Raw genomic sequence first — 111,865 nt, forward strand, 5'->3', positions numbered from 1 at the left:
TGTCTAAAGAGAAATTTGAACGTAATAAACCGCACCTGAACGTGGGCACCATTGGTCACGTGGACCATGGCAAGACCACTCTGACGGCGGCACTGACTCGCGTATGTCACGAAGTGTGGGGTACAGGTTCTGCCAGCGCATTCGACCAGATCGATAACGCTCCGGAAGAGAAGGCGCGTGGTATCACCATCGCGACGTCTCACGTTGAGTATGATTCCCCGAACCGTCACTACGCGCACGTAGATTGCCCGGGCCACGCTGACTATGTGAAGAACATGATCACTGGTGCGGCGCAGATGGACGGTGCGATCCTGGTATGTTCCGCGGCTGACGGCCCCATGCCGCAGACCCGTGAGCACATCCTGCTGTCCCGTCAGGTTGGCGTTCCTTACATCGTGGTCTTCCTGAACAAGGCTGACATGGTGGATGACGAGGAGCTGCTGGAGCTGGTCGAGATGGAAGTTCGCGACCTGCTGAGCCAGTACGACTTCCCGGGTGACGACACTCCGATCATCACCGGTTCCGCGCTGATGGCGCTGGAAGGCAAGGATGACAACGAGATGGGTACTACCGCTGTGAAGAAGCTGGTAGAAGCCCTGGACGACTACCTGCCGGAGCCGGAGCGTGCCATCGATCAGCCGTTCCTGATGCCGATCGAGGACGTCTTCTCCATCTCCGGTCGTGGTACCGTTGTGACCGGCCGTGTTGAGCGTGGTATTGTCAAGACTGGCGACGAAGTGGAAATTGTAGGTATCAAGGATACCGTCAAGACCACCGTTACCGGTGTTGAGATGTTCCGCAAGCTGCTGGACGAAGGTCGTGCTGGTGAGAACATTGGTGCGCTGCTGCGTGGTACCAAGCGTGACGACGTTGAGCGTGGTCAGGTACTGGCGGTGCCGGGTTCCATCACTCCGCACACCAAGTTCGAGTGCGAAGTGTACGTACTGAGCAAGGACGAGGGTGGTCGTCATACTCCGTTCTTCAAGGGCTATCGTCCTCAGTTCTACTTCCGGACCACTGACGTGACTGGCTCCTGTGAGTTGCCGGAAGGCGTAGAGATGGTAATGCCGGGTGACAACGTGAAGATGTCTGTGACCCTGATCGCTCCGATCGCCATGGAAGATGGTCTGCGCTTCGCGATTCGCGAAGGTGGCCGTACCGTTGGTGCCGGCGTGGTCTCCAAGATCGTCGAGTAAGTCGCTCCGATGATCCGGAAAAGGGGCTGCTTTGCAGCCCCTTTTTCTGTTCCGCAAGTACGTATGTCCAGCAATGCCGGGCGGCCATATAGCTGCTTGACACTGCTGGGTATTCTGCATACAATGCGGCTCCTTTTTTTGAAGGTCGGCTAACAGTAGCTGCTACGAGTGGAGTTTGGTGCATCATGCAAAGCCAAAAGATTCGAATCCGGTTGAAGGCGTTTGATTACCGCCTGATAGACCAGTCCACGCAGGAGATCGTCGATACCGCCAAGCGGACCGGCGCCCAGGTGCGTGGACCTATCCCTCTGCCGACGCGGAAGGAAAAGTACACCGTTCTGATTTCCCCGCACGTCAACAAGGACGCGCGCGATCAGTACGAAATCCGTACTCATAAGCGTTTGCTCGACATTGTCGAGCCGACGGAAAAGACAGTAGATGCTCTGATGAAGCTGGATCTGGCAGCGGGTGTAGACGTTCAGATCAGCCTCGGCTAATACCGCCCGGTATTGGTCAGTGTAACTGTCCTAAGGCCATAGAGGGTGCAAGCCCCGTACACTATAGAGGTGAAACATGGCAATTGGTGTAGTCGGCCGTAAGGCCGGGATGACCCGTATTTTTACGGAAGACGGGCAGGCAGTGCCCGTAACGGTAATCGAGGTTGAAGCCAACCGCATTACCCAACTGAAAACCCTCGAAAGCGATGGCTATCGTGCAGTCCAGGTGACTGTCGGCAACCGTCGTCCCTCCCGGGTAACCAAGGCTCAGGCTGGTCATTACGCGAAAGCGGGTGTTGAGGCCGGTCGTGGTCTGTGGGAGTTCCGTCTTGCCGATGGTGAAGGCGACGACCTGCAGGCCGGTGGCGAGATCAACGTCTCCGTCTTCGAAGATGGCCAGATGATTGACGCTACGTCCCAGTCCAAGGGTAAGGGCTTCCAGGGTGGCGTGAAGCGCTGGAACTTCTCCATGCAGGATGCCACTCACGGTAACTCCCTGTCCCACCGTGCTCCGGGTTCCATTGGTCAGAACCAGACCCCGGGCAAGGTATTCAAGGGCAAGAAGATGGCCGGTCAGATGGGCAACAAGCAGGTCACTACCCAGAACCTGGAAGTGGTCCGTGTAGACGCCGAGCGCAATCTGCTGCTGGTCCGTGGCGCTGTTCCCGGTGCTACCGGTGGCGACGTGATCATCAAGCCTGCAGTTAAAGCCTGAGGAGCGGTGCGATGGAATTGACAATTACAGGTAGCGGCCAGGGGATCTCTGTTTCCGACGCCGCGTTCGCCAAAGAATTCAACGAGTCGCTGGTTCACCAGGTCGTCACCGCCTACATGGCTGGTGGTCGTCAGGGTACCCGCGCTCAGAAAACCCGTTCTGAAGTCAGTGGTGGTGGCAAGAAGCCCTGGCGCCAGAAGGGGACCGGCCGTGCTCGTGCAGGTACCATCCGTAGCCCGATCTGGCGCTCCGGTGGCGTAACCTTCGCTGCCAAGCCCCAGAGCTACGAGCAGAAAGTGAACCGGAAAATGTACCGGGCCGCGCTGCAGTCCATCTTTTCCGAGCTGGTTCGTCAGGAGCGTCTGGTCCTGGTTGATGACATCAACGTCGACAGCCCCAAGACCAAGGCGTTCAACGAGAAGCTGAAGGATCTGGGCGTCAGCAATGCCCTGATCCTTGCCGAGAATGTAGAGCAGAACCTTCATCTGGCGTCCCGTAACATCCCGCACGTTGACGTGCGTGACGTTGCAGGCCTTGATCCGGTAAGCCTGGTTGCCTTTGAGAAGGTTGTGGTTACCGTTCCGGCTCTTAAGAAGATCGAGGAGATGCTGGGATGAATCAGGAACGTATCTACAAGGTCCTGCTGGGACCGCACGTATCAGAGAAAGCGTCTCTGGTGGCAGAGCATAACCAGGTGGTCTTTCGAGTAGCGCCTGATGCGACCAAGCCGGAGATCAAGAAAGCCGTTGAGCAACTGTTCAACGTCACCGTCGAAGGTGTTCAGGTTCTGAACCGTAAGGGTAAGCTCAAGCGCACTATCCGCGGGTTCGGCAAGCGCGATGACATTCGCAAGGCTTATGTAAAGCTGGCGGAAGGTCAGGACATCGATTTTCTGGATGTGGAATAAGGTAAAGGGGTCGTAATATGCCGATCGTCAAAACCAAACCAACATCTGCCGGACGCCGTCACGTTGTAAAGCTTTACAACCCGGACCTGCACAAGGGGCGCCCCTACGAGCCGTTGGTTGAGACACTGAGTAAGTCCGGTGGTCGTAACCATTTCGGACGGATCACCACCCGTCACGTTGGTGGTGGACACAAGAAGCACTACCGTGTCATTGATTTCAAGCGGAACAAGGACGGTATTCCGGCGGTCATTGAGCGCCTGGAATACGACCCGAACCGCTCCGCGCACATCGCATTGCTGAAGTATGCCGATGGCGAGCGTCGCTACATTATCGCTCCCAAGGGTATGAGCATCGGTGACCCTGTGCGCTCCGGTATCGACGCGCCGATCAAGGTGGGCTCCACGCTGCCGCTCCGGAACATTCCGGTCGGTTCCGTGATCCACTGCGTCGAACTCAAGCCTGGCAAAGGTGCCCAGCTGGCTCGCTCCGCGGGCGCATCCGTACAGCTGGTCGCAAGGGAAGGGGCTTATGCCACCATCCGCCTGCGCTCAGGTGAAATGCGTAAGGTGCTTGTGGAATGCCGTGCAACGCTGGGTGAAGTATCCAACAGCGAGCACAGCCTCAAGCAGCTTGGTAAAGCGGGTGCATCACGTTGGCGCGGCAAACGGCCAACAGTACGTGGTGTTGCTATGAACCCAGTTGACCACCCGCATGGTGGTGGTGAAGGGCGTACCTCTGGCGGACGTCACCCGGTTACTCCGTGGGGTGTTCCGACCAAAGGGCATAAGACTCGTAAGAACAAGCGTACTGACAAGATGATAGTACGTCGTCGTTCGGCCAAGTAAACGACTACATAGAGGTAATTGCTGTGCCACGTTCTTTGAAGAAAGGTCCTTTTATAGACCTGCATCTGATGAAGAAGGTCGAAGCAGCTCTGGAAGCGAACGACAAGCGGCCGATCAAGACCTGGTCCCGTCGTTCCACGATCTTTCCGGAGTTCGTTGGTTTGACCATCGCTGTCCACAACGGCAAGCAACACGTGCCCGTCTACGTGACCGAAGATATGGTTGGTCACAAGCTGGGCGAGTTCGCGGCAACGCGGACTTACCGTGGTCATGCAGCCGACAAGAAAGCTAAACGCTGATTGTGAGGGGAAACGAAATGGAAGTAGCAGCCAAGTACAAGGGCGCTCGCCTCTCTGCTCAGAAAGCACGTCTTGTCGCTGACCAGGTACGTGGCAAGGCGGTTGAGGACGCCCTGAACATTCTGACTTTCAGCCCGAAGAAGGCATCGGTGATCATCAAGAAAGCTCTTGAGTCCGCCATTGCCAACGCTGAGCACAACGAAGGTCTGGACGTAGATGATCTGCGGGTTTCCACCATCATGGTGGATGAAGGTCCGACGCTCAAGCGGATTAAAGCTCGAGCCAAGGGGCGCGCTGACCGGATTTTGAAGCGCACCTGTCATATCACCGTCAAGGTCGCCGACAAGTAGGAGATGCTCAGATGGGTCATAAAGTAAATCCGACCGGTATCCGGCTGGGGGTTGTCAAAGAGCACAACTCCGTCTGGTATGCCGAGAAGAAGGACTATGCGAACAAGCTGCTGAATGATATTCAGGTTCGCACATTCCTGGAAAAGCGTCTTGAAAAGGCGTCAGTCAGCAAGATCGTGATCGAGCGCCCTGCTCAGAATGCCCGTATCACGATCCATACCGCCCGTCCCGGTATTGTTATCGGTAAGAAGGGTGAAGATGTTGACCGTCTGCGTCGCGAAGTTGGCGAGCTGATGGGCGTGCCCGTGCACATCAACATCGAGGAAGTCCGCAAGCCGGATCTGGATGCCAAGCTGGTAGCGCAGAACGTTGCCGGTCAGCTCGAGCGTCGTGTGATGTTCCGTCGCGCCATGAAGCGCGCGGTGCAGAACGCCATGCGCCAGGGCGCCAAGGGTATCAAGATCCAGGTTGGCGGTCGTCTCGGGGGAGCCGAAATTGCCCGTTCCGAGTGGTACCGTGAAGGTCGCGTTCCGCTGCACACCCTGCGTGCAGACATTGATTACGCCACCTACGAAGCGAAGACCACCTACGGCATCATCGGCGTAAAGGTATGGATCTTCAAGGGTGAGATTCTTGGTGGTATGGAAGAGGTCCAGGCCAACAAGAATGCCTCTCGCAAGAAAGGTTCCAAGTAAAGGGGCACTCGTATGCTGCAGCCAAAACGCACCAAATTCCGTAAGGTAATGAAAGGCCGTAACACCGGTCTTGCTCACCGCGCCAACAAGGTGAGCTTCGGTGAATACGGATTGAAGGCGACCACTCGTGGACGTATAACGGCACGCCAGATTGAGGCGGCCCGTCGTACCATGACGCGTCGGATCAAGCGGGGTGGAAAAATCTGGATTCGGGTGTTCCCGGACAAGCCGATTTCCAGCAAGCCGCTTGAAGTACGTATGGGTAAAGGTAAGGGTTCTGTCGAGTACTGGGTAGCGGAAATCCAGCCAGGTCGTATGTTGTACGAAATGGAAGGGGTACCCGAAGAAGTGGCGCGTGACGCGTTCACTCTGGCCGCCGCCAAGCTGCCCGTTCAGACCACCTTTGTAACGAGGACGGTGATGTGATGAAAGCAACAGAGCTGCGTGAGAAGTCAGTCGACGAGCTGAACAAAGAGCTGATCGACCTCCTGAAGGAGCAGTTCAACCTGCGTATGCGCAAGGCGACAGGTCAGCTGAATCAGAGTCACCTTCTCGGCAAGGTGAAGCGCGACATTGCTCGCGTGAAAACAGTATTGAACGAAAAGGCAGGACAGTAACATGACTGAAGCTACCAAAACTGCCAGAACCCTTAGCGGCAAGGTCGTGAGCAACAAGGCGGAGAAATCCATTGTTGTTCTGGTGGAGCGTCAGGTGAAGCACCCGCTTTACGGCAAGTACGTAAAGCGCTCCACCAAGATCCAGGCTCATGACGAACAGAACGAGTGCAATATCGGTGATCTGGTAACCATCCAGGAAACCCGCCCGGTCTCCAAGACCAAAAGCTGGGCTCTGGTTGAAGTCACCGAACGCGCTTCCAAGGTGTAACTCGCCCGGACGGGGAGTCTTGTCGAAACTGCAAAAGTGGTTTCTGCTGGAGAATAACCATGATTCAGACTCAAACAATGCTTGAAGTCGCGGACAACAGTGGCGCGCGTCAAGTGCAGTGCATCAAGGTCCTGGGCGGTTCACACCGGCGTTATGCCAGGGTGGGGGATATCATCAAGGTAACCGTCAAGGAAGCCATCCCCCGCGGTAAGGTGAAGAAGGGCCAGGTCCTCAACGCTGTTGTTGTACGGACCCGCAAGGGCGTACGTCGTCCTGACGGATCGCTGATCCGCTTTGACGGTAACGCGGCAGTACTTCTTAACAACCAGGACGCGCCAATCGGTACCCGTATCTTCGGGCCGGTAACCCGCGAACTGCGTAACGAGAAGTTTATGAAAATTATCTCACTGGCACCCGAAGTACTGTAAGGACTAGAGGCCGGTTATGAAAAAGATCAAACGAGATGACGAAGTCATCGTGACCACGGGTAAAGACAAAGGCAAGCGCGGCAAGGTCCTGAAAGTTCAGGACGACGGTCGCGTGGTGGTTTCTGGCATCAACATGATGAAGAAGCACACCAAGCCCAACCCGATGCTGGGTACCCCGGGTGGCATCGTCGAGAAAGAAGCGCCTATTCAGGCTTCCAACGTGGCTATTTTTAATCCGCAGACCGGCAAGGCCGATCGCGTAGGCTTCCAGATCAAGGAAGACGGCGCCAAAGTGCGGATCTTCAAGTCCACGAATGAAGCTGTCGATAACCAGTAAGGGTGGTGGTTACGATGCTTAACATGAAAGAGCAATACGGTAAGGAAGTGGTACCGGCTCTGCAGAAGGAGTTCAGCTACAAGAACCCGATGCAGGTTCCGCGTATCGAAAAGATCACCCTTAACATGGGTGTGGGCGAAGCGGTTGGCGACAAAAAGCTGATCGAGAACGCCGTAGCAGATCTGGAGCGTCTGGCAGGCCAGAAGCCTGTTGTGACCAAGGCACGCAAGTCTGTTGCCGGCTTCAAGATCCGTGAAGGTTGGCCCATCGGTTGTAAGGTGACCCTGCGCGGTGAGCGCATGTGGGACTTCTTTGATCGCCTGGTTCACATCGCGATTCCTCGCGTTCGTGACTTCCGCGGTCTGAACCCGAAGTCCTTCGATGGTCGTGGAAACTACAGCATGGGTGTGCGTGAGCAGATCATCTTCCCGGAAATCGACTACGACAAGGCCGATAAGATCCGGGGTCTGGACATCACCATCACCACTACTGCTGAAACCGATGATGAAGGCCGCGAACTGTTGAAAGCCTTTGGCTTTCCGTTCAAGAAATAAGGAACGAGTGACATGGCAAAGGTTTCCATGAAGAACCGTGAGCTCAAGCGCGAAAAGACGGTAGAGAAGTACGCTGCCAAGCGCGCCGAGCTCAAGGCGATTATCAAGAACCCGAATACCAGCGATGAAGAGCGTTGGGACGCACAGATGAAGCTGCAGAAGCTTCCTCGTGATGCCAGCCCCTCACGTCTTCGCAATCGTTGCCAGGTTACCGGTCGTCCCCATGGCGTCCTGCGCAAGTTCGAGCTTTCACGGATCAAACTCCGTGAGCACGGCATGCGTGGCGATGTTCCGGGCCTGACCAAGTCAAGCTGGTAAGTGTCACCGCGAGTCATCGCGGTGATCGTTGGTAAGCGGTGCGGCAAGCCGCTGCACAACTAAAAAGATCAGGAGCCTCATACCAATGAGTATGCAAGACACGCTTGCGGATATGTTTACCCGTATCCGTAATGCACAGATGGCACAGAAGGCCGACGTGGCCATGCCATCTTCCAAAATGAAGGTCTCAGTAGCCCAGGTCCTGAAGGACGAAGGCTATGTCGAGGATTTTTCCGTCTCAGCTGATGCCAAGCCGGAACTGACCATCACCCTCAGATACTTCGGCGGTAAGCCGGTAATTGAGGAAATTCAGCGTGCCAGCCGTCCCAGCCTGCGCCAGTACAACGGTGCTGGTTCCCTGCCGAAGGTGGCAGGTGGTCTTGGGGTCGCTATCGTGTCTACGTCCAAGGGCGTTATGACCGACCGCGCTGCGCGTGCTGCCGGCGTTGGTGGCGAAGTCATCTGCACCGTATTTTAGGAGAAAGACATGTCCAGGGTTGCCAATAATCCTGTCGTGCTGCCTTCCGGTGTTGAGGTTAAGCTGAACGGACAGGAAATTAACGTAAAGGGCTCCAAGGGAGCGCTTGATTTCACCATTCACCAGGCGGTGGAAGTAACGCAGGAAGAGAACGTACTGCGCTTTGCTCCCCGTGATGGTGCCAAACAGTCCCGCGCTCTTGCTGGTACGACCCGTGCGCTGGTTAACAACATGGTTACCGGCGTCTCCACCGGGTTCGAGCGTAGGCTCAACCTGACCGGCGTTGGTTACCGGGCGCAGGCGCAGGGCAAGAAGCTCAACCTGACTCTGGGTTTCTCCCACCCGGTTGAGTACGAACTGCCCGAGGGGATCACCGCTGAAACTCCGTCCAACACGGAGGTTGTTATCCGCGGGATCGACAAGCAACAGGTTGGCCAGGTCGCTGCTGAAGTTCGCGCGTTCCGTCCGCCCGAGCCTTATAAGGGCAAGGGTGTTCGTTACTCGGACGAGCAGGTCAGACGCAAAGAAGCCAAGAAGAAATAAGGCGGGACTATGAGCGCGAATACTGAAAGATTGCGTCGCGCACGTAAGGTGCGCATGAAGATCCGTAAACTGGGCACTGACCGCCTCTGTGTACATCGTACACCGCGGCACATGTATGCCCAGGTCACCACCGCAGACGGCAGCAAGGTTATCGCTTCTGCCTCGACGCTGGACAAAGACCTGCGTCAGGGTGCTACGGGTAATGTGGACGCAGCCAAGAAGGTGGGCCAGCTGATCGCTGAGCGTGCCAAGGCTGCTGGTGTCGAAAAGGTCGCTTTTGACCGGTCCGGCTACCGTTACCATGGCCGTGTCCAGGCCCTGGCCGACGCCGCCCGTGAAGCTGGCTTGCAATTCTAAGAGGTGGAGAAGATGAGCGTTAACGAACAGAAGGCGCCTGAGCTCCAGGAAAAGCTGGTTCAGGTTAACCGCGTAGCCAAGGTGGTTAAGGGCGGTCGTATCTTTGCCTTTACCGCACTGACCGTGGTGGGTGACGGCAAAGGTCGTGTCGGCTTCGGTCGTGGTAAGGCCCGGGAAGTTCCGGTTGCCATCCAGAAGGCCATGGAAGCTGCGCGCAAAAACATGGTGGACGTTGCCCTCGACGGCAACACTCTGCAGTATCCGGTGAAGGCACAGCATGGCGGCTCCAAGGTCTACATGCAGCCGGCTTCCGAGGGTACCGGTATCATCGCCGGTGGTGCGATGCGTGCGGTACTGGAAGTGGCAGGTGTCCAGAACGTACTGTCCAAGTGTTACGGGTCCACCAACCCGGTGAACGTGGTACGTTCCACCATCAAGGGTCTCCAGGCCATGCAAGCGCCTGAAGACGTTGCAGCCAAGCGCGGCAAGACCGTGGAAGATATTCTGGGTTGAAGTCATGGCGAACAAGACAATCAAGGTTACACTGACCCGCAGCCCGATTAGCTGTCAGCCCAAGCACAAGTTGTGCGTCAAGGGTCTGGGTCTTCGTAAAATCGGTCATACCGTCGAAGTAGAGGACACTCCGTCCATTCGCGGCATGATCAACCGGGTAAACTACCTGGTACGGGTGGAGGAGAACTAAGATGCGTCTGAACGAACTTAGTCCGGAACCGGGTTCACGCCCGGCCGCCAAGCGCGTTGGTCGCGGTATCGGTAGCGGTCTGGGCAAGACCGCCGGCCGTGGTCACAAGGGTCTGAAGGCCCGTTCCGGTGGCTCCGTTGCGCCCGGTTTCGAGGGCGGTCAGCAGCCGCTGGCCCGTCGTCTGCCGAAGTTTGGTTTCACTTCCCGTCAGCAGCGTTACGTGGCTGAGATCCGGCTCAACGAGCTGGCCAAGGTCGACGGCGATGTCGCTGATCTGGAAGCCCTGAAGAAAGCCGACGTGATCCGTGAGGAAATCCGTGCGGCCCGAGTCATTCTGTCCGGGGAGCTGACCCGTCCGGTGACCGTCAAGGGTCTGAAGGTGACCAAGGGCGCTCGTGAGGCAATCACTGCCGCGGGTGGCAAAATCGAAGAATAAGGCGAGTCGAGGACTGCATGGCCAAGACATCATCAATGCCTGCGGGCGCGGGAAAAGGACTGGCAGAGCTGCGTTCGCGGCTCTGGTTTGTGGTCCTGGCGCTGCTGATCTACCGGATCGGCGCGCATATTCCCGTCCCGGGAATCAATCCGGATCGCCTGGCAGCACTGTTTGATCAGAATCAGGGCACCATCCTGAGTCTGTTCAATATGTTTTCCGGTGGTGCGCTTGAGCGGATGAGTATTCTCGCCCTCGGCATCATGCCTTACATCTCGGCGTCCATCATCATGCAGTTGATGACCGCGGTGAGCCCGAAGCTTGAGCAGCTCAAGAAAGAGGGTGAATCCGGACGCCGCAAGATCAGCCAGTACACACGCTACGGCACCGTACTGCTGGCCCTGGTGCAGGGTATGGGTATTTCCATGGGGCTGGCGTCCCAGGGTGTCACCTTCAACGACAGCTTCAGCTTCCACTTCGTGGCCGTGACCTCGTTTGTGGCTGGTGCGGTGTTCATGATGTGGCTGGGTGAGCAGATCACCGAGCGTGGTATTGGCAACGGCATTTCGCTGCTGATCTTCGCCGGTATCGTCGCCGGACTGCCCGGTGCAATCGGGCAGACCCTGGAGCAGGCCCGCAGTGGTGAGATGAGCCTGTTGGTGGTACTTGCCATCGGCGTACTCGCGGTCGCGGTGGTTGGCTTCGTGGTGTTCATGGAGCGGGGTCAGCGTCGCCTGACCATCAACTATGCGAAGCGACAGCAGGGGCGTCGGGTGTTTGCCCAGCAGTCGAGCCATCTGCCCCTGAAAGTGAACATGGCCGGTGTGATTCCGCCCATCTTCGCCTCGTCCATCCTGCTGTTCCCGGCATCCCTGGGGCAGTGGTTCGGTCAGGGTGAAGGCATGGAGTGGCTGAGCTCACTGTCCCAGGCCCTGGCGCCGAGCCAGCCGTTGTACATTATCCTGTTTGCGGCAGCAGTGGTGTTCTTCTGCTTCTTCTACACAGCGCTGATGTACAATCCGAGGGAAGTGGCTGACAACCTGAAGCGGTCCGGTGCCTTTATACCGGGTATCCGTCCGGGTGAGCAGACCGCCAAGTATATCGATGGCGTGCTGACACGCCTGACGCTCTTCGGTGCGATGTATATTGCAGCGGTATCCCTGTTCCCGCAGTTGTTGATGGTGGCAGGTAATGTTCCGTTCTATCTGGGCGGTACGTCGTTGCTGATTGTGGTAGTCGTGGTAATGGATTTCATGGCCCAGGTGCAGTCTCACCTGATGTCCCATCAGTATGAATCACTGATGAAGAAGTCCAACCTCAAGGGCTATGGCCGGGGCTGATCCGTCAGCCCCCCTTGAAATCTGGAGTCGACAATGAAAGTACGCGCTTCGGTAAAGAAAATTTGCCGTAACTGCAAAGTAATTCGTCGCAATGGCTCGGTTCGGGTCATCTGCACGGAGCCTCGTCACAAGCAGCGCCAGGGTTGATTCTTCCCGGAATCGAACCTGGTTACGCACAGGGCTTGACTGATAGCGCTTGACTCCGTACGGGGTCAAGCGCTATTATTTCGCGCCCTTTTTGTGGCGGAAAATTCACACAGCAAAGCTTTGAACGCGGAGTAATCTGAATGGCACGTATAGCCGGTGTCAATATACCCGACAACAAACATGCTGTTATCTCGCTGACCTACATCTTCGGTGTTGGCAAGACAGCAGCCCAGAAGCTTTGTGATGCAGCCGGTGTCCAGCAGGACGCCAAGATCAAGGACCTGACCGACGATCAAGTGGAGTCGCTTCGTACAGAAGTTGGCAAGCTGACCGTTGAAGGTGATCTGCGTCGCGAAGTTCAGATGAACATCAAGCGTTTGAAGGATCTCGGTTGCCACCGTGGTCTGCGTCATCGTCACGGCCTTCCGGTTCGTGGCCAGCGCACCAAGACCAACGCGCGCACCCGTAAAGGTCCTCGCAAACCGATTCGAAAGTAAACAGGTAGGCAAACATGGCAAAGCCAGGTACACGTACCCGTAAAAAGGTGAAAAAGACGGTTGTTGATGGCGTCGCGCACATCCACGCGTCCTTCAACAACACTATCGTGACCATTTCCGACCGTCAGGGCAACGTCCTGTCCTGGGCCACCTCCGGTGGTTCCGGTTTCCGTGGTTCACGCAAGAGCACACCTTTTGCTGCGCAGGTAGCAGCTGAAAGAGCCGGTAATGCGGCTGCTGAATACGGCCTTAAAAACCTGGACGTAGAGGTTAAGGGTCCCGGGCCCGGACGTGAATCTGCAGTTCGTGCGCTCAATGCGTGCGGCTACAAGATTACGAACATTACTGATGTGACGCCGATTCCCCATAACGGCTGTCGTCCGCCCAAGAAGCGCCGCGTTTAAAGGAGACAGTGAGATATGGCACGTTACATAGGTCCGAAATGTAAGCTGTCTCGCCGTGAGGGGACAGATCTTTTCCTGAAAAGTGGTGTTCGCGCACTGGATTCCAAGTGCAACATCGAACAGCCGCCGGGCATGCACGGCGCCCGTCGTGGCCGTCTGTCCGAATATGGCGTACAGCTCCGCGAAAAACAGAAAGTCCGTCGTATCTACGGCGTACTGGAGAAGCAGTTCCGCAATTACTACAAGGAAGCGGCCCGTCTGAAGGGCGCTACCGGCGAGAACCTGCTGCAACTGCTGGAAGCCCGTCTCGACAACGTGGTTTACCGCATGGGCTTTGGCTCTACCCGCGCCGAAGCACGTCAGTTGGTATCCCACAAGGCGGTTCTGGTGAACGACAAGCCGGTGAACATTCCGTCCTACCAGGTTCGTCCTGGCGACGTGGTGAGCATCCGTGAGAAGGCAAAGAACCAGCTGCGCGTTAAAGGCGCCCTGGAACTGTCTGCAAGTCGTGCCCCGGTGGAGTGGGTCGAGGTTGACGCCAACAAGATGACCGGCACCTTCAAGACGGTACCTGAGCGTACCGAGCTGTCGTCGGACATCAACGAGAACCTCATCGTCGAGCTTTACTCCAAGTAAAGTCCATTAGCAACGAGAGCAGATAGGGGCGTCTATGCAGCGTTCAGTACATGAGTTATTGACACCTCGTACCATTGACGTGAAGGAACTGAGCACCACTCGCGCCAAGGTGACCCTGGAGCCGCTCGAACGTGGCTTCGGTCATACCCTGGGCAGTGCCCTGCGTCGTATCCTTTTGTCCTCAATGCCGGGCTGTGCGATCACCGAAGCGCAGATCGACGGTGTGCTGCACGAGTACAGTGCCATTGAGGGTGTCCAGGAGGACGTCATTGAGATTCTTCTGAACCTCAAGGGCGTTGCCTTGAAGATGGGCGGGCGTGACGAAGCTGAGGTGACCCTCAGCAAGAAGGGCGCAGGCGTTGTGACTGCCGGCGATATCGCGCTGGACCACGATGTGGAGGTCACCAACCCGGATCATGTGATCTGTCACCTGAGCGAGAAGGGTGAAGTGAACATGCGTCTGAAGGTGGCCCGTGGCCGCGGTTACGAGCCCGCTGATCAGCGCGGTCTTGACGAGGATGAGACCCGTGCCATTGGACGCCTGCAGCTGGACGCCACGTTCAGCCCGGTACGTCGTGTTGCCTACGCGGTCGAAAGTGCCCGTGTTGAGCAGCGTACCGACCTGGACAAGCTGGTTATTGATCTGGAGACCAATGGTACCATCGACCCGGAAGAAGCCATTCGCCGGGCCGCCACCATCCTCCAGCAGCAGCTGGCCGTGTTTGTCGACTTCGATCATGAGAAAGAGCCGGAGAACGTAGAGGAAGAGGAAGAAATCGATCCCATCCTGCTGCGTCCGGTGGATGATCTGGAGCTGACGGTCCGTTCAGCCAACTGCCTCAAAGCAGAGAACATTTACTACATCGGCGATCTTATCCAGCGGACAGAAGTAGAACTGCTGAAGACGCCTAACCTGGGTAAAAAGTCGCTTACCGAAATCAAGGACGTGCTGGCCTCCCGCGGCCTGTCCCTGGGTATGCGTCTTGACAACTGGCCGCCGGCAAGCCTTCGTGGTGACGACCGGGTTCTGGGCGGTTGATCGCCGTATTGGTAGTTTAAGGTAAGGAATCAGAGCAATGCGTCATCGTAAGAGTGGTCGTAAGTTCAACAGGACCAGTGCGCATCGCAAGGCCATGTTCCGTAACATGACTGCGTCACTGGTTGAACACGAGCTGATCAAGACGACGCTCCCGAAAGCGAAGGAACTTCGCCGGGTAGCGGAGCCGTTGATCACGCTTTCCAAGCAAGATTCGGTTGCCAACCGTCGTCTGGCCTTTGCCCGTCTTCGTAACGACGAAGTCGTGGCCAAGCTGTTCGACGAACTGGGCCCGCGTTACAGCGAGCGTCCGGGTGGCTACCTGCGGATCCTCAAGTGCGGTTTCCGCGCTGGCGACAATGCCCCCATGGCATTTGTAGAGCTGGTCGGCCGCCCTGTGGACCTCGAAGCCGAAGAGATGGACGACGACGAGTAAGTTTTCGTTGTCAGGTCCGGAAAAGCCGGGGGCCGAGAGGCCTCCGGCTTTTTTTATGGACTGGAAGTGACTGGGTCGCAGTCCGATGTGGGGTGTGGCCTGCCTGAAGGAAGGTTACCTGATCAACGTTCCCCCTGGCGGTTAGCGGCGCCTTCCATGAAGTGGAGAACCGCCTCCTGGTACTCCGGTAGCATGAAGGTGCCTGCATGGGGCATATCGGTGCCCAGGAAGTCCTTGGGCTTCTCGGCGGCATCATAGAGCTCCGTGCCATGGTGGAAAGGAATGACGCCATCCCGGACGCTGTGGATCACCAGCACGGGCACAGGGCTGATACGTCCGATCAGGTCCACGCCTTCATAGCCGTCGGTCACGGTCCAGCTCAGGGGGATCTGGAACGGCCAGGTCAGCCAGAAACCATCCAGCTTTTCCCGCGCGATGGCCCGGAAACCGGAAAAGGTGCTATCCACCATAACCGCTGTCAGTGGCGGCTGTTCTCCCCTTGGTACCCATTCGCTGGCCAGGGTGATGGCGAGGGCGCCCCCCAGGCTCTGGCCCAAAAGGTATACGGGCAGTTCCTCGGTCTCTTTCTTTCGGTCCAGCCATCGCAGGCCGGTCTCTACGTCGTGCAGGGCGCCCTCCAGGTCCGGGGCGCCGGTTGACTGGCCGTACCCCCGGTAGTCCAGCAACAGGACGTTATAGCCGGCCTCAGGCAGCCAGGCGACGTTGAGGATATGGCTGCTGATGTTCTGGGCATTGCCATGAAGAAAATAGACGTGACCCTGGGGGTCTCCCTCGGCTGGCAACCACCAGGCATGCAGGGTTTCGCCATCCGGGGTGTCGATCCAGACATCCTCATAGGTGAGTTCCAGCCGGTCTGGGGTGATGTATACCTGTTGGTCCGGGAAAAAGAACAGGCTGGTGCACCCGCCCAGGAGTAGTCCAAGGCAGGTCAGGGGGGCAATCAGAAGTAGGCGTGGAATCCGAGCTTCCATAGGGTTTCGTACCGGTCGTAATGGTGTTTGCGGGACAGGGAGGCCTTGATGCTGTAATCCCGCCCCAGGTGATAAGCCCCCTCAAGGTAAAGGTCGTCCTCCCGATGCTGGTCGCTGACGATCCAGGCCTTGCTGCGAATGCCTGTCATCACGCTGACGCGGTCACCCTGGTGCAGCATCGACAGGTCCAGCCCGGGGGCCATGTCGTAGCCACGGTGGATATGCTTGCTGATCTCCAGGTCTCCGGTCAGGATCGCCAGGGCCTCCAACTGACCACCCAGGCGCCAGGTGCCACCGGCACCGCCCTCCAGGTAGGGCGTGAATATCCGGTTACCATCCGGAAGTTCCGAGCGGCGACCGCCAAAGCCCACCTGCCATGACAATGGACTGAAGAAGGCATTCCTGGGCGTCAGTGAACGGATCTCCACGCCCACCAGCTTCTCAACCTGGAACTCCTGGTTGTCGCTGTAGAGCCGGCTGTCCAGTCGCAGGAACTGGAGTTGCGCACCGGGGCGGTAACCCGCCGGTGGGTCAAGCAGATCATGATAGGCCGGGCGTAGCGACAGCTCGGCGTAGTGACGGTCGCCGGTATAACCGCCGGCGAGCCCCAGTCTCATGGTGTCGTGGCCCTGATCGTCGCGGACCTCCGGTTCCCGGGGAGACCCCAGGGACGGCTGGTCTGTCAACTGGCTGCGGGCCATCAGCAGATCATGGGACAGGGGGGCGGCGAAGTCCCGGGGCCAGCCTTCTTCCTGGACCTGGTGGCGGACATAATCGTAGGTGGCATCGAGGATCTTCGCCCTGGAAGCGGGGGGCCGCGACTGGACTTCGGTGTCATCTACCTGGACATAGCCATTGGCGATGGCGGCGGCCAGCTGCTTTTCGTCGCCGTCCAGCTTGCCCAGGGCGTAGTTGACCTGGGTGGCGGCTGATGGCCGATAGGTCACCTCTGCCACCAGGTCCCGGTCCACCACCCAGCGAATGGTGTCCGACGGAATGGCGTGGGTACTCACTTCGTCCAGAAGTCGGGTGCCGGGGCGGGCCACATCGATCAGAGCCAATAGCCGGTAGGCGCAGTTCTCGTCGAAGAAGTAGTAGTCGAAATTGCGGTCCTGCACTTCCCAGGTGTGGGCCAGCATCTGGTCTACCTCATCGGGAGTGAGGTTGAGCCGGTACTCCCAGAGGTCCCGGTTCTCGATGTCGGAATAGACCCGGACCATCTCGTAATAGGGTTGTACCGTGGTGATGCCGGGGTAGCCGCCAAAAATGCCCCGATAGGCGAACAGGATTTCGCTGTCGTGCTCAGCGGCATCGGCGGCGTAGGAAATGGTGTTGGCCAGCAGAAGATTGGTCTCACCGTCCTCTTTCGGCGGATCGAGCCGGAGGAAGGTATGGCCGAACATGGAGGACGGGCTGTTCAGGTAAGAGGCGGCGAAGACCAGGGTGACCGCCCGGGTGTTCAGTTCAGCCTTCCAGTTGCTGAAATCCTCACAGTCGACCTCCGGCTCCGGCAGGTCCAGGTGTGAGCGTATCCAGGTGTCCCGGGCCGGAAACCGGCACCGGGCATGGTTGTTGTCATCACCGGTGACCGGTGCGCTAATGGCTTCGATGGTGGCCCGCAGCTCGGCTTCCGGGTCGGTCTTGCCATTCCCCGCGAAGAAGAAACTGTCGTCATCCGCCTGGCTGGTATGGCCGGAGCCCAGGGTGTCCGGATGGTAGTGTCCCAGCGTGAGCCAGGCATCGGTTGTTGCCAGATCGGCCAGGTTGTCCGGTGTCGGAGGGTTTGCATGGACGTTGATCGAGGCACTTAACAGCAGCCCCAGAGAGAGGCCTGGAACGGTCCGGATTGGCATGAAATGTCAGGTCTTGTGGCTGAAGGGGACGGCACAGGCTGCCGGTCAGGATAGTGACAGCCCGCCACAGGGGCGGGCTGTCTGTGAGTACGGACGTATCAGGCCACGTACTTGCTCAGGCGGTCGTTCTGCTCCAGCAGCGCCACAATGGCGTCAACGGCCTGGTCGGAGGTGGTATCGGAACTCGGGAAGATGGTCGCGAAGTTGTCCTGCAGCAGGCGGTAGAACTCGCCACGATCCGCTTCATCGACGTTCAGCAGGACGGCCAGGGTTTCCAGGTTTTCACCGGAACCACGGGACATGTCACGGGCTACCTTGTCCACGTTGCTGTCCATGTACATGGCCATGGACTGGATGGAGGCGTTGGTGTTACAGCCCAGGGTGCCGGTGGTCATGCCAAAGGTCTGGTTACCGAAAATGCCATTGGTAGTGGCCGCCAGCACGTGAGGTGCAATACCGGACTGTCCCTTGAAGACCATGGCACCGACACCACAGCCCGGCTGTGCAAAGGCCATGCTGGATGCGCCGAGGAGGATGGCACCTGCAATCAGTTTTTTCATGTTCTGCTCCTTGATTATCGTTTTGCGTCGCTCGTTTCCACGGGGAACCATCTGCCGGTTCCCGTAAGACGGTGGACCCTGACCGAAGTCTTAGTGTCCCGTCTGATTAATTCACGTAGTAGGTCGGCGAATTAATCAAACGGGAGGACACTAGAGCCTGACCGTTGCCCTCCAGTATAGCTCAGACCGCACAAAGGCCAAGCTTGTCCATTGATATCCCGACAGAAATCACACTCCTTCGGTCAACCCCCAAGGTAGGCCGCCTGCACATCGGGATTGGCGAGCAGATTGTCGCCGGTGTCATGCAGTCGGATGCGGCCTGTTTCCAGAACATAGCCGCGGTCCGCCAGCTGCAGCGCCTGGTTGGCGTTCTGTTCCACCAGGAACACGGTGATGCCCTCATTCCTGAGCTGGCCGATAATCTCGAAGATCTGTTTGATCACCAGCGGCGCCAGACCCAGGGAAGGCTCATCCAGGATCATCAGGCGCGGCTTGCTCATCAGGGCCCGGCCAATGGCCAGCATCTGCTGCTCGCCACCGGACATGGTGCCGGCCCTCTGGTGTTCCCGTTCCTTAAGTCGCGGGAACAAATGGTAGACATGATCGATGCTGCTCTCGTTCTCGGCGCGGGTGTTGAAGAATCCGCCCATATGGAGGTTCTCCGCCACGGTCAGGCCGGGGAACACCCGGCGGCCCTCCGGTACAATGGATATGCCGGAGCGCATGATTTCCGACGTGGGCAGCCGGGTAACGTCCCGGCCTTCCAGCAGCACCCGGCCCGAGGTAGCCTGGGGCGTGCCGCAGACCGTCATCAGCAGGGTGGTCTTGCCGGCACCATTGGCGCCGATCAGCGATACGATCTCCCCCTTTTTTACCTCGACGGATACGCCATGGAGCGCCTCGATCTTGCCGTAGTGGGTATGAACATCTTCCAGTAACAGCATGGGTCAGGCTTCTCCCAGGTAGGCTTTGATGACATCGTCGTTGTGGCGGATCTCGTCCGGTGTGCCACTGGCCAGGGGGCGGCCCTGACTGATGACGTTGATCCGGTCGGAGATACCCATGACCAGGCTCATGTCGTGTTCAATCAGGACCACGGATACGTTGTAGTCTTCCTTCAGGCTGATAATCAGTTGGTCCAGCTCCCGGGTTTCCGCCGGGTTGAGGCCGGCAGCGGGCTCGTCCAGCATCAGCAGGCGCGGTTCGGTCACCATGCAGCGGGCGATTTCCAGCCGCCGTTGCTGGCCGTAGGCCAGATTGCCGGCCTCGAGGTTGGCCTGAGCCGTCAGACCAACCCGTTCGAGCCAGTAGGCGGCCCGGTCAAGGGCCTTCTGTTCCCGGGTGCGGTAATTGGGGGTGGCAATCAGACCGGCCAGCAGGTTGGTGTTTAGGTGGCGGTGTTGCGCCACCATCAGGTTTTCCACCACCGTCATGCGGCTGAACAGGCGCACATGCTGGAAGGTCCGTACCAGCCCGAGCCGGGAAATCCGGTGATCGGGCTTGCCCTGGATCTCCCGGCCATCAAGCAGTATCTTGCCCCCGGTGGGCCGGTAAAAGCCGCTCATGCAGTTGAACACGGTGGTCTTGCCGGCGCCGTTAGGACCGATAATGGAGACGATTTCCCGTTCCTGGACATCCAGGGACACCTGATCCACCGCCAGCAGGCCGCCAAACCGCATCGACAGGTTCTGTACTTCAAGCATCGACTACGCTCCTGCCTGGAGTTTGATTTGACGGCGTCGCATGGGAAGCAGGCCCTGGGGGCGCCAGACCATCATCAGCACCATGGCCGCCCCGAAAATCAGCATCCGGTACTCGGAGAATTCCCGGGCCAGTTCCGGCAGGATGGTCACCGCGATGGCTGCCAGAATCACGCCCATCTGCGAGCCCATGCCACCCAGGACCACAATGGCCAGGATGATAGCCGATTCCAGGAATACGAACGATTCGGGGCTGATAAAGCCCTGCTTGGAGGCGAAGACGGTACCGGCAAAGCCCGCGAAGAAAGCGCCGATGGTAAATGCCGAAAGCTTGACGGCGGTGCGGCTGAGCCCCAGGGAGCGAGCGGCAATCTCGTCTTCCCGAAGTGCCTCCCAGGATCGGCCCACGGGCATACGCATCAGCCGGCGGATAACAAACGCGGTGAAGATGGCCAGTACCAGCGCAATCAGGTACAGGAAGATCACCTTGTGTTCACCGGCGTAGGCGATCCCAAACGTCTCGTGGAAGGAGGTATTGCCTTCTTCCTTGACCCGGCGGCCGAACTCCATGCCGAACAGTGTGGGGTCGGGAATCCCGCCGATGCCGTTGGGGCCGCCGGTCACATTGGTCCAGTTGTTCAGCAGGATGCGGATGATCTCGCCGAAGCCGAGGGTGACAATGGCCAGGTAGTCGCCCCGTAACCGCAGTACCGGGAAGCCCAGCATCAGGCCAAACAGGGCCGCCAGCAGGGCGCCGATAGGCAACGCCATCCAGAACGAGACGCCCCAGTAGTTGGAGAGCAGGGCAAAGGTATAGGCGCCGACCGCGTAGAAGGCAACATAACCCAGGTCCAGCAGGCCCGCCAGACCCACCACCACGTTTAGGCCCAGGGCCAGCATGATGTAGATCAGTACCAGGGTGGCGAGGTCCACCGAGCCCCGGGAGACAAAGAAGGGCCAGATCAGGGCGATGGCGATCAGGATGCCAAGACCGATGTTCTCCAGGCGGACCCGCTTCTCCTGGGGCATGGGCTCACGGTTGGCCATGGGGTTCAGCGCCGCAACCTGGCTGAAACGTCCTATGATGGAGTCCCGGAAGAGCTGGAACAGGAACACGACCACCGCTGCCACGGCCACGGCAACCCAGGTAAAGGTTCCGGCACCGGTCACGGTGATATCAGTACCTACTGCGGTCAGTTTGAGGCCCAGGATGGGCCAGGCAATGATCAGGGTGATCACAGCGCAAAACAGTGCGTGTCGGAGGTTCTGGGCGACCATCAAATCTTCTCCACTTCCGGTTTGCCCAGCAGCCCGGTGGGCTTGAACAGCAGGATCAGTATCAGCAGGCCGAATGAGATCACGTCCTTGTACTCACCGCTGAGATAGCCGGAGGTCATGGCTTCGGCAATGCCCAGGATCAGGCCGCCCAGCATGGCACCGGGAATGCTGCCGATGCCACCCAGGACGGCGGCGGTGAAGGCCTTAAGGCCGGCAATAAAACCGAACAGCGGGTCCACCGAGCCGTAGTACATGCCCAGCAACAGGCCCGCGACGGCGGCCAGGGCGGCACCGATGACGAAGGTGGCGGAAATGATCCGGTTGGTATCGATGCCCAGCAGGTTGGCCATGCCCAGGTCCTGGGAGACCGCGCGACAGGCCCGGCCGATCCGGGAGCGGGAGATAAACAGGGACAGGGCGGTCATGCAGATAAAAGTGGTTACGAAGATGGTGATCTGTATCCACGAGAGGGACATCTGGAAGCCATCCTCATCGCCGCCGAACTGGAAGCCACCTTCGATCAGCGCCGGAAAACCGATGTTCCGGGAACCCTGGGCCAGGTGCACATAGTTCTGCAGGAAGATGGACATGCCGATAGCGGAAATCAGGGGGATCAGCCGGTGCCGTCCCCGTACCGGGCGGTAGGCCACCCGTTCCACCGCCCAGCCCATGGAGCTGGACACGATGACCGCGCAGATCAGCGCTATCAGGAGTACCAGTGGCAACCAGGCGATGCCCAGCGTGGCGAGGCCGGTAATGGCGATCAGCGCGGTGTAGGCGCCAATCATGTAAATCTCGCCGTGGGCGAAGTTGATCATGCCGATGATGCCATAAACCATGGTGTAGCCGATGGCAATCAGGGCATAGGTGCTGCCGATGGTCAGTCCATTGATCAACTGCTGACAGAAGTAAAGCAGGTCTTGCATGGGTGGGACTCTCCGCCAACCTGACCGCAGGTAAGCAGCCCCGGGCCAGACAAGACCCGGGGCATGGTCACTTCGGTTTGGGGGTTACTGGTTAACGGGAGTCTTGCTGCCGTCGGCGTGCCATTCGTAGACGACGAACTCGAAGGATTCCATATCCCCCTTGTCGTCGTAGCTGACGGTGCCGATGGGGGTTTCAAAGCTGCCTTCGCGCAGGGCGTCGGCCACCTCGAACGGGTCGGTGGAGCCGGCCTGCTCGATGCCCTCGGCAATCAGTTGCACCGCGGTGTAGGAGGTCAGTACGAAGGGCCCGGACGGATCCTCTCCCTTCTCTTCGAACGCCTTGACCAGTTCCTGGTTTTCCGCCTTCTCGTCGAAGCTCGGTGGCAGGGTCACCAGCAGGCCTTCGGCGGCGTCGCCGGCAATGGTGTTGATGTCCTTGTTACCGACGCCCTCAGGCCCCATGAAGGTGGCGTCCAGGTCTGCCTGGCGTGCCTGGCGCAGGATCAGGCCCAATTCCGGGTGGTAGCCGCCGTAGTAGACGTAATCCACATCCGCCTGCTTGAGCTTGGTGACCAGGGAGGAGAAGTCCTTGTCACCGGCGGTAATGCCTTCGAACATGACCACATTGACATCGGCATCTTCCAGGGTGTCGCGGACGGCAGTGGCAATACCTTCACCGTACTGCTGCTTGTCGTGAACCACGGCGACCCGTTGTGGGTCCAGGGAGATCAGGTGGTTGGCTGCCACAGGCCCCTGCATGCTATCGAGGCCGATGGTGCGGAACACCAGTTCGTAGCCGCGCTCGGTGATGGCCGGACTGGTGGAGGCCGGGGTGATCATCAGGATGCCTTCGTCCTCGTAAATGTCGGAGGCGGGCTGGGTCGAGCTGGAACACAGGTGACCCACCACAAAGCTGACGCCGTCATTGACCATGCTGTTGGCCACGGTAACGGCCTGTTTGGGGTCGCACACATCGTCCATTTCCACGGCCTCGAGCATTTCGCCGTCGACACCTCCATTGGCGTTTATCTGCTCAATGGCCATGCGGGCGCCGGCGAACTGCATGTCGCCGTACTGGGCAACAGGGCCGGTCATGGGGCCGGCAATACCAATCTGAATGTCCGCCAGTGCGGAAGCGGGGAGGGCCAGTGCGGCGGACACGCCGGTAGCCAGGGCGAGTTTCGTGAAATTCTTGATCATGGGAAGCTCCTGCCTGTTTAGATTTCTTCTTTATTGACAACGAATTAAACAAATACCACCTGAGCGTCCGTGTCAAGGAAGTCTGATCCCGGGCGCCGGTTTGTCGGTCATTATCGGCGACCATTCACAGTCTCCCGGCTATTGGCGTCCATTGCACCGGAATGATTCTGGATTATGTGATATTCAGAACCGTTTTTCGATGGCCTTGGACGATTTTTCCGGGACGATCACGTGATTGACGACTCAGGTCGGATCCGCAGCAAGACTCGGGCCAGGATACTGCTGTCAGGTATTGTCCTGCTCCGGGTCTATCTCCTCCGGATAGATCAGGTCCCGGAACGCCTGGTGCTCCTGCAGGCGGGCGAAACTGGGATCCACGGACGCATCGTCGCGATAGGCATCGGAGATCTCCACCGCCTTGGCAAGATCGGTCACGGCATCGTCCCAGCGGCCGATTTCGGCGCAGGCGCAGGCAAGCTGATAGTGGGCATGGCCGTTCTCCGGATCAAGCTTCAACGCTCGCTGGCACAGGCTGATGGCCCACAGCGGCTCCTGCATTTCCAGCACCGCATCGGCCTTGAAGCTCAGCGCTTCCACATCGTCGGGGCGCAGGTCCAGGATACGGTCGTAGGAGGCAATCTTGTTCTGTTGCGAGGTCTCCTGACTGGCTTTCAGCCACAGGGAATGCACCTCGTTGGTGCGCTCAATTTCGGCCTGGTTCTTGTGGATGATGTCGGATTTCTGCTGGAGTTGTTCCTCGATGGACTTGAGCCGGGTCTCGTACTCCACCACCAGTTCATTGACCCGTTTCTCGGCAAGGCTGGTGAGCTGGTTACGCATGTCGCGGATCGAGTTCCAGCCGATGACTACCAGGATGGAGGTGGCGCCGGCAATCAGGTAGAAGAAGTAGGTCACCGTATCGGTGGCGTAGGACATGGTCTTGTCCGCCACGGACAGCTCCTTGTCCACCACTTTCTCGATCAGTTCGGCCCGGGTGTTCTGCAGCTCGGTTCTCAGGGCCTTGGTTTCCTCCAGCAGATAGAGTTCCACGAACGGGGTGTACATGGAGTCTTCCAGTTCCGGAATTTCCTGTTCCACATCTTCAGCCGTGGGGCCGCCCCGTTCATCACCGGTGGTTTGTGCCATCGCGGAGACAGGCAATAGCAGCAGGGCGGCGAGGACACTGGAAAGCAGGCGGCGGGAAAGAATCTCTATCTGGTACATCGTGATTCCTGTGACGTGTGTTTTGATGCTGACCATAGCATAACCGCGCGGGTGGCGTACGGTCAGGCTGCCTGCCCAGGGATAGCGCCCGCAATGGTGGTCAGGAGAGTGAGGGAGTAGGGGCGGGAAGGCTGGATACGTGCCAGCCCTACTTGCTTTTCCGGGCGTAAAGACCTCTAATAGTTAGTGGTATAAATAAATGGTGTTGCCGAGTCATGTCCAATCTGAATGAACGCCGCAATAGGGCGGGGTCCCCGTCGTCCGACAGCAAGAGCTATGAACAGGTGCTTGTGGCCCTGCGCCGGGTCATCCGGGCTACTGACCTGCATTCCAAACGACTGAGCAAGCATTCCGGGCTGACCGGGCCCCAACTGCTGATCATGCGCACCATTCGCGACCTGGGTGAGGTGACCATTGGCACCATCGCCGATCATGTCAGCCTGAGCCAGGCTACGGTCACCACCATCCTGGACCGGCTGGAACACCGTAACCTGGTCTACCGGGTGCGCAGTACTCAGGACAAGCGCAAGGTCCATGCCCATCTGACCGATGAGGGGGGGCTGGCCCTGGACAGGGCGCCGCTACCCCTGCAGGATAATTTCATCCGCAAGTTCCAGAACCTGGACCAGTGGGAACAGAGTATGATCGTGGCGTCCCTGCAGCGGGTGGCCAACATGATGGATGCGGATGACATCGATGCCTCACCGGTGCTGGATGTGGGCTCCGTGCTGCGGGAAGACGGCTGGAAAGGAAAGGGGTGATCGACCGGGTCCACCTGGCTGGCGGACCCTGAAAGCAGCGGCGTATGCCGCTGACAGTCAGGCGGCCTGTTTGGCCGCGATGTCCCGGATCTTGCCCACCATGGCCCGGAGGCCGTTACCCCGGGTGGGGGAGATGTGGCGGAACAGGTCCAATTGCTCGAACAGTTCGTCCACGTCCGTGGTCAGCAGGTCCCGGGGGGGCTTGCCATTCAGTGCCACCAGGATGATCGCTGCCAGGCCCCGGACGATCATGGCGTCGGAATCGATCATCAGGTACAGCCTGCCACTGTCCTCGTCAAAGTGGTGGATCAGCCAGACCTGACTCTGGCAGCCGTGGACGTAGTTGTCTTCCACCCGTTCCTCATCCGGGAAGTCGGGTAGCTGCTTGCCCAGGTCAATGATATAGGCGTAGCGGTCCTCCCAGTCGTCCAGGAGTTCGAAAGCGTCCACCACGTCATCCAGGGTGGTGTCCCGGCCCAGCGGGTTGTCGTGAAATTGCTGTGCAGTGGCCGTCATAACATCCCCAGTTCCAGCTTGGCCTCATCGGTGAGCATGTCGTTGTTCCAGGGTGGATCGAAAGTCAGTTCCACCGTCACCTTGTCCACGTTGGGCACATGTTCCACCTTGCGCTTCACATCGTCGGTGATCACCGGCCCCATGCCACAACCGGCGGCGGTGAGGGTCATGCGGATATAGACCTGGTTGCCTTCATCGGTGCCATTCTCAAGGCGACACTCGTAGATCAGGCCCAGGTCCACCACATTCACCGGGATTTCCGGATCGTAGCAGTTGCGCAAAGCTTCCCACACCTGATTCTCGTTGACGGTGCCATCGGCCGGTGTCTCGAAGCTGCTTTCCAGGGGCTGTTTGCCCAGGGCGTCGGCGTCATGACCTTCCACGCGGGCCAGGTTGCCATTGACGGCCACCGTGAAACTGCCCCCCAGTGACTGGGTAATGGTCACGAAGGTATCCGACGGAATCATGATTTCGGTTCCGGAGGGCACCAGGCGTGCTTCCACCTCGCGCTTGGTCAGGACCACTTCCCGTTCTGCCATGCCTGTACTGGCCTCGCTGTTGTCTGGTTGGCTCGAAATCCGGTGCTTTTGCTCCTCTCCCGCCAGGGGGGAAGGGGGATTTCAAACCACGGTGAAACTTTCACCGCAACCACACTCCGCCGTGGCGTTGGGGTTGCGGAATTCAAACATGGAATTGACACCCTGGGTGACAAAGTCGATCTCGGTGCCGTTGACCATGGGCAGGTGCTCCTTCCTGACGTAGATGTCCACGCCATCCACGGAGTACACCTCGTCATCGGCACTGGTTTCTTCCACCCACTGGGTCTCATACTTGAAGCCGGAGCAGCCGCTCTTCCTGATGGACAGGCGAATGCCCAGGGCTTCCGGTTTCTTCTCCAACTGCTTGCGCACGTGCCTGACCGCATCGGGGGTCATGGTGACGCCAACAGTGGGGTTGAAGGTTTCGGCTGTCATGGTTCCACCTCCATCAGGCAAACAGGCGCTGGATTTTTCGCAGACCGGTGAACAACTGGTCCACTTCCTCCAGCGTATTGTAGAACGCAAAGGACGCCCGGGCGGTACCGGGAACCCCGTAGAAGTCCATCAACGGCATGGCGCAGTGGTGGCCGGTGCGGATGGCGATACCCTGCTGGTCCAGCAGGGTTCCTATATCACTGGGGTGCAATCCCTCGATTTTAAAGGACATCACCGGTACTTTGTTGGCGGCGGTGCCGATAACGGCCATGCCCGGAATGGTTTCCACCAGCTCATTGGCCCGGGCCAGCAGGGCATTTTCCGCCGCTTCCATGGCCGGGCGGTCGAGACCGTCCAGGTAGTCGATGGCGGCGCCCAGGCCCACGGCCTCGGCAATGGCTGGTGTGCCTGCCTCGAACTTGTAGGGCAGGGTGTTCCAGGTGGTGCGCTCGAAGGATACCCGCTCGATCATCTCGCCGCCGCCCTGGTAGGGGGGGATCTCCTCAAGCAGTTGTTCCTTGCCGTAGAGCACGCCGATACCGGTGGGTCCGAACAGCTTGTGGGACGAGAAGGCATAGAAGTCACAGCCCAGGGCCTGCACATCCGGCTGGAAGTGGGGCACCGCCTGGGCACCGTCCACTACCGTAATCACACCATGGGCCTTGGCCTGCTCAATCAGCGGCGCAATGGGATTGACCGTTCCCAGCACGTTGGACACATGGGTGATGGCCAGCACCCGGGTGCGCTCGCTCAGCAGGCTGTTGAAGGATTCCAGGTCCAGTTCGCCATTCGGCTGCACCTGGATCGGTACCACCTTCGCGCCGGTGCGCTCCGCCACCATCTGCCAGGGCACGATGTTGGCGTGGTGTTCCATCTGGCTGACCAGGATTTCGTCGCCTTCCTTCAGGCGCGGCGCCAGGCCGTTGGCCACCAGGTTGATGGCTTCGGTGGTGCCCCGGGTCCAGATGATCTGGCGAGTGCTCTCGGCATTCAGGAAGTTGCGTACCGTCTCCCGGGCGCTCTCAAAGGCAACCGTTGCCCGGTCACCCAGGGTATGGGCGCCCCGGTGGACGTTGGAGTGCATCTCACGGTAATAGCGGTCCATGGCATCCAGCACCGCCTGGGGTTTCTGGGCCGAGGCGCCATTGTCCAGGTACACCAGCGGCTTGCCGTTCACCTGTTGGGACAGGATCGGGAAGTCCCGGCGAACGGCATCGACATCAAAGCCGGTCTTGCTGGCGTTGCTTGCCACGGAGAGATCGGTCATACCGGATCAGGCCTCCTCGAAGGTATCATCAAAAAACTGGTTCAGGCGCTCGTTGGCGCTGTCACGAACCTGCTCCACCGGAATCTGGGCCACCAGCTCATTAATGAAGGCCATGGTCAGCAGGACGTTGGCGTCACGGCGGCTGATCCCCCGGGACACCAGGTAGAACAGTGATGTCTCATCCAACTGACCAATGGTGGCGCCGTGGGCGCACTTGACGTCATCGGCGTAGATTTCCAGTTCCGGTTTGGTGTCTATCTCTGCCCCTGTAGACAGCAACAGGTTCTTGTTGTTCATCTCCGCATTGGATTGCTGGGCATCCTGGTGAATATGAATGCGGCCATTGAACACGGCGTGGGACTCGTCCGCGGCAATATTGCGGTAGGTCTCCTCGCTGTTGCAGTGGGGCACCATGTGGTCGATGCAGGTGTGGTTGTCATAGTGCTGCTTGCCCTGGGTGACCACCACGCCATTGAGCTTGCATTCAGCGCCTTCACCTTCGAAGCGGAGTTGCAGGTCATGGCGGCGGAGGGGGCCGCCAAAGCCGACACAGTGGCTCTCGAAACGGGAGCCCCGTTGCTGGCGGACACCGGTAGCGCCAATGTGCTGCACGTTCTGGCCTTCCACATTCAGGCGGATGCTGGTGATTCGGGCACCGTCGGCGACCATGAACTCGGTCACGGTATCCACCATGGCGGATTCGTCACCACTGGAAACGTATTCCTCCACCAGCGTCATCTGACTGTGGCGGCCCGCATCCACATAGATCCGCGGGTAGGCGGAACCACTGGCCGTAGCGGTGACTTCATGCACCACGAACAGCGGCTCGCGCAGAACCGTGTCCGGTTTCAGGGTGATCAGCAGGCCATCCTCGAAGCGGGCGGAGTTCAGCCGCGCCATCTGCGTGGCATTGCTGTCCAGGGTGTTGTCCAGGCGCTCGGCCAGTGATGCTGCCTCGTCGTCGGACAGGTCGGCGAAGCGCTGTACGGACAGGCCATCCACCTGAGGCAGGCTGCTGGCGGCGCTGTCGATCACTCCATTACGAAACACCACCCGGTAGCCATCCACCGCCGCAAGGGTGGTCGCGCTGCCGGCGGGCAGGCCGGAGGCCAGCTCGTCGGACAGCTTCAGGTGTTTGCTGGAGTACTTCCAGTTCTCGGTCTTGCGGGTCGGCAGTGGCATATCCACCAGGGCCGTACCCCGTTGTTCGCGCAGCGCCAGCAGCGGTTGCGGCAGGGCTTCACCCGCCGGTTGCAGAAAGGCGCTGGAAAGCGTTGGTGCTGGTTTCATTCCAAGACCTCCCCGATCAGTTGGCGGCTGCTTCTTCGTCTTTAATGCCGAGCCAGCCGTAACCGCGCTCTTCCAGTTCCAGGGCCAGCTCACGGCCACCGGATTTGACGATCTGGCCGCCGGCCAGGACATGCACCTGATCCGGAACGATGTGGTTCAACAGGCGCTGATAGTGGGTCACCATCAGGATGGCGCGGTCCTCGGCACGCAGCGCGTTGACGCCGTCGGACACCACCTTCAGGGCATCGATATCGAGGCCGGAGTCGGTCTCGTCCAGAATGGCCAGCTTCGGCTGCAGCAGCAGTGCCTGCAGGATCTCGTTACGCTTTTTCTCGCCGCCAGAGAAACCTTCGTTCACGCCCCGCTTGAGGAAGGACGGGTCCAGGTCCACCTGCCTGGAGACTTCCTTCGCCAGCTTCATGAATTCGGCGGCGTTCATCTCCTGCTCGCCCCGGTGAGTACGCATGGCGTTCACCGCGGTACGCAGGAACTGCAGGTTGCTGACGCCGGGAATCTCCACCGGATACTGGAATGCCAGGAAGATACCTTCCCGAGCCCGATCCTCGGTCTCCAGGTCCAGCAGGTTCTCGCCGTTCAGGGTGATCTCCCCGGAGGTCACTTCAAATGCCTCATTACCTGCCAGCACCTGGGACAGGGTACTCTTGCCGGAGCCGTTCGGCCCCATGATGGCGTGGACCTCTCCAGCTTTGATCTCAAGGTTGATGCCCTTGAGGATTTCCTTGCCCTCAACGGATGCGTGCAGGTTCTTGATGCTCAGCATTTGTCGGATTCTCTCTCGTCAAAACATTCAGAATTCGTTTCAGTCTGCCCCGCTAATGGCCGCGATGTCGGCAGGCAATACAAATGTATGGGGTCAATGATCGGGCTGGACGTTCCGGGACCTTCAAAAACACGGACGTTTTTGAAGAGCCTCCAGGGATGGATTCACGGCGTGTCCCGGAACGTCCTGCCCGATTGCTGGCCCTTCACCAGGACCAGCAGACAACTCTCCAAAACAAGGTCAGCCAACAGACCCCTCAAGGCTAACCTCAAGCAGCTTCCCGGCCTCGACGGCAAACTCCATCGGCAGCTCCTTGAAGACCTCTTTACAGAAGCCATTCACAATCATGGAAACCGCCTGCTCCGGGTCGATACCCCGCTGCCGGCAGAGGAACATCTGCTCATCACTCACCTTCGAGGTCGTGGCCTCGTGCTCCACAATGGCCGACTTGTTCCTGCTCTCGATGTACGGGAACGTGTGCGCCCCGCAACGATCGCCGATCAGCAGCGAATCACACTGGGTGAAGTTACGGGCGCCTTCCGCGCCGGGCTGGAACTTCACCAGACCACGATAGGCATTGGAACTGCGGCCAGCGGAAATACCCTTGGAAATGATCGTGCTGGACGTGTTCTTGCCCAGATGGATCATCTTGGTACCGGTGTCTGCCTGCTGGTAGTTGTGGGTCAGGGCCACCGAGTAGAACTCGCCGACACTGTTATCGCCCTTCAGGATGCAGCTCGGATACTTCCAGGTGACGGCGGAGCCGGTCTCCACCTGGGTCCAGGAAATCTTTGAGTTCCTGCCCTGGCAGGCGCCCCGCTTGGTCACAAAGTTGTAGATGCCGCCCTTGCCGTGCTCATCACCCGGGTACCAGTTCTGCACCGTGGAGTACTTGATCTGGGCGTCGTCCAGCGCCACCAGCTCAACCACGGCGGCGTGCAACTGGTTCTCGTCCCGCATCGGGGCGGTACAGCCTTCCAGGTAGCTCACGTAACTGCCGGCATCCGCTACGATCAGCGTGCGCTCGAACTGACCGGTATTGGCCGCGTTGATGCGGAAGTAGGTGGACAGTTCCAGCGGGCAGCGAACACCCTTGGGAATGTAGACAAAGGAACCGTCGGAGAAGACCGCAGAGTTCAGGGCCGCGAAGAAGTTGTCCCCTGCCGGTACCACTGAGCCCAGGTATTTCTCAACCAGTTCCGGGTACTTCTGGACCGCCTCGGAAATCGGGCAGAAGATCACGCCTGCCTCGGCCAACTGATCCTTGAAGGTGGTGCCGATGGACACGGAATCGAAGACCGCATCCACCGCTACGCCAGCCAGCTTCTCCCGCTCATGGAGGGGAATGCCCAGCTTCTCGTAGGTGCGCAGCAACTCCGGATCCACGTCGTCCAGACTCTGGGGCATGTCTTCTTTCTTCTTGGGCGCGGAGTAGTAGGAGATCGAGTTGTAGTCGATCCTCGGGTAATCCACGTGCGCCCAGGTGGGGTCATCCATCTCCAGCCAGCGACGGTAGGCTTTCAGGCGCCAATTGAGCATGAACTCCGGCTCCTGCTTGATTTCCGACAGGCGGCGGATGACATCTTCGTTCAGCCCGGGCTCGAACGAATCGGTTTCGATCTCAGTCACGAAACCGTGTTCGTATTCCCGTTTGATCAGCTCTTTCACCTCATTATCGGTGGTCGCCATGATCGTCGCTCCGTAATTCTCTCATCGCGGGCGCGTGGCCCATTGGTGTTGCCTGCAACCGGACGCCATAAAGGCACGGGAGGCAGATTCATACCTGGGGTGTCGCAGTGGTCGCTCGTCCGGTGAGTGCGCCCTGCGATCATTTGTTGGATGACTGGCCGTGCCAGTGCCTTGATGAGGCTATCCTGATGTTTCTGATGACCGATTGTACAATATCAGAGTATTTTAGTCAGGTATTATTTCGTGACAGGCTGAATTATACCCCAATCACTGTTTATAGGCTCGCCAGGCACGGTAATCGCTCATTTTCCGGCCTCAATGTTCATGTCATAAAATTTGAGCTAACATGTGTACGCTCAAATAGATTCAGGAACGCAATCGAACACAGAGAGGTTTCCAGCCCATGAGGTCGGACGCATTGGGGACGCTGGTCGTCGCCATGGTGCAATTTCTTCAGTCATCGGGGTTTTCCAGGGGGGAACTGGCCCGTTACGCAGGGCTGTCGGCGGAAGAGCTGGCAGAGCCCGAGGCCCGTTTGTCCCCGTCCCAGATGCAGCGTTTGTGGCAACTTATCCAGACGCGGATTTTGCCCACCATTACCTTCAGCCGGCAGGTTCGTCCATTGATTGCCCGTCATCTTGCCCGTGGCAGGGTGAAGGTGGAGTCAGTGGCTGCGGAGCTGAACATGAGCCGTCATACGCTCTACAAGAAGCTCAAGGAGGAGAATCTGACCTTTGCCGGTTTGCTTGAGGATGTGCGTCGGGAGCAGGCGTTGAAGTATCTGCATGACCGGAACCGGACCTTGTCCGAGGTGGCTGAGTTGCTGGGCTTCTCTGAACTCAGTGCGTTCAGTCGGGCGTTCAAGCGGTGGATGGGGAAGTCGCCTGCTGAGTTTCGGGCTGCCTGTTGAACAGTGTCGACCCGGNGGCGCGCGAGGCGCCGGGTCGACAGGCTGATTGATATAGGCCTGGCGGCCTCGATCAGCCCTGGTACTTCCTGAACACCAGGGAAGCGTTAGTCCCGCCAAACCCGAAGCTGTTGCTCATCACCAGCGGAACCTCGGTGTTCTGGACTTCACGCACGATGGGATAACCCTCGGCGCCCTCATCCAGATCCTCGATGTTGGCGGACGGGGTGATGAAATCATTCTTCTGCATCAGCAGGCTGTAGATGGTTTCATGCACGCCAGCGGCCCCCAGGGAGTGGCCGGTCAGCGGCTTGGTTGAGCCCAGGGCCGGAATCCTGTCGCCGAACACCTGCTTCACCGCCTTCAGCTCGGTGATATCACCGGCTGGGGTGGAGGTGCCATGGGTGTTGATGTAGGCAATCTCGCCATCCACGTTTTTCAGTGCCTGCTGCATGCAGCGCACCGCGCCTTCACCGCTCGGTGCCACCATGTCGGCGCCGTCGGACGTGGCGCCAAACCCTACCAGCTCGGCAATAATATTCGCTCCGCGGGCCTTGGCGTGTTCCAGTTCTTCCAGTACGACCACGCCGCCGCCGCCGGAGATCACGAAGCCATCGCGGTTGGCGTCGTAGGTCCGGGAGGCCTTTTCCGGGGTGTCGTTGTACTTGGTGGACAGCGCGCCCATGGCGTCGAACAGCAGGCTCAGGCTCCAGTGCACATCGTCACCGCCGCCGGCGAACATGATATCCTGGCGGCCCATGGCGATCAGGTCGGCCGAGTGGCCGATGCAGTGGGCGCTGGTGGCGCAGGCCGAGGTGATGCTGTAGTTGACACCGGTGATGCCGAAGGCGGTGGACAGCGAGGCGTTGATGGCGCTGCCCATGGTGCGGGGCACCCGATAGGGCCCGACGCGGCGGATGCCCTTCTCACGGTGGGTATCGATGGAATCCATCAGCTCCAGCGTGGAGGCACCACCGGTTCCCATGATTATACCGGTGTTGTTGTCACGGATCTGCTCATCGCTGAGGCCGGACTGCTCAATGGCCTCTTTCATGGCCAGGTAGGCGTAGGCGGAAGCCGGGCACATGAAGCGCAGCAGTTTGCGGTCAATCAGTGACTTGTAGTCGATGTCGATATTGCCGCAGATCTGACTGCGCAGGCCGTTATCGGCGGCTTCCTGGCTGAAGCGGATGCCGGATTTGACCTCCCGCAGGGAGTCGGTGACTTCTTGGGTGTTGTTACCGAGGCTGGAAACAATGCCCATTCCGGTAATGACAACTCGACGCATGGTCCGGGCTCCTAAAAATCGTCTGTTGAGGTGAACAGGCCAACCCGCAGGTCCTTGGCGGTATAGATCTCGCGACCGTCCACTTCCATGCGGGCATCGGCAATGGCCATGGTCAGTTTGCGTTTGACCATCCGTTTAATATCCAGATGATACCGGACCAGCTTGTTTTCTGGCAGCACCTGACCAAAGAATTTTACCTCACCGGCCCCCAGGGCCCGGCCCTTGCCCTGGCCGCCGGACCAGGCCAGGAAGAATCCCACCAGTTGCCACATGGCGTCCAGGCCCAGGCACCCCGGCATCACCGGGTCACCCTGGAAATGGACCTTGAAGAACCAGAGGTCCGGGTCGATGTCCAGTTCGGCGACAAGGCTTCCCTTGCCATAGGCGCCATCGGAGTCGTTGATGTGGGTGATACGGTCCACCATCAGCATTTCGTCGATGGGCAGGCGCATGTCGCCCTCGAACAGGCGGCCATGTCCGCATTCGATCAGTGCGGCTTTATCAAAGTGGTCTGGGTTCATGAGTGCGGGTAGTTCCATTTCTGACTGTAACCCACACTTTACTCGTTACGCGGGAAAAATCTATTGACCGATGGTTGTAGTTTTTTGACTGATGGTTGTTCGGGTTACGCCTGCAGCTCCAAAAAGCGCGACCCGGGAGTGCCCGGGCCGGGGGTGATTGCCGTGCCAGGCGGCGGTTCAGCCAGGTTTACCGTCCACCCGGGGGCTTGCGAGGATACCCGTGTACAGCGCCAGGAAAGTGGCGTAGGCAAATGTCCAGAGCAGAGCGCTGGCAGTGACGCCGGCAGGCCAGGGGAATACCCCGAAGGCAGTGGCGACGCGGACCAGTGCCGCCAGGTGAATGGCGATGAAGGCCAGGACCATTCCGGTGGGCAGTTCCATGGCACGGCCGGTGTGGCCCAGGGACACCCGGGCAATCACGCCAAGGATCAGGCAGGCGACAGCACCGGTGCCGGCGGCGTGGGTCCAGGCGGAGGTTGGCCATCCGGCGACAAGGCTGCCGGCCAGCAGCACCAGGGCCACCGGTACCCAGAGGATGGACAGGTGCAGGATCCAGAGCAGGGGTTCACGATACACCAGCCAGCCTTTCCAGCCGTATAGCCGGATCAGCATCAGCGTGGCCGCCACGATGGCCAGGATCGCCGTGACGGTGATCAGACCGGAGACCAGGGCGCCCAGCAGCAGTATCATGGCAATGACGGACGCCAGGTCCAGGGCGGGAACCACCCGGACGCGGTCAGCGGCCAGCCCCCTCTGCCGCAGCCAGCCGGTGGAGAAAGCGGGGGTAATGCGACCGCCGATAATGCTGATCAGCGCCAGGGCCAGGATCAGCGCCCCCTGGGCAAAGATCATGTCCAGACGCATGACGAAGCCGAGCTGCATCAGCCAGAACAGACCCAGTACCACCAGGATCATCAGCTGGCGCTTCTGGCGTGCCTTGCCGATGCGCCAGCCGGCATCCAGCATGACCAGGGGCAGGAACACCAGGTTCACGCCCTGCACCAGCCAGACGGGCAGGTCTTCACCTACGGTCAGCAGTACGCGTGCGACGACCCAGATACTCCACAGCAGGAACAGGCGAATGCCGTGGGTGCGCTCCGTTCCGGTCCAGACACAGACTGCGGTCAGCAGGAAGCCGGCGATGGCAGCGGACAGGAAGCCGAAAAGCATCTCATGCTGGTGCCAGAGGATCCCCGGCATTGCCAGGGGCAGACTGATGGTGCCGGTAACCTGCAGTACCCAGGCGGGAATCGACACCAGTGACAGCAGCGTCAGCGACAGGAAGAAGATACGGAAGGGATAGCTGAAGAGCTGGCCCGGATGGGCGCCTCGATGCTGTTCGGAATAGGGGGTGGACTGGGCCTGCATGGCAAACCTCCAATAAACATTCATTTTAGATAAATTTTATAGGGTGTGATGCATGACCGCCATACCCGCTTGGAGGTATTTGTCCGCACGATGCCGTACAATGCGCCTATCACTTTGATTCAACGAGAGAATGTAGCCCAATGGCGTATACCATCCTGAAACACCTTCACATGACCACGGCCTACCTGACGGTCACCCTGTTTGCCCTGCGCCTGTTGCTGGATATGGTGGGGCGCCCCGGCTGGCGGCAGACACCGCTACGCTGGATTCCCCACGCCAATGACACCATCCTGCTGGCGGCGGCCATCGGGCTGGTCGTGGTCACCCCCTGGATGCCATTCGTGCATGGCTGGCTGACTCTGAAAGTGCTGCTGCTGGTGGGCTATATCGTGGCGGGGGTGTTCGCCCTCAAACCGGCTTTCGGTAAGCCTGTACGAGTGGTGGCCGCTATCCTGGCGTTGTTGCAGGTGTCGTTCATCTTCCATCTGGCGATGACCAAGACGCTGCCATTCTGATGGGGGCTCCCCGCATCGCGGGGAGCCGGTTTCCTCAGGGCTGCTGGCCCGATCCGATTCGCCTGGACAGCTCCTCCAGCTGACCCTGGATTGCGGTTAGCTTCCGGGTCATCTCATCCCGTTCGTCATGGGCCTTCTGGGCTTCTTTCTGGTTCTGCTCCTCGCTCATCACTTCCAGAATCGCGCCGATCATCATGTTCAGGAACACAAAGGCGGTCAGAAAAATGAACGTCAGGTAGTACAGCCAGCTCAGGGGATAGGCCTCCATGGTGGCGTACATGACGTCGGTCCAGTCCTCGAAGGTGGCGACCCGGAACAGGGTCAGCATGGAGATGGCCACGTCGCCCCACAGGGTTTCATCAACTCCGGCGAAAAACATGGACCCCATGGCGGCATAGATGTAGAAAATGATGAACATCAGCAGGGCGATGTAGCCCATGCGGGGAATGGCCTTGAGCAGGGAGTTGATCAGGAACCTCAGTTCAGGCACCACGGACACCAGCCGCAGCACCCGGAATACCCGCAGCAGGCGCCCCAGCAGCACTGCTTCGGAGTTGTCCAGGGGGATCAGGCTGCCAATGACCACCAGGGTATCGAACAGGTTCCAGCCATCCAGCAGGAAGCGTTTCCTGTTGGGGCAGGCGGCGAAGCGGAACAGGATCTCGACCAGGAAGAAGAGGGTAATGGCGTTGTCCATGGCGGTCAGGGCACCTTCCACCAGCGGTGGCAGGTCATAGGTCTTCGCCCCGATGGTGAGCGCGGACAGGATGATGATGGTGATGACCACACCCTGGAAGATCTTGCTGGATTCGATTCGGCGCAATTGCTGGAAGCCCGATAGGGGTGTTGATTCGGCAGACATGACGACAGCTCCGGAAGGACAAATCGGGGGAATGATAATGCGGGTTTGGGGCGTGGTACAGACTATCGTGCTGTGATGACTGTGGACGGACTGATGCTATCCCAGGTCGGGGATGCCAGCCCATTCATCGTCGGTAACCGGCATCACCGACAGCCGGTTGCCCTTGCGGACCAGGGGCATGTTTTCCAGGGCCGGGATGGCCTTGAGTTCAGCCAGCGGAATAATGTGCGGCAGTTTGCGGACGAACTGCATGTCCACCGCGTCCCAGCGGGGTTTTTCCAGGGTGGCTTTCGGATCGTGGTAGGGGGATAACGGATCAAACTGGTTCGGGTCCGGATAGGCCGCCCGCACCACGGTCACAACCCCCGCGATACCAATGTGCTGGCAACTGGAGTGGTAGAGGAGCACCTGGTCACCCTCGTCCATCTGGCGGAGGAAGTTACGGGCCTGGTAGTTCCTGACACCGTCCCAGGGGATCACCCGGTCCGGAGCTGTGGCGAAGTCGTCGATGCCACACTCTTCGGGCTCACTTTTCACCAGCCACTTCGCCATGACGCGCTCCTGCCGTTGATCAATGCTTCAGTATAACGTAAAAGCCCCCGTTTCCGGGGGCTGTAGGGCATGGTGTGCGTTCAGCAGGGAGACGGCGCGTTTTTCCTGGCATAGAACCACCAGGTAACCACCAGGCAACTGATGTAGAAGACAATGAATCCGACGAGGGCCGCCGCCACGCCGCCCGTCAGGTCGATGGAGGAACCATAGGCCTTGGGAATGAAGAATCCGCCGTAGGCTGCGAAGGCAGAGATGAAGCCGAGCACCGCCGCGGACTCCCGGTTGGCTGCCTTCTGGGCCTCCTCCGGCTTGCCGGGCATCTCGCGCCCGAGGAGATTGCGGAAGATCACCGGTACCATACGGAAGGTGGATCCATTGCCAATGCCGGTGGCCACGAAAAGTACCAGGAAGCAGCCGAAGAAGCCCCAGAAGCTGCCAGGTGTCAGGTCGTTTGGCAGGAAGAACATCACCCCGAAAACGCCGGCGATCATCACTGCGAAGGTCCACAGGGTGACCCGGGCACCGCCCAGCCGGTCAGCCAGCACGCCACCGACCGGTCGTGCCAGAGCGCCGACCAGGGGGCCGAGGAAGGCGTACTTCACCGGATCCACATCCGGAAACTGCATGCCCGAGAGCAGCGGGAAACCAGCGGCAAAGCCGATAAAGCTGCCGAACATGCCCAGGTAGAGCCAGCACATCAGCCAATTGTCCTTGCGCCTGAAGATCACCGCCTGCTCCCTGAAGCTGGCCCTGGCGTCGGCGATATCGTTCATGCCGAACCAGGCGGCCACGCTGCCCAGGATGATCAGCGGCACCCACAGGAAGGCGGCGTTCTGCAGCCAGAGTGGTTCGCCGGCGCTGGCCCCCTGCTGGATGATCAGCGGCTCGCCGCCAATGGGGCCGAACAGGCTGATGGCGATCACCAGTGGCCCCAGCAGTTGCATACCGGATACGCCCAGGTTGCCCAGCCCGGCATTCATGCCCATGGCGCCACCCTTCCGGGCCTGTGGATAGAAGAAGCTGATATTCGACATGCTGGAGGCGAAGTTACCGCCACCGAAACCGCATAGCAGTGCCAGGATCAGCATGATCAGGTACGGCGTGTCGGTATTCTGGATGGCAAAGCCGATCCACAGGCAGGGCAGCAGTAGCGAGGCTGTGGAAATGGCGGTCCAGCGGCGCCCCCCGAATATCGGCACCATAAAGCTGTAGAAGATCCTCAGGGTGGCGCCGGACAGTGCCGGCAGGGCCGCCAGCCAGAATAGCTGGTTGGAGCTGTATTCGAAGCCCAGCTGGGGCATCTTCACCACCAGGATGCTCCAGATGGTCCACACCGCGAAGGCCAGGAACAGGTTGGGAATGGAAATCCAGAGATTGCGCTTGGCAATCCGCTTGCCCTTTGTCTCCCAGAAGTCCGGATCTTCCGGGCGCCAGTCTTCAAGCACCAGGGCGTTGGGAGTGGACAGCTCCGGCAGGTCGGTTTTCTCTTCCCGGGCGGTCCATTCGATGCGTTCGGCGCTGCGGATGGCGTAGTGCATCCAGGCCAGGGCACCGGCGACAATCACGAACAGCAGCATGAACGTGCTCTGGTAGACGCCGACCACATCGTTGAGCATGCCAAAGGTGAGGGGCAGGAAGAAGCCGCCGAGGCCGCCGATCATGCCGACCACGCCACCGACAGCGCCCACGCTCTTCGGGTAGTAGACCGGAATATGCTTGAATACCGCGGCCTTGCCCAGGGACATGAAGAAGCCCAGTACGAACGTCAACACCACAAAACCGGCCAGGTTCATGGACAGACTGAAACTGATATCGCCGTGAATGCCGTGCACCACGTACTCGGTGGGAGGGTAGCTGAGCAGGAAGGTGCAGATGGCCGACGCGATAAAGGTCCAGTACATCACCCGGCGGGCGCCGTACCTGTCGGACATCCAGCCCCCCAGGATGCGGAACAGGGAGGCGGGAATGGTATACAGGGCGGCAATGATACCGGCGGTCTTGATATCCAGGCCGTACACCTGGATCAGGTAGTGGGGAAGCCACAGGGCCAGGGCCACGAAGGCTCCGAACACGAAGAAGTAGTAGAATGAGAAACGCCACACCCGCATGTCGGACAGGGGTTCGAGCTGGGCTATGAACGACTGCTTACGGCGCTCCGCCCGTTCCTCCGCCAGTGGGTCCTCCTTCGCCAGGAACAGGAATGCCACCCCCATTACTGCCATGACGGTGGCATAGACCAGGGCGGTGTTCTGCCAGCCCAGTGCCACCAGCAGGAAGGGCGCGCCGAAGTTGGTAATGGCCGCGCCCACGTTGCCGGCGCCGAAGATGCCCAGGGCCGTGCCCTGTTTGCCGGGCTCGAACCAGGCGGAGGTATAGGTTACCCCCACAATGAAACCACCGCCGGCCAGGCCGACGCCCAGGGCACCGACCAGTAGCAGGTAGTAGCTGTTGGCAAAGGTGAGCAGATAGACACAGGCGGCGGTGATCAGCATCAGCACGCTGAATACCTTGCGACCTCCGAAACGATCGGTCCAGATGCCCAGGAATAACCGGCTGATGGAGCCGGTCAGGATGGGGGTGGCCATCAGCAGGCCGAGTTGGGTATCGGACAGTCCGAAATCCTGCTTGAGCTTGATGCCGATGATGGAAAAGATGGTCCACACCGCAAAACACAGGGTGAAGGCGAATGTGGATATGGCCAGGGCCCGATTCTGGCCCCGCCTGTCCAGCGCGTCCGATGTCACCATATTCATGCACTCCAGGTGGCTGTTTTGATAGGGTCTGTGGAGACTCTAGTCAGACCCTGGAGTACTGAAATTGATAAATAACAAGGATGATTGGCGCTACCTGGTGTTGACCATGAGAACGCCGGCAGGGGAGGCTGTTTGGTCATTTTAGTCTTTTAATAACAGTGGCTTATAGGGTGTACCCCGGTAGGGGTAGCCAGTCCGGTGTATCGGGGAATAAGAGGTAGCCACTCATAGCCGTGGTCCGGAAGCCCGCGCGTGGTCCGCATAAGACCACTCCGGGGTCAGGTGGTATGGGGCAGGACGCCAAGGTACACGGCGCTGAAATGACAGGCGCTGCCGCCAATCACGAACAGGTGCCACACCGCATGCATGTAGGGGATGCGGTCCATCAGGTAGAAGATCACCCCGATGGTATAGGCCAGCCCGCCGGCAATGATCAGCCTCAGTCCGGTCTCGCTGAGATTGTTTATCAGGTCGGTGGAGGCGAACACGATCAGCCAGCCCATGGCCAGGTAGATTCCCACCCGAACCAGCCTGAACCGGTGTTTGAAGATCATCTTCAGGACCACGCCGGTAACGGCCAGCGACCAGATAATGGAAAAGAAGGTCCAGCCCATGGTTCCCCGCATGTTGACCAGCAGGAAGGGTGTATAGGTACCCGCGATCAGCAGGAAAATGGCGCAGTGGTCCAGGGTCTTGAAGGTGGACCTGAGCTTAGGGTTGCGACTGCCGTGGTAGAAGGCGGACGCCACGTAGAGCAGGATCAGGGTGGCGCCGAAGATACTGAAACTCACCACCTTCCAGGCATCGCCCAACTGGCCGGCAGCGATGATCAGGGCCGCCGTTCCGATGACACTGAGGACGGCACCGATGCCATGGGTGGCACTGTTGAGCCATTCCTCGATGCGGTCATGGATAGTTGTGGGTCGGGCTTCGATGACTGTCATGGAGCTGTCTTACCGGGCTGCACGAGTGCGAAATGTTTTAAATGAGGTTATCACAGTTCGCGCAGCGTACACCGGTTTGGCGGCGAAGTGTTGTCCCTTCTGTTGCGACAGGTATCCTCCCGCTGATATTGCCACGTCTCGATAATGCATATTATTTACAGCGCTTTAGGTATCTGCCAGCGGCGTGATTATTTCAGGGCGGTTAAAAAATCATCAGCCACCGCGGCGTGATCCGGTTCGCGGTTAACCCGATGGTCATTTGAGTTGGCTTACCTGCTGGCGTTCTTTAGCCGTGAAAAGGTCGCTGGTACCACCCCCAGCCAGGCCGCCAGTTGATTGTCCGGCACCCTCCGCACCAGCTCCGGATATTCCTCCAGCAACAGCTGGTAGCGGTCCTTTGCCGGCATGGTCTGCTTGCGGAACTCCCGCATGCTGGTCAGTTCCGCCAGTTCTTCGGTCAGCGACAGGGCAAAGCGGGCCCAGGCACCCTCGCCACGGCTGGTGACGGCGGAACGGAACGCCGGGAAGCTGGCCATCCACAGGGTGCAGTGGGTAACGGAGGTCAGGCACAGGGTATTGCGCCTGGTCCGGGTACGACCGAACACCGGCCACACCAGGTCACCTTCCGAGAAGAAATGATGCACGGCGATACGGCCGCTCGGCGCCTCACGATACAGGCGCATGACGCCGTGCTGGATCAGGTAGACGTGTGCCCAGGGGCTGTCATGCTGCTCCAGGGTGGTCTCCGGATCCACCCGGCGAACCTGGAACAGCCGGGCCAGGTCCTCCAGGTAACGGCGCTCCGGCGAGTCCGGGTGTCTGCTATCCAGGCGGATACCAAACACCCGGCTCAGGCTGTTCAGCAGTGCAAGGGATGGTTGGGGGTTGGCCTGCCGGACAAATTCCGGCTGGCATGAATCCAGCAGACAGGGGGAGGACGCCGGCGGGTTGCGATCAGCGTGCTCGTGGGGATCGCTCATGGTTCGCATCAGCCTGATCAGGAATAAGACTGGATTATTCCATTATGCCCGGGTTGTGTGAAATGACATAGGTCATGTCGGCCTTCTTGCCTTTTCCTGCCAGGGTACGGGGTGTGCCGGCGCGGCAACGGTGTTTCCCGTTCACGGGCAGGGGTACAATGGCGTCTTCCCAGACCGGAGACATCATGACCGCAGCCCTGGCCCTCCTATACAAACTCCTCCCGCTTTATATTACCGTTGCCCTGGGCTGGCTGGCCGGTCGTTACCTGGAGGCCAGTGGCCGCCATATTGCCGGCACCATGCTGTACATCGTGACACCGTCCGTGGTGTTTTCCGGTGTCATGGCGGCACCGTTGTCGCCTTCCGTCATCCTGCTGCCGTTTATCGTGTTCCTGATATGCTCGGCCATCGGTATTGCCCACCTGTGGCTGGCCCGGCGGCTACTGCACGACGGCAGTGCCACCATCATTCCCCTGTCCGTGGGCACTGGTAACACCGGCTACTTCGGCATACCGGTGGCCTTGCTGTTGTTCGGTGAACAGGGCCTGGCGCTGTACATCGTCTGCATGCTGGGTACGACCCTGTTCGAGAACTCCGTGGGCTTTTACCTGGCGGCCCGTGGTCGCTATGGTATCCGCGATGCCCTGGTAAGGGTGGCCCGGTTGCCTTCCGTGTATGCCTTCCTGCTGGCGGTGGTGCTGAACCTGTCCGGTATCGGGATTCCCGAGGTACTGGTGCCCCTCTTCGACAACCTGCGGGGCGCCTACAGCATCCTGGGTATGATGATCATTGGCATGGGCATCCTCAGTTTCCGGGGGCTGGCGGGCAATATCCGCTTCACCGGGCTGGCCTTTTTTGGCAAGTTCCTGATCTGGCCACTGGTGGCCCTGGGCCTGTGGTGGCTGGATGCCAGCGTGCTGGGGATCTACGATACGGCGGTCCACCAGGCCATCTTCCTGATCTCCATTACCCCCATTGCCGCCAATACCGTGGTGATTGCCACCCTGCTGGACACCGCGCCACGGCAGGCGGCCGGCACGGCATTGCTGAGTACGCTGTTTGCGCTGGTGTTTATTCCGGTGATGGTGGCGGTGATTATGCCCTGACCAGCTGAGGGAAGGGGAACTTGCCCGCCATCCTTCAGCCAGACCTTTCGTACTATAGTGAAGCGAACCAAAGTTAGTGCAGCGAACCCAAGATAGTGGAGTGAACCAAAGAGCCTGCTCCAGGGAGAACGATGATGAAACGTACACTCTGTGTTCTTGCCATGATAACGGCGGCCTGGTCGGTACTGCCGGCGCAGGCGGAAACCCCGGCCACCCCGGCGCTCAAGGAATGGGAGGTTCCCTGGGACAATACCCGCCCCCGGGACCCCTGGGTGGGCCCGCGGGAGAACACCGTCTGGTTCGTGGGGCAGGCCGGTGACTACGTGGCCACCCTGAACCCGGAAACCGGTGACCTGAAACGCTACCGTCTGGACCCGGGCACCGGCCCCCACAACGTCATCGCTGATGAACGTGGCGCCTTCTATGCCGGCAACCAGGCGGAACATATCGGCCTGATTGATCCGGAAACCGGCGAGATACGCAAGTTCAAACTGGAAGGGGAGGGACCAAAGGACGTCCATACCATGGCCTTCGATTCCAACGGCGATATCTTCTTCACCGAGCAGGGCGGCAACCGGATTGGCTGGCTGGACGTGGATCAGCACGACTTTCGCATGTTCGAGGTCGAAACCGAATGGGCCCGCCCCTACGGCATTGTCGTCAGCCAGGATAACCGTCCCTGGGTGGCCCTGTTTGGCACCAACAAGCTGGCAACCATAGACCGGAAGGGCCGCCTGCACGAAGTCACGCTGCCCCGGGAAAAGTCCCGGCCCCGGCGCCTGGATATTACCGACGATGGCCAGGTGTGGTACGTGGACTATGCCCAGGGCTTCCTGGGTCGGCTGGAGATCGACAGCGGAGATATCCAGGAGTGGCCGATTCCCGGCGGTTCCGACGCTCGCCCCTACGCCATGGCACTGGATGACCAGGGAAGGCCGTGGTTTGTCGAGACCGGCGACAACCCCAACCGCCTGATCGGTTTTGACCCGCAAACAGAGACCTTTTCCGAACCTGCCACCATTCCCAGCGGTGGCGGTACCGTGAGGCATATGGTATTTGATCCCGACAAGCGTGCTTTCTGGTTCGGTACCGATACCAACACGGTGGTGCGGGCAACGCTGCAATAACGTCGCCGTTACCGGGGCAGGCGGGTTGTCTGCCCCTGATTCCGGTTGTGCGAATCGGGTCTGGAAATTTTCCGGCGTGCCCGATATTCTTGCTCTACTCCCGCTACGACGGGAATAACAAAAACAATGAGATCCGCATCATGAAGACCAAACTGAATGTGCTGACCGCCATGGCGGTTGTATTGTCTTTCCTCGCCGTTCGCGAAGCCTACGCGGCAGATCCACAAGGCCTCTGGAATACCGAAGACGACAGTGCCCAGGTCCAGCTGGAATCCTGTGGTGATGAGCTGTGCGGCCATATCGTCTGGCTGGAGGAGCCTCTGGATGATGAGGGTAACCCCAAAGTCGACGCCGAAAACCCGGAGCCGGAACTCCGCGACCGTCCCATCAAGGGCCTGAAGATTGTCTGGGGTCTCAAGGCCAGTGGCGATGGCGAAACCTGGGAAGACGGCCAGGTCTACGACCCGGAAAGTGGCAAGACCTACAACGCTAAAGCCTCCCTGGAAGAACCGGATACCCTTGAACTGAGGGGCTATGTGGGTGTGCCGTTGTTTGGACGGACATCCACCTGGACGCGGGCTGAACAGGCTCGTGGCGAGTAATGACTGCCCCTTCAGCGTGCGTGATCAAAGCCTTTCAGCACGTTGGCGACATTCACGCCAATGGCTTCCACATCATATCCCCCTTCCATGGTAAACAGGGTCGGCAGGCCAAGCTGGCCCAGACGTTCGCCAACCGCCAGGTAATCCTCTGATTTCAGTTTGAAGAAGGAAATCGGGTCCCCCTCGAAGGTATCCACGCCCAGCGGCACCACCAGCGCGTCCGGCCTGAAGGCGGCGATGCGCTGGCAGACGGTGTCCAGTCCTTCCCGCCATTGACTGAATGGTGTGCCCGGTGGATAGACGATGTTCAGGTTATGGCCTTCACCGGCGCCTTCACCCGTTTCGTCCTCATAGCCCAGGAAGTGGGGGAACACCAGGTCCGGATCGCCGTGGAGGCTGATGGTCAGCACGTCATTGCGGTGATAGAAAATACTCTGGGTGCCGTTGCCGTGGTGGAAGTCCACATCCAGGATGGCCACTCGTTTCGCGCCCTGGTCCAGGAAGGCCTGGGTGGCGATAGCGGCGTTGTTGAAGAAGCAGTAGCCGCCGAACAGGTCCGCTGCTGCATGGTGGCCCGGTGGGCGGCATAGCGCGAAGGCAGCGCGTTCGCCATTGGCTACCAGTTTCTGGGCGGTGAGGGCGACGTCCACCGATGCCCGGGCGGCTTCCCAGGTGCCTTCGGTGATGGACGTATCGGCCCCCAGGGCGTAGTAGCCAAGCTTGCCGTCAATATCCGAGGTGGGGCGCTGGCGCATGCCCCGGGCGGGCCAGAACTGGGGAATGGCCTCGCCGGGCTTGCCGGCAGCTACCCACTCTTCCCAGCAGTGCTCCAGAAATTCGACGTACTCCGGCGTATGCACTCGCAGGATCGGCTCCACACCAAACGGTTCCGGATCCAAGATCTCACCCAGGGCCTGATCCTTCACCCGCCCCAGGATGGTTTCCGCGCGGGAGGGGCGCTCGTGGGGATCGATCAGCATGCCGCCATCCAGTTCCGAGGTGGCGGTACGGCGATGGTGCAGGGGCGAGTAGATGGTCTTCATGGGCCTTCCTGTCGGTTTTCATTGGAAGATACTGTTTCACAGGCCCGGCCCGATCTCAATTGGGTTAATTTTTCGGACAAGCGCTCGATTTTTGGCGGGTGCTTGCTATGCTGTGGTCCTATACGAATGGACAACAAGACCCGGAAACCGGGCGGAAACCTGACTATGCCCCTATTACCCGATGGCCTGATTGTGGTCGCCAAGCGTGACTGCCCTACGTGCCAACTGATCGAACCCCTGCTGGCGGACATCGACCGCGAGGCCGGGCCGCTGACCGTCTATTCCCAGGATGACCCGGCCTTTGCCGCCGGTGTCCGTGGAGCCCAACACGATGCCACGCTGGAGCACTCGTTTCGCCTGCAAACCGAATTCGTGCCCACCCTGATCCGTGTCGAGAACGGACAGGAAGTGGAGCGCACCTACGGCTGGCACCGGGAAGACTGGCAAAAGCTGACCGGAATGGCTGGGCTGGGCGACGACCTTCCCCTGATGCGCCCCGGCTGCGGCTCGAAAACCCTGGAGCCGGGCATTGCCGAGAAACTGGAGCTGCAGTTCGGCGATACCCGTCTGAGTGCCCGTGAGATCGACACCGACGCCGAAGACCTGATCGAGGCCTGCTACGAGCGAGGCTGGAGTGACGGCCTGCCGGTGGTGCCGCCAACCCCGGAACGTGTGCTGAGGATGCTTAAGGGAACCGACCGGGATCCGACTGAGGAAATCGGCCTGGTGCCGCCGGATCTGGCTCCCTGTACCGTGGAGAAGGTCGCCATCAACGCGGTGATGGCAGGCTGCAAGCCGGAGTACATGCCGGTGCTGCTGGCGGCCCTGGAAGCGGCGCTGACCGACGAATTCGGGCTTCACGGCCTGCTGTGCACCACCATGTTTGCCGGCCCCATGATCATCGCCAATGGGCCCGTTACCAAGGCCATCGGTATGAACTCCGGCGGCAACGCCCTGGGGCAGGGCAACCGGGCCAACGCCACCATCGGCCGGGCCCTGCAGCTCATTGTCCGCAATGTGGGCGGCGGCCGCCCCGGTGAGATCGACCGGGCCACCCTGGGCACCCCGGGCAAATACACCTTCTGCTTTGCCGAGGCCGAAGACAGCGAATGGCTTCCGCTGGCGGAGGAGCGGGGTGTTCCCTCCGGCAACTCCGCCGTCACCCTGTTTGCGGGCGAGGGCGTCCAGGGCATCGTGGACCAGAAATCCCGCACGCCCGAATCCCTGGCGAAGTCCTTTGCCCTGGCCCTGGGAGCGGTGGACCATCCGAAAATGGCCATGGCCGGAGATGCCGTGCTGGTGGTCTCGCCGGAGCACAGCCGCGTGTTTATCGAGGCGGGCTGGACCAAGGCCCGTTTACTGGAGGAGCTGGAAACCCTGCTCCAGTTCCCCGGGGAAGAAATGGTGGTCGGCGCTGGCGGTATTGCCGAAGGCATCCCGGAGCAGTTCCGGGACAAGACCGTGCCCAAGTTCCGCCCCGGCGGTTTACTGATTGTCCGGGCTGGCGGTACCGCCGGCCTGTTTTCTGCCGTCATTGCCGGCTGGGCCGCTTCCGGCCCGGTCGGTTCCAGTCCTGTAACCAGAGAGGTGAAGGTATGACACACACAAGCGTGATGCTCGACCCCACGGGCGAGCTGTCACCGGCGGTGAGGGCCAGGCTGGCCCGCCCCGACAGTCTGGCGGGCAAGACCGTCGGGCTGCTGGATATCTCCAAGCCCCGGGGCGATGTGTTCCTGGATCGTATCGAGGAGCGCCTGACCGCCATGGAAGTGAGGGTCAAACGCTACCGCAAGCCCACATTCACCCGGGTCGCCCCCACCGAGCTGAAACAGCAGATGGCCGGTGAAGTGGACCTGGTGGTGGAAGGGCTGGCCGACTGAGGATCCTGCACGTCGTGTTGTACACATGACATCGCAGACCTGGAAGGTCGCAACATTCCGGGCGTAGGCGTTGCCTCCAGCGAGTTCATCCAGGCCGCGGCGGCCCAGTCGAAAACCCTGGGTTTCGAGCCGGCCATGGTGTTCGTGGGCCACCCCATCCAGGACCGCACCGATGACGAAATGCGGGCACTGGCGGATGAGGCCCTGGAGGAGATCGTCCGGCTACTGACACATACGGAGTAGATCTCCCTGGGCCGCCAGGGACGGCGGACCCTATGACATCATCAGAACCGTTTCCTGCGGAGGGCACCCGGCCACGGCCACCTTCCGTGGACATTATCCTTGCCTGGCCATTGATGGCCCGGCTCTGCGCTATCCATGGCCGGCCGGTGGTGCTGGAGGCGATCCGCGGTCACCTGAGCCGCTGGCGACAGCAGCCGGAGCCTTTCGACGATAGGGACTTTGCAGTTGCCGTGGAGCGGACTGTTCTGGACACCGTGGCCCCGTCACTGCGCCCGGTGTTCAATCTGACCGGCACCGTGCTGCACACCAACCTCGGCCGGGCGCCGCTGCCCCAGGAGGCCATCGAGGCCATGGTCGCGGTGGCCTCCGGCGCTTCCAACCTGGAGTTCGACCTGGACAAGGGCAAGCGGGGCGACCGGGACGACCATGTGGAAGCCTGGGTCTGCCGCCTGACCGGCGCCGAGGCCGCCACCGTGGTCAACAACAATGCCGCCGCCGTGTTGCTGGTGCTCAACTCCCTGGCCCGGCGCAAGGAAGTGATAGTATCCCGTGGCGAGCTGATCGAGATCGGTGGCGCTTTCCGCCTGCCGGACATCATGGCCCGGGCCGGCTGCAAGCTTCATGAGGTCGGTACCACCAATCGCACCCATCCCCCTGATTTCGAGAACGCAATCAGCGCACGCACAGGCCTGTTGATGAAGGCCCATACCAGCAACTACCGGGTAGAGGGCTTCACGGCGGAGGTGGCGGAAACAGCGCTGGCGGCCATTGCCCATGATCACCAGATTCCCCTGGCCGTGGACCTTGGCAGCGGCAGCCTGCTGGACATGACCGCCCTGGGCCTGCCCGCCGAACCCACGGTACGGGAAACCCTGGAGAAGGGCGCCGATGTGGTCACCTTCAGCGGCGATAAGCTGCTGGGCGGCCCTCAGGCTGGCATCATCGCTGGCCGCGCCGACCTGATCAGCAAGATCCGCAAGAACCCCCTGAAACGGGCCCTGCGTTGTGACAAGCAGACCCTGGCGGCTCTGGAAGCGGTGCTGCGGCTCTATGGCAACCCGGAAATCGTCGTCGAGCGGGTGCCGGCCCTGCGGTTGCTGACCCGCCTGGAAGCGGCGATCCGGCAGACCGCCGACACTATCGCCAGGCCCCTGGCGGCGTGGGCCGGGGAAGACTGGCAAGCTGATGTGGCGCCGGTGAAAAGCCAGATCGGCAGTGGCTCCCTGCCGCTGGACCTGCTGCCCAGTGCAGCCGTGCGCCTGACGCCATTGGCTGGCAATAAACGCCAGCGCAGCCGTCAGCTCAAGGCATTGTCTGTTCGGCTGCGACAGTTGCCCCTGCCGGTGATCGGGCGGATTTCCGAAGATACCCTGCTGCTGGATTGCCGCTGCCTGGAGGATTCCGGGGCCTTCCTGGCGCAACTCGAGGCGGAGGCAAACGAGCCGTGATCATCGCCACCGCCGGCCATGTGGACCACGGCAAGACCACCCTGATCAAAGCACTGACCGGCGAAAACACGGACCGGCTGGCGGAGGAAAAACGTCGAGGCCTGACCATCGACCTGGGCTTCGCCTGGACCCGCACGGAGCAGGGGCACTGGCTCGGCTTTGTGGATGTGCCCGGCCACGAAAAATTCATCCGCAACATGGTCGCCGGCGTGGCGGCGGTGGACGCAGTGATGCTGGTGGTGGCCGCCGACGACGGCCCCATGCCCCAGACTCGGGAGCACCTGGCCATCCTGGAATTGCTGGGGGTCACGAAAGGCCTGGTGGCGCTTACCCGGGCGGATCGGGTGGATCCCGGGCGCCTTGAGGAGGTTCGGGCTGAGGTGACGACACTGCTGGCCGGCACTGGTCTGTCGGAGGCGCCGGTGTTTCCGGTGTCCGGCATTACCGGCGCTGGCGTGCCGGCATTGCGCCATTGGCTCGCGGAGCAGGCCGTTGAAAGGATGCAGCAACCGGCGCCGCCACAGGCCGGTGCGCGGCTGGTGGTGGACCGCAGTTTTACCGTCAAGGGGAGCGGCTGCGTCGTGACCGGAACCCTGACCGACGGCTGCCTGAGCCGGGAGGATACCCTGACCGTCGCACCGTCCGGAACCAGGGTACGTGTCCGGGGGCTCCAGATGCACGGTGCGGATGTGGACCAGGTGCCGGCCGGCAGTCGTTGTGCGGTGAACCTGTCCGGCGATATCGACCGCAACGCGATCAGCCGGGGCGACTGGCTGGTGGCGCCCTGGCTGTATCAGCCGGCGGACCGGCTGGACGTGCGGCTGACGTTGCAGCCCGGGGCCCGGTTACATCGTGGGGCGCTTGTGATCCATATAGGCGCTGCCGCTGTCAGTGGTCGGGTGGTGGTACTGGCGTCAGGTGAAGATGGTTCGCCGGTGCTGGCCCAACTGATGCTGTCTGCCCCGGTGCTGGCCTGTGTCGGGGACCGTGTCATCCTGCGGGACCCTGCCATGAACGTAACGCTGGGCGGTGGTGAGGTGCTGGACCCGTTCGGCCTGCGGCGGGGGCGGTCGGCGGATAGCCGGACAAACCTGCTGGCGGCACTGTCAGCCGGCCAGGATACAACCGGGAGCCTGAACGCCCGCTTGCAGGCGCAGGCACAGGGTGTGGACCTGGACCCGTTCGCCAGGGCGCACAACCTGACCGACGACCGCCTGGATGAGTTGCTGGGGCGACTGCGCCCGGTGGTGATCCGGGCGGGGGCTCAGCGTCTCGCCTTTGCAGCGGCCCACTGGACGCAGTGGCAGTCACGCCTGCTGGACCGTCTGGACCAATGGCACCAGGACTACCCGGACCGGATCGGTCCTACCGAAGCGGAACTGACCCGTCTGCCGGGGCCCCATCTGGATCAGCCGGTACGTCATCGCCTGCTGCAGGCCCTGATCGATCAAGGTGAACTGAGCCGAAGCGGTTTCCGGTTCCGCCGGCCGGGGCACAGGCCCAGGCTTGATCCCACCGACCAGGCCCTGCTGGAGCAGGTTCTGCGGCAACTGGAGGGCACCGGCCTGAAACCGCCGATTGCCGGTGAACTGGCCGAGGCCCTGGGTCTGGCGCGGGACGACATGCTGGCCTTCCTGGAGCGAATGGACCGACTGGGCCAGCTGGTCGCCGTGGCACCCAACCGGTTCTACCGACCGGAATCCGTGGCAGAACTGGCGGCCATCGCGGTGGAACTGGCGGAGCAATCGCCCACCGGCGCCTTCGACGCCCGCGCCTACCGGGACCGCTCAGGCATCGGCCGCCGGCTGACGGTCAGCGTACTGGAATACCTGGACCGGGCCGGTGTCACCGCATTTATCAACGAGGAACGCCGGCTACAACCGGCCTACCGCCAACGGCAGGCGGTAACTCTCTCAAATAACGAGGAAAACGGTTACACTGCCAAACCCTGAACAATGGAAGGGGATCGCTTCCCGGTGGAGCGCCCGGACTTCAAATCCGGTGAGGTGCGCAACGCGCGCCTGGTGGGTTCGACTCCCATACCCTTCCGCCATTTATTGCCTCGTTCACGAATTCCCGCTTCCTCTAACAGACCACTGATTGAGCTGGAGCAGAAAGGAGCCGTTTCCATACAATGCGCTTAAGGCTGTTTCCGGCCTGACGGCCGTCCACCGGACGCCCTTGTCAGGGCGCCGCTTAGCTTCGCGTTATGCCCCTCTCTCAGCCTACTTTGCCGCCTAATAACGCTTGACGTTATTGACGAGCTGCGTCATCATTTCTTTATGATCATATCGTTCAGGTGTAAGGATACCGAGAAGCTGGCAAGCGGACGCCGCGTCAGACGCTTCGTCAATTTTGAGCGGGTTGCCTTGAGGAAAATTCGGCAACTTCAGGCTGCAAGCCGGTTGGATGATCTTAAAGTACCGCCCGGCAATATGTTGGAGCCATTGCATGGTGACCGCCAAGGTCAGCACAGTATTCGAATCAACAGGCAGTTCCGGGTTTGCTTCCGCTGGACCAAGGCTGGTGCGGAAGATGTTGAAATTGTTGATTACCATTAGGAGGTAACTCATGCGCAACATTGAAGCTGTAACGCCAGGCGAGTTACTGAAGGAAGAGTTCCTTGAGCCGATGGGTATTTCTCAATACCGCTTGGCCAAAGAGATTGGGGTGCCTGCCCAGAGAATCGGCCAGATTATTGCTGGAAAGCGTTCGATAACCGCAGACACGGACCTGCGACTTTGCCGCTTCTTTGGTTTGTCCAATGGCTACTGGCTGCGTGCCCAGGCAGCCTACGACACTGAGATTGCGGAAGATGCCCTTCATGATCAGTTGAAGAATATTCGTCCGTGGAGTGCTGTACCCGAAATCGGGCACAGGGCATAACCAACGGCTGCACAGCGACCGATTTTCCGCCGCTTCGCGGCTCCAAACCGGCGCGTGAGCCGGGCGTTAAGCCGAGGGGGCATCATGAGTTTCGTCGAAATATTAGCTCTATTTTCAGCTATGGCAGCTTTAGCTCTAGTTCCCAGTACTAGCGTCGCTTTGGTCGTTGCTCGCTCAGCCTCTGCTGGGTTCTCGAATGGGAGCGCTGTGGCGGCGGGAATTGTAGTCGGTGATCTTGTCTTTGTTTTCCTAGCTGTTTTAGGAATGGCTGCACTGGCAGAAGTTGTCGGCAGCTTCTTCTTAATCCTGAGATATTTGGCAGGTGGGTATCTTATCTGGTTCGGTATAAGCCTCATGAGATCGAAAGCTTCATTGCAGTTGGATGATTCAGGTCGGTCCGCATCGAAATTATCAGCAAGCTTTTTCTCTGGCCTGCTCCTTACCCTGAGTGATGTAAAGGCTATATTTTTTTACGCGAGCTTATTTCCCGTTTTTGTTGATTTGGCCTCTATCGGGACATTGGATATAGCAATAATTGCGGTGATAACGGTAGTCGCGGTCGGAGGTGTCAAATTGGGCTATGCCTATTTCGCAGAGCGCGTTGCGTCATTCGCTACTAAGCACAGAGCAGAACGAGCAGTTAAAGTTACGACTGGTGGTTTAATGGTTGGAGCAGGATCGTATCTGTTAATAAAGGCTTAACAAGTGACTGTGGCGTCAAAATCATTAATCAGGCCCTTTTTTCACGCCATGGCTCACCGGTTTTTGTGTGACGAGGGCTGAGGCTAAACTCTGTCGGGAGCGAAGCCTCAGTCCGTGCCAGGTTAGTTTAAATAGTACTGCTGATGATCTGTGTCTTCCACCTGGCTTTGGTGGATACGAGACAACCATAACCCCGGAGTTCCGTGGCGGAAACCCTCTTTTTCGTCGCCTTGATCACCTTTTTAAGCCAACCTTGGGCCAAGCGGCCACCTGCTCCAATCAGATCTTTGGCAAGCTCTCGCATGTTTTCGTTACAAGTCGTGTTTGCCTCAATCATTTGCTCAACGACGTCGACCGTAGTGTCGTTAAAGCCGCTTTTGTAATTTCGAATGGCCTGATCTTCGCCAATCGTGGCAAAGATAATTTCCAGGAGATAGTCCTTCTCGTCAGCGGTCAGCATGTAATCCTCCTTTGATCAGTGATGTGAACTCTTCCTTTGAGATGCCGGTTCCGTGCACCGTAAGAACATGGTCTTCGAAGTCTGCTTTGGTGACGAAGGACAGACAGCCGACATCGCCACACACACCGTAAATAGTGAAGGCTCCCACCGTTTCCTGGAATACCCCGCCATCGCCGTAGGTGTGCTGAATTTCTTTCGTGGAGTTTTCGAACAGGCGGGCGATTTCCTCATCAAACGCCTGTGGTGAATCCAACCCCAGAATCAGCTTCGGATAGTCCCGGATAGTGAAATCATCGGGTAGCCCCTCCGATGCATTCGAGATGACTCTGCCGGAAAGTAACTGTCCTTCAGCCGTTTTCAGGGCAGGCCCATCCGCTGAGAAAACAGTTGCACCAGAGATCTGAGATACCGGCACGGTGAGGGCGAACTCGCTGCTGTAGGAGAACTTTACCGGTTCCGTAGAAGCGCAGCCCTGTAGGGCGAAGGCGAGTGCAATAGGGGCAATTGGTTTCAGAAGACCCAGTTGTTTCGACACGTCATGTTCCTTGTCATCAGTTCGTCAGCTAGCCATTCGAGGCTAAGCAGTCAGCCTACGTCCGGTAGGCGCTGGCCACGAAAGCGTGAGATCGGGCTCCGTGGCGCCAGGATTTTCTCAAGGGGAGGGCTGTCACTCGCAGGCGGCTCCTTGCCTGAGTTGCATCCGTGAGTCGTGAAAACTATCAGCTTCGAAGCAATGCTACAACGGGCGAGCATGCGCTGTGTGACCAAGTCGTTGCGCGAGTGGTTTCGGGAAACGGGGATAGATCTATTTTTCGGTTGAGCACTATGCAGTCAATGGGTTCAGAGACATTGATCCGCAGGGTTATCTTTTATTCAGGCGCTGGAGTCAATCCGACTCCAGCGCCCCAGGATGGCCTTGCGGCCAGACGCTAAACGTTAGCTCTGTGGTTTGATCAGGTACTTCTCTCCGGTCGCCATTTTGCCGTAGGCCGACATGGCATCCAGTTGTAACGCACCGGCCAGGGAAACTTCATGGGTGTAGTGACTGGCGAAGGTGGTTTTGATCTCGGCGGCTACGCGTTTGCGCATGGCGATGTTGGTTTCCGTGCCCAGTTTGCCTAACGCATTGAACAATAGAAAGCCGTTCACACCCCAGGCAAAACCAAAGTTGCGGTTCAGTGTGATGGGGCCGCGATCAAGGCCGCCATAGATATACACCTGTTTGTAGACGTCAGAGCCATACACGCTGTATTCCGTGATGTCGCGAGAGACGGCGGCTTCCATGCAGGTGAGAATATCACTGGCCAGGCGACCGCCACCGATAGGGTCGAAAGCGATGGTCGCGCCGGTGTCGATCAGTGCCTGGGTCAGGTCTGCCATGAAACTGTCTTTACTGGAGTTGACCACGTATTTGGCACCCTGGTCCCGCAGCAGGTCTTCCTGTTCCTGCTTGCGGACGATATTGACCAGGTCGATGCCGTCGGCGATGCAGATGCGGTTGAGCATTTGCCCGAGGTTAGAGGCGGCAGCAGCGTGAACGATCGCCTTGTGGCCCTCAGCGCGCATGGTTTCCACCATGGCCAATGACGTCAGCGGATTCACAAAGCTTGAAGCGGCTTCGTCTGCCGTCGTACCGGGTGCCATTTCCAGACAGCTTTGCACATTGGCACAGAGGTATTTGCGGTAGCTACCGCCGCCAATGAACGCCACGGTCTTGCCCATCAGGCTTTGCGCTGCGTCGGATGAGCCTGCTGCGACCACGGTACCCGCGCCTTCATTGCCCACGGGTATCGCCTTGCCAACACGCTTTTTAACGGCGCCCATGAACTTGGCCGGGACATCGGCGTTAATGATCGGGCGATCGGCACTGCCGGATTGGCTGGCCGTCGTCATATCAGCCGCGCTGAACATCACTCCCAGGTCAGACGGGTTGATAGGGGCGGCTTCGACGCGGATGACCACCTGGTTTTCGCCCGGCTGCGGGATCTCGATCTCCCGCAGGGCAATTTCCAGTTTGTTGTCGTCGCTAATGGTGGACGTCAGTTCGATGTTGTTATCTGACACTTTTTTCTCCTCAAAGGATAGGGGGTCTCGTACTTCGCCAACCGATGTTATCAGATAGAATGAGGGGCAGGGTCAGAATGTCCCGACGTCGCCCACCATCGGAGAAGCGCTCTATGACCACAGCCACCCCCTATCCCATCGGCACCCCCGGCGTTCCCTGGGGCGACGAAGAACGGGCCGAGTGGTTGTCCCAGCAAGTCCGTCAGCGCAGCTACCAGGATGATGTGTTGAGCGTGGTGGAGGGCCTGAGTTCACGATTTGATGTCGAGGTCTATGGCCATCTGGACTACGGCGCCGACCAGTACCCCCTGATGGCGATCCGCAGCCGCAACTGGCGCGACGAACTTCCGGTGGTGCTGATCACCGGCGGGGTGCACGGCTATGAAACCAGCGGTGTCCACGGCGCGCTGCGGTTTGTGGAGCAGCATGGGGTAGAGTACGCCGACCGGGTCAACTGGCTGGTCGCGCCCTGTGTCAGCCCCTGGGCCTACGAGCGTATCCATCGCTGGAACCCGGACGCGGTGGACCCGAATCGCTCGTTCCGGGCGGACAGTCCAGCCGGGGAGTCGGCGGCGCTCATGGCACTGGTGGCCCCCATCCGCGATCGGGTGCTGATGCACATTGACCTGCACGAGACCACCGACACCGACGAATCCGAATTCCAGCCTGCGCTGGCGGCCCGTGATGGCAAGCTGTATGAGCCGGGCAGCATTCCCGATGGTTTCTATCTGGTGGATGATACCGAGCACCCGAACCCGGACTTCCAGCAGACGGTGCTGGCGGCCGTGGAGCCGATCACCCATATCGCGCCGGCCGATGAGCGTGGTGAGATCCTCGGGTCACCCGCAGCCGCCCGGGGCGTTATCCGGTACCCGCTCGCGCAACTGGGCCTGTGCGCCGGTATGACCAGCGCTCCCTGCCGGACCACCACCGAGGTTTACCCCGACAGCCCCCGTGCAACCCCGGAACAATGCAATGCCGCGCAGGTTGCGGCGGTGTGTGCGGCGATCGACTACGCGTTGGGGCATCGGTAGAGTCTCTTTTTTGGGTAAGCGGGGGAAAGCCGACGCTTGCCCTGTAACCCGTTGATCGGGTCTATTCCGGCCCTCCTGGGCCTCAACTACAATAAAACAGAAGAAGTAGCGTCTTATGAAAAAATGGATTGTTTCCGTCATCGTTCTGATCGCGCTGGCGTGCGGTACGTTCTGGGCAATGGCGGACAAGGACATGCGCCGGCTGGTGCTGAATATGCCGACTGATACCAATGTGCTTTTCTGGGAAACCCCGCAACGGGATGCCGTGTTCCGCGCCATGGACCGGGTGCCCCTGTTGTCAAAATCCCGGGCTATTGAGGCGGGCGATAGTCCCTATCCGTTACCCGAAGGCAAGCCGATCGAACTGGATGCGGACGTTGATGCCTTTATGGCATCCCAACGCTCCGCCGCGCTGCTGATCGTGCAGGACGGTAAGGTACGGTTTGAGCGTTATGGCCTGGACTTCGGCCCGGAGGGACGCTGGACCAGTTTTTCGGTGGCCAAGTCCTTCACCTCCACACTGGTCGGTGCCGCCCTGAAGGACGGGTATATCGACAGTATCGAAGACAAGGTATCGGCGTATATTCCGGACCTCCAGGGCTCGGCCTATGACAATGTCACCATCCGGCAGTTGCTGACCATGACGTCGGGTGTGGAATGGAATGAAGACTACGCGGACCCGCAATCCGATGTGGCGCAGTTTAATACGCACGAAGCGGAGCCGGGCGTGGATGTCACCGTGAGTTATATGCGCCAGTTGGAAGCGGAAGCGCAGCCAGGCACGAAATGGGTCTACAAGACCGGCGAAACCAACCTGATTGGTGTGTTGGTCAGTTCAGCCACTGGCAAGACGCTGTCGGACTATCTGTCGGAGAAGGTCTGGAAGCCCTTTGGCATGGAACAGGATGCCAGCTGGCTGCTGGGATCCACGGGGCACGAGATCAGTGGTTGTTGCATACAGGCCTCCACCCGCGACTTCGCCCGTTTTGGCCTGTTCATCCTGGGCGGCGGCCTGGTTGATGGCGAGCCGGTATTGCCCGACGGCTGGCTGGCCCAGGCCACCAGCACGCAGGCGGAGACCGATCAGCCGGATTACGGTTACGGCTACCAGTGGTGGACGCTGGAGGACGGTGCGTTTATGGCGCGGGGCATCTTTGGCCAGAGCATTTTTATCGACCCGCAACGGCAGCTCGTCATTGCCTCCAATAGCAACTGGCCGCAGGCCTCCGATCGCCAGGGCGGCACCCACGGGCAAGAACGTCTGGCCTTTTTCCGGCAGGTTCAGCAGGCGATTGATCGGGAGTCTGCGGAGTAGATCGTGGTGCAGCCATTGGCGCGGGATTCGAATCATGAAACGTAGGGAAACCCTGGTCGGTCGTATACTGTTGCTCGTCATTTCGATGGCTTTCGTGTCAGCTTGTCAGGCGTCTGGTCCGAAGCAGGCAGGTTCCGGCGGCCAGTCTGATTTCATTAGTGAAGCCCTGGTTGATGCTGTGGAACAAACCCATTTTTCTGCAGTGGTTCGTCATGTGAGTGCCGAGCGCAGGGCCCCCGGGGCAAGCGACAGTGGACCGGTCTTTCTCCACCGTGTTGAAGTTCGTGAAGTTTTCCGGGGGCCGGAAGTCGAGAGCCTGACCTATGCGCTGTATGCGGAGCCAGGGGAGTCCAGTGCTTCGTCATCAGGGTGGGTGATTATTACCCTATGTCGGGGGAGCGATGAAGGGTACGAGTGGCCCGGGACGGGGGCCATTTTCCCTGCAACGGAAGAACTGGTGGAGATAGCCCGTAAAGCGGCGCGGAATGCCGGTCCGGATCAACAGGCGTTTAACCAGTGTGATTGGTGACGGGAGCCGGCAGGCCCCCGTCTTTCATCGTCATCAGGGAAGCAGCACCGTTGACCCGGTGGTCTGCCCACTCGCCAGGGCCTCATGGGCCTTGGCCGCTTCCGCCAGTGGGAAGCGCTGGTTGATGTCCGCCTTGATGGCGCCGCTGGCCAGCATCTCGAACAGTTCGCCGCACATGGCCTCGAAGCGGGGGCGGGTGTCGGCGTAGCCGGCGAGGCTGGGACGGGTGACGAACAGCGAGCCCTTCTGGTTGAGGATGCCGATGTTGACGCCGCTCACCGGGCCGGTGGTGTTACCGAAGCTGACCATCAGGCCGCGCTTTTGCAGGCAGTCCAGGGAGGTTTCCCAGGTGTCCTTGCCCACGGAGTCATAGACCACTGGAACCATGTCACCGTCGGTGAGCTCACGGACCCGTTCGACGATGTTCTCTTCCTTGTAGTTGATGGTGGCCCAGGCGCCGTGGTCCATGGCCAGTTTTGCCTTCTCCGGTCCGCTCACGGTTCCGATCAGTTTTACCCCCAGGGCTTTCGCCCACTGGCAGGCAATCAGGCCGACGCCGCCTGCGGCGGCATGGAACAGGATGGTTTCGCCGGATTTCACCGGGTAGGTCTGGCGCAGCAGATACTGGACCGTCAGGCCCTTGAGCATGGTGGCCGCCGCGGTTTCGAAATCGACGTTTTCGGGAATCCGGATGGCCTTTCCCGCTGGCAGCACATGCTGCTCGCTGTAGGAGCCCAGTGGTGCCTGAGCGTAGGCCACCCGGTCGCCCACCTGGAAGTCCGCTACGTCCGCGCCGATGGCGTCCACCACGCCGGCGCCTTCCGTGCCCAGGCCGGAGGGTAGGGAGGGGACCGGGTAGACGCCGGAACGGAAGTAGATCTCGATGTAGTTGAGGCCAATGGCCCGGTTGCTCACGCGGATTTCACCGGGGCCCGGTTCCGGTTGCGGGGTGTCCTCCAGTGTCAGGACCTCCGGACCGCCGGTCTGGGAAAATCGGATAGCTTTGGTCATTGCCTGGTACCTTTTTTATTGAGAGGGTGAGTGGCGCCATGCCGTTGCGGCATCCGGCGTTCCATCATACTCACCCCGGTCCGTTTTTGCCCGTCGCCAAAGGTATCAGTGGGAATGCCCGTGGCTCAGGCGGGCATCGCTGATATCGCTACGGGCATGGCGCATCACGCTGATGCCCGAAGTGACCGCCAGGCTACCGATAACCGCCGCTACCGCCAGGTCGGGCCAGGCCGTACCGGTGCCGAAGACACCCAGGGCAGCCACCATGACGGCGACGTTGCCGATGGCGTCGTTGCGACTGCACAGCCAGACTGAGCGCATGTCGGAATCACCACTGCGGTAGCGGAACAGGATCCAGGCCACGGAAACGTTGGCAGAAAGGGCCAGGAACCCGACCGCGCCCATGGTGACGGCCTCCGGGGTAATGCCGCTCTGGGCCACCCAGATCGCCCGGGCCAGCACCGCGAGCCCGAACACGGTCATGGTGACGCCCTTGACCATGGCCGCCCGGCCACGCCAGAGCATACCCATGGACAGCACCGACAGTGACAGCAGGTAGTTGGCGCTGTCGCCGAAGAAGTCGATGGCATCCGCCATCAGGGAGACGGAGCCCGACTGGAAACTGGCGATGCCTTCCACCACGAACATGGTCAGGTTCACCCAAAGGGCAAACCACAGGGCGCGGCGGAATCCCGGCGAGGGTGTTTTCGGTTCCGGGGCGGAACAGCAACTGCTCATAATGACCTCCTATTCGTTGATTATGGTCATTACAAAGCCTGTAGTAGCTACAGGGTCAAGAAATCAAACCGGGTTTTTTAACGGGTGCCATGGCTGCCCGGAATATGGTTGTGGCTGTCCTGTGGAAGATCGGTGTCCAGGGCATCGGAAAGCCCGCCCAGGATGCCGCATTCGGCCACGGTGCGACCCTCGGAACAGGCCTGCTGGAGCTGCGCCAGGGTGTCCTCCAACTGGTGCAGTTCCGTCAGCCGCTGGCGTACGTGCTCCAGGTGGCGGGCCAGCAGGGCGTCCACCTGGCTGCAATCCGCGTCCGGCTGGTCCGCCAGGCGCACCAGCTCGCGGATTTCATCCTGGGCCATGTCCAGGTTGCGGCAGCGGCGGATAAACAGCAGCCGGTCCAGGTGGGCCTGTCGGTAGCGCCGGTAACCATTGGCTTGCCGTTCCGGTTGCGGGAGCAGGCCGATCTTTTCGTAGTAGCGTACGGTTTCCACCGGAATGCCGGCTTGCTCCGCGACTTCACCAATCCTCACGTCCTGTCCTCCCAGTGGATGTCCGGTCCGATCCTGGATACGTCCGCCAGCCCTGACGTGGCAGACAGGTATCCAGGATCATGGCGGTAGACTCTTAACCATTCACCAGGAAGTGTACCCAGATACTGGCGGCATAGCCCAGGGCAATGGCCGGTGTCCACTTCAGGTGGCTGAAGAAAGTGTACTGGCCCCGGGCCTGTCCCATCAGGGCGACACCCGCGGCTGAGCCGATGGACAGCAGGCTGCCGCCCACGCCGGCGGTCAGGGTGACCAGTAGCCACTGCAGGTCGGGCATGTCCGGGTTCATGGTGAGTACCGCGAACATCACCGGAATGTTGTCCACCAGCGCCGAGATCACGCCGATCATGACATTGGCCGCGGTCGGCCCCAGGTCGACATAGAGGGTGTTGGACATCAGCCCCAGGTAGCCAATAAAGCCCAGGCCACCCACGGCGAGGATTACGCCGTAGAAGAAGAACAGGGTATCCCACTCGGAACGGGCGATGTGGGCGAACACATCGAAACCGTGTTCGCCGGAGCTGTCGCCGGGTGGGGTTTCCGAGGATTCCTGCCACTGGTATTCCTCGTGGCGTTTGAGGAAGTAACCAAAGATCTTCAGATAGGCCAGGCCGGTCATCATGCCGAACACCGGGGGAATATGCAGGAACTGGTGAAAACTGATGGCGGTGGCGATAGTGGCCAGGAACAGGCCACAGATGATCAGACCCCCGGGGCGCATGACCCGGTCGTGGCTCTCTGGTGCCATGGGCTGTCCCTTGGGCAGGGCAAGGTGCATGAGGGCGGCGGGCACCAGGAAGTTCACGGCACTGGGCAGGAACAGCTGGAAGAAGTCCTGGAACGGCAGGATACCTTTCTGCCAGACCATCAGCGTGGTGATATCACCAAACGGGCTGAAGGCGCCCCCGGCGTTGGCCCCCACTACGATGTTGATGCAGGACAGGGAGACAAACGAGGGGCTGTCACGGCCCACCGCCATGACCACGGCGCACATGATCAGGGCGGTGGTGAGGTTATCCGCCACCGGTGAGATAAAGAACGCCAGGGTGCCGGTAATCCAGAACAGCTTGCGGTAACCATAGCCGCGGCCCAGCAGCCAGATCCGCAGCTGGTCGAACACGCCCCGCTCCAGCATGGCGTTGATGTAGGTCATTGCCACCAGCAGGAAGAAGAACAGCTCGGCGTATTCCAGGAAGTTGTGGCGGATAGCTTCCTCGACGTCGCTGTCCAGTCCGTTCATGCGGTAGACAATGGCCAGCAGCACCCAGATCAGGCCGGCGGCCAGCAGCATGGGTTTGGACTTGGCCAGGTGGATCTTCTCTTCCAGCATCACCAGCGCATAGGCCAGCAAGAAGATGGCAATGGCCAGGTAACCGACGGGATGGTGGATCAGGGACAGTGCCTCGGAGGCGGGAGCGGCCCATACCTGGCCGGATGCCGACAGCAGTCCGGCTGTCGGCAACAACAGGTGTTTCTTCATTCGGTTTCTCCGGAAAGAGCCCCGGCCGTAGCCGGGGCGGGAGGGGGTTATTCGATCTCGATCAGGGTTTCGCCGGGGGCCACCCGGTCGCCTTTCTTGATATGGACGGCCTGGACGGTACCGCCGACGGTGGCCTTGACTTCGGTTTCCATCTTCATGGCCTCGATCACCAGTACCGGATCGCCGGCGGATACGCTGTCGCCTTCCTTGACCAGAACATCCACGATATTGCCCGGCATGCTGGTGGTGACATGGCCCTGGCTGGTGGCCTTGCTGCGACCGCTGGCGGTGGAGCCGCCTTCCTGGCCGGTGGACTCCAGCTCGATCTCCTCCGGCACGCCGTCCACGGTCATGTAGAAGCGGCGGCGGGATTCTTCGACCGGATTGGCACCAGTGACGTGAATGTCATAGCTTTCGCCATGCACGGTGATCTGGAACTGGGTGGAGATGGGGCCTCCGCCGCCCTTGCCGGGGACCGGCTCCAGGGCTTCCGGCTGCAAGGTGCCGTCGCGGCGCTGCTCCAGGAAGCTGCGGGCCTGGTCCGGGAACATGGCGTAGGTAAGCACGTCTTCCTCGGTTTCTGCCAGGTCACCCACCTGCTTACCCAGGTCCTTGAATTCCTTCGGGATCAGGTTGGCGGGGCGTTCGGTAATCAGCTCCTCGGAGCCGACCGCGCGGCGTTGCAGTTCCTGGTCCACATCCGCCGGTGCCTTGCCGTACCAGCCCTGCAGGTACTTCTTCACCTCGTTGGTGATGGTGTCGTAGCGCTTACCGGAGAGCACGTTGATCACCGCCTGGGTGCCCACAATCTGTGAGGTGGGGGTCACCAGTGGCGGATAGCCAAGATCCTTGCGTACCCGGGGGATTTCCTTGAATACATCCTGGATGCGGTCCAGGGCGCCCTGCTCCTTGAGCTGGTTGGCCAGGTTGGACATCATGCCGCCGGGCACCTGGGACAGGAGCACCCCGGTATCCACACCGTTGTAGTCGCTCTCGAACTGGTGGTACTTCCTGCGCACCTCGCGGAAGTGGCGGGTGGCCGTGTCCAGCAGTTCCAGGTTGAGCCCGGTTTCGTAACCGGCATCGTGCAGGGCCGCCACCAGGGATTCCGTGGGCGGGTGGCTGGTGCCGCCGGCAAAGGCGGACAGGGCGGTATCGATATGATCCACGCCGGCTTCCATCGCGGCCCACTGGCACATGGGGGCCATGCCGGAGGTGGCGTGGGAGTGCAGGAACACCGGCAGGGTCAGTTCCTTCTTCAGGCGGCCCACCAGCTCGGCAGTGACCTCCGGCGCCAGCAGGCCGGCCATGTCCTTGATGGCAATGCTGTCGGCGCCCATGTCGGCCATGGCCCTGGCCTGTTCCAGGTAGGCGTCCACGGTATGCACCGGGCTGACTGTGTAGCACAGGGTGCCCTGGGCGTGCTTGCCGGCCTTCTTGACGGCGCGGATACTGGTTTCCAGGTTGCGCACGTCGTTGAGGGCATCAAAGATTCGGAATACGTCCATGCCATTCTCGGCGGCCTTGGCCACGAAGGCTTCCACCACGTCGTCGCCATAGTGGCGGTAGCCCAGCAGGTTCTGGCCCCGCAGCAGCATCTGCAGGCGGGTGTTGGGCAGGGCCTTGCGCAGGGTGCGCAGGCGTTCCCAGGGGTCTTCCTTGAGAAAGCGCACGCAGGCGTCAAAGGTGGCGCCGCCCCAGCATTCCAGTGACCAGTAACCGGCCTGGTCGAGCCATTCGCAGGCCGGCAGCATGTCTTCGGTACGCAGGCGGGTGGCGATCAGTGACTGGTGCGCGTCCCGCAGGATAACGTCGGTGATGTGGATCTTGCGTTTACTCATGATCTCTCTCCGGAATTCGGTTACAGGCCCGCCTGGGCGGCGATGGCGGCGGCAATGGCCGTGGCGATGGATTCGGGGCGGGTCTTGGTGCTGTATTCCAGCAGTTGCGGATTGTTCTCCACGAAGCCGGTATTGAAGTTCGCTCCCTGGAAATCCGGGTGACCAAGGATCTGCTGGTAATAGGGGATGGTGGTCTGCACCCCATAGATGCCCATGTCGTTGAGGGCGCGACGGGAGCGATCGATCAGCTCCGGCCAGTCCATGGCCCAGACGATCAGCTTGGCGCACATGGAGTCGTAATAGGGCGGGATCTCATAGCCGGTGTACATGTTGGCATCGGTGCGCACCCCCGGGCCGCCGGCGGAGTAGTAGCGGCTGATACGGCCGAAGCTGGGCAGGAAGCCGTTCTTCGGGTCCTCGGCGTTGATCCGGAACTGGGCGGCAAAGCCACGGTAGGAAACATCCTCCTGCTTCATCCACAGCGGTTCGCCCTGGGCAATCCGGATCTGGGCCTTGATGATGTCGATGCCGGTGATTTCCTCGGAGATGGTGTGCTCCACCTGGACCCGGGTGTTCATCTCCATGAAGTAGAAACTGCCGTCGTGGTCCAGCAGGAACTCCACGGTACCGGCGTTGGTGTAGCCGCACTGGCTGGCCACTTTGCGGGCCAGCTCGCCGATGTATTCCCGCTGGCTGTCCTCCAGTTGCGGGGACGGTGCCAGTTCGATCAGCTTCTGGTTGCGGCGCTGGATGGAGCAGTCCCGCTCGTACAGGTGCACCACGTTGCCGTGGTGGTCCGCCAGGATCTGCACCTCGATATGGCGGGGTTCGATGATGCACTTTTCCAGGAACACCTCGGCACTACCGAAGGCTTTGGTCGCTTCCGAGATGACCCGCTCGTAGTTCTGCCGCAGTTCCTTCTCGTTGTCGCAGCGGCGGATGCCCCGACCGCCACCGCCGGAGGTGGCCTTGAGCATGACCGGGTAGCCAATATCCTCAGCCTGGCGGACGGCGTCCTCCACATCGGCCAGGTTGTCCTCCGAGCCGGGGGTAACCGGCACGCCGGCGGCAATGGCGGTCTGCCGGGCCCGGGTCTTGTCACCCATGGCTCCGATGGCGTCGGCAGAAGGCCCTACAAAGGTAATGCCCCGCTGTTCACAGATGGCCGCCAGTTCGGCGTTCTCGGAGAGAAAACCATAGCCGGGATGCAGGGCGTCACAGCCGGTTTCCACCGCCATATTCACGATATGGTGCGGGTTGAGGTAGCCGGACAGCGGGTCCTGGCTGATCCGGTAGGCCTCATCGGCCTTTTTCACGTGGAGCGAATACTTGTCCGCTTCCGAGTAGATGGCAACGGATCGCACGCCCAGCTCGTGGCAGGCACGGGCAATCCGCACCGCAATCTCGCCGCGGTTGGCGATCAGCAGTTTGCGAAAGGCCATGGTATGACCTCCTTCTATTAAGGCTTTTGGAGTCGCTTCTGAATCGGCCGGACAGCACGCGGGTGAGACCGGCCAATGGGCCGCTCCCCAACTATCAGCATAGTCCGGTGGTGGAATGGTGTCAGGCGGGTGGGGCCCGGGGTAATCCGGGACCGCTGAGGAGCCGCGCCCCGGGAATATTGCACTCGACGCAGGCGATATGCTGTCCGGTCGGTAATAGTGACCATGGCCACTTGGCGGGAGCAGCGTCCGGGGGCGGGTCGGACGTGCTGTCATCGCCGTGGGCAACATAGGACAGGCTCTCTTCCATGCCCGCGGCCTGGAAGTGCTGATCACTGCCCTGGGACAGTCGATCCGCAGCTCCCCACACAATAAGCCCCGACAGCAACGCCAGCAGGGCGAGCAGTCGGCAGGGCGATTGGGAGAGGTGGCTGGAGGACACGGATCGATGACCTTGCGTCGTGATTAAAAGGGTTTGGAACCGAAACGGTTGGACGCTATATGTACCACACAGCCGTGGTCAGGCAAAGGACCGATTGTCGGAGTCGTGTTGTTTTTCAGGCACTATTCACAGTGGTCAGTGGTACAACCCTTTCGAACTGACGTGCCGGGGCAATGGCGCCCCGGGAATGGCTACGATGGCTTCCAGGCCGCCCAGGCGGCTACGGTCAAAGGCCAGGGAGCCGCCGTGTGCGTCCAGTGTCCGGCGCACGGTCACCAGACCATCGCCGGCGGATTGATCAGCGCTGCGCTGGAATTCTGCCTCGCCCAGATGAGGCATTAGCGTCGGGTCGACGCCGGGGCCGTCGTCCGCCACACCAAACACCAGCATGTTGCCCTTGATGGCCAGGAAGATATTGACCTGGGATTTTGCCCACTTGCCGGCGTTGTCCAGCAACTGGCCGAAGACTTCGGTGAGTTCCGCTTCCCGTATGGTCCAGGAATCGCTTTCCGCCACGTCGGTAATCAGCTCGAAATTCACGTCCGGGTAGCGATGTCCCAGCATGGCGATCAGCTTGCGGCATTTCCGGGTCGGGAAGGCCAGATTTTTCTTGCCGGCGGAGGGTGGGGCCCCGGTCTCTGTCGATGCCGGTGGCTTCGCCCGTTGTGGTTCGGGCTCCCGTTCCGGTTCCGATATGGCTTCTGACGCTGGTTCCGGCCCGGGGGACTCATTCAGGGCTTTCTCGATATCGGCATCCAGCTCTTCCAGGGACACCTCCAGGTCCTCTGCATCCTCGGGGGCGGGGTGCGGGGGCGGCTCTGGCTGCTTCCGGGGTTGAGGCTTATCCTTCAGCGTATTCGACCCTCGCATGGGTCTGCCATCGTCCGTCTGATGGTCGGCGCCGGACTGCAGGATCCGGTCCAGCAACTGGATCAGCGAGGCCATTTCCCAGGGGGCATCGGACGAGAGCCCGCCACGATGGCCCTTCTGGAATTCCAGCACGTCCTGTTGCAGTTCCCGCAGGTGGGCCCGGAACAGTCCCAGGGAGAGGATGGCGGTAATGGACAGCAGGATCAGAATGCCGGCCCCTAGGAGCAGCCATGGCATCAGGCCGGCCTGCAGGCTGCAGACCCACTCGGCATAGCCCTTGTCGCCGCAATTGGCGATCAGTGGTTGCGCCAGCCATGGTCCGATCTTGCTGCTTACCACCCAGGCGACCAGGGTAAAGGTCAAGGCAAAGGGGGCAACCAGCAGGAACAGGCTGGAGCGGATGGAACGGCGCATAGCGGGCACATCTCCCTAACACTTCGGACTTCCCTGACCCTCAATGAAACAAGGGTAATCGAACGGGTTACCGTCGGTCAGTTCAGTTCGTGGGCCCGGTAACTCCGGTTGGATATTGTGAACCACCGGAGACCGATGTGACATTACGTGTGTGACAGGGTCATGTCGTAGCGGTTCACTATCCATGCCCGTATCTTCAGGAACGCTGGTCCCGGGCCAGTTGAGTCAGGTCCCGGGTGATCTGCTCGGCCGATAGGTCCGGGCGCAGCAACAGGCGGGCCTCGCCCCGGCCGTCGAATACATAGACCGCTGAACTGTGGGAGACATTATAGTTGCCCCGGTCGTCCGGTTTGTCATAACCGAAGGTGGTGCGGTAACGCTTGGCAAGGTCCCTGAGGGCGGCCTCGTCGCCGGTCATGCCCACGGCGCGGTCACTGAAGAAGCTGACATAGTTGCCCAGTTTCTCCGGCGTATCCCGCCGGGGGTCGACACTGACGAACAGTGGGGTGACCTGGTCCTGCAGCTCCTCGGGCATGGCCCTGATGGCCTGGCTCAGTCGGGCCATGGTGGTGGGGCAGACATCGGGGCAGTTGGTGAAACCAAAGAACAGCAGGCGCACCTGGCCCTGGTAGTCCTGCGCGGTCACTGTCTCGCCGTCGCTACGGGTCAGGGTAAAGGCCAACTCAGGCATCAGGCCGTCGATCTCCTTGGCGTTCCAGTCCTGTTCGGAGCCGAAACAACCTGCCAGCAGCAGGGCAAGGCAGGCGGTCAGTGTGATCTTGAAACCGTTCATTGGGTTGCTCCTTCCAGGGATTCAGGGCGTGGCCTCGGCCGGTCATCCTTCATCGCCCGGGACAGTATGATCAGGATGCCGATGATGCTCATCATCGCCGGTGGTATCCAGGTGAGGATGCCGCCGATGAGCTGGTCGTCTTCCGGCGACATGGGCCAGGCGCGACCACAGACCTCGTAGACGTCGTAGACCATGCCCCGGTTGAACACGATCCAGGCCCCCAGCACCATCTGTGGCACACCCACCAGCACCAGCAGCAGGATGCGCCTGCCGTAGCCCAGGGAGGGGGTGTCGTGGGGGGACCGGGGGTCGAAGATCAGCCACCAGAACAGCAGGCCGTCCAGCAGCATGCTCCAGCTCATCACCCAGTAGAGGTTGCGGCTGAGCATGGCGTCGAAATGGATGGCGGGCCAGAGCCAGAAATATACCAGCCCGGCGAACAGGAACGCGGCGATCAGGGGCTGCTGCAGCGTGTTGTAGGCCACGCGGACCGGCAGGGCCCAGGCGCCGAGGTAAGGTGCCAGCCGCTGGTGCCAGAAGCGCAGGATGGGCAGCGGGTTGGACAGGGCGATCAGCACCGGCCCCAGGTGATGGAGCACCAGATGCTGGCCCCGGTGGATAAAGAACATGTATTGGGCGTAGTAGTCGAACCGGGTCTGCATCACCGCGTAGCACAGCAACAGGCCGAGGAAGAACACAGCCACCCGGAACGGACCGGGGCGTTCACTCCCAGGCAGAGCCCGCCAGGCCCACAGGTAGCCGCCGGCAACCAGCAGGTAGGCCAGTATCGTCAGTGGTGAGACATCGTAGGGAAGCAGCATGGACCAGTTCATGGCATCACGCCCGGGGGCAAATCCTGTGTCGGTGTTGTTGTTGGAATCCGGTAATGGACGGCTCACCGTCCGGCGCACCCGCGAGAGTAGCAAGATCGTGGGGGAACCGGAAGTAGGCTTCAGCCGGCCATGCCGAAACCGGGCTGATACTGGCGGCCTGTTTTGTGCAACCGGTCGTATTAGGTTTTACTTAGGGACAACAGACCTTTACGTCCTTCAGCCCAGGAGGCTCACTGATGGCCCGATTCAGCGATTGCCTGCCACCCCCGTCGGTACTGATTTTCGACTGGCATGGCACCCTGGTGGACACCCACGACGCCATGTTCAGCGCCATGGAGGAGATGCTGCCCCAACTGGAAGACCTGGGGCTGGTGGAGCGGCTGTTGCCCGAGGACCGGTGTCGCACCCAGGATGATGCCCGCCTGGTGCGCTATATCCGCATCTTCCGGCGTCTGCACCCGCGCATCCTGGCGGAGCGTCGTGTCAGCCGCACCGATATCTTCAACGCCATCTTCGGCGATGATCGGGACGCCAAGCTCATCGCTCACAAGGCCTACAACGAGTGCTACCGGAAATACTTCGGCCAGGTCAAACCCTTCCAGCCGGGGGCCTATGAGTACCTCACTGCCATGAAGCGCATGGGTATCAAGCTGGCGGTGTCCACCAACCGCAACCGGGAGTTCCTCGACAAGGAACTGCTGACTGTGGACGAGGGTCGCTGGGCCAACCTGTTCGATGCCACCGTGTGCGCGGATGATGTCACCGAGTACAAACCGGACCCGCAGGTGATCCTCAAGACGGTGGAAAAGCTGGACCTGCCCCTGGACGACCGGGCCTGGTACGTGGGCGACAGTTACGTGGACATGCTCACCGCCAACAAGGCGGGGGTGTCCGGGGTGTTCTACAACGGCGCCTGCTGGGAGCCGGGGCGTATCGACAGCTGGTTCAGCCACCGGGATGCCCCGGCGGCCATCCTGGACAGCTTTGAGGACCTGATGGACCTGCTGGCGTTGCTTGAGCGAAGCCGACCGGAGTGTTTCGACATGACTCCGGCGGAAGCCCGGCCGCGCCCCTTCCCGCCGCCGGAGCGGCCGGAACCCCGCATCGAGGCGGACTGGCACCCCGCGGTGGTGAGGCTGATCCGACCGGCGGTGGTGCTATTCGACTGGCACGCCACCCTGGTGGATACCCTGGATGCCATGTACCACGCCGTGGATGACATGCTGCCGGAATTCTCCGAGCTGGGGCTCACCGAGCGCATGCTGGCACCGGAGGACAGCAAGACCCCGGAGGATGCCCGCCTGGTGGCCTATGTCCGGGAATTTGCCCGCCTGCACCCGAAGGTCCGTGCTGACCGCAAGATTTCCCGCACCGATATCTTCGAGGTGCTGTTCGGGGACGACCAGGAGGCCAAGCAGGTTGCCCACAAGGTGTTCAACCGGCACTACCGGGAACATTACGGAACGGTAAAGGCCTTCGAGCCCCGGGTGAGAAATGTGCTGGAGGGGCTTCGCGGGCTGGATATCCAGGTGGGCGTAATCACCAACCGTGACCGGGAGTTTTTCGAGAACGAGCTGGCAGCAGTGGAGGATACCGGCTGGACGGAGCTGTTCGACGTGGATGTGTGTGGCGACGACACCCCCCTGCGCAAGCCCCACCCGGACCAGTTGCTGCTGGCGATCCAGAAGCTGGACTATCCGCCGGACCCGAGCGTGTGGTACGTGGGCGACAGCACCACCGACGTGATCTCCGCCAAGCGGGCGGGCCTGACCTCGGTGTTCTTCAACGGCGCCCAGTGGGATCTGCCCTGGCTGAACAAGATCTTTCCGGGGACCCACAAGCACCCCCATAAGCCGGATGTGGTGGTGAACGACTTCTCGGAGTTCTGGGCGCTGGTGCTGGCCTGTGAGGAGGGGCCGCCGTAAGGGCAGGTGGCTTTTACCTGACTTTCATATCCCGGAAACGATCAGGGCAGTTGCGTTATGGTTCCGGTGAGAACGGCCGGGTGGTGCGCCTGGAGGAGGCGGATAAGCCCCGGTAGTGGCTACTCCCCGGGAGAGCCGTTGGTGCTTCCCGGTCGCAGGTACGGACTCCGCAGGGCCTTCTCAATATTCAGGCCGATGGCCACGCCACCCACGAAGCGGTCGGTTGCCGGGTCCACCACGGGCATTGAAGCGAATACCTGGAACTCCTGGGCGGATGGATCAAAGCGAACCGGCCCCAGGTACAGGGTGTCACTGGTCTTGCCGGCAATAGTCTCGAACTTGCGCTCATCCCCCTGCCAGTAGTCGGATGTCAGGACACTGATGGCAGCCGCGGCGCCGATGGTGTCCATCACGATGGTTTCCGTCACCATACCGTCCTGCTCGTATTGCCACTGGGCCAGTTTGCCGGACAGTTTTAAAGAGAGTATCTCGGCGGCTTTGTCTGATGCCCGGGAAGGCGACAGTTCCCGCCATTGTTTGTCCAGTGCCAGTACCTCACCCAGTTCCGCCGGCGGTCCGAGACTGCCGAGCCAGTCCTCAAGATGATAGGTGTTGACCAACTCATCGATCAGGCTCCTTGCCCGGTTGCTTATCTGGCTCATTTCCTGCTGGCTGAGGTCGAATCCGCCGGTCATGCAACCTGCGATATGCCGGTTGAATTTGTTCAGGAACTCGGGGTGCTCCATGGCAAAGGGCACGGTGACGTAGAGGCTCAATGGTGCGAACCGCACGAACTGTTTATTCAGATCATCCGGGTCCTGTCCGCTCAGGCGCTGGAGTGCCATGACCCTTTCATCCATCAGCACCGCATCGACGCGATCCCGGTGTAGCAGGGCCAGCAACTGGTCCGGGTGGGATACGGTCATGGCGGTGGCGTAGCGGCTCTGCTCCAGCCAGATGGCTTCGTTACTGCCGGCAATGGCGGCGATCCGGCTGTCCCTGAAGTTGTCGATGGGCTCCAGGGAATAGAAGTACCATTTTTCCAGTGCTACCGGCGCTGTGGGCAGGGCAAAGCGGTTCAGCAGATCCGACTCGTCCACCGCGAAGTAGCCATCAATTACATGGTTCCGAAGTCCATGGATGGCACGGTTCTGGGGAACGGTACGGATCTGTGTCTCCCAGTCCATGCGTCCGGCCACGCAGCGGACGGTTTCCACGGTTGTGCCAAAGGGCCCTGTATGGTCCTGCACGGAGGCGGGATTTACCTGGTAGGGTGGCGAGTGAAAGGTATACAGGTTCAGGGTCCGGGCGTGGGTCATGGGGCTGGACAACAGCACGGAAAGGTACAGAACCAGAAAACACCAGAGCCTTTTTTTCATGTGGTGTGGCATCTCAGTCAGTCAATCGATTTCAGGCGGGCCTTTCCCGCTGGTTTCATAATCGTTATAGACCAGCCGGACCGTGGGGTTCATCATCCAGTCACGACTGAGTCAATGCTCCTGTAGCATAGTCCAAACTATGTCGGTTTGGTGTACGCTACAGTTTGTCCAGGTTCTCCAGGAGCCATTCCGCCCTTTCCAGGATCTCCTGTCGCCGCTGCCCGTCCTGTCGGTGCCAGTTCCTGAACATCATCTTCATTCGCGGATTCTGACGAAACTGCTCCTGGTGCCGGTCGATAAAGTGCCAGTACAGGGCATTGAAGGGGCATGCGTCGTCACCGGTAGCCAGGTCCACCCGGTAGTGGCACTGGCGGCAGTAGTCCGACATCCGGTGGATGTACTTGCCGCTGGCGGCATAGGGTTTCGAGCCCAGGTAACCGCCGTCCGCGTGCATCACCATGCCCAGGGTGTTGGGAAGTTCCACCCAGTCATAGGCGTCCACGTACACCGCCAGATACCAGTCGCAGATCTCCTCCGGACATACACCGGCCAGCAGTGCGAAATTACCGGTGACCATCAGCCGCTGGATGTGGTGGGCGTAACCGTTGCGGAGGGTGCTGTCGATCGCCCGGTGCATACAGTGCATATGGGTCTCGCCGGTCCAGTAGAACCAGGGCAGGGGCCGGTTGTTGCCCAGCCGGTTTTCCCGGGCGTAGTCCGGCATGGTCAACCAATAGATGCCGCGCACGAATTCCCGCCAGCCAAGTATCTGCCGGATAAAACCCTCCACCGCGTTGATGGGGGCCTGGCCTGCGTACCAGGCCCGTTCAGCGGCTTCGCAGACTTCCATCGGGTTCAGCAGGCCACAATTGAGGTAGGGCGACAGGATGGCGTGGAACAGCCAGTCTTCGTGGTCCGACATGGCGTCCTGAAAGTCCCCGAAGCAGGGCAGGGCGAAATCGATGAAATGCGCCAGGGCGGCCCGGGCATCCCCGGCGGTCACGGCGAAGTGGAAATCGTCGGTGGTGCCGAAGTGATCCGCGAAGTGGGTTTCCACCAGGTCGATTACCTCCCGGGTGATGTCGTCGGGTTCAGCCCGGAAGGTCGCCGGGGCTGGGGGGGTGCCGGTCCACTTGCGGCGGTTGTCGGCGTCGTAGTTCCAGCGGCCGCCCTCCGGTTCACCTTCCGCCGTCATCAGCAGGCCGGTCTTGCGGCGCATCTCCCGGTAGAAGAATTCCATGCGTAGTTGTTTGCACCCTTCGGCCCAGCGGGCAAACTCGTCCTTGCTGGCCAGAAACCGGGAGTCCGGACGGATTTCCACCGGTAAGCCCAGCCGCTCACGCCATTGCCGGATCTGCTGATCCAGACGGTATTCGCCACACTCGGTGGTGATCAGCCGAGCCGGCCGATGGTGTTGGCACTGATCCCGGACGACATCTTCCAGATTATGGTGGGGGGTGTCGGGGGTATAGCGATGATAGTGAACATTGAATCCCCGTTGCTCCAGTTCCCCGGCGAAATGCCGCATGGCACTGAAGATCAGTACCAGTTTTTTCCTGTGATGGTTGGTGTAGCTTGCTTCCTCGTGAACTTCCGCCATCACGATCTGATCTGTGCCGGGGATGGCTCCTTCCAGCGCGCTGAGGTGATGGCTGAGCTGGTCGCCGAGGACCAGTATCAGGTTGGCCATGATCCGGTGTCGCCTATTACCAGGGAGGTAGTGGGTCATACGCCAGGGGCCCAAGGGTGGTTCAGGGGCGCGGGCAATACAATGTAACTGACGTCGATCAAGAACCGGCGGAGGCAAACTGCCTAGAATGGCGATGCCATTCCTGCTTATCCCGACATTGAGTACCTGGTCATGCCTGCTTCCTTCACTACAGCACAGTCCACCTTGCCGTCGTTCATCTGGGACGAGGCGTTGATCCGTCGCTACGACCTGAGCGGCCCACGGTATACGTCTTACCCGACGGCGGTGGAGTTTACGCCGGACATCGGCCCGGCGGCGATGGCCAGGGCTGCGGAACACAGTCGTGCCAGTGGCGGTGCCATCTCCCTGTATACCCACCTGCCGTTCTGTGCGCACCTTTGCTACTACTGCGCCTGCAATAAGGTGATCACCAGGCAGCGTGACAGGGCCATGCCCTATGTGGAGCGTCTGTTTAAGGAGGCTGCCCTACAGTCAGGGCTGTTCGGAGCCGATCGACCGGTGCAGCAGTTGCACTGGGGTGGTGGCACGCCAACCTTCCTGCCAAAGGATGCGATGGAACACCTGATGGCGGGCTACGGCGAACTGTTCAACCTGCAGTCCGGCGAGCAGCGGGATTACAGCGTGGAGATTGATCCCCGGGAAGTGGACGAGGACACCCTGCCAACCCTGTGGAAGCTGGGCTTCAATCGCATCAGTCTGGGGGTGCAGGACGTGAACCCGCAGGTGCAGAAAGCGGTCAACCGCATCCAGCCCCGGGAGATGACCGAGGCGGTGCTGGATGAGGCCCGCCGCATAGGCTTCCGCTCCATCAACCTGGACCTGATCTACGGCCTGCCTTACCAGACCCCGGAGAGTTTTGCGGAGACCCTGGAAGCGGTCATCGACATGTCGCCGGATAGGCTGTCGGTGTTCAGCTATGCCCACCTGCCAGACCGGTTCTATCCGCAGACGCGTATCCAGGCGGAGACGCTGCCAAGGCCCCAGCAGAAGCTGACCATCCTTCATAACACCATCAACCGTCTGCTGGAGGCCGGTTACGAGTACATCGGTATGGATCATTTCGCCAGGCCGGAGGATTCCCTGGCGGTGGCCCAGCGGGAAGGTCGGCTGCACCGGAACTTTCAGGGTTACACCACCCACGCGGACTGTGACCTGGTCTCCCTGGGGGTCTCCGCCATTGGCCAGACCCGGGATGCCTACTTCCAGAATAATCATGACCTGCCGGCCTGGGAGGCGGCGATCGATGCAGGCGAGCTGGCCACCGTCCGTGGTGTGGCGCTGACCCGGGATGACCAGATCCGACGCTGGGTGATCGGTCAGTTGATCTGCCAGTTCCGGCTGGAGCGGCAGCAGTTTGCCAGTGAATGGGGCGAGGCGTTTGACCGCTACTTTGCCGACGAACTCAAACGCCTGAGGCCGATGATTCAGGACGAACTGATCGCCGATGACGGGCGGGTGCTGCAGGTGCAGCCAGCGGGCAGGCTGCTGATCCGGGCGATCTGCCAGATTTTCGATCTGTATCGCAAGGACGGGGCTTCGCAGCGGTTTTCCCGGATTATCTGATGATTCCAGCCTGCTGACAACGATCAAGGCATCGGAAGCGTACAGCCGGTAGGGTATTCCCTGAATTGCTGGAGGACGGGAATGGAACTGGTATGCCCCGCCGGCAGCCTGCCGGCCCTTAGGAAAGCCGTGGACAACGGAGCGGATGCGGTTTATATCGGATTCCGCGACAGCACCAACGCCCGTCAGTTCGCGGGACTGAATTTCGATGACCGTAAGGCGGCGGACGGTATTGCCTACGCCCACGACCATGGTCGGCGCGTATTCTGCGCCATAAATACTTATCCCCAGCCCTCGGGTTGGAGGCAGTGGACGGCGGCGGTGGACCGGGCAGCGAGCCTGGGGGTGGATGCGGTCATTCTGGCGGACATGGGGTTGCTGGACTATGCCGCCAACCGGTACCCGGATCTGCCACGGCACCTGTCTGTGCAGGGCTCGGCCACCAGCTACGAGGCCTTGCGGTTCTACAGGGACAACTTCGGTATACGCCGTGCCGTGCTGCCGCGAGTCCTGTCCCTGGATCAGGTGAAGGGCGTGGCCAAACACAGCCCGGTGGAGCTGGAGGTCTTTGCCTTCGGCAGCCTGTGCATCATGGCGGAGGGGCGCTGCTACCTGTCGTCCTATCTCACCGATGAATCTCCCAACAGCAAGGGTGCCTGCTCCCCGGCGAAGGCCGTGCGTTGGGAGGAAACCGCCGATGGCGGGCTGGAATCCCGCCTGAACGACGTGCTGATTGACCGTTACGCCCGGGGCGAGCCCGCCGGTTATCCAACCCTGTGCAAGGGGCGGTTCGATGTGGGAGGTGATGTCTACCACGCCATCGAAGAACCCGTCAGCCTCAATACGCTTGACCTGTTGCCGGAACTGAAGGCCCTGGGCATCAGCGCTGTGAAGATTGAAGGCCGCCAGCGCAGCCCGGCCTATATAGCCGACGTGGCCCGCACCTGGCGCCAGGCGCTGGACCGGCTGGACAGTGGCACCGGGTTTGCCGTGGAGCCGGCCTGGCAGTCAACGCTGGCGGGGCTGTCCGAAGGAGGACTGACCACCCTGGGCGCCTACCATCGCAAGTGGAAATAAAGGGTATGGCTGTATGATGAAACTGTCCCTGGGGCCCATCCTGTGGTTCTGGTCCAAACAGTCTGTGTTCGATTTTTACGCCAGGGCCGTCGAATGGCCGGTGGATATCATCTATCTGGGGGAAGTGGTCTGCTCCCGCCGTCGGGAAATGAAACCCGACGACTGGCTGGATCTGGCCCGGGATCTGAAAGCCTGTGGCAAGACCGTGGTGCTGTCTACTCTCACGCTGGTCGAGTCCGAGGCGGATCTGCGGCGTTTGCGCCGGTTTTGCGAACAGGACGACTTCCTGGTGGAAGCCAATGACCAGAGTGCACTGCAGGTGGCGATCCGGAACAACATTCCGTTCATCACCGGGCCGTCCATGAATATCTACAACACCGCCCCCCTCAGAATCCTGGCCAGGCAGGGGCTGAAGGGCTGGAATCTGCCGGTGGAGCTGGGCAAGGACACCCTGGAACAGCTCATCAGGGAATTAAAGGCCGAAGGGCTGGACCTGCCCGTCGAGGTTTTCTCCTGGGGCTTCCTGCCCCTGGCCTGGTCGTCCCGCTGCTTCACCGCCCGTCATTACAACCTGCCCAAGGACAACTGCGAGTTCCGTTGCCTGGAGCACCCGGATGGCATGGAGTTGCGCTCCCGGGAAAGCCAGGAGCTGTTTCGCATTAACGGCATTTCCACCCTGTCTGGTTCCCGCTATGACCTGATGCGGGAGTTGCCGGAAATGGAGCGGATGGGGGTGAATACGGTGCGCCTGAGTCCGGAGCATCAGGGCATGGAAGAGGTGGTTCACCGCTTCGATCAGGTGCGTCGGGGGGAAGTGCCGGATACCGACCCGTTGCAGCTGGTGGAGGCGCCTCCCTGCAATGGTTACTGGTACGGCAAACCCGGGATGGACAGGCTGATCTGATGGGGCAGGGCAGCCCGGTTTACCGGGGAGTGCGGCCTCTCCCGATACGGCCCGGCAGTAGCGTCCACTCCAGACTGTCCAGCAGATTCTTGATGCCAAGGCCCAGCTCGGTATCTCCCTCAATCACAAGTTTCCGCTGGAAGAAAAGCTGATCCGGGTCCTGCCTGCGGTTGGCCAATTGGTAGAACGCGGAACAGCTACCACGGATGGTGGCTTCCCCTGGCCCCTCCACCACTCTCAGCCGGCCCTGCCAGAACCCCAGGGTGATGCCGGGTTGTCCGCCCTCGATTTCCAGCCGCAAGGTGCGGCCTTCAAAGTCATCGAAGTTGCCATCGGCGATGGCGCTGGCGAACATCCGGTTCAGTGCCGTTTCGGTGGTCAGCTGTTTGAGCACCAGGGGAACGCGTTGGTCGATGGCTGCAAGGAGTGGCGCCGGGGACGGCGTGAACCCGGCGATGACCTGGCGGCACTGGCTTAGCAGGGGCGGGGTGGTTGTCATGGTGGTCTCCGTGGGTTTTATGGTTACCACGGTACTGTATCGGAGAGGGTTTTTGATTGATTTAAGCCAATCGGAACCAAACCCTCAGGCTTTATGCAAACCTTCCTCAACGGCCCAAACTGCCACCTCAACCCGGGACCTCAGGTTCAGTTTCTTGAGCAGATGCTTCACATGAACCTTCACGGTGCCATCGCTGATATCCAGCTTGCGGCCAATCATCTTGTTGGACAGACCCTCGGCGATCAGGCGCAGGATGTCTTTCTCGCGGGGGGTCAGACTGTCGAAGTTGGGGCCTTCCGACGGCTGGGGTTTCTGGGATCGCAACGCCTGGGCCAGCAGGGTGGTCAGGCGGTCGCTGATCACCATCCTGCCCACCGCCGCCTGCTTGAGCTCGCCGATCATGTCCTCCGGCTCCATGTCCTTGAGCAGGTAGCCATCGGCACCAGCGCGTAGTGCGGCCACCACATCGTCCTCATGGTCCGAGACGGTGAAAATCACGATGCGGGACGCCACGCCCTGGTCCCGCAGTGTCCGCAGCACCTCGATACCGTTCATCTCCGGCATGTTCAGGTCCAGCAGGATCAGGTCCGGCTCCAGTTCCGTGGCTTTTTTGATCCCGTCGGTCCCGTTGGAGGCTTCTCCCGTCACCTGCACGTCACTTTCCATTTCGATCAGCTGCTTGATGCCCTGGCGGAGCAGCGGGTGGTCGTCGATCAGCAGAATACTCGCCGGTGTATCAGACATGTTCCCTCTCAGAAATCGCTTGTTGGTTCGCTTGTGTGCAGCGCTATTGTTCAGCCGGCATTGGTTTCCTGTGTCAGGATCATATGACGGCTCTTGGGAATGAAGCCCATGGAAACTTCAACACCGCCATCGTCGCGGTTGGCCACCGAGACTTTACCGCCCAGAGTGCGGGCGCGGTCCTGGATAATGATCAGCCCGTAGTGCTGCAGGGGTTGTTCGTCCCCCGGCAGGCCCTTGCCGTTGTCGAGTATTCTGACCTCAACACGGGGGGATTCAAAGAGCACCTCGACCTTCACTTCGGTGGCATCGGCGTGCTTGACGGCATTGGCCAGGGCCTCCCGGACAATCTGCAGTATATGGATCTCCTCATTGGGAGAGAGTGTGTTCTCTGGCAGGTTGTATTCCAGGCCCACCTGCTGTCCCAGGCGACCACTGAACTCGTCGACGGTCTGGCGCAGCGCCGTGTACAGGTCCGGCGTATCCAGTTTGAGGCGGAAGGTGGTCAGCAGTTCCCGCAGTTGCCGGTAGGCGCTGTTCAGGCCGGTGCTCAGTTCCTCCAGGATCGCATCGTGGGTCTGCTGATGTTCACCGGTAATGTTGAGTCGTCGCAGCCGTGCCACCTGCATCTTCAGGTAGGACAGTGACTGGGCGAGGGAGTCGTGCAGCTCCCGGGCGATCACGGCCCGTTCCTCCGCCAGGGTCAGTTGCTGCTCCTCGGTGATCTGTTTCTCCAGGAAAATGGCGGTGGCGAGCTGATCGCTCAGGGTTCCCAGCAGGTGGCGGGCGGTTTCCGACAGGCCCTTCTCCACCGGGTACCAGACTTCCAGAGTCCCCAGCAGCAGTCCGGGGGTGCGTATCGGCAGCAGCAGGCGGCGGCCGTCGTTGTCGTCGTTGGGCAGTTCGTCATAGACCTCCGGCGTCACCAGGCAGGCGTTGCAATGGTGGTCGCGGCAGTAGAACGGGCGTTCCGGGGTGGAGGTGGTGATGGCCTCCACCGGTTCACTGGCCTGTTTGTCATGGAGGTACAGGCGGATGGGGCCGATGCCCAGCAGCTCTTCCAGTTCCTGCAGCATGGGGACGGCGCCGGCACACAGGTCATGGTTGGAAAACAGGGTGCGGCTGGCGCTATGGAGAATCTGCAGGGCCTGGTGGCTCCTCTCCAGCTCGGCAGTCTTGGCACGGGCTTCACTTTCCAGTTCGTGGTAACTCAGAGCCAGTTCACTGGTCATCTGGTCGAAGGCCAGTCCGAGCCGGGACAGCTCGTCGGTACCCCCGAGATTGGCTTTCAGGGAAAAGTCTTTTTCCCCCACCGCAGTGGCGATTCGCACCAACTTGCGAAGGGGGCGTAAAACCCTGCTTCTGAGATCAAGGAACAGGGCCAGGGCAATCAGTATGGAAAACACCAGGCTGATGATCTGGATCACGTGCAGCAGGTCAATACGGGCCTCGGTGCGTTGCTCCAGCATCGATACCAGGGCGTCCACTTTGCCCACATGCTGTTCCGTGGCTATCTCCAGAGCCGGTGTGACCCCGACCGGGTGATTCTCCAGTTCCGGGCGCAGGGTATCCTGCCAGTGAGCCTGCACACGCTGGTATTGCTGGCGCAGAGGATGGTCGCCATCGGTGGGAATGGAGCGTGTCAGGGTGGTTTGTTCCAGTTTCCGCTCATGGCTTTCCAGCAATGACGTGGTCAACTCTTGACTGCTTGCGGCCGTCAGTAGCTGAAAGGCACCCATGCGGAGGGCTCCGGCCTGGTTGATGGCAGTGGCATTGCCCTCAATGCTGCTTGAGACTGCAAGGGTCGTGGTCATACTGACCACGGCGGTCAGCACGATGGCGGCCACCACCAGGGCAACGCGATTGACCAGCGGATTTCTGGATTTCATCAGACCCCTTCTCGGGCGCTCGAATTGCGATTTGCACCGGAATCAGACGTCCGACTACCTCCTTGCGGATAGTCACTTACCCCGATGGGCAGTATCCCATCATAGTCTTTGACCCGATTCAGGGCAAAGGAGGAAACTGAAGTATACTTTACGGAAAACCTGCCTATGCATGCTCCAATGCCACCCGACGACGAGGACCGGATCAATTCGCTGGCGGTAGTGCTGCCGCTGGCAGTGGTTGGTTTCGTCCTGGCGGCGGCTTGCTGGTCACTATTTTCCGTGGCGGGCGTGTACCTTCGCCAGGCCCTGGCGCTGGGTGACGTTGCCTTTGGTCTGCTGCTGTCTGTGCCCATGGCTTCGGGCGCCCTGCTGGCGATTCCGGCAGGGCTGGCCGCCCGCAGGTATGGCGCGCGGCGTGTGATGATGGCCTGCCTGGCCGGACTGTTCCTTTGTATGCTGTCGCTGATGCTGGTGGATTCGTTGCCCGGTTACCTGGTGGCCGGCGCCGGCCTCGGACTGGCTGGTGGCTATTACAGTGCCGGTCTCCAGTTTGTGATGAGCCATGCTCCGGACCGGCATGCGGGCCTGGTGCTGGGGCTGTTCGGCGCGGGCATCACCGGAGTCGGATTGAGTTACTACCTGGTTCCGCTTGTGCTGGATGCTTTCCAGTGGGCGGTTTTGCCTCTGGCCTATCTGATTTTACTGGCCCTGTTGCTGGCACTGGTAGTGATGCTGACGGCAGAGGAAGATGTCGGTGATGGGGAGGCCGCCGGGGTTACCTCCGGGCCGTTGCTGGCTGGCCCACCGGGGCAATGGCACGATGTGGTCTGGTTCGGGATAGTGGCCGGCAGCCTCCTGGCCCTGGCGCTATGGCTTCCGGATTACCTGTCATCCCTCTATCAACTGCCGGTGCAGGCTGGGGCCGGAGTGGCCCTGTGGTTCGTTGTACCGGGGGCGCTGGCCCAGATTCCGGGTGGCTGGCTGGCAGACCGGCTGGGCTCTTATCCGGTTGTCAGTCAGGCACTGGTTGCAGCTTTGATCGCCCTGTTCCTGTTGTCCTATCCGCCCATGACCCTGGTGATCCAGGCGGCAGAGAGCCCTATCCATATCGATTTCACCCTCCCGCTGGCTCTGGAGACGGGGCTTGTCGTGTTGCTCGGTGTGACTCTCGGCTGCGCCATGATTGGTCTGCAGCGCAAGATTATCCTCGCGTACCCGGCACCTCCTGCTCTGGTTGCTGGAGTGCTGCTGGTCAGCGCGTGTTCCGTTGCTTTCCTGCTACCACTGATGTTTAGCGTTGCGAATCATTGGCTGGGGATTCGCAGTACCACCTTCATGATTCTGTTCGTGGTACTGACCGGCAGCCTCCTGATGTTCCTCCGGGACCATCGCCGGCGGGAACGGGAAAAGCTTCTCCATCAGGGGATATAAGCCTCCTACCACCAGGGAGGTAGGGGCGGGTTATGTAGTAGTAACTATGCAGCTTTCAGGATTTCTCTCCCACACAATGGTCTCAAATCGGAACAACGATCCGGCCAACGGGTTGATGGAGAGAGACCATGAGTCATTTGATCGACAAGCTTAACTACTTCAGGAAAAAGCGAGAGCCGTTTGCCAACGGCTACGGTGAAACCCATGAAGTCAGTCGCGACTGGGAAAACAGCTACCGCCAGCGCTGGCAGCACGACAAGATCGTGCGTTCCACCCACGGCGTGAACTGCACCGGCTCCTGCAGCTGGAAGATCTACGTCAAGAATGGCCTGGTCACCTGGGAAACCCAGCAGACCGACTACCCCCGTACCCGTCCGGATCTGCCCAACCACGAGCCCCGCGGCTGCCCCCGTGGCGCCAGCTACTCCTGGTACATGTACAGCGCCAACCGCCTGAAATATCCGCTGATGCGCAAGCACCTGATGAAGCTCTGGCGTGCGGCAAAGGCCCAGCATGGCGATCCGGTAGAAGCCTGGGCATCCATTGTGGAAGACCCGAAGAAAACCGCCGAGTACAAGCCTCGTCGCGGCATGGGCGGCTTCGTGCGTTCCAGCTGGGATGAGGTGAACGAGCTGATTGGCGCCTCCAATGTTTATACCGCGAAGAAGTACGGCCCGGACCGTATTTTCGGTTTCTCCCCGATTCCCGCCATGTCCATGGTGTCCTACGCCGCCGGTAGCCGCTACCTGTCCATGATTGGCGGCGTCTGCATGAGCTTCTACGACTGGTACTGCGACCTGCCGCCGGCCTCGCCGCAGACCTGGGGCGAGCAGACCGACGTGCCGGAATCCGCCGATTGGTACAACTCCGGCTATATCATCGCCTGGGGTTCCAACGTACCCCAGACCCGGACCCCGGATGCCCACTTCTTCACCGAAGTACGTTACAAGGGCACCAAGACCGTCGCTATTACGCCGGACTATGCTGAAGTCTCCAAGCTGTCTGATGAATGGCTGAACCCCAAGCAGGGCACCGACGCGGCTCTCGGCATGGCCATGGGCCACGTCATCCTGAAGGAATTCCATGTCGACAAGCCCAGCGAGTACTTCACGGATTACGTTCGTCGCTACACCGACATGCCCTACCTGGTCATGCTGGAGCAGCGTGACGACGGAAGCTATGCGCCGGGCCGTTTCCTGCGTGCCAGCGACCTGGTGGACGGCCTGGGTGAGGAGAACAACCCTGAGTGGAAAACCATCGCCATTGACGAGGCCAGCGGCGAGCTGACCGCTCCCAACGGCTCCATCGGCTACCGCTGGGGCGAAAAGGGCAAATGGAACCTGAAGCAGACCGCGAAGGACGCTGACGTCAACCTGCAGCTGTCCATGGTCGAAAAGCATGACGACGTCGTTGACGTGGCCTTCCCGTACTTCGGTGGCATTGAGCACGACCATTTCCAGCATGTTGAAGTCAAGGATGTGCTCAAGCACAAACTGGGCGCCCGCAAGGTTCAGCTGGCGGATGGCACCGAAGGCCGTGTAGTCACAGTTTACGACCTGATGGTGGCCAACTACGGCATCAGCCGTGGCCTGGGCGATGACGATGGTGCCACTTCCTATGATGAGGTGAAGCCATACACCCCCGCCTGGCAGGAAAAGATCACCGGTGTGCCTGCTGACAAAGTGATTCGCATTGCCCGCGAGTTCGCCGACAACGCGGACAAGACCAAGGGCCGTTCCATGGTCATCGTCGGTGCCGGTATGAACCACTGGTACCACATGGACATGAACTACCGTGGTCTGATCAACATGCTGATTATGTGTGGCTGTATCGGCCAGAGCGGTGGTGGCTGGGCCCACTACGTCGGCCAGGAAAAGCTGCGCCCACAGACCGGCTGGCAGCCCCTGGCCTTCGGCCTGGACTGGCAGCGCCCGCCGCGCCACATGAACTCCACCTCTTTCTTCTATGCCCACTCTGGCCAGTGGCGCTACGAGAAGCTGGGTGTGGACGAGATCCTGTCGCCACTGGCGGACAAGGACAAATTCGGTGGCAGCCTGATCGACTACAACGTTCGTGCCGAGCGTATGGGCTGGTTGCCTTCCGCACCGCAACTGAACCGCAACCCCCTGGGTATTGCCGCTGAAGCTGAAAAAGCCGGTATGGATGTCTCGGATTACGTGGCCAAATCCATGAAAGACGGTTCCCTGGCTTTCGCCAACGAGGATCCGGAAGCACCCGAGAACCATCCGCGCAACCTGTTCATCTGGCGCTCCAACCTGCTGGGTTCCTCCGGCAAGGGGCACGAGTACATGCTCAAGTACCTGCTGGGCACCACCAGCGGCCTGCAGGGCAAGGATCTCGGTCACGAGGGGGGCGCCAAGCCGAAAGAAGTGAAGTGGCACGACGAGGCGCCGGAAGGCAAGCTCGACCTGCTGGTGACCCTGGACTTCCGCATGTCTACCACCTGCCTGTACTCGGACATCGTTCTGCCGACCGCCACCTGGTACGAGAAGAACGACCTGAACACGTCCGACATGCACCCGTTCATCCACCCGCTTACCGCGGCGACTGACCCGGCCTGGGAAGCCCGTAGCGACTGGGAGATCTACAAGGGTATTGCCAGGGCCTTCTCCAAAGCATCGGAGGGCCATCTGGGTGTCGAGAAAGACGTGGTCACCCTGCCGCTGCTGCATGACGCACCGGCCGAACTGGGCCAGCCGTTCGATGTGAAGGATTGGAAGCGCGGAGAGTGCGAGCTGATTCCGGGCAAGACTGCCCCCAACTTCATCACTGTTGAGCGCGACTACCCGAACACCTACGCCCGCTTTACCTCGCTTGGTCCGCTGATGGACAAGCTGGGTAACGGCGGCAAGGGCATCAACTGGAATACCGAGAAGGAAGTGACGTTCCTTGGTGACCTGAACGAAAAGCACCTTGACGGTGCCAACGCCGGTCGTCCGAAGATCGAGAGCGCCATTGATGCGGCAGAGGTAATCCTCACCCTGGCACCGGAAACCAATGGCCAGGTAGCCGTGAAGGCATGGGCGGCCCTGTCCGAGTTCACCGGCCTGGACCACACCCACCTGGCTACCAACAAGGAAGAGGAAAAGATCCGCTTCCGGGACATCGTGGCACAGCCGCGCAAGATTATCTCCAGCCCGACCTGGTCTGGTCTGGAAGACGAGCATGTGTCCTACAACGCCGGCTACACCAACGTGCATGAACTGATTCCCTGGCGGACCCTGACCGGTCGTCAGCAGTTCTACCAGGACCACGAGTGGATGCGGGCCTTCGGTGAGAGCCTGCTGGTGTACCGCCCGCCGATCAACACCAAGACCGTCAGCAGCATGCTGAACCAGCGCAGCAACGGTAACCCGGAGAAAGCGCTGAACTGGATCACCCCGCACCAGAAGTGGGGTATCCACAGCACCTACAGCGACAACCTGCTGATGCTGACCCTGTCCCGGGGCGGCCCCATCGTCTGGCTGAGCGAAGACGATGCCAGGGAGATGCAAATCGAGGACAACGACTGGATTGAACTGTTCAACGCCAACGGTGCCATCGCGGCCCGGGCGGTGGTCAGCCAGCGGGTCATGCCGGGCATGGTGATGATGTACCACGCCCAGGAGCGGATCGTGAATATTCCGGGCTCCGAGATCACCGGCACCCGTGGCGGTATCCACAACTCGGTCACCCGGGTGTGCCCGAAGCCGACCCATATGATTGGCGGTTATGCCCAGTATTCCTACGGGTTTAACTACTACGGCACCGTAGGTTCCAACCGTGACGAATTCGTGGTGGTGCGCAAGATGCACAACATCGACTGGCTCGACGGCGAAGGCAATGACACTGTTCAGGAGGCTGTAAAATGAAAATCCGTTCCCAAGTCGGCATGGTACTGAACCTGGACAAGTGCATTGGCTGCCATACCTGTTCAGTGACCTGCAAGAACGTCTGGACCAGTCGCGAAGGCATGGAATACGCCTGGTTCAACAACGTCGAGACCAAGCCCGGCATCGGCTACCCCAAGGAGTGGGAGAACCAGGACAAGTGGAAGGGCGGCTGGATGCGGGACAGCGCCGGCAAGATCCGTCCGAAAATCGGTGGCAGGTTCCGGATTCTGGCGAACATCTTCGCAAACCCGGACCTGCCCCAGATCGATGACTACTACGAGCCGTTCGATTTCGACTACCAGCATCTGCACACCGCCGGCGACAGCAAGCACCAGCCAGTGGCCCGGCCCCGCTCGTTGATCTCCGGCCAGCGCATGCAGAAGATCGAATGGGGCCCGAACTGGGAGGAAATCCTGGGCACCGAGTTCGCCAAGCGCCGCAAGGACAAGAACTTTGACCAGGTACAGGCGGACATCTACGGCCAGTTCGAAAACACCTTCATGATGTATCTGCCGCGGCTGTGCGAGCATTGCCTGAACCCCACCTGTGTGGCCAGCTGCCCCAGCGGCGCCATTTACAAGCGGGAAGAAGACGGCATTGTCCTGATCGACCAGGACAAGTGCCGTGGCTGGCGGATGTGTGTCTCCGGCTGCCCCTACAAGAAAATCTACTTCAACTGGAAAACCGGCAAGTCCGAGAAGTGCATCTTCTGCTACCCGCGGATTGAAGCCGGTATGCCGACTGTCTGCTCCGAGACCTGTGTTGGCCGCATCCGCTACCTGGGCGTGCTGCTGTACGACGCCGACCGCATCGAGGAAGTGGCCAGCACCCCGGGCGAGCACGAGCTTTACGAGAAGCAGTTGGAAATCTTCCTGGACCCGAACGATCCGGCGGTAATCGAGCAGGCCAGGAAAGATGGAGTGCCCATGAACGTGATCGAGGCCGCCCAGCGTAGCCCGGTGTACAAGATGGCGGTGGACTGGAAACTGGCCCTGCCGCTGCATCCGGAATATCGCACCCTGCCGATGGTCTGGTACGTGCCACCCCTGAGCCCGATCCAGTCTGCTGCTGAAGCCGGCAAGGTGGAGTTCGACGGCGTACTGCCAAAGATCGAAAGCCTGCGGATTCCGGTCAAGTACCTGGCTAACCTGCTCACCGCCGGTGACGAGAAGCCCATTGTCCGGGCGCTGAAGCGGATCATGGCCATGCGCCTGTACAAGCGTGCCGAAACCGTGGAAGGCAGGGAAGACCTGCGTGCCCTGGAGGAGTGTGGCCTGACCAAGGCCCAGGCGGACGAGATGTACCGCTACCTGGCTATTGCCGATTACGATGATCGCTTCGTGATCCCGACCAGCCACCGCGAACTGGCGAAGGAAGCCTTCCCGGATGCGACGGCTCACGGCGAGCGCAATGGCTGCGGCTTCAGCTTCGGCGACGGCTGCAACGGCGACAGCAAGTTCAACATGTTCGGTGGCCGTAAGCAGACCACCAGCATGGTGCAGAAACTCTCCACCGTGAAGCAGGTGGACCCGAAGCAGCTGCAGGAATAAGGAGGCCGACATGCAACTTCTGAAAGTAATGGCACGACTTCTTGAGTACCCCACGGAAGAACTCCAGGCCTCCAAGGATGCCCTGGTTGCCGCTGTTCTTGAGGACAGCTGGCTACCCGGTCAGAACAAGGCCCAACTGCTTCGCTGTGTGGATATGCTCTGTGACGGTGACCTGCTCGACCGGCAGGAAGACTACGTGGGCATCTTCGACAAAGGCCGGGCCACGTCCCTGTTGCTGTTCGAACACGTACATGGTGAATCCCGTGATCGTGGCCAGGCCATGGTGGACCTGATGGAGCAGTACCGCGCCAATGGTCTGGAAATTGATGCAAGGGAGCTGCCCGACTACCTGCCGCTGTTCCTGGAATACCTCTCCACCCGCCCGGGGGACGAGATCCGGAACTGGCTGGAGGACATCCATCACATCCTTGGGCTGTTGGGCGAGCGCCTGTACCAGCGTGAAAGTCTCTATCACGTGGTGATGGATTCCCTGCTGGTGCTGTCCGGTCGCGAGGTTAACCGGCAGGAACTGGCGGGGATTGTGGCCACTGAAGAGCGGGACGACACCCCGGAAGCCCTGGACAAGGTCTGGGAAGAGGAAATGGTGAAATTCGTGGATGACCAGGGCAGCTCCTGCAGCACCGGTGGCGTGGTTGGGAAGCGCCGCCGCGAGCTGGAACAGACCCAGACCATCCACCTGAGTGATCAATTGATGACGGATGTGACTCCCCGTCCGGCAGGGCGCGCCTGAGGGCGCCGGAGGAAATGACGATGTCCTATCTCAATACATTGCTATTCGGAATCTATCCCTACGTCGCCCTCATTGTGTTGTTCGTTGGCACCTGGGCACGTTACGACCACGGTCAGTTCACCTGGAAGGCCCATTCCAGCCAGATTCTGCGCAAGAAAAACATGGTGTGGGCGTCCGTGATGTTCCATGTGGGCGTGCTGGTGATCTTCTTCGGCCACCTGGTGGGCCTGCTGACTCCCCACGCGCTCTATGAGCCTTTCATGACGCCAGGCGCCAAGCAGGTTATGGCAATCGTGGTGGGTGGCATCGCCGGAGTGTTCGCCATCATCGGCGGAGGCATGCTGGCCTGGCGCCGCCTGACGGATCCGCGGGTCAAGGCCAGCAGCACCTTCGCCGACAACATGATCATCATTATCCTGGTGGTCCAACTGGCTCTTGGCCTGCTCACCATCCTGCCCACTCTCGGGCACCTGGACGGCGGCACCATGCTCAAGTTCTCCGCCTGGGCCCAGGGGATCTTCACCCTGCAGGGCTCTGAGGTCGCGAACTACATCGCTGACGTGCACTGGATCTACAAGACCCATATCTTCCTGGGCCTGACCCTGTTCGTCCTGTTCCCCTTCACCCGCCTGGTGCACATGCTCAGCGTGCCGGTGGAGTATTTCGGGCGGAAGTACCAGGTGGTGCGTAAGCGGGCATAAGAGTAACCGGATATGAGCGGCCAGCCCGCAAAAATCTATGTCCATTCATAGCTGGAGCACGATTATGCAACTGATCCCGACCGGCGAAGCCGACAAGCCCAGAAACCAGTTCCCGCCGGTGTACGTGGGTGACACCCTGATCCCGGAAGACGACATCGCCCGGGAGATGCAGCACCATCCGGCGGAAGACGTCGCGGAAGCCTGGCACGAAGCTGCCCGCAGCCTGGCTATCCGCCAGTTGCTGCTGCAGCAGGCCGATATCCTGCAGCTCCCCGAGTCCATGGATGAGGAAGACCGCTTGGCACGGGTGCTGGAGCTGGAACTGAACGTACCGGACCCGTCCGAGGAAGACTGCGAACGTTTCTACGCCGCCAACCCGGCACGATTCCGCAGCCCGACCCTGATGGCTGTCAGTCACATCCTGCTGGCCGCCGCACCGGACGACGTGGAAGAACGTATCCGCCAGGAAGAGGCGGGCCATCAGTTGCTGTCTTCTCTGCTCGATGGTCGTTCCCGGTTTGTCGATCTGGCCAGGCAGTATTCGGCCTGCGAATCCCGCCACCAGGGCGGCAGCCTGGGGCAGATCAGCAAGGGCCAGACGGTGGAAGAATTCGAGCGCCCGGTGCTGAACCTGCAGGAAGGCCTCAGCCCAGGGTTGATCGAAAGCCGCTACGGCTGGCATATCGTACGGGTCGACCAGCGCATCGACGGTGAATCGCTTCCCTACGAGCACGTCAAACCCCAGATTCGTCAGTACCTCAGCGAAAGCGTCACCCGTCGGGCGTTCCGGCAGTACCTGCAGGTGCTCGCTGCGGAAACCGGAGTGGAGGGCGTCGACCTGGAACTGCCGGATTCGCCGTTGATGCAGTGAGCGGATGATATGTGTTGCGGGGGAGCATGGCTCCCCCTTTTTGATTCACATCAACTATCCACCAGTAACCGTCAATCTACCCCCTTCGGGGGACAGCATTCCGGCCACTGTCCCTCTACCATCTACCATCTAAAGCATTCTATGGGATACATGAAAAGGGGAAACCACTCATGGCTGTCGCTCAATCCGTTGAAAAACGTTATGAAAAACCGGTTCTCCTGGCGACCAACCGATTCCTCGAGAAGGAAGACGGTCTGGCCGCCATCCAGGGGCATCCACTGTTCACTTCCCTGGAACCCTGGGATCTGCAATACGTGCTGCAACACTCCCGTCGGGTCCGCCTGGGGCACCACCAGTTGCTGTACCGCCAGGATATGCCGGCTCATCATTTCTTCTTCGTGATTTCCGGTCGGTTGAGGCTTTATCGCCTGGATGCCTCCGGGGTGGACCGCACCCTGGACAGCCTGTTGCCGGGTAACTGCTTTGCCGAGGTGATGATCTACGCTGATCCGCCCCGGTATGCCTGTTACGCCGAGGCCCTGAAGAACAGCGAGGTATTGATGATTCCGGTGAAGGTGTACCAGGAACTGCTGGAAGGCAACCACCGGTATGCCCGGGCAGCCCTCCAGCACTACGCCATGCGGGCGGTGAGCCGGTTCCATGACCTGGAGATCATGACCGTGCAGAGTGCCCGGGACCGGCTGATCCGCTACCTGATCGACCTGCTACCCGACAATGCCCGTCAACAGGGCGGGGAAGTGGAACTGCCGTTGCCCAAGTGCCTGGTGGCGTCCCGACTGGCCATGCAGCCGGAAACCTTCTCCCGCATCCTGGCGGACCTGAAGGGCAACGGCCTGGTGAGGGTGAACCGCAGCAAGCTGTTTATTACTGATCCCGCGCGGCTGATTCAGCTCAGCCAGTGATCCTCCCTGTTGTTGAAGGAATACCCATGATTACCCGTTACACAGACCTGATGCAGGCCGTACACCAACAGGACGAGCCCCAGCGTTTGCTGTTCGTATTCTGCCGGGCCGAGTTACCCGATGATGCCAGCGAGGCCGAGAAGGCCGGCTTCGAGCGGGGTGAGGGCGGCGCGCTGACGCCAGTGGTGTGCGTCGACAAGGCTCCGGACGAAGTCACCCGGTTCGATGACCTGGTGGAGGAATCCAACCGCACCGGTCAGCCGTGGGATGTGGTGTTCGTCGCTGCCATGTCTGGCCGGGGTGGCGTTGCGCCGTCTTCCGACGATGCCCGGCAACCCCTGACCATGATGGTGGAGTCGATCCGTTTGGGGCATATCGGTGGCTACCTGCCGCTGGACCCGCATGGACAGGCGGTTGACCTTCACTGATGGACGCTAATGTGTGAACGAAGCGTCCCGGACGGGGGCCGTTGGAGGAAAGATATCAGCCCCCGGTCATATTCATGAACCGGAGAATCTGCACATCCCCCCCAACCTCGAAGTGGTGCTTCTCCGGTTTCAGGTCCATGGCATCAATAATAGTCTGTTTCAGTTTATCGTCTGTCACCGGGTTGCCCCGCAGCACGCGACGCAGGTCCACCGAATGCTCATTGCCCAGGCACAGCAGCAGCCGGCCTTCCACGGTCACGCGTACCCGGTTGCAGGTGGAGCAGAAATTATGGGAATGAGGTGAAATGAACCCGACCCGGGTTTCGCTGCCGGGCATCCGGTAGTATCGGGCCGGGCCGCCTGAATCCTCGGTGGCGGGCACGAGATCGTGATGCTGGCGGATGATATCCCGCACCTCGTCGCTGCTGCAGAAGGCCAGGCCCCGATCATGCTCGTTGATCTCGCCGAGGGGCATCTCCTCAATGAAAGTGATGTCGATGCCCTTGCGACGAGCGAAATCCACCAGCTCAGGCACCTCGTCGTCATTGCGGCCTTTAAGGACAACGGTATTGAGTTTGATGCCCCGGAAACCGGCTTCCCGTGCGGCATCAATGCCGTCCAGAACCTTTGACAGGCTGCCAGTGCGGGTGATCTGACGGAACTTGTCCTTATCCAGGGAATCCAGGCTGATATTGACCCGGTGCAGGCCGGCCCGTCGGAGGTCGTCGGCCATGGTGGGCAGTTGGCTGGCGTTGGTGGTCATGGCGAAGTCGCGCAGTCCATAGCTGCCGATTTCCTTTACCAGTTCCAGGATGTCCCGCCGCACCAGGGGTTCACCACCGGTGAGGCGGATTTTCTCGGTGCCCAGTTCCGTAAACGTACGGGCCACACGGGCAATTTCTTCCAGGGTGAGAACCTGTTGGCGGGGCAGGAAGGTCATATCCTCCGCCATACAGTACACACAGCGGAAGTCGCAACGGTCAGTGACAGACAGGCGCACGTAGTTGACGGTGCGGCCAAAACGGTCTGTCAGCTTGGATTGGGTCATGTCGGTATCCTGTTGCGATAAGGCATGCTGGATGCGCGATTATGTAATCAGTATGGCAAATCCCGCCGGTAAATCCGATACCCCGGCGGGAGTATCTCCATGTGGCCGTCCATGGCCCGATGGATCAGGCGCTGAGTTGGTCGGCCGCGCTGTGCGGTTCAGCTACCGACGGTGCCAGGGTGGGGAAGAAGATACCTTTCACCACCTGCCAGGCAATGGCCAGGGCGCCGACAATGAACACCACATCGCCCACGGTACGGAACCAGCGCAGGAACTGCAGGATATTGCTCTGCATGAAGGCTTCGCTGCGGGCGTACCACAGGCCCTCGCTGGCGCTGGCGACAAACTGGATCAGGCCCACTGGCAGCAGGCTGGTGAACAGCATCAGCGCCAGGCCGATGTTCAGCCACCAGAAACCGATCTTCATCAGCCGTTCGTCAAACACGATCCGGGGGCGGATATAGCGCAGGATCAGCAGGCTGAAGCCAAGGGCCAGGAAGCCGTATACCCCGAACAGCGCCGCATGGGCATGGGTGGGCGTGGTGTTCAGACCCTGGATGTAATAAAGAGCCACCGGCGGGTTGATCATGAAGCCCAGTACCCCTGCACCCAGCATGTTCCAGAAGGCCACGGCCACAAAGAAAATCAGTGGCCAGCGCACATTCTCCATCCAGGGTGCCCGGTGCTTCAGGCGCCAGTTCTCCCAGGCCTCGTAGCCCAGTACCACCAGCGGCACCACTTCCAGGGCGCTGAAGGTGGCGCCCACAGCCATCACCGGGGTGGTGGTGCCGGAGAAGTACAGGTGGTGGAAGGTGCCGGGCACGCCGCCGAGCATGAACAGACTGGCGGACGCCAGGCTCGCGGAGGTGGCCACGGTGCGGGACACCAGGCCCATACTGCAGAAGATGAAGGCCAGGGCCGCAGTGGCGAAGACCTCGAAGAAGCCCTCCACCCAAAGGTGGACAATCCACCAGCGCCAGTATTCCATGATGGAAATGTGGGTGCGTTCGCCGTAGAAGAAGCCGGCACCATAGAACAGCCCGATGGCGACCACGGAGGCGGTCAGCAGGGCAAGCAGATGCTTGTCGCCGGGCTGGCGCAGGGCCGGGACAATGCCACGCAGCATCAGCACCAGCCAGAACACGATGCCCAGGAACTTGCCGATCTGCCAGATCCTGCCCAGGTCGACGTACTCATAGCCCTGGTGACCAAGCCAGAAGCTCAGGTGCTCCGGCATGATCTGGGCAATGGCCAGGTAGTTGCCGATAAAGGAACCGGCCACCACGACTACCAGGGCCCAGAACAGCACATCCACCCCCAGTTTCTGGAACTTCGGGTCCTTGCCGCCGTTGATGATGGGCGCGAGGAACAGACCCGCGGCCAGGAAACCGGTGGCGATCCAGAACAGGGCGGATTGTATGTGCCAGGTACGTACCAGGGAGTAGGGGAACCACTCGGACACGTTGATGCCGTAGAAACTCTGGCCTTCCACGGTGTAGTGGGCGGTAAAGCCTCCCAGCATAACCTGGAACACGAACAGGCCTACAACCAGCAGCAGGTACTTGCCCAGGGCTTTCTGGGAAGGTGTCAGCGCAAAGCTGGTGAGCGGGTCCTTGACCGGGGCGACGGGCTCGTCCTCATCATGTTTACGCAGGAAGGCCCAGGCCCAGATCAGGCCGCCAACACCAGCAATCAGCAGTATCACGCTGACAACGGACCACACGATGTTCTCGGCGGTGGGCTTGTTGTCGATCAGTGGTTCATGGGGCCAGTTGTTGGTATAGGTGGCGTCACTGCCAGGGCGTTCGGTGGAGGCGGCCCAGGCGGTCCAGAAGAAGAACTCCGCCATACGTGCCCGGCGGTCCGGGCTGGGCAGGGTGTCCTCCTTCATGGCGTAATTTTTCCGGGTGGACTGAAGGCCCGGCGCGTCGCTGAACAGCTCGTCATAATAGGCAGCGGTTTGTGCGATGGCCTGTACCCGCCGGTCATCCAGCGTCAGTTCCCCGGTATCGGGATTGTAGCCGTTGGTCCGGTATGCCTCTTTAAGCTGGTACGCCAGGGCGTTCTGCTGTTGCCCGGTAAGGTTGTGCCAGTCCTGGCCATACTCCTCCCCGGCGGCAATATGCAGCCAGGCAGTCAGTTCACGGTGCAGCCAGTCTGCTGTCCAGTCCGGGGCCTGGTAGGCGCCATGGCCCCAGATGGAGCCCAGTTGCATCCCGCCGACCGACTGCCAGGCGGTCTGGCCGTCGAGGATGCTGTCTTCCGTCATCAGGGTGTCGCCGTCGACGGTGACAACGCGGTCGGGGATGGGTGGGGCAGCGCGGTAAACTTCCGCACCGAAGTAGCCCAGCAGGGCAAAGGTGATCGCCAGGATGGCAATCAGGATGTACCAGAGTCGGCGGTAGTGTGCCATGGACTGTCTCCGAGGTGGTTTTCCTTTACAGGTGGTCTCTCTTCGTTGTCAGGGAAGTCGTTCTATCTCAATAAGTATCATATTGAATACATGTTTATTTGATCCTTGAGATGCGTCAAATAATGGTGGGGTAGTCGGCAGGGAGGAAGTTTCTTTTCAGAATTGGTTTGAGTTGGCACCCTTAAACATTCTTTTTTCTTGAATGTTTTGGCTTGTTGTTTTCTAATACATTCATGTGGGATGAATGTATGGGGCGAGATATGGCAGCCGATGAAAGAGCCATGGAGCAGATGCTGAAATTGTCTAACCTGGCGCTGCTGGTCAGCGTAGTGGGCGTGGTCGCAACCGTGGTGTGTGCCTACCCACTTGCCGGCAGTCTTTCACTGCCGGCACAGGTGGCGGCTCACATCTTCACGCTGCTTTTTGCCACGACGCTGAAGCTGTCCTACATCACCCGGCTGATATCGCTGCGGCGTCTGGATCGCCCCGTCCACTGACAGAGGCTCGTTGAAATAAGGTAGAATTGTCATGTATCCGGAGCTTCGGGGGCATGACCTGATACCGGCACCGGAAATCAATCATGACTGAACCGATGGGTGACGGACCTGTCCCAGGAGGTTGCACGGTCCCAGGCAGGGGGCACTGGCCGGCTTTCTGCCCGGGATGCAGGCCGGTGGAGAGAAGTGGCATGAGGAAAACCGGTTATCGGATCCTGGCGTATATCAGTCTGGCGTTGGGGCTTGCGGGAGTGGTGTTACCACTCTTGCCAACAACACCGTTCGTGCTGCTTGCAGCATGGTGTGCGAGTCGAAGTTCGCCGGCGTTTGAAGCCTGGTTACATGGTCATCCGACCTTCGGTCCGATGATCCACAACTGGCGGGAGAGCCGGGCAGTGCCAGTACGCGCCAAGTGGACGGCGGCCCTGTTGCTGGCGTCCAGTTGGACCATGCTGTTCCTGATGGGGATGCCCCTGGCAGTGCTGGTCATGACTGGGCTTTTTTTCTCGGGTCTTGTGACGTTTCTGGTCACACGGCCATCGGTTTGATGATGTAGCCGGAAGGTTTTCCGGTCCAGGAGTTCCAGATGCACATAACCCGATACACCGATTACTCCCTGAGAGTGCTCATCTACCTGTCCATGCGGCGGGACCGGCTGTCCACCATCCAGGAAATTGCCGACAGCTACCAGATTTCCAGGAATCACCTGATGAAGGTGGTACACCAGCTAAACCGCAAGGGCTATATCGAGACGGTCCGTGGCAAGAGTGGTGGTATGCGGCTACACCGGGAACCCAGCACCATCAACATCGGCGTACTGGTTCGTGAGACCGAGCAGGACCTGAACGTGGTGGAGTGCTTCTCGTCGGACAACCAGTGCGCCATTTCGCCGGTCTGCGGGCTCAAGGGGGCCTTTGCTCACGCCCTGAATGCCTTCCTGGAAGCCCTGGATCAGTACACCCTGGAAGATGTACTGCCGGACCGACACCGGCCCCAGCTACTGCGTCTGCTGCAGATCGCCTAGTGTGCCGTTTGGTCAGCGAACTGNACTGACCAAACGGCACACCAGGGCCGCTGCCATGCAGGCCGTGATCAGGACATGGTCTTGTACAGCGAGCGCTTGGGCTTGGCCATCACCCGCTGCACCATGGGCTCAAAGAACTCCAGGGGCAGGACCTCGCCATCCGGGTTGAAGGCGGGGGAGTCATACTTGCTGACAAACTCCAGCGTACGCTCGTAATAGGGGTGGTCCCGGTACTGCTCCCTCAGGTTACGGTCCATGCCCAGGTGGTGGAAGAAGTAGTAGCCCTGGAAGATCGCGTGGTGCTTGACCATCCAGTGATTCTCCTCCGAGATGAAGGGTTCGAGAATGGCGGCGGCAATATCGGCGTGGTTGAAGGCGCCCAGGGTGTCGCCGATATCGTGCAGCAGGGCGCAGACTACGTATTCCTCATCCTTGCCGTCCCGATGGGCGAGGGTGGCCGTTTGCAGGCAGTGGGTCAGTCGGTCCACTTTGAAGCCGCCAAAGTCGCCGTCGAGTAACCTGAGGTGATCGAGGATTCGGTCCGGGTGGCCCTTGGCGAACTCCCGGTAGCACTGCCCGATCCTGTCCCAGTCCTCCTGGGTGCTTTCTTTCATGTCGGTGAAGGTGGCGCGTTCTTCCGCGCCCACGCTCATATCGCTCATGCCTTGACTCCTCATCAGTAGACGTCCTTTATTGTAGTTGTTGGCGTTTGCCTGACCCGGCCCCTGGCCGAGTGCATTGAGTCATCCCTGGAACACCATATAGCGAGTGTACGCTCGTTTTCTGTGAGAAATCCATTATTGCACAGGGGCGGTGTCGCATTGATATAAAGCGCGGTTTCATGATCCACAGGTTTACATCAATGGGAACAATGGAATGCTCGACTGGATACAGCAACACAACACGCTGGTGAACTCCCTTACCAGTATAGGCACCCTGGCAATCTGGCTGTTCTATGCCCAGTTACTTTACCTTGGGTTCAGTCGCCAGCGTCGCCCACGCATGCTGATCAACAAGGGAGTTGGCCATGAATTCATCGACTCCCCCTGCCTGGTATGCAATATGAGCCACGAATCGGTGTTTGTCTTTTTCGTGGTGGTACAGCTCAAAACGTCCAGGGGGCTGTTTACCGCCCCCATGACGGATATCTCCGGCAAGGCGGAAAAGGATGAAACGCCCGGCCTGAGGGAGCGGACCCGCCAGGGCCCCCTGGCGTCGGGGGAGTGTATTGAATTCATCAGCTTCCGGGACATGATCGCCACGATTGCCGAGCAGGAAGGCATCGAAACGGATAATGGCTACCCGTGCGACCCGGAAATTGAGCTGGAATGGCTGGAGATACACGTCATTTCCATCTATGGCTCCGACGACAAGGCCTTCGGGGCAGTACGACGTTTCCGGATATGTGCCGATGACGACACCCATGAGGTGCAGCTACAACCTTCCAGCCTGGATACCTCACGGCGTAAGTCCTGGCGTTACCGGCGGTTGATCAAACAGTGGCTGAAGGAATACCAGTAATCCCGGCGCTGATCCCAGTCGGTGGCGCGGGATATGGAGGAGGGGGGGGCAGGTTGATGGCAGGGGAGCAAAGCCCCACCGCGCTGGCGGGGCCCGGTTGTGAACCTCAGAATTCGAAGGTGACACCACCCAGGATGCCGGGCTCGCTGTCATACACATCCAGTTCGGCAAACAGCTTCAGGTCGGGTTCAATGGCATAGCGGGCCGTGCCGGTGAAGCCGACGTAGTCCAGGTCCCCGGTGACGACACGACCGCCGACACCCAGTTCCAGGTCATTGGTCAGTTGATGGCGAAGTCCCGCCCGGAAGCCCAGGCCGGTATCGTCCACATCACCGCCGTGATCCCACTCGTACTCCTGGTACTCCAGGGTTACGCCGCCCCAGATATCGGTTTTGGCGTCCAGGCCGTGACGGTAACCACCACCGACGTGCAGGGCAGTCAGGTCCACATCATCGGTCAGGAACTTGAGACCGCCAAAGGCGAAGATGTTCTCGTGCAGCAGCACGGAACCACGGGTATCGAGCCCGATCAGATCCTGCGACTCGAAATCCGGGTAGAGGGCCAGGCCGCCTTCCAGGTAGCTGTAGCTCAGGTTCTCGGCGAAGGCCGCTGCAGGCAGCAGCAGGGTGGCAGCCGCCAGTCCGCGAAATCCATTGTTCATAGTACGTCCTCGGGGTTGCGTTTACGGTCATTGTTGGTCATTGGGTCAATCCCGTTTCCGTTGGGAAACTGACGCCGAGATTAACAGAGCACCTCTGCCCGGTTGGCGAATATTTGGTAATGAAACCGGTCGCCGGAGGCCCGGACGACTGGCTGGATGATCGATATGGGGCAGTTCCGGAGCCCACCTGCTATGGTAATGTGCTGTATCCATCACAAGGTGCGAGGACCTCGAACAATGACAACAAAATACCTTCTTGATGAAACCCGCATGCCCAAAAGCTGGTACAACCTCCAGGCTGATTTCCCCGAGCCCATGGCGCCGGTGCTCCATCCGGCGACAAAGCAGCCTGTCGGACCAGCGGATCTGGAACCGCTGTTCCCGATGGCGCTGATCGAGCAGGAAGTCAGTACCGAACGGGAAATCGAGATCCCCGAGCCGGTGCGTGAGGTCTATCGCATGTGGCGGCCAGCCCCCCTGTATCGGGCCCATGGCCTGGAGAAGGCGCTGGGCACCACCGCGAAGATCTTCTACAAATACGAAGGTGTCAGTCCCGCCGGCAGCCACAAGCCCAATACCGCTATTCCCCAGGCCTTTTATAACAAGCAGCAGGGCATCAACCGGCTGACCACCGAGACCGGGGCAGGGCAGTGGGGCACGTCACTGGCCTTTGCCGGTTCGTTGTTCGATATGGACGTGAATGTGTTCCAGGTACGGGTGTCCTACGATCAGAAACCCTACCGCCGGGCGGTCATGGAAACCTATGGTGCGACCTGCGTGGCGTCGCCATCGGACATGACCGAGTTCGGGCGCAAGGTGCTGGCGGAGAACCCGGCCCATACCGGTAGCCTGGGTATTGCCATCTCCGAGGCGGTGGAACTGGCGGTGCAGGACCCGGACACCAAGTACGCTCTGGGATCGGTGCTCAACCATGTGCTGGTTCACCAGTCCATTATCGGGCTGGAGGCCATGGAACAGATGGAGATGGCGGACACCTGGCCGGACGTGATTGTCGGTTGCACCGGCGGCGGTTCCAACTTTGCCGGCATCGCCTTCCCGTTTATGGGGCATGCCCTGCGGGGCGGCGAGAAGAGCCGCATTGTGGCAGTGGAGCCCTCCGCCTGCCCGACCCTGACCCGGGGCAAATTCGCCTATGATTACGGCGATACCGCCCACATGACGCCCCTGACCAAGATGCACACCCTGGGCTCCCAGTTCACCCCGCCGGGCTTCCATGCCGGCGGCCTGCGCTACCATGGCATGGCGCCGATGGTCTCCCACGCCAGGGAACTGGGCCTGTTCGAGGCCACCGCCTATACCCAGCGGGAGTGTTTCGAGGCCGGGGTGCTCTTTGCCCGGGCTGAGGGCATTGTGCCCGCTCCGGAAGCCAACCATGCGGTCAAGGGGGCCATTGAAGAGGCCCTGCGTTGCAAGCGGGAAGGCACCTCTGAAACCATCCTGTTCAACCTCTGTGGCCACGGCCATTTCGATATGGCGGCCTACACCTCGTATTTTGCCGGGGAGCTGGGGGATTACGAGTACGATGATGCGGAACTGGCCATGGCATTGTCCGGATTGCCTAGCGTGTAACCGGCAGACGCCTGTTCCCAAAAAGCCCGCCGGGTGGCGGGCTTCAGGGATCAGGCCTGGGGAGGGTCAGAAGGTGTAGGAAACCTTGGCCTGAACGGTCCGCTCCGCACCAACCCAGCAGTTGAGTTCGTCGAAGCAGCTGTAGTACTCCTCGTTGAACAGGTTGTTCACTGACAGGCCGACTTCGGTTCCGCTGAGGCTCGGAGCTGCGTAGCTGAGGTCATAGGTCAGCGCCAGGTCCACCAGGTTGGCGTCCGGTACCTTGCCGGCGGTATTGGTGGCATTGAGTTCAGACTCGCCAATGTGGCGGAAGCCGGCACCCAGGGTCAGGCCCTCCGCACTGCCGTCGAAGAAGCTGTAATCCGCCCATGCGGAGAGCATCTGTTCCGGAACCCAGACAGGCGTATTGCCTTCCAGTCCGGTGTTGTCCTCGGTCACTTCCACGTCCTGGTAGGTGTACGCCAGGGATAGCAGCAGGTTGTCGACTGGCTGGCTGGAGGCCTCGATTTCCAGCCCGCGGGAGCGGACTTCGCCAGCCTGGATCTTATCGTAGGCGGTGCCGTTCGGGTCACGAGTCGGTACGTTTTCCTTCAGGATATGGAACAGGGCCACGTCGATCCGGTGCCGGTTGTCGGCTGATGTGAATTTGCTGCCCACTTCAAACTGCTTGCCGGTGGAGGGATCGAACTCGTTGCCGTTGCGGTCACTGCCTTCCAGGGGCTCGAAGCTTTCGGCGTAGTTCACGTAGGGGGAGAGGCCGTTGTCGAACTCGTAGAGGGCGCCGACACGGTAGGACCAGTTGTCCTGCTCCAGTTCGTTGTCCACCTGGGCGCCGTACTTGGTGCCTTCCTCGGTGCCCTTGAAGTCGTCCCAACGTGCACCGCCGATCAGCACCAGCTGTCCGATGCGGATCTGGTCCTGCAGGTAGACGCCGAGTTGTCGCTTGGATAGCTCGAAATCCGAGGTATAGGCCGTTCCACTCAGGTTCATGTCCGGGTCGATCTGGGTGTAGTCGGGGTTGTAAAGGTCGATGGAAGGTGCTGCATCGTCTTCGTAGGCGACATTGGAGTCCATCTTGATGTAGTCCATGCCCAACAGGACGTTGTGCTCCACTACTCCGGTGTGGAAGCGTCCGGACAGTTGGTTATCCACGGTGAAGCCGGTTATCTTTTCGTCGGTCAGGTAGGCGCGCCGGTGCAGGGTGCGGTTGTCGGCGTCAAGCGCGGTACTGTAGGTATTGGTCTGGTAGGCGTCGGCATCGGTGAACCGGAAGTTCTGCAGGAAGTTCCAGTTGTCGTTGAAGTTGTGGTTGATCTTGTAGCCGGCCATCAGCACTTCCTTGTCGAACTCGTTCCAGTTGGCATCGCCGGAGAAGGCGTCCTGGTCTAGATGGCCGTTGGGGTTGTCCTTGAACAGTGTGGAGGCGGGCAGGGTGGAGTACATGCCCATTTCCGGATCTTTCTGGTAATAGAGATTGACGTTGATCAGGGTGTCGTCGGTGACCTGCCAGTCGACGGACGGCGCGAACAGGTAGCGTTCTTCCTCGGTCGTGGCGGCCTGGTTATCCTTGCTGCGCCCGAGGGCTACCAGGCTGTAGGACAGGTCGCTGTCGCCGATCTGGCCGGTGCTTTCGAAAGAGGCCTGTTTCAGATCCTGCGTGCCGCCGGTGACTTCGATGCGATTGAAGGATTCTGTGGACGGGCTCTTTCCAATCAGGTTCACCATACCGCCTGGAGGCATGGAACCATACAGCGACGACGTAGGGCCCCGGAAGACTTCCACCTGTTCAACGGCAATCAGGTCGACCTGTGGCTGGAGGTTCCAGTCGTTGTACAGCAGTTGAAGACCGTCATAGTAGTTCTGGTAGTTGATAAAGCCCCGGATGCTGAACAGGTCCAGCCGGTTGACGGAACCTCCCCGCAATTCCGTGTTCACGCCGGGCACATAGCGCATGGCTTCCGCGACGGATTCCGAGCCGCGCATTTCAAGGGCGGTCTGATCGACCACGGTAATGCTCTGCGGCGTTTCCTCGGGCTCCAGAGCGGTCTTGGTGGCGGTATTCCGGTAGGTGTCACTGTAGACCGTCAGCGGGGCCAGTCCGGTGGAGTCGTTATCCTGGGCCATGGCGCTGGGCACGGCGATTCCGGCAATGGCCAGCGACAGCAGGGAGCGATGGAAGAGTGTCTTGGGAGGCATGAACATTACCTGCATTGCAATGAAAATGGAGGCGTGTCGTCACTGCACGCGTCATGATAATCATTCGCATTATATTTTGATTAACAGGTGTTCACTTAACCATTTGGTGCATGGGCAGGGTTTTGCCCTCGGCGGGCCGGATGGGGACCCAGTACTCGACGGTAATCTCATCCGCCGGTTCCGGGTCTGTCCGGGCGGGGTAGATTTCCAGATCGAAACCGTAGCAGCCCTGGTAGCCGGAGGCGGGCAGCCAGTCGCTGAGGAACCAGGACAGGGTTTTCTCCAGGTCCGCCACCGGTCCCTGGAAGGGCACCACGGCATACTCCTGGGCGGGCACCGTCAGCCGTGGCAGGTCCGGCAGTTGCCGCCAGGCGGATGCCTCGATACAGGCCCAGTAGGGGAAGCGGTGGTCGCCGGCATCGCCCGAGACGTCCATCACTCCCATCCGGGCGACGTCCTCCGGCAGGCTGTGACTCGCGCCCAGGCGTTGCCACAGGTCCGGTATCCGCTGGGCAAAGTCCGGGGTGGGGGAGTAGATGCCATGGATGTGACAGGACATGCCGACCACCTCGAAAGCCGGCCGTGACTCCACGCGTATCCGGGTCCGGTAGGGATTCTGGTGGAGCGGGGGCGCGGGTAGCGGTTCCACCGGAATGGGGGCCCGCAGGTGACAGCGGACACCACGCTTGCGGTACTGGCCCGGAGAACAGCCGAAGTACTGCCGGAAGCTCCGGCTGAAACTGATATCGGATTCGAAGCCACAGGCCAGGGCGATATCAAGTTGGCGGTCTCCGGTGCACAGCAACTGTTCCGCCGCCTTGCTGAGCCGGAGTTCGCGGATGTAGTGGGCCACCGAGCAACCGGTATGGGCCGCGAACACCCGTTGGAACTGCCACCGTGACCAGCCGCCCAGGGTGGCGAGGGAAGCCACGGTCAGAGGCTGGTCCAGGTGGCTGTGGATGAACCGCAGCACCTGCTCAATTCTTGATTGCGGTGTCTGTGTATCCGGTACCATTAGCGTCAGCCTAGGATAGGGACATCGGAAGCTGCATGATAAACGACAATGTTTCTCATTTATAATAGGGTCTGCCTATGATGTTTCTGAATGGAATTACCTGGCTCCTGGTGTTCCAGTTGGCGGGGGAGGTAGCTGTGCGCCTGCTGGACTGGCCAGTGCCGGGGCCGGTGCTGGGTATGCTGATGCTGTTTATCGTGTTGCTGGTGGCGCGTCAGGTACCGGCGTCGCTGGACACGGCTTCAACGGGGTTACTGGCACATCTGTCACTGCTGTTCGTGCCCGCCGGGGTGGGGATCATGGTTCATGCGGACCGGCTGCTAGCCGAATGGCTGCCGATCGTCGCGGTGCTGCTGGTGACTACCCTGCTGACCATGCTGTTTACCGCCGGGGTGATGTTGCTGGCAAGCCGATGGCTGGCGCCGGGCTATCAGCGGGAGGGCCAATCCCATGACTGAGCCCGATCTCACCGATATCTGGGTCTATCTGTCCGCCTCGCCGCTGCTGGGGCTGACCATGACCCTGGTGGCCTACCTGCTGGCGTTCCGGCTGTACCAGCGCAGTGGCGGCTCCCCCATGCTGAATCCCGTGCTGGTGGCGGTGGTGATAATCATCCTGGTGTTGCTGACCACGGGAATCCCGTACCGGGACTATTTCGACGGTGCCCAGTTCGTCCACTTCCTGCTGGGCCCGGCCACGGTGGCGCTGGCGGTACCGCTGTTCCAGCAACTGTCACGACTTCGTCAGCTCTGGCTGCCCGTGGCCATTGCCATCGTGTCGGGCGTGGTGTTCGCGGCGGGCAGTTCCATCGCCCTGGCCTGGCTATTGGGGGCCAGTACCGAGACCCAGCTTTCACTGGCGCCCAAGTCGGCCACGGCACCGGTGGCCATGGGTATTTCCGAGACTATTGGCGGCCTGCCGTCGCTGACAGCGGTACTGGTCGTGGTGACCGGTATTGTCGGGGCGGTGCTGGGCACCCGGCTGTTCCAGGTGTTCCGAATCCGGGATGACAGTGTCCGGGGTATCGCCATGGGGGTGGCCGCCCATGGCATTGGGACGGCCCGGGCGTTTCAGGTCAACAACACCATGGGAGCCTTTTCCGGCCTGGCCATGGCCCTGTCAGCATTCGCCACCGCCCTGATCGTGCCCTGGCTGGTGGACCTGATCGGTCTGTGACGATTCGGTGGAATGAGAGGCTGAGGTTCCATGGGCATGGCGCCGGTGGTCCAGGAGCCAGCCGTCTCCTGCGGGTTACCGGCGGGGAGTGGAAGGCCGGCAAACTGTAAAAGGCTGTGAAAACACGATCCCAGTATTCCGATTGCGCTACAAACGGTCTACTCTCGTAAGTCTGACGTATATCGCTACGCAATCAGGGTCCGTCCCGCGCCCGTCGGGGATCTGGCGATGCCGGGTCGATCAGGCTACTTTGACAGGCATAATAACAATATTGCTGGGGTGGAGTCGTACATGGCAGGGAACGGCTTTAAAGGAGAGCTGGAGAAAAACCTTGGGATCTTGCTCAATGCTTCGCCGGACTGCATTCTCGTCTGCGATGTCCGGACTCTGCAGTATGTGTATGTGAACCAGACCACCTGCGACATGACCGGCTACAGCCGTGAGGAATTGCTCGCCATGACGGCACCGGATCTCACCGGCCAGCCCCCTGAATACACTCGCGAGGTATACAGGAACGCGATGCAGGCGGGAGACCGGGGGTATACCGATGAACCCCGTCTACTGGTTAACAAGACCCGATCCCGTCGAGGCTGGTGGGAAGCCCATTTCCGGTACCGGGAAATTGATGGCCAGGAAGTTGTGGTCATCGTGTCCCGCGAGGTTACCCGCCGGATGCTGGCCGAACAGGCCGCCACCCGAATCAGGAAGATCTACGCCGCCCTGAGTGCCACCAATGAAGCCATCATGCGCCTGTCGTCCAGGGACGAGCTGTTCCAGGCCGTCTGCGACGCGGCTATCGACAGTGGCGGCATGACCACGGCGGCGCTGCTGATGCCGAAGCCAGGATCCGACCTGCTGGAAATGAAGGCGATGGCGGGCTATGGCCGTGAGGTCCTGGAGGATACCGTTATCTCCATCGACCCGGAAAAGCCGGAAGGACGCGGTCTCAACGGGAATGCCTTCCGAACCTGCGAGCCCTGCGTGTCCAACGATTACTTCAGGGATCGCCGAACAGACCCCTGGCATCGGCAGATGCGCAGCAGGACCCTGCTCAAGGCCGTGGCTTCGGTACCCATTGTGCTGGATGGTAAAGCCGTTGGCACCTTGCACCTGTGTTCCCGGGAACGCAATGCGTTCGATGAAGAGATCGTCGGTCTGCTCATGCGCATGGCGGACAATATCGCTTTTGCCCTGCGCACCATCGAGAATGAGCAGGAGCGCCGTGAGGCGGAGAAAAAGGCCCATTACCTGGCGACCCATTGTGGCCTGACCGGCCTGCCCAACCGGAACCTGCTGTCGGACCTGTTGGGACAGGCCATTGCCTCAGTAGACCGGACTGGTCATCACCCGGCCCTGATGTTCGTGGACCTGGACAACTTCAAGGACATCAACGACACCTGGGGGCATGACATGGGGGACCAGGTGCTTGAACAGGTGGCCGATCGCCTCCGTGGTGTGCTGAGGGAGCACGATGTGCTGGCCCGTCTCGGTGGTGATGAGTTTGTGGTCCTGGTGCAGAACATTGACCGGCGAGAGCACGCCGTAACGGTGGCGGAAAAGCTGCTGGCCGCCGTGAAGGAATCGATCCTGGTGGAAGGCCGGGCGCTGTCGGTCACCCTCAGCATCGGTATCAGTCTGTATCCGGATCATGGTAAAGACCAGAAAGCGCTGATGAAGGCTGCAGATATGGCCATGTACCAGGCCAAGGACAAGGGCAAGAACGCCTGGGCCATCTCCGGCGACAGGGGGCTGTCGAATTCCGGCTGAGGTAAGCAAGAGGCTCCCGGATGTTGTTAGGGGAAGTACCTCACTACGGCCCTGCGGTGCCTGTCACAGCGCCCCCCCGGCGGCGCTGTACAGGGGTTCCTGGGCGGACTAGGGTAGGTTGTATCGGGAATGTGTATAGCCGGGAGAATAAGTGTGGATCATAGGCATCAAAGCCCGGGCTGGAATGTCATGCAGGCGATGCTGGGGTTCGGGGTTGACTGGATCTGGGAGCAGGATGCTGAGGGACGCTTGATCCGGCTTGAGGGGCGTAACCTGGAAGGGGATGCCAAGGCGTCCGCTGACACCCTCCTCGGTCGCACCAGGCGGGAGTTGGGTTTTGAGCCGGTCACGGATACTCCAGGGGAAGGGCCGTTAACGCCGTTCCGGAACAGGGTATATTCCCGTGTACTGCCTGATGGCAGCGTATGCTATGTCGAACTGACCGGTACACTGGTGCCGGATGCCGGCGGCCATGGCCCGGGGCTCCGTGGCACCGGGCGGGATGTTACCGCCGAGGAGCAGCGTCGTGTCATGACGGAACGCTTCCAGGCCACCATGGATGCTTCTCCGGACCTGATCTTCATCTCGGACCCGCAGACCCACCGCTTCATTTACGTGAACGATACTGCCTGTGATCTGACCGGATATCAGCGGGAAGAGTTGATGAATTTCAAGGGCTACCACCTGACAGGTCGCACCCGTGAGGAAACCGATGAGTTGTTCCGGCGGGTGCAGTCCGCTGGTCCTGAAGGGGTGACTGCCGAGCCACATATGGCCGTCAGCAAGGACGGCAAGCGCCGCGGGTGGTGGGAGCCTCACCACCGGATGGTGCGAATCGATGGCCGGCCCTGGATCATTTCCGCCTCAAGGGAGGTGACCGACCGGGTGCTTGCGGAAAGGGCGGCCCGCCATGCCAAGCGCATGTACGCTGCCCTCAGTGCCACTAATGAAGTGATCATGCACGCCGAAACGCCGGAGACACTCTTTAGCGAGGTCTGTCGGGTGGCGGTTGAGCAGGGGGAACTGGCGGCCTCCCATATCCTTCTGTCCAATCAGGAAAACGGTAACCTGGACGTTGTGGCAATGGCCGGCACTGGTCAGGGCAGAACCCGTCGTGCGGTTATTTCCACCGACCCGAACCGGCCGGAAGGCTTGGGCATTGCCGGGACCGCGTTCCGTATGGGGCGTCCCGAGGTGACGGACGACTTCATGAATGATCCGCGTACCCGGCCCTGGCATCACCTGGCGGAAAAAACCCGGCTCAAGGCCGCTGCCGCAGTTCCCATCCTGAACGAGGGCCGGCCCCTGGGGGTGCTCTATCTCTGTGCCAGTGATCGCCGTGCCTTTGATGCCGAGACCATCGCACTGATGGAGCGGATGGCGGACAACGTCTCGCATGCCCTGCGTACCCTGGAGCACGAAGCGGACCGGAAACGGGCGGAAGAGCGGGTCAGGTACCTGGCGACCCACGACAGCCTCACTGGTTTGCCCAACCGTGCCATGTTTGAAGAGCTTCTGGAGCAGGCGGTGGTGACGGCGCGTCGTTACGGACAACGTCCGGCGGTACTGTTCATAGACCTGGACCGGTTCAAGCTGGTGAACGACAGCCTGGGGCATGCCGCCGGAGACCAGTTGCTGCAGGAGATGGCGCGACGGCTGAAGGTGGTACTGCGGGAATCGGACGTGCTGTCGCGCCTGGGGGGTGACGAGTTTGTGGTGTTGCTCCATAACGTGGCGGACCTTGAGGATGCCGCCACCGTGGCCCGCAAACTGCTGGACGCGGCCCTGGAGTCGGTGAACGTGCTGGGGCAGGACTGCCGGGTGACCGCCAGTATCGGCATCAGTGTCTTCCCGGACCATGGCGAGGACCAGCAGACGCTGATGAAAAATGCCGACACCGCCATGTACCTGTCCAAGGAGAAGGGCAAGAACACCTACGAGTTCTACGTGGACGGCATGCAATCGCTGTCCAACGAACGTCTGGTGCTGGAAGCGGCCTTGCGCAATGCCCTGGTCAACCACGAGTTCGTGCTGAACTATCAGGCCAAACTGGACCTGAAAAACAACCGCATTACCGGTGTGGAGGCCCTGCTGCGCTGGACCCACCCGGAGTTGGGCGAAGTGCCCCCGCAGCAGTTCATCCCCCTTTGCGAGGAAAACGGTGCCATCCTCCCCATTGGCCGTTGGGTGCTGGAAACCGCCTGCCGGCAGAACATGGAATGGCAGCGGGAGGGGCTGTCACCGGTCAAGATGGCGGTGAACATCTCGGCCCGGCAGTTTTCAGATCCGGAACTGCTGGACCACATCCGCGACGCCCTGCACAAAACGGGCATGGAGCCGTCACTGCTTGAACTGGAGCTGACGGAAAGCATGGTGATGCTGGACCCGGATCACACCATCCAGACCCTGACGCAGCTTCGGGAGATTGGCGTACGCACCGCGCTGGACGACTTCGGCGTGGGGTATTCCTCCCTGGCGCAGATCAGGGGCTTCCCTATCGATACCCTTAAGGTGGACCGGTCCTTCATCCGCAACCTGCCGGAAAGCGACCACGACCGGGCCATTACCGAGGCCATCATCAACATGGCTCGGACCCTGAGCCTGACGGTGATCGCCGAGGGAGTGGAAACCGAAGCCCAGGAGACCTTCCTGCGGGGCATTGCCTGTGATGAGTCCCAGGGCTTCTACTTCAGCCGGCCAACGTCGGCGGATGCCTTCTCGGAGTTGTTGCGGAACCACGGGGTGGCGATTCCCGAGCGTGAGGGGTAAACGGCCCTGGCCAGAAGCCCGGGGCCGTTCAGAGGTGGCTATTCGTCATCCAGCTCCTGGGGCGGGCAATGGTATTCGGCCACTACCGTGCCCTCGTCGACGCTTTCCAGGTGCACATCGAACCCCCACAGGCGGTGGACATGCTTGAGCACCTCGCGGGCGTCATCCCCCAGGGGTACCCGGTCCACGGGAACGTGGCGCAGGGTCAGTGAACGGTCTCCCCGCACATCCACATTCCACACCTGGATATTGGGCTCCCGGTAGCTGAGGTTGTACTGGCGCGCCAGTTTTTCCCGCAGGGGCCGGTAGCCCGGGTCGTCGTGAATGGCGGTCACCCGGTACACATCCTCCTGGTCGTCGTTCTCGATGGAGAAGAACTTCATGTCCCGCATCACCTTGGGAGACAGGAACTGCTGGATGAAGCTCTCGTCCTTGAAGTTGCGCATGGCGAAGTGCACCGTCTCCAGCCAGTCGCTACCGGCGATATCCGGGAACCACTCCCGGTCTTCATCGGTGGGGTTCTCGCACATGCGGCGCAGGTCCGAATAGATATTGAAGCCGAGGGTGTAGGGGTTGATACCGGAATACCAGGGGCTGTTGAACGGCGGCTGGTAGGTCACCGCCGTGTGGCTCTGCAGGAATTCCAGCATGAAGCCGTCGGTAACGTGCCCTTTCTCGTACATCCGGTGGAGCAGCGTGTAGTGCCAGAACGAGGCCCAGCCCTCATTCATTACCTGGGTCTGGCGTTGGGGATAGAAGTACTGCCCCAGCTTACGCACGATGCGGATGATCTCCCGCTGCCAGGTTTCCAGCAGCGGCGCATTCTTCTCGATAAAGTACAGGATGTTTTCCTGGGGCTCGGAGGGATAGCGCTGACGGCGCCGTTCCCGCTCATCGTCGTCTTCCCCCATCTTGGGGATGGTGCGCCAGAGGTCGTTGAGCTGCCTCTGGAGATATTCCTCCCGCTCCTTCTGCTGGCGACGCTCCTCGGCGGCGGAGATGGGCGGTGGACGCTTGTAACGGTCAACCCCGTGGTTCATCAGGGCATGGCAGGAGTCGAGGGTTTCCTCCACGGCTTCCACACCGTAACGTTCCTCGCATTCGGCAACATAATTGCGCGCAAACACCAGGTAGTCGATGATGGCGCTGGCATCCGTCCAGGTGCGGAACAGGTAATTGCCCTTGAAGAAGGAGTTGTGGCCATAGCAGGCGTGGGCGATCACCAGGGCCTGCATGGGCAGGGTATTCTCCTCCATGAGGTAGGCAATGCAGGGGTCGGAGTTGATCACGATCTCGTAGGCCAGTCCCATCTGACCCCGCTGGTAGCCCTTGGATGTGCTGAGGAACTGCTTGCCGAAGGACCAGTGGTGGTAGCCAACCGGCATGCCCACGGAACTGTAGGCGTCCATCATCTGTTCGGCGCTGATCACCTCAATCTGGTTGGGGTAGGTGTCCAGGCCGAATTCCTCGGCGCATTTGGCGATCTCGTCATCGTATTTCTGGATGAGGTCAAAGGTCCACTCGGAGCCCCTGGAGATCGGGTCCGGGCGGACCTGTTCACGATTGGGCAGTTTGGGGTGCTCGATCGTATCCGTCATGCCGCTTTCCTCTCGAACAACTGGCGGAACACCGGGTAAATCTCGCCGGGGTCCGCGATCTGCTGCATGGCAAAACTCTGCGGGAAACGCTCCATGATCTTCTCGTACTCGTACCATAGCATCTGGTGATCCTGGGGCGTGATCTCCACATAGGAGTAGTACTGCACCAGTGGAATGATTCGCTCGGCCAGGATCTTGCCGCAGATGGGGGAGTCATCGTTCCAGTTATCGCCGTCTGACGCCTGGGCGGCGTAGATGTTCCACTCGTCCGGTGAATAGCGGGACTCGATGATCTTATGCATCAGCTTGAGGGCGCTGGAGACAATGGTGCCCCCGGTCTCCCGGCTGTAGAAGAACTCTTCCTCGTCCACCTCCTTGGCGCTGGTGTGGTGGCGGATGAAGACCACGTCGATCTTCTTGTAGTTCTTCTTCAGGAACAGGTACAGCAGGATGAAGAAGCGCTTGGCGATATCCTTGTGGGTCTGGGTCATGGAACCGGACACATCCATCAGGCAGAACATCACCGCACTGGTGGCCGGCTTGGGTTTCTTGACGTGCTGACGGTAGCGCAGATCGATTTCATCAATAAACGGAATGCGCCTGACGTTGGCCTTGAGCCGGGCAATTTCCGATTCCAACGCTTCTATCTGGTCGGCGTGGCTGAACGCCGGGTCCAGGTCGTTGGGAGCTTCCCTGAGGGCTGCAAGCTGTGCCTCCAGTTCACGGATCTTTTTGCGGCGGGCGCCGCTCAGGCCCAGTCGCCGGG

Annotated in this window: 117 protein-coding genes and 1 tRNA gene (1 of these 118 cut by a window edge); 67 read left to right on the top strand and 51 right to left on the bottom strand. The window is 60.4% G+C overall.

Going from position 1 to position 111,865, the window contains the following annotated elements; genetic code table 11:
* The 29 genes from tuf to rplQ form a co-directional block, all read left to right on the top strand.
* Nucleotides 1-1,196 (top strand): elongation factor Tu (gene tuf / locus ACJO2E_RS00360; protein WP_406960789.1); only part of this gene is annotated, 1,196 nt, incomplete at its 5' end.
* A 185-nt stretch (nt 1,197-1,381) separates the two neighbouring features.
* Nucleotides 1,382-1,693: a 30S ribosomal protein S10 gene (gene rpsJ / locus ACJO2E_RS00365; protein WP_004580743.1), complete on the top strand. Its 312-nt coding sequence runs from the start codon at nt 1,382-1,384 to the stop codon at nt 1,691-1,693.
* A 76-nt stretch (nt 1,694-1,769) separates the two neighbouring features.
* A complete protein-coding gene (gene rplC, locus ACJO2E_RS00370) occupies nt 1,770-2,408 on the top strand; it encodes a 50S ribosomal protein L3 (protein WP_406960792.1) in 639 nt (212 codons plus the stop codon).
* A gap of 11 nt (nt 2,409-2,419) precedes the next feature.
* Nucleotides 2,420-3,025: a 50S ribosomal protein L4 gene (gene rplD, locus ACJO2E_RS00375; RefSeq protein WP_328187350.1), complete on the top strand. Its 606-nt coding sequence runs from the start codon at nt 2,420-2,422 to the stop codon at nt 3,023-3,025.
* Nucleotides 3,022-3,315 (top strand): 50S ribosomal protein L23, encoded by a 294-nt coding sequence (rplW, locus tag ACJO2E_RS00380; RefSeq protein WP_328187351.1) that lies wholly within the window; start codon nt 3,022-3,024, stop codon nt 3,313-3,315. The genes rplD and rplW overlap by 4 nt, the downstream gene beginning before the upstream one ends.
* Nucleotides 3,316-3,332: 17 nt before the next feature.
* Nucleotides 3,333-4,160 (top strand): 50S ribosomal protein L2, encoded by an 828-nt coding sequence (rplB, locus tag ACJO2E_RS00385; protein WP_406960795.1) that lies wholly within the window; start codon nt 3,333-3,335, stop codon nt 4,158-4,160.
* Between the two features lie 23 nt (nt 4,161-4,183).
* On the top strand, nt 4,184-4,459 hold the full coding sequence (gene rpsS, locus ACJO2E_RS00390) for a 30S ribosomal protein S19 (RefSeq protein WP_406960797.1): 276 nt from the start codon (nt 4,184-4,186) through the stop codon (nt 4,457-4,459).
* 17 nt (nt 4,460-4,476) lie between these two features.
* On the top strand, nt 4,477-4,809 hold the full coding sequence (rplV, locus tag ACJO2E_RS00395) for a 50S ribosomal protein L22 (RefSeq protein ID WP_248236470.1): 333 nt from the start codon (nt 4,477-4,479) through the stop codon (nt 4,807-4,809).
* Nucleotides 4,810-4,820: 11 nt separating this feature from the next.
* Nucleotides 4,821-5,504 (top strand): 30S ribosomal protein S3, encoded by a 684-nt coding sequence (gene rpsC / locus ACJO2E_RS00400; protein WP_328187357.1) that lies wholly within the window; start codon nt 4,821-4,823, stop codon nt 5,502-5,504.
* Nucleotides 5,505-5,516: 12 nt separating this feature from the next.
* A complete protein-coding gene (gene rplP / locus ACJO2E_RS00405; protein ID WP_328187359.1) occupies nt 5,517-5,930 on the top strand; it encodes a 50S ribosomal protein L16 in 414 nt (137 codons plus the stop codon).
* Nucleotides 5,930-6,121: a 50S ribosomal protein L29 gene (gene rpmC, locus ACJO2E_RS00410; RefSeq protein WP_406960801.1), complete on the top strand. Its 192-nt coding sequence runs from the start codon at nt 5,930-5,932 to the stop codon at nt 6,119-6,121. Before rplP ends, rpmC begins: the two co-directional genes overlap by 1 nt.
* 1 nt (nt 6,122) lies before the next feature.
* Entirely contained in the window at nt 6,123-6,389 is a 267-nt protein-coding gene (rpsQ, locus tag ACJO2E_RS00415) for a 30S ribosomal protein S17 (RefSeq protein WP_328187361.1), read from the top strand.
* Nucleotides 6,390-6,448: 59 nt separating this feature from the next.
* Entirely contained in the window at nt 6,449-6,817 is a 369-nt protein-coding gene (gene rplN, locus ACJO2E_RS00420) for a 50S ribosomal protein L14 (RefSeq protein ID WP_091854882.1), read from the top strand.
* A gap of 16 nt (nt 6,818-6,833) precedes the next feature.
* Nucleotides 6,834-7,154: a 50S ribosomal protein L24 gene (gene rplX / locus ACJO2E_RS00425; RefSeq protein WP_092016129.1), complete on the top strand. Its 321-nt coding sequence runs from the start codon at nt 6,834-6,836 to the stop codon at nt 7,152-7,154.
* Nucleotides 7,155-7,168: 14 nt separating this feature from the next.
* Nucleotides 7,169-7,708, top strand: a complete 540-nt coding sequence (rplE, locus tag ACJO2E_RS00430) for a 50S ribosomal protein L5 (protein WP_406960805.1) — start codon at nt 7,169-7,171, stop codon at nt 7,706-7,708.
* 12 nt (nt 7,709-7,720) lie between these two features.
* Complete coding sequence (gene rpsN / locus ACJO2E_RS00435; RefSeq protein WP_406960807.1) at nt 7,721-8,026, top strand: 30S ribosomal protein S14; 306 nt, start codon at nt 7,721-7,723, stop codon at nt 8,024-8,026.
* Between the two features lie 85 nt (nt 8,027-8,111).
* Nucleotides 8,112-8,504, top strand: a complete 393-nt coding sequence (gene rpsH, locus ACJO2E_RS00440) for a 30S ribosomal protein S8 (RefSeq protein ID WP_406960809.1) — start codon at nt 8,112-8,114, stop codon at nt 8,502-8,504.
* Between the two features lie 9 nt (nt 8,505-8,513).
* Complete coding sequence (gene rplF, locus ACJO2E_RS00445; RefSeq protein WP_328187367.1) at nt 8,514-9,047, top strand: 50S ribosomal protein L6; 534 nt, start codon at nt 8,514-8,516, stop codon at nt 9,045-9,047.
* A 9-nt stretch (nt 9,048-9,056) separates the two neighbouring features.
* On the top strand, nt 9,057-9,404 hold the full coding sequence (gene rplR / locus ACJO2E_RS00450) for a 50S ribosomal protein L18 (protein WP_328187369.1): 348 nt from the start codon (nt 9,057-9,059) through the stop codon (nt 9,402-9,404).
* Between the two features lie 12 nt (nt 9,405-9,416).
* Entirely contained in the window at nt 9,417-9,917 is a 501-nt protein-coding gene (gene rpsE, locus ACJO2E_RS00455) for a 30S ribosomal protein S5 (RefSeq protein ID WP_328187370.1), read from the top strand.
* 4 nt (nt 9,918-9,921) lie between these two features.
* Nucleotides 9,922-10,107, top strand: a complete 186-nt coding sequence (gene rpmD, locus ACJO2E_RS00460) for a 50S ribosomal protein L30 (protein WP_092016150.1) — start codon at nt 9,922-9,924, stop codon at nt 10,105-10,107.
* Between the two features lies 1 nt (nt 10,108).
* Nucleotides 10,109-10,543: a 50S ribosomal protein L15 gene (rplO, locus tag ACJO2E_RS00465; protein ID WP_406960812.1), complete on the top strand. Its 435-nt coding sequence runs from the start codon at nt 10,109-10,111 to the stop codon at nt 10,541-10,543.
* A gap of 17 nt (nt 10,544-10,560) precedes the next feature.
* Entirely contained in the window at nt 10,561-11,880 is a 1,320-nt protein-coding gene (gene secY / locus ACJO2E_RS00470; RefSeq protein WP_328187374.1) for a preprotein translocase subunit SecY, read from the top strand.
* Between the two features lie 33 nt (nt 11,881-11,913).
* Nucleotides 11,914-12,027, top strand: coding sequence for a 50S ribosomal protein L36 (gene rpmJ, locus ACJO2E_RS00475; RefSeq protein ID WP_004580765.1), 114 nt, complete (start codon nt 11,914-11,916; stop codon nt 12,025-12,027).
* 140 nt (nt 12,028-12,167) lie between these two features.
* Nucleotides 12,168-12,524, top strand: coding sequence for a 30S ribosomal protein S13 (gene rpsM, locus ACJO2E_RS00480; protein ID WP_406960815.1), 357 nt, complete (start codon nt 12,168-12,170; stop codon nt 12,522-12,524).
* 14 nt (nt 12,525-12,538) lie between these two features.
* On the top strand, nt 12,539-12,928 hold the full coding sequence (gene rpsK / locus ACJO2E_RS00485) for a 30S ribosomal protein S11 (protein ID WP_007153992.1): 390 nt from the start codon (nt 12,539-12,541) through the stop codon (nt 12,926-12,928).
* Nucleotides 12,929-12,943: 15 nt separating this feature from the next.
* Nucleotides 12,944-13,564, top strand: a complete 621-nt coding sequence (rpsD, locus tag ACJO2E_RS00490; RefSeq protein ID WP_406960818.1) for a 30S ribosomal protein S4 — start codon at nt 12,944-12,946, stop codon at nt 13,562-13,564.
* 34 nt (nt 13,565-13,598) lie between these two features.
* Nucleotides 13,599-14,603 carry a DNA-directed RNA polymerase subunit alpha gene (locus tag ACJO2E_RS00495; RefSeq protein WP_406960820.1) on the top strand — a complete coding sequence of 335 codons (1,005 nt, stop codon included), beginning with the start codon at nt 13,599-13,601 and terminating at the stop codon, nt 14,601-14,603.
* Between the two features lie 37 nt (nt 14,604-14,640).
* On the top strand, nt 14,641-15,036 hold the full coding sequence (gene rplQ, locus ACJO2E_RS00500) for a 50S ribosomal protein L17 (protein ID WP_406960822.1): 396 nt from the start codon (nt 14,641-14,643) through the stop codon (nt 15,034-15,036).
* A 122-nt stretch (nt 15,037-15,158) separates the two neighbouring features.
* Here the strand turns inward: rplQ and ACJO2E_RS00505 are convergent, their stop codons facing one another.
* The 9 genes from ACJO2E_RS00505 to ACJO2E_RS00545 form a co-directional block, all read right to left on the bottom strand.
* The gene (locus tag ACJO2E_RS00505) at nt 15,159-16,028 is read right to left on the bottom strand and encodes an alpha/beta hydrolase (RefSeq protein ID WP_406960824.1); all 870 of its coding nucleotides are present in this window, start codon (nt 16,026-16,028) and stop codon (nt 15,159-15,161) included.
* Nucleotides 15,998-17,881: an Lnb N-terminal periplasmic domain-containing protein gene (locus ACJO2E_RS00510; protein ID WP_406960825.1), complete on the bottom strand. Its 1,884-nt coding sequence runs from the start codon at nt 17,879-17,881 to the stop codon at nt 15,998-16,000. Before ACJO2E_RS00510 ends, ACJO2E_RS00505 begins: the two co-directional genes overlap by 31 nt.
* 98 nt (nt 17,882-17,979) lie before the next feature.
* Nucleotides 17,980-18,441, bottom strand: coding sequence for a DUF3015 domain-containing protein (locus tag ACJO2E_RS00515; RefSeq protein ID WP_406960827.1), 462 nt, complete (start codon nt 18,439-18,441; stop codon nt 17,980-17,982).
* Between the two features lie 242 nt (nt 18,442-18,683).
* On the bottom strand, nt 18,684-19,385 hold the full coding sequence (locus ACJO2E_RS00520; protein WP_406960829.1) for an ABC transporter ATP-binding protein: 702 nt from the start codon (nt 19,383-19,385) through the stop codon (nt 18,684-18,686).
* A gap of 3 nt (nt 19,386-19,388) precedes the next feature.
* Complete coding sequence (livG, locus tag ACJO2E_RS00525) at nt 19,389-20,144, bottom strand: high-affinity branched-chain amino acid ABC transporter ATP-binding protein LivG (protein WP_406960831.1); 756 nt, start codon at nt 20,142-20,144, stop codon at nt 19,389-19,391.
* Between the two features lie 3 nt (nt 20,145-20,147).
* Nucleotides 20,148-21,419, bottom strand: coding sequence for a high-affinity branched-chain amino acid ABC transporter permease LivM (locus ACJO2E_RS00530; RefSeq protein WP_406960833.1), 1,272 nt, complete (start codon nt 21,417-21,419; stop codon nt 20,148-20,150).
* A complete protein-coding gene (livH, locus tag ACJO2E_RS00535; protein ID WP_406960835.1) occupies nt 21,419-22,345 on the bottom strand; it encodes a high-affinity branched-chain amino acid ABC transporter permease LivH in 927 nt (308 codons plus the stop codon). Before livH ends, ACJO2E_RS00530 begins: the two co-directional genes overlap by 1 nt.
* An 84-nt stretch (nt 22,346-22,429) precedes the next feature.
* Entirely contained in the window at nt 22,430-23,545 is a 1,116-nt protein-coding gene (locus ACJO2E_RS00540) for a branched-chain amino acid ABC transporter substrate-binding protein (RefSeq protein ID WP_406960837.1), read from the bottom strand.
* A gap of 285 nt (nt 23,546-23,830) precedes the next feature.
* The gene (locus tag ACJO2E_RS00545) at nt 23,831-24,691 is read right to left on the bottom strand and encodes a TPR end-of-group domain-containing protein (protein ID WP_406961207.1); all 861 of its coding nucleotides are present in this window, start codon (nt 24,689-24,691) and stop codon (nt 23,831-23,833) included.
* Nucleotides 24,692-24,984: 293 nt separating this feature from the next.
* On the opposite strand from ACJO2E_RS00545, the gene ACJO2E_RS00550 reads away from it, so the two are divergent.
* Complete coding sequence (locus ACJO2E_RS00550) at nt 24,985-25,530, top strand: MarR family winged helix-turn-helix transcriptional regulator (RefSeq protein WP_406960839.1); 546 nt, start codon at nt 24,985-24,987, stop codon at nt 25,528-25,530.
* A 57-nt stretch (nt 25,531-25,587) separates the two neighbouring features.
* Here the strand turns inward: ACJO2E_RS00550 and ACJO2E_RS00555 are convergent, their stop codons facing one another.
* The 7 genes from ACJO2E_RS00555 to sufB form a co-directional block, all read right to left on the bottom strand.
* Entirely contained in the window at nt 25,588-26,046 is a 459-nt protein-coding gene (locus ACJO2E_RS00555) for a SufE family protein (protein ID WP_406960841.1), read from the bottom strand.
* On the bottom strand, nt 26,043-26,585 hold the full coding sequence (gene sufT, locus ACJO2E_RS00560) for a putative Fe-S cluster assembly protein SufT (RefSeq protein ID WP_406960843.1): 543 nt from the start codon (nt 26,583-26,585) through the stop codon (nt 26,043-26,045). Before sufT ends, ACJO2E_RS00555 begins: the two co-directional genes overlap by 4 nt.
* A gap of 81 nt (nt 26,586-26,666) precedes the next feature.
* Nucleotides 26,667-27,020 (bottom strand): HesB/IscA family protein, encoded by a 354-nt coding sequence (locus ACJO2E_RS00565; protein ID WP_406960845.1) that lies wholly within the window; start codon nt 27,018-27,020, stop codon nt 26,667-26,669.
* 13 nt (nt 27,021-27,033) lie between these two features.
* Entirely contained in the window at nt 27,034-28,287 is a 1,254-nt protein-coding gene (locus ACJO2E_RS00570; RefSeq protein ID WP_406960847.1) for an aminotransferase class V-fold PLP-dependent enzyme, read from the bottom strand.
* Between the two features lie 6 nt (nt 28,288-28,293).
* Nucleotides 28,294-29,577, bottom strand: a complete 1,284-nt coding sequence (sufD, locus tag ACJO2E_RS00575; RefSeq protein ID WP_406960849.1) for a Fe-S cluster assembly protein SufD — start codon at nt 29,575-29,577, stop codon at nt 28,294-28,296.
* Nucleotides 29,578-29,593: 16 nt separating this feature from the next.
* The gene (gene sufC, locus ACJO2E_RS00580) at nt 29,594-30,358 is read right to left on the bottom strand and encodes a Fe-S cluster assembly ATPase SufC (protein WP_406960851.1); all 765 of its coding nucleotides are present in this window, start codon (nt 30,356-30,358) and stop codon (nt 29,594-29,596) included.
* A gap of 240 nt (nt 30,359-30,598) precedes the next feature.
* Nucleotides 30,599-32,047, bottom strand: a complete 1,449-nt coding sequence (gene sufB, locus ACJO2E_RS00585; protein WP_406960852.1) for a Fe-S cluster assembly protein SufB — start codon at nt 32,045-32,047, stop codon at nt 30,599-30,601.
* A gap of 439 nt (nt 32,048-32,486) precedes the next feature.
* Between sufB and ACJO2E_RS00590 the strand changes: the two genes are divergently transcribed.
* Nucleotides 32,487-32,957, top strand: a complete 471-nt coding sequence (locus ACJO2E_RS00590) for a helix-turn-helix transcriptional regulator (protein WP_406960854.1) — start codon at nt 32,487-32,489, stop codon at nt 32,955-32,957.
* Nucleotides 32,958-33,027: 70 nt separating this feature from the next.
* Here the strand turns inward: ACJO2E_RS00590 and fabB are convergent, their stop codons facing one another.
* The 3 genes from fabB to ACJO2E_RS00605 all read right to left on the bottom strand — a co-directional run bounded on the left by fabB (nt 33,028) and on the right by ACJO2E_RS00605 (nt 36,131).
* A complete protein-coding gene (gene fabB, locus ACJO2E_RS00595) occupies nt 33,028-34,242 on the bottom strand; it encodes a beta-ketoacyl-ACP synthase I (RefSeq protein WP_406960856.1) in 1,215 nt (404 codons plus the stop codon).
* An 11-nt stretch (nt 34,243-34,253) separates the two neighbouring features.
* Nucleotides 34,254-34,763: a bifunctional 3-hydroxydecanoyl-ACP dehydratase/trans-2-decenoyl-ACP isomerase gene (fabA, locus tag ACJO2E_RS00600; RefSeq protein ID WP_406960858.1), complete on the bottom strand. Its 510-nt coding sequence runs from the start codon at nt 34,761-34,763 to the stop codon at nt 34,254-34,256.
* A 177-nt stretch (nt 34,764-34,940) separates the two neighbouring features.
* Nucleotides 34,941-36,131 carry an NnrS family protein gene (locus ACJO2E_RS00605; protein WP_406960860.1) on the bottom strand — a complete coding sequence of 397 codons (1,191 nt, stop codon included), beginning with the start codon at nt 36,129-36,131 and terminating at the stop codon, nt 34,941-34,943.
* A gap of 140 nt (nt 36,132-36,271) precedes the next feature.
* Here ACJO2E_RS00605 and ACJO2E_RS00610 point away from each other — a divergent pair, with 140 nt between their 5' ends.
* On the top strand, nt 36,272-36,646 hold the full coding sequence (locus tag ACJO2E_RS00610; RefSeq protein ID WP_406960862.1) for a SirB2 family protein: 375 nt from the start codon (nt 36,272-36,274) through the stop codon (nt 36,644-36,646).
* Between the two features lie 34 nt (nt 36,647-36,680).
* On the opposite strand, the gene ACJO2E_RS00615 is transcribed toward ACJO2E_RS00610, so the two are convergent.
* The 5 genes from ACJO2E_RS00615 to ACJO2E_RS00635 form a co-directional block, all read right to left on the bottom strand.
* A complete protein-coding gene (locus tag ACJO2E_RS00615) occupies nt 36,681-37,508 on the bottom strand; it encodes an ion transporter (RefSeq protein WP_406960864.1) in 828 nt (275 codons plus the stop codon).
* 96 nt (nt 37,509-37,604) lie between these two features.
* A complete protein-coding gene (locus ACJO2E_RS00620; protein ID WP_406960866.1) occupies nt 37,605-38,060 on the bottom strand; it encodes an EVE domain-containing protein in 456 nt (151 codons plus the stop codon).
* A gap of 80 nt (nt 38,061-38,140) precedes the next feature.
* Nucleotides 38,141-40,813: a nitrate/nitrite transporter gene (locus tag ACJO2E_RS00625; protein ID WP_406960868.1), complete on the bottom strand. Its 2,673-nt coding sequence runs from the start codon at nt 40,811-40,813 to the stop codon at nt 38,141-38,143.
* Nucleotides 40,814-41,091: 278 nt separating this feature from the next.
* Nucleotides 41,092-41,757 carry a PAQR family membrane homeostasis protein TrhA gene (gene trhA, locus ACJO2E_RS00630; protein ID WP_406960870.1) on the bottom strand — a complete coding sequence of 222 codons (666 nt, stop codon included), beginning with the start codon at nt 41,755-41,757 and terminating at the stop codon, nt 41,092-41,094.
* Nucleotides 41,758-42,026: 269 nt separating this feature from the next.
* Nucleotides 42,027-42,737: a Crp/Fnr family transcriptional regulator gene (locus ACJO2E_RS00635; protein WP_406960872.1), complete on the bottom strand. Its 711-nt coding sequence runs from the start codon at nt 42,735-42,737 to the stop codon at nt 42,027-42,029.
* A 185-nt stretch (nt 42,738-42,922) separates the two neighbouring features.
* Here ACJO2E_RS00635 and ACJO2E_RS00640 point away from each other — a divergent pair, with 185 nt between their 5' ends.
* The 3 genes from ACJO2E_RS00640 (at nt 42,923) to ACJO2E_RS00650 (ending at nt 45,572) form a co-directional block, all read left to right on the top strand.
* Nucleotides 42,923-43,843, top strand: a complete 921-nt coding sequence (locus ACJO2E_RS00640; protein ID WP_406960874.1) for an AEC family transporter — start codon at nt 42,923-42,925, stop codon at nt 43,841-43,843.
* A gap of 134 nt (nt 43,844-43,977) precedes the next feature.
* Nucleotides 43,978-44,970, top strand: coding sequence for a Vgb family protein (locus ACJO2E_RS00645; RefSeq protein WP_406960876.1), 993 nt, complete (start codon nt 43,978-43,980; stop codon nt 44,968-44,970).
* A gap of 140 nt (nt 44,971-45,110) precedes the next feature.
* The gene (locus ACJO2E_RS00650; protein WP_406960878.1) at nt 45,111-45,572 is read left to right on the top strand and encodes a DUF2147 domain-containing protein; all 462 of its coding nucleotides are present in this window, start codon (nt 45,111-45,113) and stop codon (nt 45,570-45,572) included.
* 11 nt (nt 45,573-45,583) lie between these two features.
* On the opposite strand, the gene ACJO2E_RS00655 is transcribed toward ACJO2E_RS00650, so the two are convergent.
* Nucleotides 45,584-46,615 carry a histone deacetylase family protein gene (locus ACJO2E_RS00655; RefSeq protein WP_406960880.1) on the bottom strand — a complete coding sequence of 344 codons (1,032 nt, stop codon included), beginning with the start codon at nt 46,613-46,615 and terminating at the stop codon, nt 45,584-45,586.
* A 165-nt stretch (nt 46,616-46,780) separates the two neighbouring features.
* On the opposite strand from ACJO2E_RS00655, the gene ACJO2E_RS00660 reads away from it, so the two are divergent.
* The 8 genes from ACJO2E_RS00660 to ACJO2E_RS00695 all read left to right on the top strand — a co-directional run bounded on the left by ACJO2E_RS00660 (nt 46,781) and on the right by ACJO2E_RS00695 (nt 53,774).
* Nucleotides 46,781-48,214 (top strand): thioredoxin family protein, encoded by a 1,434-nt coding sequence (locus tag ACJO2E_RS00660; RefSeq protein ID WP_406960882.1) that lies wholly within the window; start codon nt 46,781-46,783, stop codon nt 48,212-48,214.
* Between the two features lie 14 nt (nt 48,215-48,228).
* Nucleotides 48,229-48,738, top strand: a complete 510-nt coding sequence (locus tag ACJO2E_RS00665; RefSeq protein WP_504362691.1) for a UGSC family (seleno)protein — start codon at nt 48,229-48,231, stop codon at nt 48,736-48,738.
* A gap of 32 nt (nt 48,739-48,770) precedes the next feature.
* Complete coding sequence (gene selA, locus ACJO2E_RS00670) at nt 48,771-50,186, top strand: L-seryl-tRNA(Sec) selenium transferase (protein WP_406960886.1); 1,416 nt, start codon at nt 48,771-48,773, stop codon at nt 50,184-50,186.
* On the top strand, nt 50,183-52,138 hold the full coding sequence (gene selB, locus ACJO2E_RS00675; RefSeq protein ID WP_406960888.1) for a selenocysteine-specific translation elongation factor: 1,956 nt from the start codon (nt 50,183-50,185) through the stop codon (nt 52,136-52,138). The genes selA and selB overlap by 4 nt, the downstream gene beginning before the upstream one ends.
* Nucleotides 52,139-52,143: 5 nt before the next feature.
* Nucleotides 52,144-52,239, top strand: a tRNA-Sec gene (locus tag ACJO2E_RS00680).
* 229 nt (nt 52,240-52,468) lie between these two features.
* On the top strand, nt 52,469-52,747 hold the full coding sequence (locus tag ACJO2E_RS00685; RefSeq protein ID WP_406960890.1) for a type II toxin-antitoxin system RelE/ParE family toxin: 279 nt from the start codon (nt 52,469-52,471) through the stop codon (nt 52,745-52,747).
* A 10-nt stretch (nt 52,748-52,757) separates the two neighbouring features.
* Nucleotides 52,758-53,072, top strand: coding sequence for a HigA family addiction module antitoxin (locus ACJO2E_RS00690; RefSeq protein WP_406960892.1), 315 nt, complete (start codon nt 52,758-52,760; stop codon nt 53,070-53,072).
* An 84-nt stretch (nt 53,073-53,156) separates the two neighbouring features.
* Nucleotides 53,157-53,774: a LysE family translocator gene (locus ACJO2E_RS00695; RefSeq protein WP_406960894.1), complete on the top strand. Its 618-nt coding sequence runs from the start codon at nt 53,157-53,159 to the stop codon at nt 53,772-53,774.
* 127 nt (nt 53,775-53,901) lie between these two features.
* Here the strand turns inward: ACJO2E_RS00695 and ACJO2E_RS00700 are convergent, their stop codons facing one another.
* From ACJO2E_RS00700 to ACJO2E_RS00710, 3 genes are all read right to left on the bottom strand, one after another.
* Nucleotides 53,902-54,234, bottom strand: coding sequence for a hypothetical protein (locus tag ACJO2E_RS00700; RefSeq protein WP_406960896.1), 333 nt, complete (start codon nt 54,232-54,234; stop codon nt 53,902-53,904).
* The gene (locus ACJO2E_RS00705) at nt 54,221-54,769 is read right to left on the bottom strand and encodes a hypothetical protein (RefSeq protein WP_406960898.1); all 549 of its coding nucleotides are present in this window, start codon (nt 54,767-54,769) and stop codon (nt 54,221-54,223) included. The genes ACJO2E_RS00700 and ACJO2E_RS00705 overlap by 14 nt, the downstream gene beginning before the upstream one ends.
* Nucleotides 54,770-55,170: 401 nt before the next feature.
* A complete protein-coding gene (locus ACJO2E_RS00710) occupies nt 55,171-56,298 on the bottom strand; it encodes a zinc-binding dehydrogenase (protein ID WP_406960900.1) in 1,128 nt (375 codons plus the stop codon).
* Nucleotides 56,299-56,411: 113 nt separating this feature from the next.
* Here ACJO2E_RS00710 and ACJO2E_RS00715 point away from each other — a divergent pair, with 113 nt between their 5' ends.
* The 3 genes from ACJO2E_RS00715 to ACJO2E_RS00725 all read left to right on the top strand — a co-directional run bounded on the left by ACJO2E_RS00715 (nt 56,412) and on the right by ACJO2E_RS00725 (nt 59,176).
* Nucleotides 56,412-57,332, top strand: coding sequence for a M14 family metallopeptidase (locus ACJO2E_RS00715; RefSeq protein ID WP_406960901.1), 921 nt, complete (start codon nt 56,412-56,414; stop codon nt 57,330-57,332).
* Between the two features lie 115 nt (nt 57,333-57,447).
* On the top strand, nt 57,448-58,647 hold the full coding sequence (locus ACJO2E_RS00720; protein WP_406960902.1) for a serine hydrolase domain-containing protein: 1,200 nt from the start codon (nt 57,448-57,450) through the stop codon (nt 58,645-58,647).
* Nucleotides 58,648-58,681: 34 nt separating this feature from the next.
* Nucleotides 58,682-59,176, top strand: coding sequence for a hypothetical protein (locus ACJO2E_RS00725; protein ID WP_406960904.1), 495 nt, complete (start codon nt 58,682-58,684; stop codon nt 59,174-59,176).
* Nucleotides 59,177-59,209: 33 nt separating this feature from the next.
* Here ACJO2E_RS00725 and ACJO2E_RS00730 read toward each other — a convergent pair whose 3' ends face one another.
* The 10 genes from ACJO2E_RS00730 to ACJO2E_RS00775 all read right to left on the bottom strand — a co-directional run bounded on the left by ACJO2E_RS00730 (nt 59,210) and on the right by ACJO2E_RS00775 (nt 69,588).
* Nucleotides 59,210-60,187 carry an NADPH:quinone reductase gene (locus ACJO2E_RS00730; protein WP_406960906.1) on the bottom strand — a complete coding sequence of 326 codons (978 nt, stop codon included), beginning with the start codon at nt 60,185-60,187 and terminating at the stop codon, nt 59,210-59,212.
* Between the two features lie 105 nt (nt 60,188-60,292).
* A complete protein-coding gene (locus tag ACJO2E_RS00735) occupies nt 60,293-60,925 on the bottom strand; it encodes a cation efflux transmembrane domain-containing protein (protein ID WP_406960908.1) in 633 nt (210 codons plus the stop codon).
* A 77-nt stretch (nt 60,926-61,002) separates the two neighbouring features.
* A complete protein-coding gene (gene cadR, locus ACJO2E_RS00740; RefSeq protein ID WP_406960910.1) occupies nt 61,003-61,455 on the bottom strand; it encodes a Cd(II)/Pb(II)-responsive transcriptional regulator in 453 nt (150 codons plus the stop codon).
* A 94-nt stretch (nt 61,456-61,549) separates the two neighbouring features.
* Nucleotides 61,550-62,953: a sodium:proton antiporter NhaD gene (gene nhaD, locus ACJO2E_RS00745; protein WP_406960912.1), complete on the bottom strand. Its 1,404-nt coding sequence runs from the start codon at nt 62,951-62,953 to the stop codon at nt 61,550-61,552.
* 47 nt (nt 62,954-63,000) lie between these two features.
* Nucleotides 63,001-64,794, bottom strand: a complete 1,794-nt coding sequence (gene oadA, locus ACJO2E_RS00750; protein WP_406960914.1) for a sodium-extruding oxaloacetate decarboxylase subunit alpha — start codon at nt 64,792-64,794, stop codon at nt 63,001-63,003.
* A gap of 20 nt (nt 64,795-64,814) precedes the next feature.
* Nucleotides 64,815-66,236, bottom strand: coding sequence for an acetyl-CoA carboxylase biotin carboxylase subunit (locus ACJO2E_RS00755; RefSeq protein WP_406960916.1), 1,422 nt, complete (start codon nt 66,234-66,236; stop codon nt 64,815-64,817).
* Nucleotides 66,237-66,357: 121 nt separating this feature from the next.
* Complete coding sequence (locus tag ACJO2E_RS00760) at nt 66,358-66,678, bottom strand: hypothetical protein (RefSeq protein WP_406960918.1); 321 nt, start codon at nt 66,676-66,678, stop codon at nt 66,358-66,360.
* 135 nt (nt 66,679-66,813) lie between these two features.
* Nucleotides 66,814-67,962, bottom strand: coding sequence for an ATP-binding protein (locus ACJO2E_RS00765; RefSeq protein WP_406960920.1), 1,149 nt, complete (start codon nt 67,960-67,962; stop codon nt 66,814-66,816).
* A 196-nt stretch (nt 67,963-68,158) separates the two neighbouring features.
* Nucleotides 68,159-68,755, bottom strand: coding sequence for an SCO family protein (locus ACJO2E_RS00770; RefSeq protein ID WP_406960922.1), 597 nt, complete (start codon nt 68,753-68,755; stop codon nt 68,159-68,161).
* The gene (locus tag ACJO2E_RS00775; protein ID WP_406961209.1) at nt 68,752-69,588 is read right to left on the bottom strand and encodes a cytochrome c oxidase assembly protein; all 837 of its coding nucleotides are present in this window, start codon (nt 69,586-69,588) and stop codon (nt 68,752-68,754) included. The genes ACJO2E_RS00770 and ACJO2E_RS00775 overlap by 4 nt, the downstream gene beginning before the upstream one ends.
* Nucleotides 69,589-69,824: 236 nt before the next feature.
* On the opposite strand from ACJO2E_RS00775, the gene ACJO2E_RS00780 reads away from it, so the two are divergent.
* Entirely contained in the window at nt 69,825-71,513 is a 1,689-nt protein-coding gene (locus ACJO2E_RS00780) for an HAD family hydrolase (RefSeq protein ID WP_406960924.1), read from the top strand.
* Between the two features lie 119 nt (nt 71,514-71,632).
* Here the strand turns inward: ACJO2E_RS00780 and ACJO2E_RS00785 are convergent, their stop codons facing one another.
* Entirely contained in the window at nt 71,633-72,892 is a 1,260-nt protein-coding gene (locus tag ACJO2E_RS00785) for a substrate-binding periplasmic protein (RefSeq protein WP_406960926.1), read from the bottom strand.
* A 157-nt stretch (nt 72,893-73,049) separates the two neighbouring features.
* A complete protein-coding gene (locus ACJO2E_RS00790; RefSeq protein WP_406960928.1) occupies nt 73,050-74,582 on the bottom strand; it encodes a cryptochrome/photolyase family protein in 1,533 nt (510 codons plus the stop codon).
* 171 nt (nt 74,583-74,753) lie between these two features.
* Here ACJO2E_RS00790 and hemN point away from each other — a divergent pair, with 171 nt between their 5' ends.
* From hemN to ACJO2E_RS00805, 3 genes are all read left to right on the top strand, one after another.
* The gene (hemN, locus tag ACJO2E_RS00795) at nt 74,754-76,166 is read left to right on the top strand and encodes an oxygen-independent coproporphyrinogen III oxidase (RefSeq protein WP_406960930.1); all 1,413 of its coding nucleotides are present in this window, start codon (nt 74,754-74,756) and stop codon (nt 76,164-76,166) included.
* A gap of 81 nt (nt 76,167-76,247) precedes the next feature.
* On the top strand, nt 76,248-77,243 hold the full coding sequence (gene ubiU / locus ACJO2E_RS00800) for a ubiquinone anaerobic biosynthesis protein UbiU (RefSeq protein ID WP_406960932.1): 996 nt from the start codon (nt 76,248-76,250) through the stop codon (nt 77,241-77,243).
* 13 nt (nt 77,244-77,256) lie between these two features.
* Complete coding sequence (locus ACJO2E_RS00805) at nt 77,257-78,147, top strand: U32 family peptidase (protein WP_406960934.1); 891 nt, start codon at nt 77,257-77,259, stop codon at nt 78,145-78,147.
* A 19-nt stretch (nt 78,148-78,166) separates the two neighbouring features.
* Here the strand turns inward: ACJO2E_RS00805 and ubiT are convergent, their stop codons facing one another.
* The 3 genes from ubiT to ACJO2E_RS00820 all read right to left on the bottom strand — a co-directional run bounded on the left by ubiT (nt 78,167) and on the right by ACJO2E_RS00820 (nt 81,276).
* Nucleotides 78,167-78,646 (bottom strand): ubiquinone anaerobic biosynthesis accessory factor UbiT, encoded by a 480-nt coding sequence (gene ubiT, locus ACJO2E_RS00810; protein WP_406960936.1) that lies wholly within the window; start codon nt 78,644-78,646, stop codon nt 78,167-78,169.
* A gap of 84 nt (nt 78,647-78,730) precedes the next feature.
* The gene (narL, locus tag ACJO2E_RS00815; RefSeq protein WP_406960938.1) at nt 78,731-79,390 is read right to left on the bottom strand and encodes a two-component system response regulator NarL; all 660 of its coding nucleotides are present in this window, start codon (nt 79,388-79,390) and stop codon (nt 78,731-78,733) included.
* 50 nt (nt 79,391-79,440) lie between these two features.
* Nucleotides 79,441-81,276: a histidine kinase gene (locus ACJO2E_RS00820; protein WP_406960940.1), complete on the bottom strand. Its 1,836-nt coding sequence runs from the start codon at nt 81,274-81,276 to the stop codon at nt 79,441-79,443.
* Between the two features lie 165 nt (nt 81,277-81,441).
* Between ACJO2E_RS00820 and ACJO2E_RS00825 the strand changes: the two genes are divergently transcribed.
* The 8 genes from ACJO2E_RS00825 (at nt 81,442) to ACJO2E_RS00860 (ending at nt 91,824) form a co-directional block, all read left to right on the top strand.
* Complete coding sequence (locus ACJO2E_RS00825) at nt 81,442-82,707, top strand: MFS transporter (protein ID WP_406960942.1); 1,266 nt, start codon at nt 81,442-81,444, stop codon at nt 82,705-82,707.
* A 128-nt stretch (nt 82,708-82,835) separates the two neighbouring features.
* On the top strand, nt 82,836-86,579 hold the full coding sequence (locus ACJO2E_RS00830) for a nitrate reductase subunit alpha (protein ID WP_406960943.1): 3,744 nt from the start codon (nt 82,836-82,838) through the stop codon (nt 86,577-86,579).
* Nucleotides 86,576-88,150, top strand: coding sequence for a nitrate reductase subunit beta (narH, locus tag ACJO2E_RS00835; protein WP_406960945.1), 1,575 nt, complete (start codon nt 86,576-86,578; stop codon nt 88,148-88,150). Before ACJO2E_RS00830 ends, narH begins: the two co-directional genes overlap by 4 nt.
* Nucleotides 88,151-88,160: 10 nt before the next feature.
* Entirely contained in the window at nt 88,161-88,901 is a 741-nt protein-coding gene (narJ, locus tag ACJO2E_RS00840; RefSeq protein ID WP_406960947.1) for a nitrate reductase molybdenum cofactor assembly chaperone, read from the top strand.
* A gap of 20 nt (nt 88,902-88,921) precedes the next feature.
* The gene (gene narI / locus ACJO2E_RS00845; protein WP_406960949.1) at nt 88,922-89,602 is read left to right on the top strand and encodes a respiratory nitrate reductase subunit gamma; all 681 of its coding nucleotides are present in this window, start codon (nt 88,922-88,924) and stop codon (nt 89,600-89,602) included.
* A gap of 64 nt (nt 89,603-89,666) precedes the next feature.
* Nucleotides 89,667-90,473 carry a peptidylprolyl isomerase gene (locus ACJO2E_RS00850; protein WP_406960951.1) on the top strand — a complete coding sequence of 269 codons (807 nt, stop codon included), beginning with the start codon at nt 89,667-89,669 and terminating at the stop codon, nt 90,471-90,473.
* 170 nt (nt 90,474-90,643) lie between these two features.
* A complete protein-coding gene (locus tag ACJO2E_RS00855; RefSeq protein WP_406960953.1) occupies nt 90,644-91,396 on the top strand; it encodes a Crp/Fnr family transcriptional regulator in 753 nt (250 codons plus the stop codon).
* A gap of 26 nt (nt 91,397-91,422) precedes the next feature.
* Complete coding sequence (locus ACJO2E_RS00860; protein ID WP_406960955.1) at nt 91,423-91,824, top strand: ribonucleotide reductase subunit alpha; 402 nt, start codon at nt 91,423-91,425, stop codon at nt 91,822-91,824.
* 55 nt (nt 91,825-91,879) lie between these two features.
* Here ACJO2E_RS00860 and moaA read toward each other — a convergent pair whose 3' ends face one another.
* Nucleotides 91,880-92,872: a GTP 3',8-cyclase MoaA gene (gene moaA, locus ACJO2E_RS00865; protein ID WP_406960957.1), complete on the bottom strand. Its 993-nt coding sequence runs from the start codon at nt 92,870-92,872 to the stop codon at nt 91,880-91,882.
* 124 nt (nt 92,873-92,996) lie between these two features.
* Nucleotides 92,997-95,285, bottom strand: coding sequence for a nitric-oxide reductase large subunit (locus tag ACJO2E_RS00870; protein ID WP_406960959.1), 2,289 nt, complete (start codon nt 95,283-95,285; stop codon nt 92,997-92,999).
* Nucleotides 95,286-95,545: 260 nt separating this feature from the next.
* On the opposite strand from ACJO2E_RS00870, the gene ACJO2E_RS00875 reads away from it, so the two are divergent.
* From ACJO2E_RS00875 to ACJO2E_RS00885, 3 genes are all read left to right on the top strand, one after another.
* Nucleotides 95,546-95,782, top strand: a complete 237-nt coding sequence (locus ACJO2E_RS00875) for a hypothetical protein (protein ID WP_406960961.1) — start codon at nt 95,546-95,548, stop codon at nt 95,780-95,782.
* Between the two features lie 191 nt (nt 95,783-95,973).
* Nucleotides 95,974-96,330, top strand: coding sequence for a YbaN family protein (locus ACJO2E_RS00880; protein ID WP_406960963.1), 357 nt, complete (start codon nt 95,974-95,976; stop codon nt 96,328-96,330).
* A gap of 38 nt (nt 96,331-96,368) precedes the next feature.
* On the top strand, nt 96,369-96,806 hold the full coding sequence (locus ACJO2E_RS00885) for an Rrf2 family transcriptional regulator (RefSeq protein WP_406960965.1): 438 nt from the start codon (nt 96,369-96,371) through the stop codon (nt 96,804-96,806).
* A gap of 68 nt (nt 96,807-96,874) precedes the next feature.
* Here ACJO2E_RS00885 and ACJO2E_RS00890 read toward each other — a convergent pair whose 3' ends face one another.
* A complete protein-coding gene (locus ACJO2E_RS00890; protein ID WP_406960967.1) occupies nt 96,875-97,468 on the bottom strand; it encodes an HD domain-containing protein in 594 nt (197 codons plus the stop codon).
* 214 nt (nt 97,469-97,682) lie between these two features.
* On the opposite strand from ACJO2E_RS00890, the gene ACJO2E_RS00895 reads away from it, so the two are divergent.
* Nucleotides 97,683-98,327 carry a hypothetical protein gene (locus ACJO2E_RS00895; protein WP_406960969.1) on the top strand — a complete coding sequence of 215 codons (645 nt, stop codon included), beginning with the start codon at nt 97,683-97,685 and terminating at the stop codon, nt 98,325-98,327.
* A gap of 106 nt (nt 98,328-98,433) precedes the next feature.
* Here the strand turns inward: ACJO2E_RS00895 and ACJO2E_RS00900 are convergent, their stop codons facing one another.
* Entirely contained in the window at nt 98,434-98,988 is a 555-nt protein-coding gene (locus ACJO2E_RS00900) for a porin family protein (protein WP_406960971.1), read from the bottom strand.
* Nucleotides 98,989-99,225: 237 nt separating this feature from the next.
* Between ACJO2E_RS00900 and ACJO2E_RS00905 the strand changes: the two genes are divergently transcribed.
* Complete coding sequence (locus tag ACJO2E_RS00905; RefSeq protein WP_406960973.1) at nt 99,226-100,578, top strand: TrpB-like pyridoxal phosphate-dependent enzyme; 1,353 nt, start codon at nt 99,226-99,228, stop codon at nt 100,576-100,578.
* A 66-nt stretch (nt 100,579-100,644) separates the two neighbouring features.
* Here the strand turns inward: ACJO2E_RS00905 and ACJO2E_RS00910 are convergent, their stop codons facing one another.
* Together ACJO2E_RS00910 and ACJO2E_RS00915 are read right to left on the bottom strand one after the other, a co-directional pair.
* Complete coding sequence (locus tag ACJO2E_RS00910; RefSeq protein ID WP_406960975.1) at nt 100,645-102,774, bottom strand: TonB-dependent siderophore receptor; 2,130 nt, start codon at nt 102,772-102,774, stop codon at nt 100,645-100,647.
* 91 nt (nt 102,775-102,865) lie between these two features.
* Nucleotides 102,866-103,789, bottom strand: coding sequence for a helix-turn-helix domain-containing protein (locus ACJO2E_RS00915; RefSeq protein ID WP_406960977.1), 924 nt, complete (start codon nt 103,787-103,789; stop codon nt 102,866-102,868).
* 77 nt (nt 103,790-103,866) lie between these two features.
* Between ACJO2E_RS00915 and ACJO2E_RS00920 the strand changes: the two genes are divergently transcribed.
* The 4 genes from ACJO2E_RS00920 (at nt 103,867) to ACJO2E_RS00935 (ending at nt 109,501) form a co-directional block, all read left to right on the top strand.
* A complete protein-coding gene (locus ACJO2E_RS00920; RefSeq protein ID WP_328188027.1) occupies nt 103,867-104,247 on the top strand; it encodes a CidA/LrgA family protein in 381 nt (126 codons plus the stop codon).
* On the top strand, nt 104,240-104,965 hold the full coding sequence (locus ACJO2E_RS00925) for an LrgB family protein (RefSeq protein ID WP_406960979.1): 726 nt from the start codon (nt 104,240-104,242) through the stop codon (nt 104,963-104,965). The genes ACJO2E_RS00920 and ACJO2E_RS00925 overlap by 8 nt, the downstream gene beginning before the upstream one ends.
* A 291-nt stretch (nt 104,966-105,256) precedes the next feature.
* Entirely contained in the window at nt 105,257-106,732 is a 1,476-nt protein-coding gene (locus ACJO2E_RS00930) for a diguanylate cyclase domain-containing protein (RefSeq protein WP_406960981.1), read from the top strand.
* Nucleotides 106,733-106,885: 153 nt separating this feature from the next.
* The gene (locus ACJO2E_RS00935; RefSeq protein WP_406960983.1) at nt 106,886-109,501 is read left to right on the top strand and encodes a sensor domain-containing protein; all 2,616 of its coding nucleotides are present in this window, start codon (nt 106,886-106,888) and stop codon (nt 109,499-109,501) included.
* A gap of 38 nt (nt 109,502-109,539) precedes the next feature.
* On the opposite strand, the gene ACJO2E_RS00940 is transcribed toward ACJO2E_RS00935, so the two are convergent.
* Together ACJO2E_RS00940 and ACJO2E_RS00945 are read right to left on the bottom strand one after the other, a co-directional pair.
* Nucleotides 109,540-111,099 carry a SpoVR family protein gene (locus ACJO2E_RS00940; RefSeq protein WP_406960985.1) on the bottom strand — a complete coding sequence of 520 codons (1,560 nt, stop codon included), beginning with the start codon at nt 111,097-111,099 and terminating at the stop codon, nt 109,540-109,542.
* Nucleotides 111,096-111,865 carry the 3' portion of a YeaH/YhbH family protein gene (locus ACJO2E_RS00945; protein ID WP_406960987.1) on the bottom strand. 526 nt of this gene lie beyond the right edge of the window, so the window shows 770 of its 1,296 coding nt (coding positions 527-1,296); the start codon falls outside the window, past its right edge; its stop codon occupies nt 111,096-111,098. The genes ACJO2E_RS00940 and ACJO2E_RS00945 overlap by 4 nt, the downstream gene beginning before the upstream one ends.

It is taken from the genome of Marinobacter shunpengi, from assembly GCF_045449695.1.
Lineage (GTDB): Bacteria > Pseudomonadota > Gammaproteobacteria > Pseudomonadales > Oleiphilaceae > Marinobacter.

Coding starts and splice junctions, on each gene's coding strand:
- ACJO2E_RS00915 (WP_406960977.1), bottom strand. CDS start 103,789: ATGGTACCGGATACACAGACACCGCAATCAAGAATTGAGCAGGTGCTG.
- rplO (WP_406960812.1), top strand. CDS start 10,109: ATGCGTCTGAACGAACTTAGTCCGGAACCGGGTTCACGCCCGGCCGCC.
- ACJO2E_RS00655 (WP_406960880.1), bottom strand. CDS start 46,615: ATGAAGACCATCTACTCGCCCCTGCACCATCGCCGTACCGCCACCTCG.
- ACJO2E_RS00495 (WP_406960820.1), top strand. CDS start 13,599: ATGCAGCGTTCAGTACATGAGTTATTGACACCTCGTACCATTGACGTG.
- ACJO2E_RS00825 (WP_406960942.1), top strand. CDS start 81,442: ATGCATGCTCCAATGCCACCCGACGACGAGGACCGGATCAATTCGCTG.
- rplV (WP_248236470.1), top strand. CDS start 4,477: ATGGAAGTAGCAGCCAAGTACAAGGGCGCTCGCCTCTCTGCTCAGAAA.
- ACJO2E_RS00650 (WP_406960878.1), top strand. CDS start 45,111: ATGAAGACCAAACTGAATGTGCTGACCGCCATGGCGGTTGTATTGTCT.
- ACJO2E_RS00640 (WP_406960874.1), top strand. CDS start 42,923: ATGACCGCAGCCCTGGCCCTCCTATACAAACTCCTCCCGCTTTATATT.
- sufD (WP_406960849.1), bottom strand. CDS start 29,577: ATGAAACCAGCACCAACGCTTTCCAGCGCCTTTCTGCAACCGGCGGGT.
- ACJO2E_RS00880 (WP_406960963.1), top strand. CDS start 95,974: ATGAGGAAAACCGGTTATCGGATCCTGGCGTATATCAGTCTGGCGTTG.
- livG (WP_406960831.1), bottom strand. CDS start 20,144: ATGCTTGAAGTACAGAACCTGTCGATGCGGTTTGGCGGCCTGCTGGCG.
- rpsQ (WP_328187361.1), top strand. CDS start 6,123: ATGACTGAAGCTACCAAAACTGCCAGAACCCTTAGCGGCAAGGTCGTG.
- narL (WP_406960938.1), bottom strand. CDS start 79,390: ATGTCTGATACACCGGCGAGTATTCTGCTGATCGACGACCACCCGCTG.
- ACJO2E_RS00765 (WP_406960920.1), bottom strand. CDS start 67,962: ATGCGCCGTTCCATCCGCTCCAGCCTGTTCCTGCTGGTTGCCCCCTTT.
- ACJO2E_RS00700 (WP_406960896.1), bottom strand. CDS start 54,234: ATGCTGACCGCTGACGAGAAGGACTATCTCCTGGAAATTATCTTTGCC.
- ACJO2E_RS00625 (WP_406960868.1), bottom strand. CDS start 40,813: ATGAATATGGTGACATCGGACGCGCTGGACAGGCGGGGCCAGAATCGG.
- ACJO2E_RS00620 (WP_406960866.1), bottom strand. CDS start 38,060: ATGGCGAAGTGGCTGGTGAAAAGTGAGCCCGAAGAGTGTGGCATCGAC.
- rpmC (WP_406960801.1), top strand. CDS start 5,930: ATGAAAGCAACAGAGCTGCGTGAGAAGTCAGTCGACGAGCTGAACAAA.
- ACJO2E_RS00645 (WP_406960876.1), top strand. CDS start 43,978: ATGAAACGTACACTCTGTGTTCTTGCCATGATAACGGCGGCCTGGTCG.
- ACJO2E_RS00685 (WP_406960890.1), top strand. CDS start 52,469: ATGATCATATCGTTCAGGTGTAAGGATACCGAGAAGCTGGCAAGCGGA.
- ACJO2E_RS00780 (WP_406960924.1), top strand. CDS start 69,825: ATGGCCCGATTCAGCGATTGCCTGCCACCCCCGTCGGTACTGATTTTC.
- ACJO2E_RS00820 (WP_406960940.1), bottom strand. CDS start 81,276: ATGAAATCCAGAAATCCGCTGGTCAATCGCGTTGCCCTGGTGGTGGCC.
- ACJO2E_RS00875 (WP_406960961.1), top strand. CDS start 95,546: ATGGCAGCCGATGAAAGAGCCATGGAGCAGATGCTGAAATTGTCTAAC.
- ACJO2E_RS00715 (WP_406960901.1), top strand. CDS start 56,412: ATGACCACAGCCACCCCCTATCCCATCGGCACCCCCGGCGTTCCCTGG.
- rpmD (WP_092016150.1), top strand. CDS start 9,922: ATGGCGAACAAGACAATCAAGGTTACACTGACCCGCAGCCCGATTAGC.
- ubiU (WP_406960932.1), top strand. CDS start 76,248: ATGGAACTGGTATGCCCCGCCGGCAGCCTGCCGGCCCTTAGGAAAGCC.
- rplB (WP_406960795.1), top strand. CDS start 3,333: ATGCCGATCGTCAAAACCAAACCAACATCTGCCGGACGCCGTCACGTT.
- ACJO2E_RS00910 (WP_406960975.1), bottom strand. CDS start 102,774: ATGCCTCCCAAGACACTCTTCCATCGCTCCCTGCTGTCGCTGGCCATT.
- narH (WP_406960945.1), top strand. CDS start 86,576: ATGAAAATCCGTTCCCAAGTCGGCATGGTACTGAACCTGGACAAGTGC.
- rplW (WP_328187351.1), top strand. CDS start 3,022: ATGAATCAGGAACGTATCTACAAGGTCCTGCTGGGACCGCACGTATCA.
- ACJO2E_RS00890 (WP_406960967.1), bottom strand. CDS start 97,468: ATGAGCGATATGAGCGTGGGCGCGGAAGAACGCGCCACCTTCACCGAC.
- ACJO2E_RS00545 (WP_406961207.1), bottom strand. CDS start 24,691: ATGGCACAAACCACCGGTGATGAACGGGGCGGCCCCACGGCTGAAGAT.
- fabB (WP_406960856.1), bottom strand. CDS start 34,242: ATGCGTCGAGTTGTCATTACCGGAATGGGCATTGTTTCCAGCCTCGGT.
- ACJO2E_RS00805 (WP_406960934.1), top strand. CDS start 77,257: ATGATGAAACTGTCCCTGGGGCCCATCCTGTGGTTCTGGTCCAAACAG.
- ACJO2E_RS00615 (WP_406960864.1), bottom strand. CDS start 37,508: ATGTCTGCCGAATCAACACCCCTATCGGGCTTCCAGCAATTGCGCCGA.
- trhA (WP_406960870.1), bottom strand. CDS start 41,757: ATGACAGTCATCGAAGCCCGACCCACAACTATCCATGACCGCATCGAG.
- narI (WP_406960949.1), top strand. CDS start 88,922: ATGTCCTATCTCAATACATTGCTATTCGGAATCTATCCCTACGTCGCC.
- ACJO2E_RS00755 (WP_406960916.1), bottom strand. CDS start 66,236: ATGGCCTTTCGCAAACTGCTGATCGCCAACCGCGGCGAGATTGCGGTG.
- rpsH (WP_406960809.1), top strand. CDS start 8,112: ATGAGTATGCAAGACACGCTTGCGGATATGTTTACCCGTATCCGTAAT.
- rplN (WP_091854882.1), top strand. CDS start 6,449: ATGATTCAGACTCAAACAATGCTTGAAGTCGCGGACAACAGTGGCGCG.
- ACJO2E_RS00860 (WP_406960955.1), top strand. CDS start 91,423: ATGATTACCCGTTACACAGACCTGATGCAGGCCGTACACCAACAGGAC.
- ACJO2E_RS00605 (WP_406960860.1), bottom strand. CDS start 36,131: ATGCAGGCCCAGTCCACCCCCTATTCCGAACAGCATCGAGGCGCCCAT.
- ACJO2E_RS00900 (WP_406960971.1), bottom strand. CDS start 98,988: ATGAACAATGGATTTCGCGGACTGGCGGCTGCCACCCTGCTGCTGCCT.
- ACJO2E_RS00850 (WP_406960951.1), top strand. CDS start 89,667: ATGCAACTGATCCCGACCGGCGAAGCCGACAAGCCCAGAAACCAGTTC.
- ACJO2E_RS00635 (WP_406960872.1), bottom strand. CDS start 42,737: ATGAGCGATCCCCACGAGCACGCTGATCGCAACCCGCCGGCGTCCTCC.
- hemN (WP_406960930.1), top strand. CDS start 74,754: ATGCCTGCTTCCTTCACTACAGCACAGTCCACCTTGCCGTCGTTCATC.
- ACJO2E_RS00775 (WP_406961209.1), bottom strand. CDS start 69,588: ATGAACTGGTCCATGCTGCTTCCCTACGATGTCTCACCACTGACGATA.
- ACJO2E_RS00735 (WP_406960908.1), bottom strand. CDS start 60,925: ATGAGCAGTTGCTGTTCCGCCCCGGAACCGAAAACACCCTCGCCGGGA.
- ACJO2E_RS00550 (WP_406960839.1), top strand. CDS start 24,985: ATGTCCAATCTGAATGAACGCCGCAATAGGGCGGGGTCCCCGTCGTCC.
- rplQ (WP_406960822.1), top strand. CDS start 14,641: ATGCGTCATCGTAAGAGTGGTCGTAAGTTCAACAGGACCAGTGCGCAT.
- rpsN (WP_406960807.1), top strand. CDS start 7,721: ATGGCAAAGGTTTCCATGAAGAACCGTGAGCTCAAGCGCGAAAAGACG.
- rplX (WP_092016129.1), top strand. CDS start 6,834: ATGAAAAAGATCAAACGAGATGACGAAGTCATCGTGACCACGGGTAAA.
- rplP (WP_328187359.1), top strand. CDS start 5,517: ATGCTGCAGCCAAAACGCACCAAATTCCGTAAGGTAATGAAAGGCCGT.
- ACJO2E_RS00830 (WP_406960943.1), top strand. CDS start 82,836: ATGAGTCATTTGATCGACAAGCTTAACTACTTCAGGAAAAAGCGAGAG.
- ACJO2E_RS00565 (WP_406960845.1), bottom strand. CDS start 27,020: ATGACAGCCGAAACCTTCAACCCCACTGTTGGCGTCACCATGACCCCC.
- sufC (WP_406960851.1), bottom strand. CDS start 30,358: ATGCTGAGCATCAAGAACCTGCACGCATCCGTTGAGGGCAAGGAAATC.
- ACJO2E_RS00895 (WP_406960969.1), top strand. CDS start 97,683: ATGCTCGACTGGATACAGCAACACAACACGCTGGTGAACTCCCTTACC.
- rpsC (WP_328187357.1), top strand. CDS start 4,821: ATGGGTCATAAAGTAAATCCGACCGGTATCCGGCTGGGGGTTGTCAAA.
- ACJO2E_RS00855 (WP_406960953.1), top strand. CDS start 90,644: ATGGCTGTCGCTCAATCCGTTGAAAAACGTTATGAAAAACCGGTTCTC.
- ACJO2E_RS00790 (WP_406960928.1), bottom strand. CDS start 74,582: ATGGCCAACCTGATACTGGTCCTCGGCGACCAGCTCAGCCATCACCTC.
- ACJO2E_RS00610 (WP_406960862.1), top strand. CDS start 36,272: ATGGCGTATACCATCCTGAAACACCTTCACATGACCACGGCCTACCTG.
- ACJO2E_RS00920 (WP_328188027.1), top strand. CDS start 103,867: ATGATGTTTCTGAATGGAATTACCTGGCTCCTGGTGTTCCAGTTGGCG.
- sufB (WP_406960852.1), bottom strand. CDS start 32,047: ATGGCGACCACCGATAATGAGGTGAAAGAGCTGATCAAACGGGAATAC.
- rpsE (WP_328187370.1), top strand. CDS start 9,417: ATGAGCGTTAACGAACAGAAGGCGCCTGAGCTCCAGGAAAAGCTGGTT.
- ACJO2E_RS00555 (WP_406960841.1), bottom strand. CDS start 26,046: ATGACGGCCACTGCACAGCAATTTCACGACAACCCGCTGGGCCGGGAC.
- ACJO2E_RS00870 (WP_406960959.1), bottom strand. CDS start 95,285: ATGGCACACTACCGCCGACTCTGGTACATCCTGATTGCCATCCTGGCG.
- ACJO2E_RS00725 (WP_406960904.1), top strand. CDS start 58,682: ATGAAACGTAGGGAAACCCTGGTCGGTCGTATACTGTTGCTCGTCATT.
- rplF (WP_328187367.1), top strand. CDS start 8,514: ATGTCCAGGGTTGCCAATAATCCTGTCGTGCTGCCTTCCGGTGTTGAG.
- sufT (WP_406960843.1), bottom strand. CDS start 26,585: ATGGCAGAACGGGAAGTGGTCCTGACCAAGCGCGAGGTGGAAGCACGC.
- secY (WP_328187374.1), top strand. CDS start 10,561: ATGGCCAAGACATCATCAATGCCTGCGGGCGCGGGAAAAGGACTGGCA.
- selA (WP_406960886.1), top strand. CDS start 48,771: ATGACATCATCAGAACCGTTTCCTGCGGAGGGCACCCGGCCACGGCCA.
- ACJO2E_RS00660 (WP_406960882.1), top strand. CDS start 46,781: ATGCCCCTATTACCCGATGGCCTGATTGTGGTCGCCAAGCGTGACTGC.
- ACJO2E_RS00505 (WP_406960824.1), bottom strand. CDS start 16,028: ATGGAAGCTCGGATTCCACGCCTACTTCTGATTGCCCCCCTGACCTGC.
- ACJO2E_RS00540 (WP_406960837.1), bottom strand. CDS start 23,545: ATGATCAAGAATTTCACGAAACTCGCCCTGGCTACCGGCGTGTCCGCC.
- rplD (WP_328187350.1), top strand. CDS start 2,420: ATGGAATTGACAATTACAGGTAGCGGCCAGGGGATCTCTGTTTCCGAC.
- ACJO2E_RS00515 (WP_406960827.1), bottom strand. CDS start 18,441: ATGAAAAAACTGATTGCAGGTGCCATCCTCCTCGGCGCATCCAGCATG.
- ACJO2E_RS00520 (WP_406960829.1), bottom strand. CDS start 19,385: ATGCTGTTACTGGAAGATGTTCATACCCACTACGGCAAGATCGAGGCG.
- fabA (WP_406960858.1), bottom strand. CDS start 34,763: ATGAACCCAGACCACTTTGATAAAGCCGCACTGATCGAATGCGGACAT.
- ACJO2E_RS00770 (WP_406960922.1), bottom strand. CDS start 68,755: ATGAACGGTTTCAAGATCACACTGACCGCCTGCCTTGCCCTGCTGCTG.
- rplE (WP_406960805.1), top strand. CDS start 7,169: ATGCTTAACATGAAAGAGCAATACGGTAAGGAAGTGGTACCGGCTCTG.
- rpsD (WP_406960818.1), top strand. CDS start 12,944: ATGGCACGTTACATAGGTCCGAAATGTAAGCTGTCTCGCCGTGAGGGG.
- ACJO2E_RS00885 (WP_406960965.1), top strand. CDS start 96,369: ATGCACATAACCCGATACACCGATTACTCCCTGAGAGTGCTCATCTAC.
- ubiT (WP_406960936.1), bottom strand. CDS start 78,646: ATGACAACCACCCCGCCCCTGCTAAGCCAGTGCCGCCAGGTCATCGCC.
- narJ (WP_406960947.1), top strand. CDS start 88,161: ATGCAACTTCTGAAAGTAATGGCACGACTTCTTGAGTACCCCACGGAA.
- ACJO2E_RS00785 (WP_406960926.1), bottom strand. CDS start 72,892: ATGAAAAAAAGGCTCTGGTGTTTTCTGGTTCTGTACCTTTCCGTGCTG.
- ACJO2E_RS00695 (WP_406960894.1), top strand. CDS start 53,157: ATGAGTTTCGTCGAAATATTAGCTCTATTTTCAGCTATGGCAGCTTTA.
- ACJO2E_RS00730 (WP_406960906.1), bottom strand. CDS start 60,187: ATGACCAAAGCTATCCGATTTTCCCAGACCGGCGGTCCGGAGGTCCTG.
- rpsM (WP_406960815.1), top strand. CDS start 12,168: ATGGCACGTATAGCCGGTGTCAATATACCCGACAACAAACATGCTGTT.
- ACJO2E_RS00590 (WP_406960854.1), top strand. CDS start 32,487: ATGGTGCAATTTCTTCAGTCATCGGGGTTTTCCAGGGGGGAACTGGCC.
- rplC (WP_406960792.1), top strand. CDS start 1,770: ATGGCAATTGGTGTAGTCGGCCGTAAGGCCGGGATGACCCGTATTTTT.
- moaA (WP_406960957.1), bottom strand. CDS start 92,872: ATGACCCAATCCAAGCTGACAGACCGTTTTGGCCGCACCGTCAACTAC.
- rplR (WP_328187369.1), top strand. CDS start 9,057: ATGAGCGCGAATACTGAAAGATTGCGTCGCGCACGTAAGGTGCGCATG.
- ACJO2E_RS00930 (WP_406960981.1), top strand. CDS start 105,257: ATGGCAGGGAACGGCTTTAAAGGAGAGCTGGAGAAAAACCTTGGGATC.
- ACJO2E_RS00905 (WP_406960973.1), top strand. CDS start 99,226: ATGACAACAAAATACCTTCTTGATGAAACCCGCATGCCCAAAAGCTGG.
- nhaD (WP_406960912.1), bottom strand. CDS start 62,953: ATGAAGAAACACCTGTTGTTGCCGACAGCCGGACTGCTGTCGGCATCC.
- ACJO2E_RS00570 (WP_406960847.1), bottom strand. CDS start 28,287: ATGACCGATCTCTCCGTGGCAAGCAACGCCAGCAAGACCGGCTTTGAT.
- oadA (WP_406960914.1), bottom strand. CDS start 64,794: ATGAGTAAACGCAAGATCCACATCACCGACGTTATCCTGCGGGACGCG.
- ACJO2E_RS00940 (WP_406960985.1), bottom strand. CDS start 111,099: ATGACGGATACGATCGAGCACCCCAAACTGCCCAATCGTGAACAGGTC.
- rpsK (WP_007153992.1), top strand. CDS start 12,539: ATGGCAAAGCCAGGTACACGTACCCGTAAAAAGGTGAAAAAGACGGTT.
- ACJO2E_RS00925 (WP_406960979.1), top strand. CDS start 104,240: ATGACTGAGCCCGATCTCACCGATATCTGGGTCTATCTGTCCGCCTCG.
- rpmJ (WP_004580765.1), top strand. CDS start 11,914: ATGAAAGTACGCGCTTCGGTAAAGAAAATTTGCCGTAACTGCAAAGTA.
- livH (WP_406960835.1), bottom strand. CDS start 22,345: ATGCAAGACCTGCTTTACTTCTGTCAGCAGTTGATCAATGGACTGACC.
- ACJO2E_RS00530 (WP_406960833.1), bottom strand. CDS start 21,419: ATGGTCGCCCAGAACCTCCGACACGCACTGTTTTGCGCTGTGATCACC.
- rpsJ (WP_004580743.1), top strand. CDS start 1,382: ATGCAAAGCCAAAAGATTCGAATCCGGTTGAAGGCGTTTGATTACCGC.
- ACJO2E_RS00690 (WP_406960892.1), top strand. CDS start 52,758: ATGCGCAACATTGAAGCTGTAACGCCAGGCGAGTTACTGAAGGAAGAG.
- ACJO2E_RS00720 (WP_406960902.1), top strand. CDS start 57,448: ATGAAAAAATGGATTGTTTCCGTCATCGTTCTGATCGCGCTGGCGTGC.
- ACJO2E_RS00510 (WP_406960825.1), bottom strand. CDS start 17,881: ATGCCAATCCGGACCGTTCCAGGCCTCTCTCTGGGGCTGCTGTTAAGT.